Annotated in this window: 106 protein-coding genes and 1 tRNA gene (2 of these 107 running past the window's edge); 38 read left to right on the forward strand and 69 right to left on the reverse strand. The window is 72.7% G+C overall.

What is annotated here, in order from left to right; genetic code table 11:
* The 3 genes in view from mutA to meaB are tightly spaced (at most 11 nt apart) and all read left to right on the forward strand, a layout consistent with a single transcriptional unit that may run on beyond the window.
* Nucleotides 1-776, forward strand: the end of a protein-coding gene (gene mutA, locus OG403_RS07670) for a methylmalonyl-CoA mutase small subunit (RefSeq protein WP_329562534.1). Its footprint begins 1,114 nt before the window's first position; the window shows 776 of its 1,890 coding nt (coding positions 1,115-1,890); its start codon lies beyond the left edge, outside the window; it ends in the stop codon at nt 774-776.
* On the forward strand, nt 773-2,974 hold the full coding sequence (gene scpA / locus OG403_RS07675; RefSeq protein ID WP_329562536.1) for a methylmalonyl-CoA mutase: 2,202 nt from the start codon (nt 773-775) through the stop codon (nt 2,972-2,974). Before mutA ends, scpA begins: the two co-directional genes overlap by 4 nt.
* A gap of 11 nt (nt 2,975-2,985) precedes the next feature.
* Nucleotides 2,986-3,972, forward strand: coding sequence for a methylmalonyl Co-A mutase-associated GTPase MeaB (meaB, locus tag OG403_RS07680; RefSeq protein ID WP_329562538.1), 987 nt, complete (start codon nt 2,986-2,988; stop codon nt 3,970-3,972).
* 48 nt (nt 3,973-4,020) lie between these two features.
* Here the strand turns inward: meaB and lnt are convergent, their stop codons facing one another.
* The 4 genes from lnt to OG403_RS07700 form a co-directional block, all read right to left on the reverse strand.
* Entirely contained in the window at nt 4,021-6,795 is a 2,775-nt protein-coding gene (gene lnt / locus OG403_RS07685; protein WP_329562540.1) for an apolipoprotein N-acyltransferase, read from the reverse strand.
* A gap of 51 nt (nt 6,796-6,846) precedes the next feature.
* Nucleotides 6,847-7,125 (reverse strand): dsRBD fold-containing protein, encoded by a 279-nt coding sequence (locus tag OG403_RS07690; RefSeq protein ID WP_329562542.1) that lies wholly within the window; start codon nt 7,123-7,125, stop codon nt 6,847-6,849.
* 92 nt (nt 7,126-7,217) lie between these two features.
* Complete coding sequence (locus OG403_RS07695; RefSeq protein WP_329562544.1) at nt 7,218-8,528, reverse strand: SPFH domain-containing protein; 1,311 nt, start codon at nt 8,526-8,528, stop codon at nt 7,218-7,220.
* 21 nt (nt 8,529-8,549) lie between these two features.
* Nucleotides 8,550-8,783 carry a hypothetical protein gene (locus OG403_RS07700; RefSeq protein WP_442910879.1) on the reverse strand — a complete coding sequence of 78 codons (234 nt, stop codon included), beginning with the start codon at nt 8,781-8,783 and terminating at the stop codon, nt 8,550-8,552.
* Nucleotides 8,784-9,009: 226 nt separating this feature from the next.
* On the opposite strand from OG403_RS07700, the gene OG403_RS07705 reads away from it, so the two are divergent.
* Complete coding sequence (locus OG403_RS07705) at nt 9,010-9,480, forward strand: VOC family protein (RefSeq protein WP_329562546.1); 471 nt, start codon at nt 9,010-9,012, stop codon at nt 9,478-9,480.
* Nucleotides 9,481-9,486: 6 nt separating this feature from the next.
* On the forward strand, nt 9,487-10,041 hold the full coding sequence (locus OG403_RS07710) for a pyridoxamine 5'-phosphate oxidase family protein (RefSeq protein ID WP_329562548.1): 555 nt from the start codon (nt 9,487-9,489) through the stop codon (nt 10,039-10,041).
* A 58-nt stretch (nt 10,042-10,099) separates the two neighbouring features.
* Here OG403_RS07710 and OG403_RS07715 read toward each other — a convergent pair whose 3' ends face one another.
* On the reverse strand, nt 10,100-11,146 hold the full coding sequence (locus OG403_RS07715; RefSeq protein WP_329562550.1) for a glycosyltransferase family 2 protein: 1,047 nt from the start codon (nt 11,144-11,146) through the stop codon (nt 10,100-10,102).
* Between the two features lie 417 nt (nt 11,147-11,563).
* Between OG403_RS07715 and lysA the strand changes: the two genes are divergently transcribed.
* Nucleotides 11,564-12,847, forward strand: coding sequence for a diaminopimelate decarboxylase (lysA, locus tag OG403_RS07720; protein ID WP_329562551.1), 1,284 nt, complete (start codon nt 11,564-11,566; stop codon nt 12,845-12,847).
* 7 nt (nt 12,848-12,854) lie between these two features.
* On the opposite strand, the gene OG403_RS07725 is transcribed toward lysA, so the two are convergent.
* Nucleotides 12,855-13,631, reverse strand: coding sequence for a MerR family transcriptional regulator (locus tag OG403_RS07725; protein ID WP_329562552.1), 777 nt, complete (start codon nt 13,629-13,631; stop codon nt 12,855-12,857).
* Between the two features lie 226 nt (nt 13,632-13,857).
* Between OG403_RS07725 and OG403_RS07730 the strand changes: the two genes are divergently transcribed.
* The 3 genes from OG403_RS07730 (at nt 13,858) to OG403_RS07740 (ending at nt 18,587) form a co-directional block, all read left to right on the forward strand.
* Entirely contained in the window at nt 13,858-15,786 is a 1,929-nt protein-coding gene (locus OG403_RS07730) for an LCP family protein (RefSeq protein ID WP_329562554.1), read from the forward strand.
* 100 nt (nt 15,787-15,886) lie between these two features.
* Nucleotides 15,887-17,596, forward strand: a complete 1,710-nt coding sequence (gene metG / locus OG403_RS07735; protein WP_329562556.1) for a methionine--tRNA ligase — start codon at nt 15,887-15,889, stop codon at nt 17,594-17,596.
* Between the two features lie 34 nt (nt 17,597-17,630).
* A complete protein-coding gene (locus OG403_RS07740; RefSeq protein WP_329562559.1) occupies nt 17,631-18,587 on the forward strand; it encodes an NAD-dependent epimerase/dehydratase family protein in 957 nt (318 codons plus the stop codon).
* Here the strand turns inward: OG403_RS07740 and OG403_RS07745 are convergent.
* Together OG403_RS07745 and OG403_RS07750 are read right to left on the reverse strand one after the other, a co-directional pair.
* Nucleotides 18,584-19,453, reverse strand: a complete 870-nt coding sequence (locus tag OG403_RS07745) for an ABC transporter permease (protein WP_329562561.1) — start codon at nt 19,451-19,453, stop codon at nt 18,584-18,586. The genes OG403_RS07740 and OG403_RS07745 overlap by 4 nt on opposite strands.
* On the reverse strand, nt 19,453-20,430 hold the full coding sequence (locus OG403_RS07750; RefSeq protein WP_329562564.1) for an ATP-binding cassette domain-containing protein: 978 nt from the start codon (nt 20,428-20,430) through the stop codon (nt 19,453-19,455). The genes OG403_RS07745 and OG403_RS07750 overlap by 1 nt, the downstream gene beginning before the upstream one ends.
* A 210-nt stretch (nt 20,431-20,640) precedes the next feature.
* Here OG403_RS07750 and OG403_RS07755 point away from each other — a divergent pair, with 210 nt between their 5' ends.
* Together OG403_RS07755 and OG403_RS07760 are read left to right on the forward strand one after the other, a co-directional pair.
* Nucleotides 20,641-21,843, forward strand: coding sequence for a cytochrome P450 (locus OG403_RS07755; RefSeq protein WP_442911053.1), 1,203 nt, complete (start codon nt 20,641-20,643; stop codon nt 21,841-21,843).
* The gene (locus OG403_RS07760) at nt 21,840-22,073 is read left to right on the forward strand and encodes a ferredoxin (protein WP_329562567.1); all 234 of its coding nucleotides are present in this window, start codon (nt 21,840-21,842) and stop codon (nt 22,071-22,073) included. The genes OG403_RS07755 and OG403_RS07760 overlap by 4 nt, the downstream gene beginning before the upstream one ends.
* Nucleotides 22,074-22,136: 63 nt before the next feature.
* Here the strand turns inward: OG403_RS07760 and OG403_RS07765 are convergent, their stop codons facing one another.
* Together OG403_RS07765 and OG403_RS07770 are read right to left on the reverse strand one after the other, a co-directional pair.
* Nucleotides 22,137-23,984 carry a Xaa-Pro dipeptidyl-peptidase gene (locus tag OG403_RS07765; RefSeq protein ID WP_329562569.1) on the reverse strand — a complete coding sequence of 616 codons (1,848 nt, stop codon included), beginning with the start codon at nt 23,982-23,984 and terminating at the stop codon, nt 22,137-22,139.
* A 131-nt stretch (nt 23,985-24,115) separates the two neighbouring features.
* Nucleotides 24,116-24,385 (reverse strand): DUF1876 domain-containing protein, encoded by a 270-nt coding sequence (locus tag OG403_RS07770; RefSeq protein WP_329572169.1) that lies wholly within the window; start codon nt 24,383-24,385, stop codon nt 24,116-24,118.
* Nucleotides 24,386-24,625: 240 nt separating this feature from the next.
* On the opposite strand from OG403_RS07770, the gene OG403_RS07775 reads away from it, so the two are divergent.
* The 5 genes from OG403_RS07775 to OG403_RS07795 all read left to right on the forward strand — a co-directional run bounded on the left by OG403_RS07775 (nt 24,626) and on the right by OG403_RS07795 (nt 29,724).
* Entirely contained in the window at nt 24,626-25,045 is a 420-nt protein-coding gene (locus OG403_RS07775; protein WP_329562571.1) for a hypothetical protein, read from the forward strand.
* A 154-nt stretch (nt 25,046-25,199) separates the two neighbouring features.
* Complete coding sequence (locus OG403_RS07780; protein ID WP_329562573.1) at nt 25,200-25,895, forward strand: class F sortase; 696 nt, start codon at nt 25,200-25,202, stop codon at nt 25,893-25,895.
* Between the two features lie 94 nt (nt 25,896-25,989).
* Entirely contained in the window at nt 25,990-27,579 is a 1,590-nt protein-coding gene (locus OG403_RS07785; protein ID WP_329562574.1) for an alpha-amylase family glycosyl hydrolase, read from the forward strand.
* 105 nt (nt 27,580-27,684) lie between these two features.
* Nucleotides 27,685-28,551: a polysaccharide deacetylase family protein gene (locus OG403_RS07790; protein ID WP_329562575.1), complete on the forward strand. Its 867-nt coding sequence runs from the start codon at nt 27,685-27,687 to the stop codon at nt 28,549-28,551.
* A gap of 192 nt (nt 28,552-28,743) precedes the next feature.
* Nucleotides 28,744-29,724: a nuclear transport factor 2 family protein gene (locus OG403_RS07795; protein WP_329562577.1), complete on the forward strand. Its 981-nt coding sequence runs from the start codon at nt 28,744-28,746 to the stop codon at nt 29,722-29,724.
* A gap of 10 nt (nt 29,725-29,734) precedes the next feature.
* On the opposite strand, the gene OG403_RS07800 is transcribed toward OG403_RS07795, so the two are convergent.
* Nucleotides 29,735-30,553: an SDR family NAD(P)-dependent oxidoreductase gene (locus OG403_RS07800; RefSeq protein WP_329562579.1), complete on the reverse strand. Its 819-nt coding sequence runs from the start codon at nt 30,551-30,553 to the stop codon at nt 29,735-29,737.
* 231 nt (nt 30,554-30,784) lie between these two features.
* On the opposite strand from OG403_RS07800, the gene OG403_RS07805 reads away from it, so the two are divergent.
* The 4 genes from OG403_RS07805 to OG403_RS07820 all read left to right on the forward strand — a co-directional run bounded on the left by OG403_RS07805 (nt 30,785) and on the right by OG403_RS07820 (nt 34,233).
* Nucleotides 30,785-31,654: a 3-hydroxybutyryl-CoA dehydrogenase gene (locus OG403_RS07805; RefSeq protein WP_329562581.1), complete on the forward strand. Its 870-nt coding sequence runs from the start codon at nt 30,785-30,787 to the stop codon at nt 31,652-31,654.
* Nucleotides 31,655-31,874: 220 nt separating this feature from the next.
* Nucleotides 31,875-32,726, forward strand: a complete 852-nt coding sequence (locus OG403_RS07810; RefSeq protein WP_329562582.1) for a GH25 family lysozyme — start codon at nt 31,875-31,877, stop codon at nt 32,724-32,726.
* Between the two features lie 46 nt (nt 32,727-32,772).
* A complete protein-coding gene (locus OG403_RS07815) occupies nt 32,773-33,480 on the forward strand; it encodes a maleylpyruvate isomerase family mycothiol-dependent enzyme (RefSeq protein ID WP_329562585.1) in 708 nt (235 codons plus the stop codon).
* Nucleotides 33,481-33,540: 60 nt separating this feature from the next.
* Nucleotides 33,541-34,233: an MBL fold metallo-hydrolase gene (locus OG403_RS07820; protein WP_329562586.1), complete on the forward strand. Its 693-nt coding sequence runs from the start codon at nt 33,541-33,543 to the stop codon at nt 34,231-34,233.
* 278 nt (nt 34,234-34,511) lie between these two features.
* Here OG403_RS07820 and OG403_RS07825 read toward each other — a convergent pair.
* The 9 genes from OG403_RS07825 to infC form a co-directional block, all read right to left on the reverse strand.
* Nucleotides 34,512-34,608, reverse strand: a tRNA-OTHER gene (locus OG403_RS07825).
* A gap of 23 nt (nt 34,609-34,631) precedes the next feature.
* Nucleotides 34,632-35,363, reverse strand: a complete 732-nt coding sequence (locus OG403_RS07830; RefSeq protein WP_329562588.1) for a DUF7873 family protein — start codon at nt 35,361-35,363, stop codon at nt 34,632-34,634.
* A gap of 128 nt (nt 35,364-35,491) precedes the next feature.
* Complete coding sequence (pheT, locus tag OG403_RS07835; protein WP_329562589.1) at nt 35,492-38,011, reverse strand: phenylalanine--tRNA ligase subunit beta; 2,520 nt, start codon at nt 38,009-38,011, stop codon at nt 35,492-35,494.
* Nucleotides 38,011-39,132 carry a phenylalanine--tRNA ligase subunit alpha gene (gene pheS / locus OG403_RS07840; protein ID WP_329562590.1) on the reverse strand — a complete coding sequence of 374 codons (1,122 nt, stop codon included), beginning with the start codon at nt 39,130-39,132 and terminating at the stop codon, nt 38,011-38,013. Before pheS ends, pheT begins: the two co-directional genes overlap by 1 nt.
* 152 nt (nt 39,133-39,284) lie before the next feature.
* Nucleotides 39,285-40,418: a sensor histidine kinase gene (locus OG403_RS07845; protein WP_329562591.1), complete on the reverse strand. Its 1,134-nt coding sequence runs from the start codon at nt 40,416-40,418 to the stop codon at nt 39,285-39,287.
* A gap of 88 nt (nt 40,419-40,506) precedes the next feature.
* Nucleotides 40,507-41,379, reverse strand: a complete 873-nt coding sequence (locus tag OG403_RS07850) for a TrmH family RNA methyltransferase (RefSeq protein ID WP_329562593.1) — start codon at nt 41,377-41,379, stop codon at nt 40,507-40,509.
* 122 nt (nt 41,380-41,501) lie between these two features.
* Nucleotides 41,502-41,897 carry a 50S ribosomal protein L20 gene (rplT, locus tag OG403_RS07855; protein ID WP_329562595.1) on the reverse strand — a complete coding sequence of 132 codons (396 nt, stop codon included), beginning with the start codon at nt 41,895-41,897 and terminating at the stop codon, nt 41,502-41,504.
* A gap of 106 nt (nt 41,898-42,003) precedes the next feature.
* A complete protein-coding gene (rpmI, locus tag OG403_RS07860) occupies nt 42,004-42,198 on the reverse strand; it encodes a 50S ribosomal protein L35 (RefSeq protein WP_329562597.1) in 195 nt (64 codons plus the stop codon).
* Nucleotides 42,199-42,337: 139 nt separating this feature from the next.
* Nucleotides 42,338-43,105 carry a translation initiation factor IF-3 gene (gene infC, locus OG403_RS07865; RefSeq protein WP_329572171.1) on the reverse strand — a complete coding sequence of 256 codons (768 nt, stop codon included), beginning with the start codon at nt 43,103-43,105 and terminating at the stop codon, nt 42,338-42,340.
* A 437-nt stretch (nt 43,106-43,542) separates the two neighbouring features.
* Here infC and OG403_RS07870 point away from each other — a divergent pair, with 437 nt between their 5' ends.
* Nucleotides 43,543-43,911: a DUF1844 domain-containing protein gene (locus OG403_RS07870; RefSeq protein ID WP_329562598.1), complete on the forward strand. Its 369-nt coding sequence runs from the start codon at nt 43,543-43,545 to the stop codon at nt 43,909-43,911.
* An 80-nt stretch (nt 43,912-43,991) separates the two neighbouring features.
* On the opposite strand, the gene OG403_RS07875 is transcribed toward OG403_RS07870, so the two are convergent.
* A complete protein-coding gene (locus OG403_RS07875) occupies nt 43,992-44,732 on the reverse strand; it encodes an SseB family protein (RefSeq protein WP_329562599.1) in 741 nt (246 codons plus the stop codon).
* Nucleotides 44,733-44,857: 125 nt separating this feature from the next.
* Between OG403_RS07875 and OG403_RS07880 the strand changes: the two genes are divergently transcribed.
* Nucleotides 44,858-46,057, forward strand: a complete 1,200-nt coding sequence (locus OG403_RS07880) for an alanine racemase (RefSeq protein WP_329562600.1) — start codon at nt 44,858-44,860, stop codon at nt 46,055-46,057.
* Between the two features lie 108 nt (nt 46,058-46,165).
* Here the strand turns inward: OG403_RS07880 and OG403_RS07885 are convergent, their stop codons facing one another.
* Nucleotides 46,166-47,431, reverse strand: coding sequence for a DUF2510 domain-containing protein (locus OG403_RS07885; RefSeq protein WP_329562602.1), 1,266 nt, complete (start codon nt 47,429-47,431; stop codon nt 46,166-46,168).
* A 220-nt stretch (nt 47,432-47,651) separates the two neighbouring features.
* Between OG403_RS07885 and OG403_RS07890 the strand changes: the two genes are divergently transcribed.
* Genes OG403_RS07890 through OG403_RS07900 form a run of 3 tightly spaced genes read left to right on the forward strand, consistent with a single transcriptional unit; the run spans nt 47,652 to nt 50,660 of the window.
* Nucleotides 47,652-48,776 (forward strand): cation diffusion facilitator family transporter, encoded by a 1,125-nt coding sequence (locus OG403_RS07890; RefSeq protein WP_329562604.1) that lies wholly within the window; start codon nt 47,652-47,654, stop codon nt 48,774-48,776.
* 47 nt (nt 48,777-48,823) lie between these two features.
* Nucleotides 48,824-49,675, forward strand: a complete 852-nt coding sequence (locus OG403_RS07895) for a PhzF family phenazine biosynthesis protein (protein WP_329562606.1) — start codon at nt 48,824-48,826, stop codon at nt 49,673-49,675.
* Nucleotides 49,676-49,730: 55 nt separating this feature from the next.
* A complete protein-coding gene (locus OG403_RS07900; protein WP_329572173.1) occupies nt 49,731-50,660 on the forward strand; it encodes a 5'-3' exonuclease in 930 nt (309 codons plus the stop codon).
* Between the two features lie 20 nt (nt 50,661-50,680).
* Here the strand turns inward: OG403_RS07900 and OG403_RS07905 are convergent, their stop codons facing one another.
* Nucleotides 50,681-51,691, reverse strand: a complete 1,011-nt coding sequence (locus OG403_RS07905; RefSeq protein ID WP_329562608.1) for an SDR family NAD(P)-dependent oxidoreductase — start codon at nt 51,689-51,691, stop codon at nt 50,681-50,683.
* A complete protein-coding gene (locus OG403_RS07910; protein WP_329562609.1) occupies nt 51,688-52,908 on the reverse strand; it encodes a UDP-N-acetylglucosamine--N-acetylmuramyl-(pentapeptide) pyrophosphoryl-undecaprenol N-acetylglucosamine transferase in 1,221 nt (406 codons plus the stop codon). The genes OG403_RS07905 and OG403_RS07910 overlap by 4 nt, the downstream gene beginning before the upstream one ends.
* 65 nt (nt 52,909-52,973) lie before the next feature.
* Here OG403_RS07910 and OG403_RS07915 point away from each other — a divergent pair, with 65 nt between their 5' ends.
* The 3 genes from OG403_RS07915 to OG403_RS07925 all read left to right on the forward strand — a co-directional run bounded on the left by OG403_RS07915 (nt 52,974) and on the right by OG403_RS07925 (nt 55,469).
* Nucleotides 52,974-53,660: a response regulator transcription factor gene (locus tag OG403_RS07915; protein ID WP_329562611.1), complete on the forward strand. Its 687-nt coding sequence runs from the start codon at nt 52,974-52,976 to the stop codon at nt 53,658-53,660.
* Nucleotides 53,657-55,039, forward strand: a complete 1,383-nt coding sequence (locus OG403_RS07920; RefSeq protein ID WP_329562613.1) for a sensor histidine kinase — start codon at nt 53,657-53,659, stop codon at nt 55,037-55,039. Before OG403_RS07915 ends, OG403_RS07920 begins: the two co-directional genes overlap by 4 nt.
* A gap of 79 nt (nt 55,040-55,118) precedes the next feature.
* Complete coding sequence (locus tag OG403_RS07925) at nt 55,119-55,469, forward strand: MazG-like family protein (protein ID WP_329562614.1); 351 nt, start codon at nt 55,119-55,121, stop codon at nt 55,467-55,469.
* A 17-nt stretch (nt 55,470-55,486) separates the two neighbouring features.
* Here the strand turns inward: OG403_RS07925 and OG403_RS07930 are convergent, their stop codons facing one another.
* Nucleotides 55,487-56,740, reverse strand: coding sequence for a cytochrome P450 family protein (locus OG403_RS07930; RefSeq protein WP_329562615.1), 1,254 nt, complete (start codon nt 56,738-56,740; stop codon nt 55,487-55,489).
* A gap of 168 nt (nt 56,741-56,908) precedes the next feature.
* Nucleotides 56,909-59,752, reverse strand: a complete 2,844-nt coding sequence (locus OG403_RS07935; RefSeq protein ID WP_329562617.1) for a DEAD/DEAH box helicase — start codon at nt 59,750-59,752, stop codon at nt 56,909-56,911.
* A gap of 322 nt (nt 59,753-60,074) precedes the next feature.
* Here OG403_RS07935 and OG403_RS07940 point away from each other — a divergent pair, with 322 nt between their 5' ends.
* Nucleotides 60,075-60,449 (forward strand): hypothetical protein, encoded by a 375-nt coding sequence (locus tag OG403_RS07940; RefSeq protein ID WP_329562619.1) that lies wholly within the window; start codon nt 60,075-60,077, stop codon nt 60,447-60,449.
* Here the strand turns inward: OG403_RS07940 and OG403_RS07945 are convergent.
* The 7 genes from OG403_RS07945 to OG403_RS07975 all read right to left on the reverse strand — a co-directional run bounded on the left by OG403_RS07945 (nt 60,418) and on the right by OG403_RS07975 (nt 69,248).
* Nucleotides 60,418-61,752, reverse strand: a complete 1,335-nt coding sequence (locus tag OG403_RS07945) for an aminotransferase class V-fold PLP-dependent enzyme (RefSeq protein WP_329562621.1) — start codon at nt 61,750-61,752, stop codon at nt 60,418-60,420. The two genes, OG403_RS07940 and OG403_RS07945, sit on opposite strands and share 32 nt — an antisense overlap.
* 4 nt (nt 61,753-61,756) lie before the next feature.
* Nucleotides 61,757-63,529, reverse strand: a complete 1,773-nt coding sequence (locus tag OG403_RS07950; protein WP_329562623.1) for a glycoside hydrolase family 36 protein — start codon at nt 63,527-63,529, stop codon at nt 61,757-61,759.
* A 75-nt stretch (nt 63,530-63,604) separates the two neighbouring features.
* Nucleotides 63,605-64,588, reverse strand: a complete 984-nt coding sequence (locus tag OG403_RS07955; protein WP_329562625.1) for an ABC transporter ATP-binding protein — start codon at nt 64,586-64,588, stop codon at nt 63,605-63,607.
* The gene (locus OG403_RS07960; protein WP_329562626.1) at nt 64,585-65,565 is read right to left on the reverse strand and encodes an ABC transporter ATP-binding protein; all 981 of its coding nucleotides are present in this window, start codon (nt 65,563-65,565) and stop codon (nt 64,585-64,587) included. Before OG403_RS07960 ends, OG403_RS07955 begins: the two co-directional genes overlap by 4 nt.
* A complete protein-coding gene (locus OG403_RS07965; RefSeq protein ID WP_329562628.1) occupies nt 65,562-66,551 on the reverse strand; it encodes an ABC transporter permease in 990 nt (329 codons plus the stop codon). The genes OG403_RS07960 and OG403_RS07965 overlap by 4 nt, the downstream gene beginning before the upstream one ends.
* Nucleotides 66,548-67,498, reverse strand: a complete 951-nt coding sequence (locus tag OG403_RS07970) for an ABC transporter permease (protein ID WP_329562630.1) — start codon at nt 67,496-67,498, stop codon at nt 66,548-66,550. The genes OG403_RS07965 and OG403_RS07970 overlap by 4 nt, the downstream gene beginning before the upstream one ends.
* Nucleotides 67,499-67,514: 16 nt before the next feature.
* Complete coding sequence (locus OG403_RS07975) at nt 67,515-69,248, reverse strand: ABC transporter substrate-binding protein (RefSeq protein ID WP_329562631.1); 1,734 nt, start codon at nt 69,246-69,248, stop codon at nt 67,515-67,517.
* 302 nt (nt 69,249-69,550) lie between these two features.
* Between OG403_RS07975 and OG403_RS07980 the strand changes: the two genes are divergently transcribed.
* Nucleotides 69,551-71,008: an aminopeptidase P family protein gene (locus tag OG403_RS07980; RefSeq protein WP_329562632.1), complete on the forward strand. Its 1,458-nt coding sequence runs from the start codon at nt 69,551-69,553 to the stop codon at nt 71,006-71,008.
* A gap of 55 nt (nt 71,009-71,063) precedes the next feature.
* Here OG403_RS07980 and OG403_RS07985 read toward each other — a convergent pair whose 3' ends face one another.
* The gene (locus OG403_RS07985) at nt 71,064-72,251 is read right to left on the reverse strand and encodes a hypothetical protein (RefSeq protein WP_329562633.1); all 1,188 of its coding nucleotides are present in this window, start codon (nt 72,249-72,251) and stop codon (nt 71,064-71,066) included.
* 214 nt (nt 72,252-72,465) lie between these two features.
* Here OG403_RS07985 and OG403_RS07990 point away from each other — a divergent pair, with 214 nt between their 5' ends.
* Nucleotides 72,466-72,825 carry a hypothetical protein gene (locus tag OG403_RS07990; RefSeq protein ID WP_329562634.1) on the forward strand — a complete coding sequence of 120 codons (360 nt, stop codon included), beginning with the start codon at nt 72,466-72,468 and terminating at the stop codon, nt 72,823-72,825.
* A gap of 13 nt (nt 72,826-72,838) precedes the next feature.
* The gene (locus OG403_RS07995; protein ID WP_329572175.1) at nt 72,839-73,255 is read left to right on the forward strand and encodes a PPOX class F420-dependent oxidoreductase; all 417 of its coding nucleotides are present in this window, start codon (nt 72,839-72,841) and stop codon (nt 73,253-73,255) included.
* A gap of 81 nt (nt 73,256-73,336) precedes the next feature.
* Here OG403_RS07995 and OG403_RS08000 read toward each other — a convergent pair whose 3' ends face one another.
* Nucleotides 73,337-74,095, reverse strand: coding sequence for a GNAT family N-acetyltransferase (locus OG403_RS08000; RefSeq protein ID WP_329562636.1), 759 nt, complete (start codon nt 74,093-74,095; stop codon nt 73,337-73,339).
* Between the two features lie 377 nt (nt 74,096-74,472).
* Entirely contained in the window at nt 74,473-75,519 is a 1,047-nt protein-coding gene (locus tag OG403_RS08005; protein ID WP_329562638.1) for a nitronate monooxygenase, read from the reverse strand.
* A 222-nt stretch (nt 75,520-75,741) separates the two neighbouring features.
* Between OG403_RS08005 and OG403_RS08010 the strand changes: the two genes are divergently transcribed.
* The gene (locus tag OG403_RS08010) at nt 75,742-76,662 is read left to right on the forward strand and encodes a hypothetical protein (RefSeq protein WP_329562639.1); all 921 of its coding nucleotides are present in this window, start codon (nt 75,742-75,744) and stop codon (nt 76,660-76,662) included.
* A gap of 149 nt (nt 76,663-76,811) precedes the next feature.
* Here OG403_RS08010 and OG403_RS08015 read toward each other — a convergent pair whose 3' ends face one another.
* Together OG403_RS08015 and OG403_RS08020 are read right to left on the reverse strand one after the other, a co-directional pair.
* A complete protein-coding gene (locus OG403_RS08015) occupies nt 76,812-77,450 on the reverse strand; it encodes a response regulator transcription factor (RefSeq protein ID WP_329562641.1) in 639 nt (212 codons plus the stop codon).
* On the reverse strand, nt 77,447-78,964 hold the full coding sequence (locus tag OG403_RS08020) for a sensor histidine kinase (RefSeq protein ID WP_329562643.1): 1,518 nt from the start codon (nt 78,962-78,964) through the stop codon (nt 77,447-77,449). The genes OG403_RS08015 and OG403_RS08020 overlap by 4 nt, the downstream gene beginning before the upstream one ends.
* A 204-nt stretch (nt 78,965-79,168) precedes the next feature.
* Here OG403_RS08020 and OG403_RS08025 point away from each other — a divergent pair, with 204 nt between their 5' ends.
* Both OG403_RS08025 and OG403_RS08030 read left to right on the forward strand, forming a co-directional pair.
* Complete coding sequence (locus OG403_RS08025; RefSeq protein WP_329562645.1) at nt 79,169-80,242, forward strand: ABC transporter permease; 1,074 nt, start codon at nt 79,169-79,171, stop codon at nt 80,240-80,242.
* Between the two features lie 26 nt (nt 80,243-80,268).
* Nucleotides 80,269-80,988 (forward strand): ABC transporter ATP-binding protein, encoded by a 720-nt coding sequence (locus OG403_RS08030; protein WP_329562647.1) that lies wholly within the window; start codon nt 80,269-80,271, stop codon nt 80,986-80,988.
* A gap of 8 nt (nt 80,989-80,996) precedes the next feature.
* Here the strand turns inward: OG403_RS08030 and OG403_RS08035 are convergent, their stop codons facing one another.
* The 26 genes from OG403_RS08035 to arc form a co-directional block, all read right to left on the reverse strand.
* Nucleotides 80,997-81,593 (reverse strand): Uma2 family endonuclease, encoded by a 597-nt coding sequence (locus OG403_RS08035; protein WP_329562648.1) that lies wholly within the window; start codon nt 81,591-81,593, stop codon nt 80,997-80,999.
* Nucleotides 81,594-81,765: 172 nt separating this feature from the next.
* Complete coding sequence (locus tag OG403_RS08040) at nt 81,766-82,476, reverse strand: GntR family transcriptional regulator (RefSeq protein ID WP_329562649.1); 711 nt, start codon at nt 82,474-82,476, stop codon at nt 81,766-81,768.
* Between the two features lie 133 nt (nt 82,477-82,609).
* Complete coding sequence (locus OG403_RS08045) at nt 82,610-83,608, reverse strand: ornithine cyclodeaminase family protein (RefSeq protein WP_329562651.1); 999 nt, start codon at nt 83,606-83,608, stop codon at nt 82,610-82,612.
* Nucleotides 83,605-84,609 carry a proline racemase family protein gene (locus OG403_RS08050; protein WP_329562653.1) on the reverse strand — a complete coding sequence of 335 codons (1,005 nt, stop codon included), beginning with the start codon at nt 84,607-84,609 and terminating at the stop codon, nt 83,605-83,607. Before OG403_RS08050 ends, OG403_RS08045 begins: the two co-directional genes overlap by 4 nt.
* Nucleotides 84,609-85,967 (reverse strand): aldehyde dehydrogenase family protein, encoded by a 1,359-nt coding sequence (locus tag OG403_RS08055; protein WP_329562655.1) that lies wholly within the window; start codon nt 85,965-85,967, stop codon nt 84,609-84,611. The genes OG403_RS08050 and OG403_RS08055 overlap by 1 nt, the downstream gene beginning before the upstream one ends.
* Nucleotides 85,964-86,968: a proline racemase family protein gene (locus OG403_RS08060; RefSeq protein ID WP_329562656.1), complete on the reverse strand. Its 1,005-nt coding sequence runs from the start codon at nt 86,966-86,968 to the stop codon at nt 85,964-85,966. The genes OG403_RS08055 and OG403_RS08060 overlap by 4 nt, the downstream gene beginning before the upstream one ends.
* Nucleotides 86,969-87,043: 75 nt before the next feature.
* Entirely contained in the window at nt 87,044-87,907 is an 864-nt protein-coding gene (locus tag OG403_RS08065) for a dihydrodipicolinate synthase family protein (RefSeq protein WP_329572176.1), read from the reverse strand.
* A gap of 214 nt (nt 87,908-88,121) precedes the next feature.
* A complete protein-coding gene (locus OG403_RS08070; protein ID WP_329562658.1) occupies nt 88,122-89,573 on the reverse strand; it encodes an FAD/NAD(P)-dependent oxidoreductase in 1,452 nt (483 codons plus the stop codon).
* On the reverse strand, nt 89,551-89,868 hold the full coding sequence (locus OG403_RS08075; protein ID WP_329562660.1) for a (2Fe-2S)-binding protein: 318 nt from the start codon (nt 89,866-89,868) through the stop codon (nt 89,551-89,553). Before OG403_RS08075 ends, OG403_RS08070 begins: the two co-directional genes overlap by 23 nt.
* 50 nt (nt 89,869-89,918) lie before the next feature.
* Entirely contained in the window at nt 89,919-91,070 is a 1,152-nt protein-coding gene (locus OG403_RS08080; protein WP_329562662.1) for an NAD(P)/FAD-dependent oxidoreductase, read from the reverse strand.
* Between the two features lie 180 nt (nt 91,071-91,250).
* Nucleotides 91,251-92,201 carry a twin-arginine translocase subunit TatC gene (gene tatC / locus OG403_RS08085; protein WP_329562664.1) on the reverse strand — a complete coding sequence of 317 codons (951 nt, stop codon included), beginning with the start codon at nt 92,199-92,201 and terminating at the stop codon, nt 91,251-91,253.
* Between the two features lie 70 nt (nt 92,202-92,271).
* Nucleotides 92,272-92,547, reverse strand: coding sequence for a twin-arginine translocase TatA/TatE family subunit (locus OG403_RS08090; RefSeq protein ID WP_329562666.1), 276 nt, complete (start codon nt 92,545-92,547; stop codon nt 92,272-92,274).
* A 251-nt stretch (nt 92,548-92,798) separates the two neighbouring features.
* Nucleotides 92,799-92,978, reverse strand: a complete 180-nt coding sequence (locus OG403_RS08095; RefSeq protein WP_329562667.1) for a hypothetical protein — start codon at nt 92,976-92,978, stop codon at nt 92,799-92,801.
* Nucleotides 92,975-93,220, reverse strand: a complete 246-nt coding sequence (locus OG403_RS08100) for a hypothetical protein (RefSeq protein WP_329562669.1) — start codon at nt 93,218-93,220, stop codon at nt 92,975-92,977. The genes OG403_RS08095 and OG403_RS08100 overlap by 4 nt, the downstream gene beginning before the upstream one ends.
* The gene (locus OG403_RS08105) at nt 93,217-94,170 is read right to left on the reverse strand and encodes a helix-turn-helix transcriptional regulator (RefSeq protein WP_329562671.1); all 954 of its coding nucleotides are present in this window, start codon (nt 94,168-94,170) and stop codon (nt 93,217-93,219) included. The genes OG403_RS08100 and OG403_RS08105 overlap by 4 nt, the downstream gene beginning before the upstream one ends.
* Complete coding sequence (locus OG403_RS08110) at nt 94,167-95,183, reverse strand: helix-turn-helix transcriptional regulator (RefSeq protein ID WP_329562673.1); 1,017 nt, start codon at nt 95,181-95,183, stop codon at nt 94,167-94,169. Before OG403_RS08110 ends, OG403_RS08105 begins: the two co-directional genes overlap by 4 nt.
* 141 nt (nt 95,184-95,324) lie before the next feature.
* Entirely contained in the window at nt 95,325-95,699 is a 375-nt protein-coding gene (locus tag OG403_RS08115; protein ID WP_329562675.1) for an FKBP-type peptidyl-prolyl cis-trans isomerase, read from the reverse strand.
* 172 nt (nt 95,700-95,871) lie between these two features.
* Nucleotides 95,872-97,203: an FKBP-type peptidyl-prolyl cis-trans isomerase gene (locus OG403_RS08120; RefSeq protein ID WP_329562676.1), complete on the reverse strand. Its 1,332-nt coding sequence runs from the start codon at nt 97,201-97,203 to the stop codon at nt 95,872-95,874.
* Nucleotides 97,204-97,353: 150 nt separating this feature from the next.
* Nucleotides 97,354-98,346, reverse strand: a complete 993-nt coding sequence (locus OG403_RS08125) for an FKBP-type peptidyl-prolyl cis-trans isomerase (protein WP_329562678.1) — start codon at nt 98,344-98,346, stop codon at nt 97,354-97,356.
* 132 nt (nt 98,347-98,478) lie between these two features.
* Nucleotides 98,479-99,840 carry a Pup--protein ligase gene (pafA, locus tag OG403_RS08130; RefSeq protein WP_329562680.1) on the reverse strand — a complete coding sequence of 454 codons (1,362 nt, stop codon included), beginning with the start codon at nt 99,838-99,840 and terminating at the stop codon, nt 98,479-98,481.
* A 189-nt stretch (nt 99,841-100,029) separates the two neighbouring features.
* The gene (prcA, locus tag OG403_RS08135; protein WP_329562682.1) at nt 100,030-100,839 is read right to left on the reverse strand and encodes a proteasome subunit alpha; all 810 of its coding nucleotides are present in this window, start codon (nt 100,837-100,839) and stop codon (nt 100,030-100,032) included.
* Nucleotides 100,840-100,874: 35 nt separating this feature from the next.
* Complete coding sequence (gene prcB, locus OG403_RS08140) at nt 100,875-101,717, reverse strand: proteasome subunit beta (protein WP_329562683.1); 843 nt, start codon at nt 101,715-101,717, stop codon at nt 100,875-100,877.
* Nucleotides 101,669-101,926 (reverse strand): endonuclease VII domain-containing protein, encoded by a 258-nt coding sequence (locus tag OG403_RS08145; protein ID WP_329562685.1) that lies wholly within the window; start codon nt 101,924-101,926, stop codon nt 101,669-101,671. Before OG403_RS08145 ends, prcB begins: the two co-directional genes overlap by 49 nt.
* 266 nt (nt 101,927-102,192) lie before the next feature.
* Nucleotides 102,193-102,411 (reverse strand): ubiquitin-like protein Pup, encoded by a 219-nt coding sequence (locus tag OG403_RS08150; RefSeq protein WP_329562687.1) that lies wholly within the window; start codon nt 102,409-102,411, stop codon nt 102,193-102,195.
* 222 nt (nt 102,412-102,633) lie between these two features.
* The gene (gene dop, locus OG403_RS08155) at nt 102,634-104,145 is read right to left on the reverse strand and encodes a depupylase/deamidase Dop (protein WP_329562689.1); all 1,512 of its coding nucleotides are present in this window, start codon (nt 104,143-104,145) and stop codon (nt 102,634-102,636) included.
* Between the two features lie 142 nt (nt 104,146-104,287).
* The gene (gene arc, locus OG403_RS08160; protein WP_329562691.1) at nt 104,288-106,054 is read right to left on the reverse strand and encodes a proteasome ATPase; all 1,767 of its coding nucleotides are present in this window, start codon (nt 106,052-106,054) and stop codon (nt 104,288-104,290) included.
* Between the two features lie 222 nt (nt 106,055-106,276).
* Between arc and OG403_RS08165 the strand changes: the two genes are divergently transcribed.
* On the forward strand, nt 106,277-106,579 hold the full coding sequence (locus tag OG403_RS08165; RefSeq protein WP_329562693.1) for a ferredoxin: 303 nt from the start codon (nt 106,277-106,279) through the stop codon (nt 106,577-106,579).
* Nucleotides 106,580-106,634: 55 nt separating this feature from the next.
* On the opposite strand, the gene OG403_RS08170 is transcribed toward OG403_RS08165, so the two are convergent.
* From OG403_RS08170 to OG403_RS08180, 3 genes are all read right to left on the reverse strand, one after another.
* Entirely contained in the window at nt 106,635-107,264 is a 630-nt protein-coding gene (locus tag OG403_RS08170; RefSeq protein WP_329562695.1) for a hypothetical protein, read from the reverse strand.
* Between the two features lie 134 nt (nt 107,265-107,398).
* Nucleotides 107,399-108,355 (reverse strand): tRNA (adenine-N1)-methyltransferase, encoded by a 957-nt coding sequence (locus tag OG403_RS08175; RefSeq protein ID WP_329562697.1) that lies wholly within the window; start codon nt 108,353-108,355, stop codon nt 107,399-107,401.
* Nucleotides 108,356-108,469: 114 nt separating this feature from the next.
* The gene (locus OG403_RS08180; protein ID WP_329562699.1) at nt 108,470-109,705 is read right to left on the reverse strand and encodes a site-2 protease family protein; all 1,236 of its coding nucleotides are present in this window, start codon (nt 109,703-109,705) and stop codon (nt 108,470-108,472) included.
* Nucleotides 109,706-109,884: 179 nt separating this feature from the next.
* Here OG403_RS08180 and OG403_RS08185 point away from each other — a divergent pair, with 179 nt between their 5' ends.
* A complete protein-coding gene (locus tag OG403_RS08185; protein ID WP_329562701.1) occupies nt 109,885-110,775 on the forward strand; it encodes a RecB family exonuclease in 891 nt (296 codons plus the stop codon).
* Nucleotides 110,776-111,447 (forward strand): response regulator transcription factor, encoded by a 672-nt coding sequence (locus tag OG403_RS08190; RefSeq protein WP_329562703.1) that lies wholly within the window; start codon nt 110,776-110,778, stop codon nt 111,445-111,447. It begins immediately after the preceding gene.
* A 94-nt stretch (nt 111,448-111,541) separates the two neighbouring features.
* Here the strand turns inward: OG403_RS08190 and OG403_RS08195 are convergent, their stop codons facing one another.
* On the reverse strand, nt 111,542-113,161 hold the full coding sequence (locus OG403_RS08195) for an ABC transporter substrate-binding protein (RefSeq protein WP_329562704.1): 1,620 nt from the start codon (nt 113,159-113,161) through the stop codon (nt 111,542-111,544).
* Between the two features lie 289 nt (nt 113,162-113,450).
* Nucleotides 113,451-113,660, reverse strand: partial view of an HAD family hydrolase gene (locus tag OG403_RS08200; RefSeq protein WP_329562705.1) — the 3' end only. 495 nt of this gene lie beyond the right edge of the window; the window shows 210 of its 705 coding nt (coding positions 496-705); the start codon falls outside the window, past its right edge; the stop codon is at nt 113,451-113,453.

A 113,660-nucleotide genomic window follows, 5' to 3' on the forward strand; every position in this document is an offset into this window, starting at 1 on the left:
CCCAGGCGATCCTGCTGGAGGAGTCGCACCTGGGCAAGGTGATCGACCCGGCCGGCGGCTCCTGGTACGTGGAGCAGCTCACCGAGGAGCTGGCCCAGGCCGCCTGGAGCTGGTTCCAGCAGCTGGAGGCGACCGGCGGTCAGCGCACCGCGCTGACCTCGGGACTGGTCGGCGAGACCCTCGCCGCCACCTGGGCGGAGCGCTCCGCCCGGCTCGCCAAGCGGCGCGAGCCGATCACCGGCGTCAGCGAGTTCCCGAACCTGGGCGAGCAGCGGCTGGTCCGCGAGCCGGCCCCGGCCCCGCTCGGCGGCGGCCTGCCCCGGGTGCGCCGGGCCGAGGCCTTCGAGGCGCTGCGGGACCGCTCGGACGCCCAGCTGGCCGCCACCGGCGCCCGCCCCCGGCTCTTCCTCGCCGCGATCGGCCCGGCCGCCGCGCACACCGCGCGGGCCACCTTCGCGGCCAACCTGTTCCAGGCCGGCGGCATCGAGACGGTGCTCGCGGCCGACCTCGACCCGGCCGCGCTGGCCAAGGAGTTCACCGCCAGTGGGGCGGCGGTGGCCTGCCTCTGCTCCAGTGACAAGCTCTACGCCGAGCACGCCGAGGCCGTCGCCGCCGCCCTGAAGGCGGCCGGCGCCACCCGAGTCCTGCTGGCCGGCCGGCCCGGCGAGCAGCGCGAGGCCTACCAACGAGCCGGGGTGGACGAGTTCGTCCACGCGGGCGGCGACGCGGTCGCGGTCCTCACCTCGCTCCTCGACCAGATCGGAGTGGCGCGTTGATCCCCGACTTCACCACCATCGGGCTCACCGGCGACAGCGCCACCCGGCCGGGCGGCGAGCAGTGGCAGGGCGCCTGGCGCGAGGCCACCGGCCAGGACGTCACCGAGCAGCTCTGGGAGACCCCGGAGGGCATCGGCGTCAAGCCGCTCTACACCGCCGAGGACCTGGCCGGGCTGGACTTCCTGGGCACCTACCCGGGCATCGCGCCCTACCTGCGCGGCCCGTACCCGACCATGTACGTCAACCAGCCCTGGACGGTGCGCCAGTACGCGGGCTTCTCCACCGCCGAGGAGTCCAACGCCTTCTACCGCCGCAACCTGGCGGCCGGCCAGAAGGGCCTGTCGGTCGCCTTCGACCTGCCCACCCACCGGGGTTACGACAGCGACCACCCCCGGGTGACCGGCGACGTCGGCATGGCGGGCGTGGCGATCGACTCGATCTACGACATGCGCCAGCTCTTCGACGGCATCCCGCTGGACAGGATGTCGGTGTCGATGACGATGAACGGCGCCGTGCTGCCGGTGCTGGCGCTCTACATCGTGGCGGCCGAGGAGCAGGGGGTGGCGCCCGAGAAGCTCGCGGGGACCATCCAGAACGACATCCTCAAGGAGTTCATGGTCCGCAACACCTACATCTACCCGCCGCAGCCCTCGATGCGGATCATCTCCGACATCTTCGCGTACACCTCGCAGAAGATGCCCCGGTACAACTCGATCTCCATCTCCGGCTACCACATCCAGGAGGCCGGAGCCACCGCCGACCTGGAGCTGGCCTACACGCTGGCCGACGGCGTGGAGTACCTGCGGGCCGGGCTGGGCGCGGGACTTGACGTGGACGCCTTCGCGCCGCGGCTGTCGTTCTTCTGGGCGATCGGCATGAACTACTTCATGGAGATCGCCAAGCTGCGCGCGGCCCGGCTGCTCTGGGCCAAGCTGGTGAGGCAGTTCGACCCGAAGAACGCCAAGTCGCTCTCGCTGCGCACCCATTCGCAGACCTCGGGCTGGTCGCTGACCGCCCAGGACGTGTTCAACAACGTCGCCCGCACCTGCGTCGAGGCGATGGCCGCCACCCAGGGCCACACCCAGTCGCTGCACACCAACGCGCTGGACGAGGCGCTGGCGCTGCCCACCGACTTCTCGGCCCGGATCGCCCGCAACACCCAGCTGATGCTCCAGCAGGAGTCGGGCACCTGCCGGGTGATCGACCCGTGGGGCGGCAGCGCCTACGTCGAGAAGCTCACCCACGACCTGGCCAACCGCGCCTGGCAGCACATCCAGGAGGTGGAGGCGGCCGGCGGCATGGCCAAGGCGATCGACGCCGGCATCCCCAAGCTGCGCGTCGAGGAGGCCGCCGCCCGCACCCAGGCCCGGATCGACTCCGGCCGCCAGCCGGTGATCGGCGTCAACAAGTACCGGGTCGCCAGCGACGAGCAGATCGACGTGCTCAAGGTCGACAACTCCTCGGTGCGCACCCAGCAGATCGAGAAGCTGCGCCGGCTGCGCGCCGAGCGCGACGAGGCCGCCTGCCAGGACGCGCTGGCCGCGCTGACCCGCTCCGCCGAGGCGGGCCCCAGCGGCTCGCTCGACGGCAACCTGCTGGCGCTGGCGGTGAACGCGGCCCGCGCCAAGGCCACCGTGGGCGAGATCTCGGACGCCCTGGAGAAGGTGTACGGCCGGCACTCCGGCCAGATCCGTACCATCTCCGGTGTGTACCGTGACGAAGCAGGAGCCTCCTCCACCGCCGTGCAGCGCACCCGTGACGTGGTCGAGAAGTTCGAGGTCGCCGAGGGCCGCCGCCCGCGCATCCTGGTCGCCAAGATGGGCCAGGACGGCCACGACCGCGGCCAGAAGGTGATCGCCACCGCCTTCGCCGACCTGGGCTTCACGGTCGACGTCGGCCCGCTCTTCCAGACCCCGGCCGAGGTGGCCCGCCAGGCGGTGGAGGCCGACGTGCACATCGTCGGCGTCTCCTCGCTGGCGGCCGGGCACCTGACCCTGGTCCCCGCGCTGCGCGCCGAGTTGGCCGCGGCCGGGCGCGAGGACATCACCATCGTGGTCGGCGGCGTGATCCCGCCGCAGGACTTCGAGGCGCTCTACGAGGCCGGCGCCTCGGCGGTCTTCGGGCCCGGCACGGTGATCCCGGAGGCGGCGTACGACCTGCTCCTCGCCCTCGCCGCCGACCTCGGCCACGAGCTGTAGGGGTCCGACAGATGGCCCGCACGATCGATCTCGACCAGTACCGCCAGGGAGTGCTCGACGGCTCGCGCGCCTGGATCGCGCGGGCCATCACCCTGGTCGAATCCACCCGCCCCGACCACCGCGAACTCGCCCAGCGCCTGCTGGTCGAGCTGCTGCCGCACTCCGGCGACGCGGTGCGGGTCGGCATCACCGGCGTGCCGGGGGTCGGCAAGTCCACCTTCATCGAGGGCCTCGGCACCCGGCTCACCGGCCGCGGCCACAGGGTCGCGGTACTCGCCGTGGACCCGACCTCCAGCCGGACCGGCGGCTCCATCCTGGGTGACAAGACCCGGATGGAGAAGCTCTCCGCCGACCCCGACGCCTTCGTCCGCCCGTCCCCGACCTCGGGCACGCTGGGCGGCGTGGCCCGGGCCACCCGCGAGTCGATGGTGGTGATGGAGGCCGCCGGCTACGACGTGGTGCTGGTCGAGACGGTCGGCGTCGGCCAGTCCGAGACCACGGTCGCGGGCATGGTCGACACCTTCCTGCTGCTCACCCTGGCCCGCACCGGCGACCAGCTCCAGGGCATCAAGAAGGGCGTCCTGGAACTCGCCGACCTGATCGCGGTCAACAAGGCCGACGGCCCGCACGAGCGCGACGCCCGGGCGGCCGCCCGGGAGCTGGCCGGCGCCCTGCGCCTGCTCCAGGCCCCGGACGCGGCCTGGAACCCGCCGGTCCTCACCTGCAGCGGCCAGGACGGCGCGGGCCTGGACGAACTCTGGGAACGCCTCACCCAGCACCGCGAAGTCCTCGACGCCACCGGCGCTCTGAGCGCCAAGCGGCGCGACCAGCAGGTGGCCTGGACCTGGGCGATGGTGCACGACCAGCTCTTCGCCCAGCTCCGTGAACACCCCGAAGTGCGGCGCCTCACCCCCGAGTTGGAGCAGCAGGTGCGCGAGGGAACGCTGACCGCGACGCTGGCCGCACAGCGGATCCTCGGCGAGTTCAGACCCTGCTGACCCGCACCCCCGCCGGCACCGGACCGTCCAACAGCCCGGTGCCGGCCCTCACTCGGCGCGCCCCGCGCCGCCCCGCTCCCGCATCCCCGCCACCCCCGCCGCCGTTGCCGCTCCCGCCAGCACGCTGAAGCCCACCGCCAACACCCAGTCCCCCGCCCGCTGGTACGGCGTGCTCCCCGACACCAGCGGCACGTCCACCACGAACGCGCCCCGGTACCCCGCACCGTGCCAGGCCAGCACCCGCCCCCGCGCGTCGAACGCGGCGCTGTCGCCGGTCAGCGAGACCTGCACGGCCGGCCGGCCGGTCTCCGCCGCGCGGACCGCCGCCAGTGAGGCGTGCTGCGGCTGCGCCCAACTGCCCTGGAACGTCGAGGTCTCCGCCTGGTAGACCAACAGCTGCGCACCATCGGCGACTTCGGTGCGCGCCATGTCCGGGAACGCCGACTCGAAGCAGATCAGCGGCCCGATGGTCAGCGAACCGCTGCGCATGACCACGGTCCGGTCCCCGCGCAGCACGTTGGTCGGTGCCGCCTTGCTGATGTCGGCGGACCAGCCGAGCAGCGGCCGCAGCGGGATGTACTCGCCGAACGGGACGAGCCGGATCTTGTTGTACGTGTCGACCACTCCGCCACCGTTGATCAGGAGCGTCTGCTTGTAGAACCCGGCGCCACCGGCCGCCGGAGCGTCGCCGTTGACCAGCAGGCCGGCGCCGATCCGCCCGGCAAGCGCCGCCAGGCTCGCGTTCGACGACACCCCGCTGTTCACGTCACTCCCCAGACTGCTCTCCCCCCAGACCACCAGATCGGGCTTGTCGGCAGTGAGTTGATCACTGACTGCCTCCTCGAACGCCTGCTGCGCGACCGGCGAGCCCAGCACGCCGGGCTGCACCAGGCCCACCCGCGTGCTCCCCACCACCGGCAGCGCCGGCCGCACCGCGGCCCACCCCGGACCGGCCGCCAGGCAGCCACCGAGTACCGCCAACCCGGCACCGCGCAAGGCGGCCTGACGAACAGTCACCAGCACCACCAGTGCCGTGTTCGCCCCCATCACCAGGAACCCGGTCAGCCACACCCCGCCCAGCGAAGCCGTCGCCAGCATCACCGGCTGGTTCCACTGGCTGGCCCCGAGCAGCGCCCACGGTCCGCCCAGGCTCTGCCAGGACCGCACGCCCTCCGCGCAGACCCAGGCGCTCGGCACCACCACCAGCGCGGCGGCCACCCGCCGCCCGCTCAGCGGCGCCGCCAGCAACCGGTGCACCGCCCACCCCCAGGGCAGCCAGAGCGCGCCCATCAGCACCGCCAGCAACCCCAGCGCCGGGCCGATCGAGGGGAACAGCCAGTACTGGACCGCCACTTCGAAGCCCGCCATCCCCCACCAGGCCCGCACCACGCCCTCGCGCCGGGTCACCGCCGCCCGCACCACCAGCATCAGCGGCACCAGCGCGAACCAGGCCAGCCACCACCACGCGGGCGCCGGGAACGCCAACGCGGGCAGCGCGCCGACCACCAAGGCCGCACCGCGCCCGCGGTACCGACCGGGCAGCCGGGCCCGCAGCCGGTGCGGTCGCCACCCCAGCGCCAGCAGCCACCCGGCGACGAACCCGGCCGCCACCCACCAGAGCAGCGCCCGCTGGTGCCCGGTCTGCCACCAGGGCACCATCAGCAGCCCGGCCAGCACGAACGAGACGTTGTAGAGCATGTCGTAGATCGCGAACACCCGGCCGCGCACCGCGTCCGGGGTCGCCCCGCCCACCAGCGCGTCGGTGCAGACCTTCAGCACCTGGAAGGCGAACGCCGCCACCCCGACGCACGGCACCAGCACCCAGAGCGACGGGTAGAGCCCGCCGACGTAGGCCGCGGCCGCCGCAGGCAGGAACGCGGCCGGCACCAGCGCCCGCGCGCTGTACCGGGCGGCCAGCAGCGGGGCGACCGCGCTGGCCGCGAAGGTGGCCACGCCGGTGGCGGCGAGCGCGATCCCGTAGCCGGAGGCCTTCAGCCGGTACTCCGAGTCCGCGACCAGCACCAGCACCACGAACCCGGCCCCGAGCAGCAGCCGGTGCACCCAGACGGCGAACAGCGGCCGCCGGATGGCCGGCGTCCGCGCCACCACCCGCACCCCGTCCCCCAGGTCCGCCGCCACCCGGCGCAGCCGCGGCCCGGTGCGCCCGCCGGCCCGCCCGCCCAGGTACGGCAGCCGGGCGAAGACGCCCGCCGCCGCGACGTACAGCACCCCGGCGGCCAGGAACCCGGCCGCCGCCGACCAGCCGACGAACTGCGAGCCGCCCACCGCCCCGAGGAACGCCGCCGCCGACCCGGCCAGCGCGGAGAAGGCGTTGGCGGGCACCAGCCGCTCGCGGCGCACGGTGCGCGGCAGCGCGGCGCCCTTCGCGGTCAGCACCAGGCGCGAGGAGGAGAGCAGCAGCAGCACCGCCAGATACGCGGCCGGCGCCCACCGCTCGGTGACGATCACCGCCCCGGCCACCACCAGCAGCGCCCGCAGCCAGGAGACCAGCACCAGCACCCGGCGCCGGTCGAACCGGTCCAGCAGCACCCCGGCGAACGGGCCGACCAGGCTGAACGGGAGCAGCGTCACCGCCAGCACGGCCGCGATCCGTCCGGGCGTCGCACCCCGGCCCACGTCGAAGAGGACGAACTGGGCGAAGGCGATCTGCGCCAGCCCGTCGCCGCACTGGCCCAGGCACTGGCCCGTGACCAGCCCGCGCAGCGGACCGCTCAGATCCCGCCGCAGCGCACCCGGCCCCGGCGGCCCGGCCGCCGCTTCCGGCAGCGGACCGCCGGCGGCGAGCCCCGCTCGCTCGCCCATCTCCGCCTCGTCACCCCGGCCCGGTCATCGGCTCGGCAGTCCCGGGACCCGTCAGTAGCTCGGATAGGCGGGCGCCCGGTTCACGTCCGTGATGTCGTCGGCCGCCTGCGCGCGCAGCTGCTGGGCCAGCGCCCGCAGCGCGCGCGAGGCGGCCAGTTCCTCGCCGACCCGGTAGGCGGGCCGGTCGGCGCGGTTGCGCTCCGCCTGGCCGTACCCCTGCGCCCCGGGAGCCCGGTCGCCGACCAGCCGGGCGTGGCAGGCCGTGGCCGTGCCGTCCTCCTCGAAGCTGAGTTCGACGTCCCACTGGTTGTCCAGCCGGTAGTTCTGCATCCCGCACCTCCAAGGCCGCTCCCCCCCGAGCGGCTCCCGCCACCGAACCGCTCCCCCACCAGCCTGCGCCGCCCGGTCCGCGGCGGCAACGCTCAGTTCTGCCCCGCGCCCTCCTGGCCGTCCACCGGCCCGGCCTGGACCGGATCGGTCTGAACCGGACCCGGCTGCGCCTGCACCGGCGCCTGCGCCTGCGCCTGGGTCGTCGCCGCCTTCAGCACGTCCAGGATCGCCAGCCCCTGCCCCACGATCCCGGCCGCGACCTGGCTGACGCCCTCGCTGCCGTTGAGGATGGTCAGGTTCGACCCGGCCATGCCCCGCGCCGCCGCGTCCACCAGCACCGGCAGGTTCTCCACCACCCGGTTCGCCGCGATCAGCTCCTGCGCCCCGCCGCGCAGCGAATCGGCACGCGCCGCATTCGCGGCGGCCTGGGCTTCGGCGGTGGTCCGCTCGGCATAGGCGTCGCCGTCCGCCTGCACCCGCACGGCCTGCGCCTCGGCGGTGGCCAGCGTGGTGCGCCGGTAGGCCTCGCCCTCGGCCTCGAACTTGGCCATGTCGCGCTGGGCCTCGGCCAGTGCGCGCTTGCGGTAGGCCTCGGCGTCGGCGGGGCGGCGGACCTCGGCCTCCAGCCGCTGGGCGGCCAGGTCGGCCTGCCGCTGGGCCAGCGCGGTCTGCTGCTCGATGACCTCCTGCGAGGCCATCGCCTCGGCGAGCGGTCCGGCCTGGGCGGCGCGCGCGTTGGCCTGCTCGGTCTCGGCGACGAAGCCGGCCCGCTTGAGCGCGGTGTCGCGCTCGTACTGCGCCTTGAGGGCGAGCGCCTCCTGCTCCCGCTGGGCGGCCTCCTGGTCGGCCCTGGCCTGGGCGATCCGGGCCTGGCTGGCGACGGCGGCGGCGTGCGGGGCGGCCAGGTTGGTGATGTAGCCGGTGGCGTCCTCGATCTCCTGGATCTGCAGGGCGTCGACCACGATGCCGAGCTTCTCCATCTCGTTGTGGCTGCCCGCCTTGACCTCCTGGGCGACCCGGTCGCGCTCACGGATGATCTGCTCCACCGTCAACCCGCCGACGATGGACCGCAGATGGCCCGCGAAGATCTGGCCGACCAGCTCCTCCATCCGTTCCTGCTCGGCCAGGAAGCGCCGGGCCGCGTTGGCGATCGAGACGAAGTCGTCGCCGACCTTGAAGACGGTGACCGCGCGCACGGTCAGCCGGATGCCCTGCTGGGTGACGCAGTCCTCGGCGATCTCCGCCTCCCGCAGCGCGAGCGAGAGCATCCGGGCCTTCTGCTTGATCGGCATCACGAAACTGCCGTGCCCGGTGACGATCCGGAACTGGGTGGCCTGCGCCTGCCGCTTGGAGCCGGAGATCAGCAGGGCCTCGTTCGGCGCGGGTACGTGCCAGAACAACATCGCGTCCTCCCTGGGAGCGAGCTAGGTGTGCGGGAACGGAACGACCAGGACGGAACGGGCCGATATCCGCTCCACGACCATGACCTGCGTGTTCCGCGCGATCGGCGCCTCAGCCCAGGCCGCGAACGCCTCACTCCCCCCGCGCACCGGCAGCAGCACCTCGCCGGCACCCTCCGCCGGGATCGACACGGTGACCCAGCCGACAGCGCCGACCGGGCTCTCCTCGGCCACGTCCGGCTCCGCCATCAGGCTCACCCGCTCTCCGGCCCCGGTCCTGCGTTCTCGCAGCAGCGCGGTGTCCACCGCTGCTGTCCAATCTAACGAGCGGAGCCGGCAAAGGAGCCGCTCGCCGCGCTTGACCCACTCGATCGACCCCACCGCGTGGCCTTCCGGGACCGACCGGGGCCCCATGCCACGCTGGCCGCCGGAATTGCGCACCCTCCCCCGTATCTCCTGCCCGAACCCTTTTCGGAGGCTGGCCATGAGCACCGTCAACCCCATCCCGGACGGCTACCCGCGCGTGTCGCCCTACCTCTTCGTCGGTGGCGCCGCCGCCGCGATCGACTTCTACATCTCGGTGCTCGGCGCCGAGCAGCGCGGCGACCGGATGGTCGGCCCCGACGGCCGGATCGGGCACGCCGAACTGACCATCGGCAACTCGGTGATCATGCTGGCCGACGAGTACCCGGAGATCGGCGCGCGCGGCCCGAAGACGGTGGGCGGCTCGCCGGTGATGCTCAACGTGTACGTGGCGGACGTGGACGCGGTCTGGGCCAAGGCGATGGCGGCCGGCGCGGTGGAGCTGCGACCGCTCGGCAACCAGTTCTACGGCGACCGCACCGGCACCTTCGAGGACCCGTTCGGCCACCGCTGGAGCGTCGCCAGCCACGTCGAGGACGTCCCGCCGGCCGAGATGGCCGCCCGGGCCAAGGCCGCGATGGGCGGCAGCTGATCCCCCGTGCCAGCACCCTCCGAACCAGCTGACGCTGCCGACCCTGGGCCCGAACCCGAGCCCAGCGCCGCGCGCCCGTACATGCCCGGGTACGGCATCCGGCCCGCCGACCAGGGCACCGGCCTGCTGCCCTGGTCCTGGGCCGAGCGCCGGTTGACCGACTCGCACGACTACTGGGTCTGCACGGTCCGCCCGGACGGCCGCCCGCACACCATGCCGGTCTGGGGCGTCTGGCTGGCCGGAGCGCTCTGGTTCAGCAGCAGCCGCCAGTCCCGCAAGTACCGCAACCTGGCCGCCCGCCCCGACTGCGCGATCAGCACCGCCGACCCGCACCAGCCCGTGGTCCTGGAGGGCCGCGCCGAGGTGCTGGCCGGGGCGGCGGAGATCGCCGCCTTCCTGGCCGCCCTCAACGCGAAGTACGCCACCGCCTACGGCCCGGACTTCCTGGACCCGGCGGTCAACGCCACCTTCCGGGTCCGGCCGGCCGGCGTCTTCGGCCTGACCGACGCCGACTTCACCGGCTCCCCGACCCGCTGGCTCTTCCACCCGCCCGGCCGCTGAACACGGCCCGGCGGCTGAGCACGGCCCGCCCGCTGCACCCGGCCCGGCCGCTGAGCGCTCAGCCGGGCCGGCCGGCCCGCCCCGCGACGGCCGTGCGCGCGATCTGCGACAGCTTGGCCACCTCGAACGCGCTGTACGCACCCCCCGCCAGCAGCGAGAACTTCAGGCCCTCCCGCCCACCCGGCCGCCGGTAGCCCTCGGGCAGGTAGCGCTGGTAGTGCTCGGCGGCCCGGTGGAAGAAGCTCGGGCGGGCCGCCCGGCTGACGCAGCCGGCGAGGTCGAAGACGAACAGGTAGTGCCGGACCATCCTGGTGAACAGGTACGGGCGCAGCGCCTGCGCGCCTTCCCGTGCCTCCAGCGCCTCGAAACTCCGCTCGTACTGGTCGAAGATGTCGAAGGTGCTGCTGCCGGGCGACCCGGCCGGGTGCACCGTGTGCCGCCGCCGCAGCTGCACCAACTCCTGCGGCAGCACCGCGATCCGCTGCGCCGCCAGCAGGGCCCGGTGCGCCACCGGCAGCTCCTCGTACTGCCCCTCGGGAAAGCCCGGGCCGCCGGGCAGCGCCAGGCCCGCCGCCTGCCAGAGCTGCCGGCTGATCAGCCGGTCCCAGACCTGGCCCGGCGCCCCGAGCAGTTCCGGGTGCGCCGGCAGCTCGAACACCTCGCCGTCCCCGACCCCCGCCAGCAGGTCGGCCGCCGCCCCCGGCCAGACCCGCCCCGCGTGCAGTCGGCTGTGCCCGAAGAGCAGCAGGTCGGGCGAGGTCCGATCGCCCTGGCCGGCCGCGCCGACCCGCTCCGCCAGCGCCAGCAGCGCCCCGGGGGTCAGCAGGTGGTCGCTGTCCAGGAAGAGCAGGTAGCGCCCCTCGGCCCGGGCCGCCCCGGCGTTGCGGGCGCTGCCGACCCCCACCGCCGCGTTCAGCCGCAGCACCGACACCCGCCCGTCCCGCGCGGGATGCGGCAGCTCGGCCGAGCAGTCGGGCGACGGGTCGGCGACCACGATGACCTCGAAGCCGCCGAAGGACTGGTCGAGGATCGAGTCCAGGCAGCTCGCGAGCTGTCCTTGCTGGTCATGGGCGGGCAGGACGATGGAGATGAGCGGTGCGGGCATGCGGCAGAAGGTAGGCGGATGTCAGGAACGCAGCAAGGAGCATCGAGTGAGGAAACGGGCATAAGTGACGATCCGTCGGCATGCTCACCACACCCTCACGTGCCCACCGGGTGACGAGCACAGTCGACGGACCGTCAGGCGGCTGCGGCGCTGCGTGACGGGCCACGGCCGGCCCGGACCGCCGGCCCGGGATCCACCGCGCCGTGAAATATTTCTTCGCCACGCACACCGGACCGCCCGATTTATCGATACACCCCGGCCACCCGGGAATTCCTTTTCCGCTTTTCGGTCGCGCCGTCGCCCGCAGTACAGTGGCGGGAATTCCCGCACCGTCCAGCCAATGGACACCCGGGCGATTTCCCCGCCCTTTCCGCGACAATTCCGCCGATCGCCCCGCCGGCCGAACAGGACCCCACCGTGACCATCGCCCCCGCCTTCGACGGACCGCAGCTGGCCCGGATCGCCGAGGAGTACGGCACCCCGGCCTGGGTCTACGACGCCGCGCACATCCGCGCCCAGATCGCCCGGCTGCGCAGCTTCGACGTGATCCGCTTCGCGCAGAAGGCCTGCTCCAACACGCACCTGCTGCGGCTGATGCGCGCCGAGGGCGTGCTGGTGGACGCGGTCTCGCAGGGCGAGCTGGAGCGGGCGCTGGCCGCCGGGTACGAGGTCAAGGGCCCCCAGGAGCCGGTGGTCTTCACCGCCGACCTGCTGGACCGCGCCACGCTGCGCCGGGTGGTCGAGCTGGGCGTGCCGGTCAACGCCGGGTCGCCGCAGATGCTCGACCAGGTGGGCAGCGCCAGCCCGGGGCACCCGGTCTGGATCCGGGTCAACCCCGGTTTCGGGCACGGCCACAGCCGCAAGACCAACACCGGTGGCGAGCACAGCAAGCACGGCATCTGGCACGAGCACCTGGCCGAGAGCCTCGAACTGGTCGACCGGCACGGGCTGGACCTGATCGGCCTGCACATGCACATCGGCTCGGGGGTGGACTACGGCCACCTGGAAGCGGTCTGCGAGACGATGGTCAAGCAGGTCCGGCTCTGCGGGCGGGACGTGCGGGCCATCTCGGCGGGCGGCGGCCTCTCGGTGCCGTACGCGCCGGGCCAGCCGGAGGTGGACACCGAGCGGTACTTCCGGATCTGGGACGCCGCCCGGCAGGAGCTGGCGCGCGAACTCGGCCACCCGGTGCGGCTGGAGATCGAGCCCGGCCGCTTCCTGGTGGCGGGCGCCGGGGTCCTGGTCAGCGAGGTGCGGGCGCAGAAGCCGGTCGGCAGCAACCACTTCGTGCTGGTCGACGCCGGCTTCAACGACCTGATGCGGCCGGCGATGTACGGCAGCAGCCACCGCGTCTCGGTGCTCATGCCGAGCGGCCGGCCGCGCACGGAGCCGGAGTTGGACACCGTGCTGGCCGGTCCGCTCTGCGAGTCGGGCGACGTCTTCACCCAGCTCGAAGACGGCGAGGTGGAGCCGGTGCCGCTGCCGCGCACCGAGATCGGCGACCTGGTGGTCTTCCACGACACCGGGGCGTACGGCGCGAGCATGTCCTCCACCTACAACTCGCGCCCGCTGATCCCCGAGGTCCTGGTCGAGGACGGCGAGCCCCGGCTGATCCGCCGCCGCCAACGGGTCGCCGAACTGCTCGCGCTGGAAACCGAGACGGAGGCCGGGACCAGGATCGGAACCAGGAGCGGGATCTGACCATCCGTCAGTCCAGTCCGGCGGCCAACTCCCGGGCCCGTGCCAGGAACACGGTCAGCTCCGGCCACCCCTCGGCCGGCGCCGCCGGGTCGCCGGACATCACGGCCGGCTCCGCCTGCCAGGCGGCCCGCACACCGGCCGACAGCGCCGGGTCGCCACCGTTCAGCAGTGCGCTCAACTCATCCACCCGCCGGACGACTTGACGGACCTTCGGGTCGCCGTGGTCGCTCCCGGCCAGTCGCAGCGCCTCGGCCCGCCGGTACAGCTCGGGCAGCTCGACCTCCACCAGGTAGTGCGCCGCCGGCCCGAGCGCGGCCACCCGCTCCCCCATCGCGCGCAGCTGGTCCCCGTCCAGGTGCCGCCGCAGCGCCTGCTCGCGCTCCGGTCCCGCCCCGTCCATCGCCCGCAGCACGTCCAGCAGCGTCTCGATCTGCGGCTCGTGTTCGCCGAGCAGCTCGCCGTGCACCTGCGCGAGCCGCTGCCGCTGCCGCTCCAGTCCGGCGACGGCGGCGGTCACCTGGGCCAGGTGGTCACCGACCAGCCGCACCGGGTCGACCCCGGCGTCCAGGCAGGTGGCGATGGACTCCAGGCCCAGCCCGAGCCGGCGCAGCGCCAGCACCTGGTAGAGCCGGACCACGTCCTGCTCGGTGTACTCCCGGTGCCCGCCGGCACCTCGCCGCGACGGGCTCAACAGCCCGATGCCGTCCCAGTGGTGCAGGGTGCGTACCGTCAGACCGCTCGCCTCGGCGAGCGCTCCGACCTTCCATGTCTGGTCGATGCTCATGCCTCCACGGTCTCCCCTGACGTCGCGTGGGGTGCAAGCCCGTCCCTCTGTGATCCCCGTGTCACCGACCGCGACGGTTCGCCGACCGACCATCCTTGACAGCCGGTCAACTAAGCCTGCCCTCACCCCAACCGCCTCAATTAAACCTATGATCTCAAATTGATATAGTCTCCCGCCAAGCGCCCAGGGGGAGGACCTGGCACAGCCAGAGCTTGGTGGTCACCGCATGACGTTCGACAGCAACGGCCTTACGGGGGACGGCAGTCCGGACCAAGGCCGCTACCTGCCCGACGGTGGCTACCCGGACCACGGCCACCCGGCCCAGCACGCCGAGGCCACCGCCAACCCTGAGAGCGCTCCCACCGGAGGCCGGGCCGCCGCCCGCAGGGCCGCCAAGTCGGGCGCCGGGCGCCGGGCCGACCGGTCCACCGGCACCGCCGCCGAGGCCGCCGCGCAGCCGGGCGGGCGGGCCGCCGCCCGGGGCCGCGGCACCGGCAAGGCCGGCAAGGCCGCCAGACGCAAGCGGCTGCTCAAGTACGGCGCGGCCGGCGTGGGCTTCATCGTGGTGGCCTCGGTCGGCGGCGGCTACCTGTACATCCAGGAGCTCAACGCCAACATCCGCAAGGGCGACCTGAACAACGGCGGCTCCGCGCTCGCCCCGGCCGCCAAGCCGAACGCGGCGGGCCAGACCCCGCTCAACATCCTGATGATCGGCTCCGACGGCCGGGCCAACACCGAGGACTGCAAGCTCGGCGGCTCCTGCGACGGCAGCGCGCCGCACGCGGACGTCGAGATGCTGGTCCACCTGTCGGCGGACCGCAGCAACGCCTCCATCCTGAGCATCCCGCGCGACACCCAGGCGGACATCCCCACCTGCACCAACCCGACCACCAAGGCCGTGCTCAAGGGTCGGCGCTCGATCATCACCGACAGCCTGAACGTGGGTGACCCGGGCTGCGTGGTGGACACCTGGGAGAAGCTCACGAAGATCCACATCGACCACTACATGATGGTCGACTTCGCGGGCGTGGTGAACATGGCCGACGCGATCGGCGGCGTCTCGGTCTGCACCAAGCAGAACGTGATGGACTACCAGCCCATGACGGACGCCCAGGGCGTGCACCACGAGATCGGCTCGCACCTGGAGCTGTCGGCCGGCACCCACTCGATCCAGGGCGAGCAGGCGCTGGAGTGGCTGCGCACCCGGCACGCCTTCGGGGACGGCTCCGACATCGGCCGCGCCCAGGCCCAGCACCTCTACATCAACTCGATGATCCGCGAGTTCAAGTCGGCCAAGACACTCGCCAACCCGCTGAAGCTCAACGACCTCGCCCAGGCCGCCACCAAGGCGCTCCAGGTCGACAACGGCCTCGGCTCGGTGAACTCGCTGGCCTCGCTGGCGCTGGAGCTCAACAAGGTGCCCACCGAGCGGATCACCACGGTGACCATGCCGTGGGCCTACCAGAAGGACCCGACCAACCCCAAGGCCGACCTGGTGGTCACGACGCCCGACTCGTTCAAGCTGTTCCAGATGGTCGGGGCCGATGTCGCGCTCGACCGCAACGCCCCGCCGACCGGCCCCGCGCCGAGCGATCCCGCCGCGAGCGCCGCTGCGCCGGCCGCGAGCAGCGCGCCCGCGGCGCCCGCCGTGGACAAGGCCGCGGTGCGCATCGACGTGCAGAACGCCAGCGGCGCCACCGGGCGCAGCACCGCGATCACCGACGCGCTCACCGCGCAGGGCTACACGCACGCCACTCGGGACACCGCCAACCCGCCCAAGTCCCCGACCAAGCTGCGCTATCCGGCCGCCGACCAGGCGCAGGCGCAGGCGGTGGCCGCCGCCCTGGGCCTGCCCGCCGGCGCGCTGAGCGAGTCCACCGCCGCCACCAGTCAGCTGACCCTGGTGGTCGGCACCGACTGGACCACCGGCACCAGCTTTCCCGGCGGCACGGCCGCCGGCTCCGGCGCCGCGAGCCCGGCCGCCGCTCCGGTGCCCACCGCGATGCCCACCACCGCGCAGTCGCAGAACGCGCAGGACGACGCCAACCAGTGCATGGACGTGAACCCGGCCCCGTACAGCTCGTTCAAGGACGGCCAGAGCCACTACATATACAGCTGGACCGGCCCGAACACCCCGAACGTCCCGCAGCCCTGAACCACCCGCTGACCGGCGGGCGAGCGGTACGGGCGGTACGCGGCAGGCCGATAGACTTGGCGGCACAATCCGTCACCACCGACATGAGGAGCATCCCAGGATGGCTCGACACCTGATCACCAGCGCGCTTCCCTATATCAACGGGATCAAGCACCTGGGGAACATGGTCGGGTCCATGCTCCCGGCGGACGTCTACTCCCGGTACCTGCGCCAGCGCGGCCACGATGTGCTCTACATCTGCGCGACCGACGAGCACGGCACCCCGGCCGAGCTGGCCGCCAAGGCCGCCGGCCAGTCGGTGGCGGACTTCTGCGCCGTGCAGCACGACGCGCAGAAGGCGATCTACGACGGCTTCCAGCTCTCCTTCGACTACTTCGGGCGCAGCTCCTCGCAGCAGAACCGGGAGATCACCCAGGAGTTCGCCCGCGAGCTGAAGGCCAACGGCTTCATCGAGGAGCGCGCGATCCGGCAGGTCTACTCGGTCGCCGACGGCCGGTTCCTGCCGGACCGCTACATCGAGGGCACCTGCCCGCACTGCGGCTACGACAAGGCCCGCGGCGACCAGTGCGAGAACTGCACCCGGCTGCTGGACCCGACCGACCTGATCAACCCGCGCTCGGCGGTCAGCGGTTCCACCGAGCTGGAGGTCCGCGAGACCACCCACCTCTTCCTGCTCCAGTCCAAGCTGGCCGGCGAGGTGGAGGCCTGGATCGACGAGCACGGCAAGGACTGGCCGACGCTGGCCTCCTCGATCGCCCGCAAGTGGCTGACCGAGGGCCTGAACGACCGGGCGATCACCCGCGACCTGGACTGGGGCGTGCCGGTCCCGGCCGACGTCTGGCCGGAGCTGGCGGCCCAGGGCAAGGTCTTCTACGTCTGGTTCGACGCCCCGATCGAGTACATCGGCGCGACCAAGGAGTGGTCGGACGCCGACCCGGCCAACCGGGACTGGAAGTCCTGGTGGTACCAGGCCGACGACGTGCGCTACACCGAGTTCATGGCCAAGGACAACGTCCCGTTCCACACCGTGATGTTCCCGGCCACCATCATCGGCACCCGGGCCCCGTGGAAGAAGGTCGACTACGTCAAGGCCTTCAACTGGCTGAACTACTACGGCGGCAAGTTCTCCACCAGCCAGCAGCACGGCATCTTCACCAACGCCGCGCTGGAGCTGCTGCCGGCCGACTACTGGCGCTACTTCCTGATGGCCAACGCGCCGGAGTCCGACGACACCAGCTTCAGCTGGGAGATCTTCGCCGCCACGGTCAACAAGGACCTGGCCGACACCCTGGGCAACTTCGTCAACCGGGTGCTCTCCTTCTCGCTCAAGCGCTTCGGCGACACCGTCCCGGCCGGCGAGGCGCCGGGCGCGGCCGAGCAGGCGCTGGGCACCGAGGTCGCGGGCCTGCTCGCCGAGTACCAGGGCCACCTGGACACCCTGCAGTTCCGCAAGGCCGCCCAGGCGCTGCGGGCGCTGTGGAGCGCGGGCAACTCCTACCTGGAGACCAAGGCCCCCTGGCTGGAGATCAAGACCAACGAGGCCGGCGCCGCGCTGACGCTGCGCACCGCGATGAACCTGATCCACCTCTACGGCGTGATCTCGGCCCCGTTCATCCCGGCCACCAGCGAGGCGATGCGCGCCGTCTTCGCCTCGGCCGAGGGCGGCGAGCCGCACTGGGTGAGCGCCGAGCAGGCCACCGCGCTGGACTTCGTCGCGGCCGGCACCCGGTTCACCGTCCCGCCGGTGCTCTTCGCCAAGATCACCGACGAGGACCTGGCAGCCTGGCGCGAGCGCTTCGGCGCCGAGTAGGCTCACCCCGGATCTCATCCCGGGGGGGGCGGACATGCGGGTGCTGGTGGTCGGTGGTACCGGGTTCCTGGGCCACCACGTGATGGCCCGGCTGACCGAACGCGGCCACCGCACCGCCACGCTCACCCGCACCCCGGGGCCGGCGACCGGGCCGGCGGCCGACACCGTCCGCGGCGACGCCACGCTGCTCACCGAGGACGACTGGGCCCGGCTGCTGGACGGCCAGGACGGCGTGGTCTTCGCGGCCGGCGCGGACGACCGCACCGTGCCGCGCCGCCCGGCCGCGGCGTACTTCGAGGCGGCCAACGTCGAGCCGGACCGGCGGCTGATCGGCGCCGCCCGACGGGTCGGGGTCAGCCGGGCGGTGATCCTGGGCTCGTACTTCACCGCCTTCCACCGGCAGTGGCCCGAGCTGGAGCTGGCGGCCCGCCACCCGTACATCGGCAGCCGGATCGCCCAGGCCGAGGTGGCCCGAGCCGTGGCCGGCCCGGCGCTGCCGGTGGCGGTGCTGGAGATCCCGTTCGTCTTCGGCGCCACCCCGGGCCGCCGCCCGCTCTGGGCGGGGCTGGTGCCCTGGCTGATGAGCCCCCGGGCGCCGCTGCTGGCCCCGCCCGGCGGCACCGCCGCGGTGACCGTCGACTCGGTGGCCGCCGCCGCGGTCAGCGCGCTGGAGGACGGACTCGGGGTCGATCTGCCGGTCGCGGACACCAATATGACGTGGCGTCAGCTCCTGGTCCGGTTCGCCCGGGCGGCCGAGCGCCCCGGGCCGGCCCGGGTGGGCGCGCTGCCGACCGGCCTGCTGCGCGCCGGGGTGCGCGCGGCCGGACTCGGCCACCGGCTGCGCGGCCTGGAACCCGGGCTGGCCCCCCGCCACCTGGTCGAACTGCTCACCCGCGAGCTCTACCTGGAGCCCACCGGCACCGGCGACCTGGACGAGGCGCTGCGCGACACCGTCCGCGCCTCGCTCAAGCCAGGTGCGGCCTCCCGTTAGGACAGCACCCGGCGGCGGAAGTTGCGCAGCCCGAGGCTGAGGAAGAGCACGCAGAAGCCGATCAGCACCGGGTAGACCACGTACAGGTGCATGTGCGAGGCGTCGGTCAGCCCGGCCCGCATCCCTTCCGCGATGTAGATCAGCGGGTTGAGCAGCACCAGGGTCTGCAGCCACGGGAACCCGTCGACCTTGACGGCGGCGAGCTTGGTCCACTGGTAGTACGTCCCGCCGAGGAAGACCAGCGGCAGCACCACGAAGCCGAACATCAGCCCGATGTTGCGCGGCTCGAAGGTGGTGCCGAGCACCAGCCCGAGCGAGGTCATCGCCAGGCAGGCCAGCGGGATCAGCGTCACCACGATCCACCAGTGCACCGACAGGTGCGCGTGCACGCCCGGCGCGTGCACCACAGCCGCGATCGGGAAGACCATGATCGCCGAGATCATCCCCTGGGTGGCCCCGGAGAGCACCCGGGAGACCGCCACCAGCCAGAGCGGGCAGGGCGCCTGCACCCGGTCCTCGATCTCCCGGGTGTAGCCGAACTCCTGGGAGAGCTGGATCGCCACCGACTGGATGCCCTGGAACATGATGGTCACCGCGACCACCCCGGGCACCAGCACGGTCGCGAAGTCCGACTCCCCCGCCGTGCCGCCGCCCGAACCCACCCCCTGTCCGATGCTCGGGAAGACGTAGAGGAAGACGAAGACCAGCAGCAGCGGCTGCATGATGGTCCGCCCGGCGAACTCGCCGAAGTTCTTGCGCAGCACCAGCAGGTCGCGTTTGACCAGCGCGCCGAGCGCGGCGCGGGACGCGGCGAACACCGAGCGCGGCGGCTCGACACTGATCATGGGGGTGGTCGGGGCGGCCATCAGTCCCTCAGCTCCTTCCCGGTCAGGCTGATGAAGACGGTCTCCAGGGTGGGTTCGGCCACCGAGAGGTCGGCCACCTCGAAACCCCCCGCCTCGGCGGCGCCCAGCACCCGGGGCAGCAGCCGGTTGACGCCGCCCTTGACCTGCAGCTCCACCCCGCCGGGCAGCAGCCGGGTGCGGTTCACCCCGGTCACCTCGCGGGTCAGCAGCTCGGCCAGCGCGGCCGGGTCACCGGGCGCCTGCACGGTCACCACGGTGTCGGCGTCCACCGCCTGCTTGAGCGCCGCCGGGGTGTCCAGGGCCAGCACCCGGCCGTGGTCGATGATCGCCACCCGGTCGCAGAGCTGCTCGGCCTCCTCCATGTTGTGGGTGGTGAGCATGATGGTCTGGCCGTCGGCGATCAGCCCGGCCAGGATGTCCCAGAGCGCGAGCCGGCTCTGCGGGTCCAGGCCGGCGGTCGGCTCGTCCAGGAAGAGCACGGCGGGGCGGTGGTAGATGGCGCGGGCCACCATCAGGCGCTGGGCCAGGCCGCCGGAGAGCGCGAAGACCGAGGCGTCGGCCCAGCGGGTCAGGTGGAAGCGCTCCAGGAGTTCGTCGGCGAGGCGCCGGGCGGTGCGCCCGGTACGGCCGAAGAGCAGGCCGTGGAAGATCAGGTTCTCCCGCACGGTCAGCGAGCGGTCCAGGGTGTTCTGCTGCGAGACCACCGCGATCACCTGCTTGACCAGGGTCGGCTGGTTGATCACGTCGATCCCGCCGATCCAGGCGCCGCCCGAGCTGGGGATCACCCGGGTGGTGAGCATGCCCACGGTGGTGGTCTTGCCGGCGCCGTTGGGGCCGAGCAGCCCGAAGAGTTCGCCGTGCCGGACCGCGAGGTCCAGCCGGTCCACGGCGGCGATCTCGGTCTTCGGGTAGACCTTGCTCAGCGCGGCCGTGCGGATCACCGGTCCGGCCTGCTGCCCACTCTGGTTCCCGGGCACTGGGCACCTCGTTCCTGAACCCTCACTCCAGGTTGCGCCGCTGCCGGGCGCCCCGCCAACAGCGGCACGCGCTCCCCACCGTGCGCCGGGCGCACGCCCCCTGCACACCCCAATTCACCAAATGCGCCCCCTGGTTGGCATGCGCCCAACCGTTTACCGTCGGTAGCGAGGCGAATCCGCATGGCCAACCGCATGGAGGATCCCGTGTCCCTGGACCCGACCGACCCGACCGCCACCGCTCCGCTGATACCCCTGCACTGCCGGCGCGCCGCCGAGGCCGGCCCGCCCACCCGGACCGAACTGCTGACCGGCACCCCGGTCTGGTGGGTGCGCCGGCACGCCGACGTCCGCCAGGTGCTCACCGACCCGAGGTTCAACCGCGTCGACCTGTACGCGCCGGACGCCCCGGCGACCACCCCGTACCCGAACATCATGGACGCCCCGGACACCATCCTGAATCTCGACGGCGCCGAGCACCAGCGGCTGCGCCGCACCGTGCAGCGGGCCTTCACCCCCCGGGCCATCGAGCGCTGGCGGCCCTGGGTGGCCTCGGTGGTGGACGAGATGGTGGACGCCCTCGCCGAGGCCGAGCGCCCGCTGGAGCTGGTCGCCGCCTTCACCCGGCCGCTGCCGGTCGCGGTGATCAGCCGGCTGATGGGCCTGGACGGCCTGGACCTCAAGCGCCTGGCGCACTGGAGCGACCACGCGCTCGCCACCACCGCCTACACCGTGCAGGAGGTGCAGGAGGCGATGAAGGAGTTCGGCGCCTTCGGCGCCCAGCTGGTCGCCGAGCGCCGCCGGCACCCCGGCGAGGACCTGGTCAGCTCGCTGGTCCAAGCCGCCGACGAGGACGGCGAGGTGACCGAGCTGCAGGTCATCCAGCTGGTCATCGGCCTGGTGCTGGCCGGGCACGAGACCACCATGACCACCCTCGGCAACGGGCTCGTCTACCTGCTCACCGAGAACCGCCAGGCCTGGCACGAGCTGGCCGGCGACGAGCAGCGGGCGGCCACGGTGGCCGAGCAGCTGCTGCGCTCGGTGCCGCTCGGCGACGCCGACATCATCCCCGGCCTGCTGCGCCGGGCGGCCGCGGACGTCGAGGTCGGCGGGGTGCTGATCCCGGCCGGCGCGGTGGTGGCCGCGGACACCTTCGCCGCCAACCACGACCCGGAGGTCTACCCCGGCGACTGGCGCCAGGAGCTGCTGGACCCGCCGGGCGTGCCGCACCTGACCTTCGGCGCCGGTCCGCACCACTGCCTGGGCGCCTGGCTGGCCCGGTTGGAGCTGGAACTCGGGCTGCGGCGGCTGGCCCAGCGGCTGCCCGAGCTGCGACTCGCGGTGCCGGTGGCGGAGATCGACTGGCGGCTCGGCCTGCTCACCCGCAGCCCGCAGACCCTGCCGGTGACCTGGTGAGCGCCGAGGAGGCGGTGGTCTCGGTGGACCGGACCCGGTGCGTGGGCACCGGGCTCTGCGCGGCCACCGCCCCCGCCGACCTGGAGCTGGGGCCCGACGGCCGGGCCCGCCCGCGCCGGGCCCGCACCGAGGCCCTGGTCGCGGTCACCGAGGCCGCCGAACTCTGCCCGATGGAGGCGATCGCCGTCCACCTCGCCGCCAGCGGCGAGAAGCTCGCGCCCAACTGGTAACCGCGGCCCAGCTGGCAGCCGCGGCGGTGCTGGTGCCCCCGGATCCGGGGGCACCAGCACCACTCAGCGAAGCGCCCCGCCGCCGCCCACCAGCGGCAGTCGCAGCGCCGAGTCGGCCAGGTCGACGGTGAGGGTGGGCCGGGTGTCCGGCGGATCGATCAGCCCGTCGTCGGTCCCGGCCACGATCAGCGCCAACCGGTGCCCGGCCGGCACCACGTGGTCCGTGGCGGCCAGTTGCACGGTCATCGGGTACGGCGTGCCCGGGGTGAGCGGCACACCGTGGTCGAGCCCGGCATAGTGCCCCAGGTCGGCCCAACCGCGGCTGAACACGGTCTCGTTCACCTGCACGGTGGCCGCCGCGGTGTCCAGGAAGCAGGCGCTGTCCCCCGCCGTGCTCTCGCCCCAGCAGGAGCGGGTGGTGAGCGTGTTGATGCCCTCGCCACTGCCCTGGTAGTCGCGGATGGTGGCCGGACCGAGGTCCACCAGCACCGCGCTGAGGTGGGCACTGCTGGTGCTGGAGCTGACGGTCAGGGTCACCGACCCGCTGCCGGACAGCCGCAGGTCATGGGTGAGCACACCGGTGGTGAAGGCGGTCTTCTCCGGGGTGACCTGGTCGGCCTCGCCGGCCCAGGCGTTCTCGTCCTTGCTCGGGTCGTCGGTGAAGGAGACCGTGCCGCTGTTGGAACTCCCGCCCAGCACCCCGGGGTTGAGGTGCACGGTGGCCTGCGTGGTGCCGGGCGCGGGCCAACTGGCGTCGGTGGACCACTGGTCGGGCGCCCGCTCGATGTCGGCCATCGGCTGGTTCTGGATCCCGTTGGGCACACCCAGCAGGTAGTGGTCGAACCACTGGTGCAGGGTGTCCACCCAGGCCCCGCGCCGGTAGTCGAAGGGGTCGACGTGCCCGGTCTCGGAGAGCCAGATCTTGCGCTGCACCCCGTGAGCGGCCAGCGCGTCCCACCACTGCCCGAAGTTGACGGTCCGCACGTTGAGGTCCTGCATGCCGTGCACCACGAAGACGCTGGCCTTCACCTTGGCGGCGTCCGGCACGTAGTCGCGCTGCTGCCACAGCGCCGTCCAGTCGCCGTCGTACGGCGCGCCGGCCGCCAGCGCGCTCTGCTCGGCGCCGCACTTCGCGGCGTCGGCCGGGTCCTCGACCTCGCCCGCCAGGTCGGCGGGCGTGCCGCTGTAGAGCGGGGCGCCCTGCGAGCGGTAGTAGTCGTACCAGGAGCTGATCGCGGAGATCGGCACGATGGTCTTCAACCCCTCGACCCCGGTGGCTGCCACGCCGTTGGCGACGGTGCCGTCCCAGGACTTGCCGATCATGCCGACCGAGCCGTTGGCCCAGCCGGCCGCCTTGACCGCACTGCCCCCGGCGCGGGCGCTGTAGCCGCTGGCCCGGCCGTTCAGCCAGTCGATCACCGCCTTGGCGCTGGTGATGTCGGAGGGCCCGCCGACGTCCACGCAGCCGTCCGAGCGGTTGGTGCCGGCCAGGTCGACCAGCACCACGGCGTAGCCGCGCGGCACGAAGTAGTTGTCGTAGTAGAGCGGGAACTGGACCGGATTCCCTTGGGCGTCGTAGGTCTTGACCTGGCTCTCGTTGCCGCGCCCGCAGCACTCGTAGTACGGGCTGGCGTCCATGATCACCGGGATCTTGCGCCCGGCCTGGGCGGGTTCGCGCGGGCGGATGATGTCGGCGGCGACCCGGTCGCGATGGCCGTCGCCTTCGCCGTCGAGGCCGGTGTCGACCCAGACGGTCTCGCGGATCGCGTTGGCGTAGGAGTAGACGGGTTGGCTGGCACCGTCGTGGACGGTACCGGCCCAGGCCGCACCGGCGGGCGTCAGCAGCGCGGCGGCGAGAGCGAGCAGCAGGGTGGCGATCCCCGCCACCGGGCGGATGCGGTGGTTTCTCACAAGCGGGGACCGTACCCAGGCATGTCCATGTTGACTCGTCAGGTACAGCTCAACTTAGCGGACCGGCCACCCCGCGATCGACCGTCCGCCAACCGGCGGTGCCACCACCGCCCTTGGACCACGTCATCGGACTACATCAGCGGATAGCTGGGCACCGGCCCCACCTCGTCGATCTCGGTGTGCGCCTTCTCCAGCAGCTGCCTGGCCAGGTCCTGCAAGGCCCGCGCCGCCGCGACCTCCTCGCCCACCCGCAACTGCTCCGGGTCGGCGGGGTGCCGGCTGGTGTCGCCGTGCGCCCGCAGCTCCCGGCCGTCCGGGAGTCTGACCAGCGCGGCCGCCCTGGTGTGTGCGCCCTGCTCGGCGAACTCCAGCTCGATGTGCCATCCGACCAGCGTCGTCATCATGACTGCCACCTCCAGCGGTACCCCTCCAGGATGCACCCGGGGACCGGCCGACTTCTCACACCGGGTGAGCGAGTCGCGGCGCGACGCGCCGAGCCGTGAACGCTGCGTCACACGTTCGCACGCTGTGTGGTGGCACGGTCGCGCTGCGCGACCGACGGTGGAGCAGACGCCCCCGATGTTCTCCGGTCGACCCGATGTCGACCCGTCCGTGGTGCGTCGCCGAAAGGGATCCCACTCATGCGTCGTGTACGTCACCTGGCCGCCGCCACTCTCACCGCCGCCGCTCTGAGCCTGGCCGCCCCGGCCGTCGCCTTCGCCGACACCGCCCCCGGTGCCCCGGCCGACCGCCCGCTGACCTCGTCCACCACGGACGACGCCAAGAAGACGGACGACAGCAGGAAGGCGGATGACAAGAAGGGCGACGACAAAGGCTGGAGCAAGGACAAGAAGGCCGACGGCGACCACGGTTGGACCGGCAAGGACAAGGACAAGGACAAGGACAAGGACAAGGACCGCCGCCCGCACGGTGGCGTGCACACCGGCGGTGGCTTCGCGGCGCTGAACGGCGGCAGCGCGACCACCGGCGCGGCACTGCTGGCCGGCGGCGTCGGCGTGGGCGCACTGGCCCTGCGCCGCCGCAAGCCCGCCGAGCGCTGACCCGGCCGCACCGCCGCCGGCTGACCCGGCGTCAGCCACCCGCAGCACTCACCGCGCGCCGCGCCACCGCCCTGTCCCCGGCGGTGGCGCGGCGCGCGATGGCGCGCACCCACTGGTTCCAGCTGGTTCACCCCCGTCCAGAAAGGCCTGTCCCTTGGGCAACCACGCTCCCGCAGACCGCGACCCGGCCGGCTACCGCGATCCCCTCAGCCGCCGGCGCCGCAACGTCCTGTTCACCGCCCTGGGCGCCTGCCTGCTCGGCCTCGTCATGATCCACCGCTCGACCGACCCGACCGCGGGACTCCCCCCGATCCCCCGGGCGATGGCTCCCCAGGCCTCGCCCAGCGCCGGCGCCCCGGCCCGCACGGCACCCGCGATCGTCGTCCCGGACGCCCACCCGATCCGGCTCAGCATCCCCTCGATCGGCGTCAACGCCCCGTTCACCGGCCTCGGCCTGAACGCGAGCGGGGGGCTCAACCCGCCCCCGCCGGACAACACCAACCTGGTCGGCTGGTACCAGGACGGCACCGTCCCCGGCAACCGCGGCCCCGCGATCGTGCTCGGCCACGTCGACACCAAGACCGCGCCCGGCGTCTTCTGGGGCCTGAGCTCGGTCACCCCCGGGACCACCGTCGACATCGCCCGCGACGACAAGGTCACCGCGACCTTCACCGTGGACAGCGTGCAGGTCTTCGCCAAGGACCAGTTCCCGGACGACCTCGTCTACGGCAAGACGTCCGACGCCCAGCTGCGGCTGATCACCTGCGGCGGCGCCTACGACCGCAAGCGCGCCGACTACACCGCCAACGTGGTGGTCTTCGCCCACCTGACCGGACTGCGCGAGAGCTGACCGGGCTGCGAGAGCCGACGGGACGGCGCGGGAGCCGACCGGCGGATCCCGGGAGTGCCGGACAAGCGTGACCCCGGCACCCTAGGCTGGCCGCATGGCGCTACTGAGCCCCCGTCAGCCCGCCGTCCCCGCCTGGCTCGCCGAGGCCGTGCTGTACCAGATCTACCCGCAGTCCTTCGCCGACTCCAACGGCGACGGCATCGGCGACCTGCCCGGTATCCGCGCCCGGCTGGACCACCTCGCCGAGCTCGGCGTGACCGCGATCTGGCTCAGCCCGTGCTTCGACTCCGAGTTCGGCGACGCGGGCTACGACGTGGCGGACTACCTCAGCATCGCCCCGCGCTACGGCACCAACGCCGACCTCGCCGCCCTGGTCGAGGCGGCCGGGGCGCGGGGCATCCGGGTGCTGCTCGACCTGGTCCCCGGCCACACCTCGCACCGCCATCCGTGGTTCCAGCAGGCCGCGCACGATCCCGCCGACGACCGCTACATCTGGTCCGACCGGATCACCGCGCCCGTGCACGAGTGGATCCCCAACCAGGGCCGGCGCGGCGGCTTCTACCGCGCCAACTTCTACCCGATCCAGCCCGCGCTCAACTTCGGCTACGCCCGCCCCGATCCGGCCGAACCCTGGCGCAGCCCGGTGGACGCCCCCGGCCCGCGGGCCAACCGCGCGGCGCTGCGCGAGATCATGGCGCACTGGTTCGCCCTCGGGGTGGCCGGCTTCCGGGTCGACATGGCGGCCTCGCTGGTCAAGGACGACCCCGGGCAGCTGGAGACCGCCAGGCTCTGGGGCGAACTGCGCCGCTGGCTGGACCGCGAGCACCCCGACAAGGTGCTGATCGCCGAGTGGGGCGATCCGGCGCGCTCCGTCCCGGCCGGGCTGCACGCCGACTTCTTCCTGCACTTCAACGGGCGCGCGCTGCGCTCGCTCTGGGACAACGGCAGCGGCAGCCAGGGCAGTTGGGCGCACGGCGAGCCCTGCTACTTCGACCCGGACGGCGGCGGCTCAGCGGGCGAGTTCCTGGCCGCCTGGCAGGCGGCGGACGCCGCGATCGACGGCCGCGGGCTGGTCGCGCTGCCCACCGCCAACCACGACTTCTCCCGGCTGGCCTGCGGTCCGCGCACCCGCGAGCAACTGGCCTGCGCCTTCGCCTTCCTGCTGACCTGGCCCAGCCTGCCGGTGATCTACTACGGCGACGAGATCGGCATGCGCTACGTCCCCGGCCTGCCGGACCGGGAAGGCAGCCAGTTCGGCACCGAGGCCCGGCAGGGCTCGCGGACCCCGATGCAGTGGGACGACACGCCGGGAGCCGGCTTCTCCACCGCCGCCCCCGCCGCGTTCTACCTCCCGTTGGATCCGGCCGCCGGCCGGCCGAGCGTGGCCGCGCAGCGGGGCGAACCCGACTCGCCGCTGAACCACGTCCGGCGGCTGATCCGGCTGCGCCGCGACACGCCCGAGCTGGGCACCGGCGGCAGCGTCACGGTGGTCGCGGACGGGTACCCGTTCGCCTATCTGCGCGGCACCACCCATCTGGTGGTGGTCAACCCGCGCCGCGAGCCGGCCGAGCTGAGCCTGCCCCAGCTGACGTCCACCGCCGAGCCGCTGCTGGTCCACGGCGTGCGGGCGAGCGCCGGCGCCGTGCGGGCCGCCGGATTCTCCTACGGGATCTTCCGGCTCTGAGACCGTCGGCGGCAGCCCGGCCCGCCGACCCGAGGTCAGCAACAGCTCGGAACGCGGCCCTCGTTCGAATCGCAGGGTGATTCGACCCTCCTTATGCTGGCGGCGATGAGCGCCGACCGCCGCAGGATCCTGCGGACCACCGCCCAGCTGGCCGCCCTGACCGCGGCCGGCCCACTGCTCGCGGCCTGCGGCCAGGAGGCCGCCACCGCCGGGGGCACCGCCGGGGGCGGCCCGCCGCATCCCGGCGCCTCGCCCGGCACCCCCACGGTGCTGACACCCAACCGGATCCCGAGCGCCACCCCGAGCGCGACCGCCGGCGGCTCGCCGTCAGCCGCCGCCACCCCGCCGGTGCTGCCGCCGCTGGCCGCGAGCACGCCCGTCGAGGTGGTCACCGGGCCCCGGGACCGTCCGCAGATCGCGCTGACCTTCCACGGCCAGGGCGATCCCAAGCTGGCCACCGCGCTGCTGCAGGCCGCCGAGCAGCACGGCGCCCAGGTCACCGTGCTGGTGGTCGGCAGCTGGCTGGACCAGCAGCCGCAGATGGCCCGGCGGATCCTGGACGGCGGCCATGAGCTGGGCAACCACACGCTCAACCACCTGGACATCTCCTCGCTCTCCGCCGACCAGGCCTACGCCGAGATCGCCGGCTGCGCGGACCGGCTGCAGGCGCTGACCGGCTCGATCGGACGCTGGTTCCGCCCCTCGGCCGCGCAGTACGCCACCGCCCTGGTCAAGGCGCAGGCCCGCCGGGCGGGCTACGAGCACTGCCTCTCCTACGACCTGGATCCGCGCGACTACGCCGACCCCGGGGCCGAGGTGGTCCAGCGCCGGATACTGGGCGGCATCAGGCCGGGCTCGATCGTCGCCCTGCACATGGGCCACCAGGGCACCGTGGACGCGCTGCCGGCCGTGCTGGAGGCGCTCCAGCAGCGCGGGCTGCGCGCGGTGACGGCAAGCCAACTCTGCTCGTGACCGACCTGTGGTCTGTGATCGACATGGAAATTGACTTCCTGTCATCTCTTAGTACCAAGCCCCACCAGGCACGCAGAGCCTGATCCTTACCTGATTGCCGGTCAAATGTGACTGACCACTTGACTCCATGACAGTCCAGCTGTTTGCCTTGCCTGGCGCAAGCCTCACCCGGGGCCACCCGAAGGAGCCGCCATGACGCAGGGGGCACAGGAGCAGCGGAGCGCGGCTCTGTGCGATCGACTGGACATCATCGAGCTGTGCGGCAGGTTCGGCCGGCTGTTCGACCAGCGGGACTGGGCAGCGCTGGTCCACATCTTCGCCGAGCAGGTGGTCATCGGTCCGCCCGACGAGCCGCGCTCGCTGACCCGCGAGGAACTGGTCGAGGACTGCGCGGCGCAGGTGGCCACGGTGCGCTCGACCGAGCACCGGCTCACCGAGCACCTGGTCCTGGTGAACCGACCGGCCGGCACCGCGAGTTGCACCGCCCAGTACCAGGTGCGGCACACCGGGGCCGGCACCGGGCCGGAGGGCCGTTCGGAGAACGCCGGCCACTACCGGTTCGACCTGCGGGCCACGCCGTCGGGTTGGCGGATCACCCGACTGGTGGCCACCCCGACCTGGCGCAGCGGCGACCCGGCGATCCTCGGCGCCCCACCGGCCGCCGACACCCGCCCCGCTGACACCCGCCCTACTGACGCCGATCCCACCGGCGCCGATCCCATCAGTGCTGATCCCGCCTCGGGCGACGCGCAGAGCGTCGCCCGGCGGTTCCTGGAGGCGATCGGCGACCGGGACCTGCCGACCGCCTTCGGCTGCCTCGCCGAGGACGTGGTGCTGGAGCTGCCCTTCGCCCCGCCGGGCGGTCCGCTGCGGCTGGACGGCGCCGACGCGGTCCGCCGGCGCTACACCGGCGTGGTGCGGGCGGCCCGGTCGATCGAGCTGCCGGTGGTGCGCGCCGCGGCCTTCGCCGATCCGGAGTGGGTCCTGGTCGAGTACACCGGAAAGCTGGTCCAGCCGAACGGCGGTGACTACACCAACCACTACTACGGGATGTTCCGGGTGGTGGACGGCAAGATCAAGATGCTGCGCGAGCTGTACGACACCCACCGCCACGCCACCCAGCTGTCGGCCGAGGACCACCGGGCGGTGTTCGAGGTCGCCGGGACAGCCTGACGCGGGCCCCTCAGGCCAGCGGGTCGTCCGGGCCGTACGGGCGCAGCCGCAGCGTCCTGGCGTCCCGCTCCCGGATCTCGGCGGCCTGCGCCACCAGGTGCTCCAGGTTGTCCCGGCCGGCGTGGATGAACCGCCCGTGCAGCGCGTCGAACCGCCCGCGCGCCGCGTCCACCGTGACGGCGACCATGTACGGGATGCTGTTCCACTCCTTCATCGTGGCGAACATCGGCATCTTCGCGGTCATCTCGGTGGCCACCGCGCCCGGACTGATGTCCAGCACCACCAAGCCGTGCTCGGCCAGCGAGTCGGCCAAGTTGTCGGAGAGCTGGAGCAACGCGCCCTTGGAGGTGGCGTAGGCGCTGTAGTGGCCGTCCGGGCGTACCGCGAAGCCGGAGTTGAGGTTGACGACCCTGCCCCGGCGGCGCGCCACCATCCCGGGCAGCACGCTGCGCAGCAGGTTGACCGGCCCGCGCAGGTTCACCTCCATCACCTGCCACCACTGGACCGGATCCGCCTCCCAGAACGGGACCTCGGCCCGGTCCACCTGCCCGGCGTTGTTGACCAGCAGGTCGATCGGCCCCAGGTCCCGCTCGACGGCGCGCACCGCCTCGCGCACCGAGCCGGGCCTGGCCACGTCCGCGGGCACCGCGACACCCCTGGCCCCCTGCCGGACGCACTCCTTGAGCGCCGAGCTGAGGGTCCCCAGGGAGCGTCCGACCAGCCCGACCGCCATCCCCTCGGCGGCCAGGCCCAGCGCGATCTCCCGCCCGATACCCCGACCCGCGCCGGTGACCAGGGCCACCTGCCCCTCCAGCGAACCGCTGCGCATCGCAGTTCCCTCCGCCCCGTCCGCACCGCCGAGTCCGTCCGTACTCCCGGACAGCATGCGGGCTGCGCGCGCCCGCTATACCCCGGCCACACGGGCATCAGTACCGGCCTCACACGAACGGCGCAGTCGAGGATCGGCAGGGTCCCTGCCCCAGGGCGCCGCCCCAAGTAGTACGGTCGAGCGACATGGGCGGCGACCCCGCCCGGCTGGAACCCCGGAAAGGCAAGTTGAGTGAGCGACATCGCGCGCGTCGGAGTGGTCGGCTGCGGTCTCATGGGATCGGGCATCGCCGAGGTCTTCGCCCGGGCGGGACTGGATGTCCTGATCTCGGAGGCCAGCGGTGAGGCCCTGGAGTTCGGCCGTACCCGGCTGACCAACTCGCTGGACACCGCGGTCAAGCGCGGCAAGCTCACCGAGGAGCAGCGCGACGAGGCGCTGTCCCGCCTCTCCTTCACCACCGACCTGGCCGACTTCGCCGACCGCGACCTGGTGGTCGAGGCGATCGCCGAGCGCGAGGACATCAAGGTCCAGATCTTCCAGACGCTCGACCAGGTGGTGCGCCGGCGCGACGCGGTGCTCGCGTCCAACACCTCCTCGATCCCGATCGTCAAGCTGGCCGCCGCCACCTCCCGCCCGGAGCAGGTGATCGGCCTGCACTTCTTCAACCCGGCCCCGGTGCAGCGCCTGGTCGAGGTGATCCCCACCCTGACCACCTCCGCCGAGACCACCACCCGGGTGGAGACCTTCGCCGTCCAGGTGCTCGGCAAGGAGCCGATCCGGGCCCGCGACCGGGCCGGTTTCGTGGTCAACGCGCTGCTGGTGCCCTACCTGCTCTCCGCCGTCCGGATGTTCGAGTCCGGGGTGGCCACCGCCGCCGACATCGACAAGGGCATGGAGGCCGGCTGCGCCCACCCGATGGGCCCGCTGCGCCTGTGCGACCTGATCGGCCTGGACACCATCGCCTCGATCGCGGACTCGATGTACGCCGAGTACAAGGAACCGCTCTACGCCGCCCCGCCGGTGCTCTCCCGGATGGTCGACGCGGGTCTGCTGGGCCGCAAGTCCGGGCGCGGCTTCTACGACTACACGGCGAGCGCCTGAGCACCGGTCGGCCCCGGCTCGCGGGCTGAGCCGCCGTCAGGTCCACCGAGGCCCGGTCCGAACCACGCGGTTCGGGCCGGGCCTCGGCGATTACGCCCAGCGGCAAGTTCCTTCGACGTTCAGTGTCTTGCCCCCGCCCCATCAGCTATGGGCCAGGCCGGAACTGGGTAACACGGCGAACGTTCGGACACACAGGGGAGTCCGCGGCCGGAGGAGCAACATGGGCATCTACGGGCAGGACTGGGCCAGCTACCAGTCGGCGACGCCGGACACGACCGGCCTGAGCTTCGCGTTCGTCAAGGTCAGCCAGGGCCTGACCTACACCAACCCGGAGTGGACCACCCAGCGCGACCACGCGCGGGCCGCGGGCCTGGTGGTCGGCTACTACCACTACCCGGAGATGGCCAACTCCGCGCAGCAGGAGGCGGACCGTTTCCTCTCGCTGGCCCAACCGCCGAACGGCGAGCTGGTCTGCCTGGACTGGGAGGGCTACGACTCGGCGAACGAGTCGGTGGACCACGCCGCCCAGGTCGCCTACAAGGACGCCTGGCTGCGCTACGTCAAGGGCCGGCTGCCGCACAACCCGGTCGGCCTGTACTGCAACACCGAGTACTGGCAGAGCATCGACACCACCGGGTACTTCCAGGACTACCTGTGGATCGCCACCGACGGCCTGCCGGCCGGGCAGCCGGGGATCTCGGCCAACTGGCTCTTCCACCAGTACGCCGACTCCGGCGGCGCGGACCAGGACTACTGCCACCTCGGCAGCACCGGTGAACTCCGCTCCTGGGCCGCCTCCTTCGCGCCCGCCCCGGCCCCCGCCCCGGCTCCGGCCGGGCCGCCGTGGCCGGGCGAGTACCTGAGACTACAGAGCCCGATGCTGCACGACGACAACGTGCGCACCTGGCAGCAGCGGATGAACGACCGCGGCTGGGCGCTCACCGTGGACGGCTGGTACGGCCAGCAGTCGGACAGCATCTGCCGCCAGTTCCAGCAGGAGAAGGGGCTCACGGTGGACGGCATCGTCGGTCCGGCCAGCTGGGCGGCTGCCTGGGCCGACCCGGTCACCTGACGGTAAATCGGCGGCGATTGTCGGTGCCCGGTGATAGGAACGGCGGATGACCACGACGCCGCCGTTCGCCGAACTGCTCACCCGCATCGCCGACCGATCCGCCGCACTGCGCGCCGCCGCAGCCGCCGCGCCCGAGCTCACCGCCACCGTGCCCAGCTGTCCGGCCTGGTCGCTGCGGGACCTGGTGGTCCACCTCGGGCACGTGCACCGCTTCTGGGCACAGACGGTGGCCGCCGGACCCGCCGAGAAGCCGATCTCCTACGACGAGGGGGCGGCGGTCGAGGGCGACGCGCTCGCCTGGTCGGCCGCCGGCACCGAGGAACTGCTCGCGGCGCTGCGGGCGGCCGACCCCGAGCAGGGGTGCTGGACCTGGTGGGGCTACTCCGAAGTGCCGCAGACGGTGTACTCGGTGGCGCGCCACCAGGTGCAGGAGGCGGCCGTCCACGCGGTCGACGCCCAGCTGGCCGCCGGGCTGCCGGTGGAGCTGCCGTCGGCCGTCGCGCTCGACGGCATCGCCGAGTTCATGTCGCTGGAGTTCACCGACCCCTGGCCGCACGCCCCGGCGCGGATCACCCTGGCCGCCGCCGAGGGCCCGAGCTGGCAGCTGGAGCTGGGCGAGCCCGGTCCGGACGCCGCGCAGGTCACCTTCACCGCGCCCGCCGCCGACCTGCTGCTCACCCTGCACCGCCGCCGCCCGCTCGACGGCGACCAGCCGCTGCTCGCCGAGCTGATCGCCTGGCCGGTACTCGACTGACCGTCAGCCCTCGGTGAACGAAGGGCATTTCATGACCGGCCCGGACCTACCCTGGGCCGCATGGACCTCGTGGAGATCTTCCCGCACCTTCACCTGCTGCGATTCGAGGTGGGCCAGGCCTACCTCTGGAGCGAGGCGGACTCGCTCACCCTGATCGACTCCGGGCCGGCCGGCTCGGCGCCCGCCATCGCCGAGGCGGTGCGTGCGCTGGGCCGCCGTCCCGGCGACCTCCAGCGGATCGTGCTCACCCACGGCCACGAGGACCACATCGGCGGCGCCGCCGAGGCGGCCGGCTGGGGCGGCGCGCGGATCCTGGCGGGCAGCGCCGACGCCGCCGCCATCCGCGGTGAAACGCCGCTCCCCCCACCGGTGTTCACGGCGGACTGGGAGCGCGAGCTGCGCGCCTCGATCCCGCCACTGCCGCAGGTCCCCCCGCTGCGGGTGGACGTCGAGCTGGGCGAGGGCGACACGGTCGACTTCGGCGGCGGCGCCCAGGTGCTCTCGGTACCGGGCCACACCCCGGGCAGCATCGCCCTCTACCTGCCGGGACCGCGGGTGCTCTTCACCGGCGACACCATCAGCAACGTGCGGGACCGGACCATGTTGGGCGTCTTCAACGCCGACCCGGTCCAGGCCGCCGAGTCCCTCCACCGGCAGGCCGAACTGCCCGTCGGGACCGCCTGCTTCGGCCACGGCGAGCCGATCGCCGAAGGCGCCGCCGAGCGGCTGCGCCGGCTGCTGCCCGCTGTCTGAACGGCGAGAGGACCCGGGAGCGTAGCCTGCTCCCGGGCCCCTGTTTGCCGCCCAATTGCGCACACCGGCACGTTGAAGAGTGCGGATCAGCTTGAATCGACGCGTTCTACCATTGAACTACCGAGCCATGAAGAGCGGCACAGGCGGGATTTGAACCCGCATTCATCGATATTCGTCCGCACCCGGTCGATCCGGCGTTCGGCGGCGAATACTGAGACTGGAGCGAGAGTCTGAGATTGACAGGGACTGCCTCTACCGGCTTGGGCTACTCCCGCGCGTGGTGCGGGAGGGAGGAGTCGAACCCCCACTGGATCCCTGGGATCAGCTTCAACATCAGTGTCAGCTTGCGCCGGCTCCCCGGCGCACCCCTCACGCTCAGGTGAGGGGCGATCATGAGGCTACCCGAACAGGTAGCCGAACACCGCATCACCCACCCGCTGGTCGGTGACCTCGGCGTTGTTGGCCTCCTCGCGGGCGAACTTGACGGCCTGCTGGAGCTTCTCGACCCGCTCCTGCAGCTCGTTGACCCGCCGGGCCGGCAGCGCGCCGGAGAACTTCACCGTGGTCCAGTAGCCGACCGGGATGTCCTCGTAGTAGACCTCGACCTGGGCCGGGTGGTTCTCGGTGGCCTCCGCCTTCACGTGGTTGCGGGGCACCTTCTTGGTGCGGATGGTGCGCACCGCCTCGGTCTTCCAGGAGTCGGTCGACGGGTCCAGGTTCCAGGACTCGGCGGCGTCCAGCACCGGCAGCTTGCGCACGAAGGTGAACAGGTCGGTGAGCTGCTTCTCCAGGAAGAGCAGGTAGGGCACCGGGACCTGGGCGAGCAGCAGCTGCCCGTCCACCACCACGTCCGCGCAGGCGGTGCGGTTGGCCCAGTCCTTGGTGGCCGTCACGTCGAAGAGCCGGGTCAGCGTCGCCGCGGTCGCCCGCAGGATGTCCTCGGCCTTCAGCTGCACCCGGGTCGACTCGGGCGGCAGCTGCTCGCCCTCCTCGTCCTTGGGCTGGTAGGTACGGGAGATCCCGGCCAGCAACGCGGGCTTCTGGACGTCCTGATGAGCCTGGGTCAGCTCCTGGAACGACTTGGACTTGACGCCCTTTTCGACGGCGATGATCTGATTCAGCTTCGGCACATCCCGGACGCTAGCAGGGCGAACATCCGTACGGCGAACCGGTTTTCGTACCCCGGTAACTTCCTGGACGAACGACCGGGGCCCCGGCTCGGATCACTCCGAACCGGGGCCCCGAAGGCAACCGGAGACTACGCCCCGCGCAGCACCGCGCCGGTGCTGGCGAGCGCGGCGGCGACCGCCGACTCGCGGGCGGCCGAGGCCTCGTCGGCGGTCAGCGTGCGGTCGGTGGCCCGGAACCGCAGCGCGTAGGCCAGTGACTTCTTGCCCTCGCCCACCTGCTCACCGGTGAAGACGTCGAACAGCCGGATCGCCTCCAGCAGTTCGCCGGCGCCCTCGCGCAGCGCGGCCTCCACCTCGGCGGCCGGCACGTCGGCGTCCACGATCAGCGCCACGTCCTGGGTGGCGACCGGGTAGCCGGAGACCGTCGGGCCCTGGGCCTGCCGTTCGCCGTCGGCGCTCAGCAGGTCGAGGTCGATCTCGGCCACCGCGGTGCGCTCGGGCAGGTGCAGCGCCTTGACCACCCGCGGGTGCAGCTCACCGGCGTGGCCGACCACGCGGTCGGTGCCGGCCACCAGCAGCTCGGCGCAGCGGCCCGGGTGCCAGGGCGCGTACTGGCCCTGGCGGACGGTCAGTTCGACGCCGGCCGCGCGGGCCACCGTGCGGGCCGCCTCGACGGCGTCCGCCCAGCTCGCCTGCGCGCCCTTGCCCCACCAGCCGGACGGCAGCCGCTCGCCGGTCAGCGCGATGGCCACCCGGCGCGGCTGGTGCGGCAGCGCGGCGTTGAGCGCGACGATCTCCTCGTCGCTGGGACGGCGGTCGACCGCGGGGCGCGGGGCCACCGGCTGCTCGGCCTCGGGCAGGAAGACCAGGCCGGTCTCGAAGAGCGCCAGGTCGGTGTTGCCGCGCCCGAGGTTGCGTCGCACCGCGGCGAGCAGACCCGGCAGCAGCGTGGTGCGCAGCGCCGGCTCCTCGTCGTTCAGCGGGTTGACCAGCTTGACGGTGCGCCGGCGCACGTCGTCCGCGTCCAGGCCGAGGCTGTCGAAGGCCGCGTCGCCGAGGAACGGGTAGTTGAGCACCTCGACGTAGCCGGCCCCGGCCAGCGCCACGCCCACCCGGCGATGCATCCGCTGCACGGGGGTGAGGCCCTTGCCCGACGGGACGGCGGGCAGCCGGGAGGGGACGTTGTCGTAGCCCTCCAGCCGGATGACCTCCTCCGCCAGGTCGTTGGGGTCGGTCAGGTCGGGACGCCAGGTCGGCGGGGTGACCTCCAGCAGGTCGGCGCCGACCACCGTGCAGCCGACCTCCTGCAGGCGGCGGGCGACGGTCTCGCGACCGTAATCCAGGCCCGCGATCCGGTCCGGCAGGTCGGCGGCGATGGCGATGGTGCGCACCGGGTGCGGGGCCGCGATGTCGGTGACCCCGGCCTCGGCGGTGCCGCCGGCGATCAGCACCAGCAGGTCGACGGCGCGCTGCGCGGCGGCCCGCGCGGCCTCCGGGTCCACCCCGCGCTCGAAGCGCTTGGCGGCCTCGGAGGGCAGCTTGTGCCGCTTGGCGGTGCGGGCGATGGCCACCGGGTCGAAGTGCGCGGCCTCGATGATCACCTCGGTGGTGCCGGCCACGGCGCCGGTCTCCTGGTCCAGCACCGGGTCGAGGATCTCGGTGGAGGCCCCGCCCATCACGCCGGCCAGGCCGATCGGACCGCTGTTGTCGCAGATCAGCAGGTCCTCGGCGGACAGCTCGCGCTTCTGGCCGTCCAGCGTGGTGAGCACCTCGCCGGCCTCGGCGCGGCGCACCTGGATCGGGCCGTCGACCCGGTTGCGGTCGTAGGCGTGCAGCGGCTGGCCGACCTCCAGCATCACGTAGTTGGTGATGTCGACGGTCAGCGAGATCGGGCGGACGTGCATCTTCTGCAGCCGGCGCTGCAGCCAGATCGGCGACTTGGCGCCCGGGTCGATGCCGACCACGGTGCGGGCCACGAAGCGGTCGCAGCCGGCCGGGTCGGCGACCTTGACCAGGTAGCCGTAGGAGTTGGCCGGCGGCACGTCGAGCAGCGCCGGGTCGGCCAGCGGCAGGCCGTACGCGGCGGCGGCCTCGCGGGCCACCCCGCGCATCGACAGGCAGTAGCCGCGGTCGGGGGTGACCGCGATGTCCAGCACCTCGTCGACCAGCTCCAGCAGCTCGATCGCGTCGGTACCTGGGACGTACTCCGGCGGCAGCACGATGATGCCGTCGTGGTCGTCGCCCAGGCCCAGCTCGCGGGCCGAGCAGATCATGCCGGCCGAGGTGTGGCCGTAGGTCTGCCGCGCGGCGATCGGGAACGGGCCGGGCAGCACGGCGCCCGGGAGCACCACGACCACCTTGTCGCCCACCGCGAAGTTGCGGGCGCCGCAGACGATCTCCTGCGGCTCGCCGGTGCCGTTGGCGTCGCCGACGTTGACGAAGCAGTGCCGGATCGGCTTCTTGAAGCCGGTCAGCTCCTCGATCGACAGCACCTCGCCGACCACCAGCGGGCCCTTGAGGTCGCCGCCGAGCTGCTCGACGGTCTCGACCTCCAGGCCGGCCTGGATCAGCTTCGCCGCCACCTCGCGACCGGTCGCACCGGCCGGCAGGTCGACGTACTCACGCAGCCAGGAAAGCGGGACGCGCATCAGATCTCCATCCCGAACGGGAGAGTGAAACGCACGTCACCCTCGACCATGTCGCGCATGTCCGCGACGTTGTGACGATTCATCAGGATCCGCTCCAGGCCCAGGCCGAAGGCGAATCCGCTGTAGCGCTCGGGGTCGACCCCGGAGGCGATCAGCACGCGCGGGTTGACCACGCCGCAGCCGCCCAGCTCGATCCAGCCCTCGGAGGAGCAGGTCCGGCAGGGGGCGTCCGGGTTGCCCACGCTGGCACCCCGGCAGACGAAGCACTGCAGGTCCACCTCGGCGCTCGGCTCGGTGAACGGGAAGTACGAGGGCCGCCAGCGCAGCTCCAGCTCGTCCCCGATCAGCCTGCTGACCAGCAGTTCGATGGTGCCCTTGAGGTCGCCGAAGGTGATGCCCTCGTCGACCGCGATGCCCTCGACCTGGCGGAACACCGGGGTGTGCGTCGCGTCCAGCTCGTCGGTGCGGTAGACCCGGCCGACCGAGACGGCGTACAGCGGCGGCTGCTTCTCCAGCATGCTGCGGATCTGCACCGGCGAGGTCTGGGTGCGCATCACCAGGCCCGAGTCGGGCGAGCCGTCGGCGGCCGCGACGAAGAAGGTGTCCTGCATCGAGCGGGCCGGGTGGTCGGGGCCCAGGTTGAGCGCGTCGAAGTTGAGCCACTCCGCCTCGACCTCGGGACCCGAGGCGATCGAGTAGCCCATCGCGACGAAGGTGTCCTCGATCCGCTCGGCCAGCGTGGTCAGCGGGTGCCGGGCGCCGCGCGGGGCGCGGTCGTACGGCAGCGTGACGTCCACCGCCTCCTCGACCAGCACCCGGGCGTCGCGCTCGGCCTCCAGCTCCGCCTGACGCTTCGCCAGCGCCTGGTTGACCGCGCCGCGAGCCTGGCCGATCAGCTTGCCCGCCGAGGCCTTGGCCTGCGGCGGCAGCGCACCGATCTCGCGGTTGGCCAGCGAGAGCGCGGAACGGTCGCCGGTGTGCGCGACCTTGGCCTGCTTGAGCTCCTCCAGGCTGGTGGCGGCGGCGAAGGCGGCTACCGCCTCGTCCCTGGCACGCTCGACCTCTTCGGGCTTCAACGCCTCAACCTCAACCGGGTCGTAGGACTTATTGGGTGCCGACATCTCGATGTTTTCCCGTGCTCCTGCTCGTCTCCGTGGCGTTACACCAGGTCGAGTGTAGTCGCAGCGCGCACACGGCCCGGTGGGTCGCCTTGGTCATCAAGGCGCGTACAGCCCGCCGGGCCCGTGGATCGGTCACTGTCGGACCCTGAAGGTCAGACCATGAAGTCGGGCACCCCGGCGGGCAGGATAAATCGGAACCGGGCGCCGCCACCGGGTGCCCGGTCGATCCGGATCGTCCCGCCGTGCGCCTCGACGATGCCCTTGACGATGTAGAGGCCCAGGCCGGTACCGCCGCGCTTGCTGCCGCGCCAGAAGCGGGTGAAGACGCGCGGCATGGCCTCCTCGGGGATGCCGCTGCCCTCGTCGCTCACGGTGACCGCCGTTCCTTCCACGATCCTGGGCGGGGTGCCCGGGTGTTCCCAACTGGCCGGCTCGACGATCTCCTTGGCCGACGCCACCTCGATGGTGACAGTTCCCTCGCCGTGGCGCACCGCGTTTTCCAGCAGGTTGGCGAGCACCTGGTCGACCTTGTCGGGGTCGGCCCACTGCTGCGGCAGGTCGGTGTCCAGCCGGATGTCGAAGCGGTCGGCGGGGATGCCCGCGGCCACCTTGCCCTCCACGTGCCGGCGCACCGCGGCGGCCAGGTCGACCACCTGCTTGCGCACCTCCAGGCGCCCGGCGTCGATCCGGGAGATGTCCAGCAGCTCGGCGATCAGCCTGGTGACCCGGTCGGCGTCGGCGTTCACCGTCTCCAGCATCACCCGCTTCTGACCGTCGGTGAACCGCTCCCACTTGTTCAGCAAGGTGGCGGTGAAGCCCTTGACGCTGGTCAGCGGCGAGCGCAGCTCGTGCGCGACGGTGGCGATCAGCTCGGCGTGCGACCGCTCGGTGCGGCGCCGGGCCTCGGTGCCGCGCAGCGCCACCACCACCTGGCGCAGCGGGCCGCGCGGGCGCTCGCGCAGGTAGGAGGCGGAGACCAGCAGTTCGCGGCTGCCGCCGGGCAGCAGCAGGTTGCGCTCGGGCTGGCGGGTGCGGATCGCCAGGCCGCCGTAGGGGTCGGTGAGCGGCCACCAGCGCCGGCCGTCCAGATCCTCCAGCGGCAGCGCCTCGGCCAGCGGGCGGCCGAGCGCGGCGGCGGCGCTGATCCCGGTGAGCCGGGCGGCGGCCCGATTGAACCCGACCACCAGGCCGTCCCGGTCGGCGATCACCAGGCCGTCCGGCAGGTCGTCGAGCGCCACGGCCGCGGCGCCCGGCCCGGCGTTCGGCCGCCCCTCGCTGCCCACCATGGGTCTCCTCCCGATCCGCCCGACCCACACCTGGAACCAGGTGGCACCTGTGAAACCAGGTAAAAAATGGCCCCCGCCCAGGCAGACCCTAGCGCTCCGTACCCGGCTCGCGACAGCCTGCGGGCGAACGCTGTGCGCGCGCGGACGCGTAGAGGCAGACAGCGGCGGCGGTGGCGAGGTTCAGGCTCTCGGCGTGCCCGTGAATGGGCACGCGCACCACCTCGTCGGCCAGTGCGCGGGTCTGCTCCGGCAGCCCCCAGGCCTCGTTGCCGAAGATCCACGCGGTGGGGGCGCCCAGCGTGCCCTGGTCCAGCTCGTGGTCCAGGTCGCGCTCCCCCGCGCCGTCGGCCGCCAGCACCCGCACCCCGGCGGCCGTCAGCTCGGCCACCGCCTGCTCGATCGGCACCCCGACGGCCACCGGCAGGTGGAACAGGCTGCCCACCGAGGCCCGCACCGCCTTGGGGTTGTAGAGGTCCACCGAGGCGTCGGTGAGCACCACCGCGTCCGCGCCGGCCGCGTCGGCGGTGCGCAGCACGGTGCCGGCGTTGCCGGGGTCGCGGACGTTGGCCAGCACCGCGACCAGCTTGGGGCGGGCCCGCAGCACCTCGGCGAAGGGGGTGTCCAGGAACCGGCAGAGCGCCACGATGCCCTGCGGGGTGACGGTGTCGCAGATGTCGGCGATCACCTCGTCGGTGGCGGTCAGCACCGGCAGGCCCGCGGCCCGCGCGTCGGCGACGATCTCGGCATGCCGCTCGGCGGCCTCCGCGGTCAGGTAGATCTCCACCACCGCGTGCTCTCCCCCGGGCAGCAGCCCGAAGGCCACCGCCTCGCGGACCGCCTGCGGACCCTCGGCCAGGAAGCGGCGGTCCTTGCCGCGCTGGGCCCGCCGGGCCAGCTTGCGGGCGGCGATCACCCGCGGCGAGCGGAGCGAGCTGAGCTGGGGGATGTCGGTGCTGGCCATGTTCTCTCTCGCGGAGGTGATGCGGAGGTGGCTAGAAGCGAAGGCGACTAGCTGTGCAGGCGGCTAAAAGAGCCAGACCCGCAGGCTCACGAGGAGCCTGCGGGTCCGGATGCTGCGGTGGATCAGGCGGCGTCAGCGGCGGCCTTCGGCGCGTTGACGTCGGTCGGCAGCGCCTTCTGGGCGGCCTCGACCAGCGCGGCGAACGCGTTGGCGTCGTTGACGGCCAGCTCGGCCAGCATCTTGCGGTCGATCTCGATGCTGGCGGCCTTGAGGCCCTGCACGAAGCGGTTGTAGGTCATGCCGTTGGCGCGGGCCGCAGCGTTGATGCGCTGGATCCAGAGCTGACGGAAGTCGCCCTTGCGCTTCTTGCGGTCGTTGTAGTTGTAAACGAGCGAGTGGGTGACCTGCTCCTTGGCCTTGCGGTACAGGCGCGACCGCTGGCCGCGGTAACCGCTGGCCCGCTCGAGGATGACCCGGCGCTTCTTGTGGGCGTTCACTGCCCGCTTGACGCGTGCCACTTGATTACTCCTTGGGTTGGACCACGGACTACTTCACGTGGTCCGTCATTCGAATAGGTCGGGAAGGATCAGCCGGGCTCCGCGACCCGCGGGTCGCGGCGGGCGATCACTTGCCGAGAAGCTTCTTGATCTTCTTGGCGTCAGCGGGGGCCAGCTCGGCGGTGCCGCTCAGACGGCGGGTCAGCGTGGAGGGCTTGTGCTCCAGGAGGTGGCGCTTGCCGGCGCGCTCGCGCAGCACCTTGCCCGAGCCCGTGATCTTGAAGCGCTTGCTGGCGCCACTGTGCGTCTTCTGCTTCGGCATGTCGCCGTATCTCCTCGTCGGTCCGCCCCAGGCCCGCGTGTTGCCACACGGGCCCGGGCGCTGGGTTTTCTCGGTCATCGGGACGGGAGTCCCGGGACCGCGGTGGCCGGATCGCTCGGACCGACCGGAGCCCTGGGGCTCAGGCGTCCTGAGCGATCTCGGCCGGCTGCTCGGCGTCGGCGGCGGTGTCGCCGGCCTCCGCCTCGTCCTGGGCGGCGTCGTCGGCGTCCTCGTCCGTGGCGTCGTCCGCCTCGGCCTCGAGGGCGGCGTTCTCGGCCTCAAGTGCGGCGTCGTGGTCGGCGTCGTCGTCAGCGTCGGCCGGGCCGACGTTGCGGCCCTGGCGCTCGGCCTTGCGGGCGTCCTGCGCCGCACGGGCCTCGGCCATCGCCTCGGTCTTCTTCTTGTGCGGGCCGAGAACCATGATCATGTTACGGCCGTCCTGCTTGGCCGAGGACTCGACGAAGCCCAGGTCCTGGACGTCGTTGGCGAGCCGCTGCAGCAGCCGGAAGCCCAGCTCGGGACGGGACTGCTCGCGACCACGGAACATGATCGTGATCTTGACCTTGTCGCCCTGCTTGAGGAACCGAACGACGTGACCCTTCTTGGTGTCATAGTCGTGCGGGTCGATCTTCGGCCGGAGCTTCATCTCCTTGATGACCGTGTGCGCCTGGTTCTTGCGCGCTTCACGGGCCTTCATGGCCGACTCGTACTTGAACTTGCCGTAGTCCATGAGCTTGCACACCGGCGGCCGGGCGGTCGCCGCGACCTCGACCAGGTCGAGGTCGTACTCCTGCGCAAGCTCCAGCGCCTTGGCAAGCGGCACAATGCCGACCTGCTCGCCGCTGGGACCGACGAGTCGCACCTCGGGGACGCGAATCCGGTCGTTGATGCGGGGCTCGGTGCTGATGGGGCCTCCTCGGTTGCACCTTCTTCGATACGGCCGTCAGGGAGGCGGTCGCACGTCGGGACTTCGACCACTGGGCGGGGCTTCATTCGTGCTGCGCTGCCGCCGGCGTCTCGCCTGGCACCGCGGCACGAAAAAAGCCCCGCTCATCGCAAGCGGGGCTCCACACAACCGGGGGCTGCGCCCGGTGACGGGCGCTGCGGGCGACTCACGGCCTGACGGCTGGTGTCGCGGACCGGGACCTGTCGACCGCCAAGTCGATCAGGTGGGAGACTGTCGCGGTTGCCCTCTCGGGCCTCCTGGGTGGAGCCTCCACTTGCTGGCCGGGCACGGTGAAGCGCCTGGCCGGTCATTCAGCCACTTTACACTACGGGCCGCGATGGTGTCTGCCGGTACCCTCCCAGGGGTAAACGGATCCACCCCTAGGGAATGAGCCTTCCTTGAGCAGCCAGCCCGACCACGTTGACGAGGCCCCCGCGGGTCACGACGAGCTGACCCGCGACATCGCCGAGGTTCCGGCCGTCGAGGTGATCACCACCGTCGCGGTGCACCTGATGAGCGCGGCGGCCGTGAAGTGCGGCCTGGCCGAGGGCGGCGAGAAGGACAAGGACCTGGACGAGGCCCGCAAGCTGATCACCGCGCTGGCCGGTCTGGTGACCGCCGGGGCGCCCGAGATCAGCAACTTCCACGCCGCCCCGCTGCGCGACGGGCTGCGCTCGCTCCAGCTGGCCTTCCGCGAGGCCTCGCTGGTGCCGGACGCCCCGGGGACCGGGCCGGGCGAGAAGTTCACCGGGCCCGTCTACTCCTGAGCCGCTGCTCCTGAGCCGCCGTCTACTCCTGAGCCACTGCTGGGCCTGAGCCGCCCGCCGCTCCCGAGCCGCCTGCCGCCCTACAGCTCCCTGCCGTAGAAGTCGCTGCCCGTCGACCGCTGGTCGGCGGGCAGCAGTGCGAGGTCCAGGCCGCGGGCCAGCCGGACCCGCAGGGTGGCGTCGGCGGCCAGGGCGCCGGCCAGCCGCTGGGCCAGCTCCGCCACCTGGGCGCCGTCGGCCAGCCCGAGGGCGAGCACCGCATCGGTCGCCTGCCCCGGGCGCAGCTCGGCCCGCAGCACCTGCGGCTCGGCGGCCAGCAGGGCACGCAGCGCGCCCAGCACCTCGGGGTCCTCGACCGGCGGCAGCCAGGTCCGGTTCTCCGCCACCGCGCGCATCCGGGCACCCGTCAGCTGGTAGGTCACCGGGCCGGCCGGGTCGATCAGGAGGGTGTCGGCGCGCTCCGCGTAGGCGGTCATGACGGCCTGCGGGGCGCTGGCCGGCGCCGGGCGGGCGTCGGCCTGCCAGGCGGCCAGCGAGGCCAGCGAGGTGAAGGCGGGCAGCGCGCGGCGCCCGTCGGCGGCCTCGATCACCGGCACCGCCATGTCGCTGGTCTTCTCGTGCTTGAGCCCCTGGGCATCGGTCTCCACCTCGCCCAGCAGGGCGACGATCGGGACCATCAGCCGCGCCGGGCGCAGCGCGGCGAGCAGGGCGGCCTCGGCCGCCGGGTCGCGCGCCCAGTCGGCGAGCGCTGCGGCCAGGGCGGGATCGGCGCTGCCGTCGTCGGCGGCGAATCCGGGGTTCGGGATGTTCTTGCGGTCCACCCGGTGAGCCTAGCCGCTGGCGCTCGGCGGTCCCGCGCACCGTGACAGCGGGCGCGAGGGCAGCACCTGACGTCTGTCGGTCCTGACCCTACCCAGCGGTACGGGCCCTGTGTCAGGCTGCGGCAATGACGACCTCCGCCGCCACCGACCGGGCCCGCTATGACCGCGCCACCGCCGAGTTGGACGCGCCGCTGGCCATCGTCGACCTGGACGCCTTCGACGCCAATGCCGCCGATCTGGTCCGCCGGGCCGCCGGCAAACCGATCCGGGTGGCCAGCAAGTCGGTGCGCTGCCGGGCGCTGCTGGAGCGGGTGCTGGCGATGGACGGCTTCACCGGGGTGATGAGCTACACGCTGGCCGAGTCCATCTGGCTGACCCGGGCCGGGTTCGAGGACGTGCTGCTCGCCTACCCCTCGGCCGACCGGGCGGCGTTCGCCGAGCTGACCGCCGACCCGAAGCTGGCCGGCAACATCACCGTGCTGCTCGACGACCCGGCGCAGCTGCGGCTGATCGAGCAGGCCAGGGCGGGTGACGAGCGGGTGCGGGTCTGCCTGGAGCTGGACACCGCGCTGGAACTGCTCGGCGGGCGGCTGCGGGTGGGCACCCGCCGCTCGCCGCTGCGCACGCCCGAGGAGCTGGCCGCCTTCGCCGAACTGGTGCACACCAGGCCCGGGTTCCAGGTGGTCGGGCTGATGGCCTACGAGGGACACATCGCCGGGGTGGGCGACACAGTCCCCGGGCGGCCGCTCCGCTCGGGGCTGATCCGGCTGATGCAGGCCAAGGCCCGCACCGAGCTGGCCGAGCGGCGGGCCGCGGTGGTGCGGGCGGTCCGGCGGGTGGCGGACCTGGAGTTCGTCAACGGCGGCGGCACCGGCAGCGTGCAGACCACGGTGGCCGAGGCCGCGGTGACCGAGGTGGCGGCGGGTTCGGGGCTCTATCTGCCGCGGCTCTTCGACAACTACCGCTCGTTCCAGGGACGTCCGGCGGCACTCTTCGCGCAGCCCGTGGTGCGCCGGCCCGGGGTGGGCGTGGTGACGGTGCTGGGCGGCGGCTACCCGGCCTCGGGGCCGGCGGGGGCCGACCGCTCCCCCGTGCCGTACCTGCCCGCCGGGCTGCGCTACGAATCGCAGGAGGGGGCCGGCGAGGTGCAGACGCCGCTGCTCGGGTCGGCGGCCGACGACCTGCTGATCGGGGACAAGGTCTGGTTCCGGCACGCCAAGGCCGGTGAACTGTGCGAGCGCTTCGAGCAGCTGCACCTGGTGGCGGGCGACGCGGTGGTGGCGACGGCGCCGACCTACCGGGGTGAGGGGCGGACCTTCCTCTGAGGGCCCGTTGACTGAAGGCCCGTTGGCTGAGGCCCGTTGCCGCGCCGCCGCCCCGCTGCCTCGGGAGGCGGCGGGGCGGCGGGCGGCGGGCGGTGAGCGCGGGCGGCGTCAGGCGCTGGTGCCGCCGGTGCTGCCACCTGCGCTGCCACCACCGGAACCGGTCGGGCCCGAGTAGTTGGTGATCCCGCTGACGATGGTGTCCATCTGCGAGACCGCCGGCGCCTTGGCCGCGATGTCGAAGCCGAGCCGCACCGAGATCAGGCTCTTGCCGTCGGAGGACGGGAAGACCACCGACTCCACGGTGCCGTTGTTGCCCTGGGCCGCGGTGACCTGCCAGCGCACCAGGTAGCCCGAGCGGCCGTCCACGGTGACCGCCTGGGACTCCAGCTCCTTGTGGGCCGTGTTGCCCGGGTAGGAGGCGTTCGCGGCGTCCACGATGTCCTGCTTGGCGGCGGCCTGCGGGTCGGTGCCCTGGATCTGGCCGGTGTTGACGCCGCCGAGGGTGCACGACTGGCTGCTGCCGCCGCCGGCGCCCCCACTGCCGCTGCCGCCACCACTGCCACCGCTGCCACCGCTGCCACCGCTGGTACCCGGGCACTGGTACGGGCCGACGGCCAGGAAGGCCGAACCGTCGGACGCCGTGCCACCCTGCCAGCCGGACGGGACCGGCAGCTGAATGCCGGTGTTCAGGTCGGCGGCCACCCCCGGCTGGCCGAGGCTGCCGCCACCGCCGCCGTTGCCTCCGCCGCTGCCACCGCTACCGCCGCTGCCGCCGCCCGGGAAGCCGGGAATCGCCGGGAACCCGCCGCTGGAACCGCCGGCCGAACCACCGCCGCCGCTGCCGCCCGAGCCGCCGCCCCGCTGGTGGCCACCGGTGCCGTTCTGCTGGGGGCTCAGCTGCTGCGGGACCGCCTGCGCAGTGTCGCGCGAGTCGTGGTGGTCCGTCGCCAGGTAGGTGACGCCGGAGCCGACGGCCGCGCCGAGCAGAGCGGCCACGGCCGCGGTGACCAGCACCCGGCGACCGATCCGCTGGAGGACCGAGGGGCGCTTGGGCGGGAGCGGCTCGCCGTAGGGGCCGAAGCTCGGCCCTGGGCCGTCCGGTGCCTCCGGGAAGCGCACCGCGCCGTTCTCCAGCACCTCGCCCTCGATCACCCGGGTGGCGTCCAGCACGGCCGTCTCCTCGACGTCCGAGACGCCGGAGCCGTCCGAGTAGCCCGGATCACCCGAGTAGGCCGAGCCGGCCGAGCCGGCCGAGCCGCCGGGACGGGTGGTAGCCGTCCAGCCGATGCCGTCCCACCAGCGCTCGGGCCGGGGGTCACTGGTGGTGTCCTGCGGGTCCGGGTACCACCCGGCCGGAATCTTCGCTTCGCTCACACCAGAAAATGTATGGGCAGGCGGATAAACGCGATATCAACTGAGCGCCATAATCGGGCCGATTCGCATGAGATTACGGTGAGAGCACCCGATCGGAGCCGCCCGAAAGTGGAACGACAACGGTCACCACTGCAGTCTTTGGATCTTCGTCCGATCTACGGTTCACTTCTTTGCAGGGCATCCGTCCTTGACCACACCAGGCGTTCAGGAGACGACCGCGATGGCCGGCGACCACGACCACCCGCACGACGACCACGGCAGCCACGGCAACCACGACGGCGGGCAGCAGCACACGCACGACCACGGTGATCACGGTGATCACGGCCATGGTGAGCAGAGTCACGGCGGCCACGGCCACGGTCACGGCGGTCACAGCCACTCGCACGCGGTCGCGGCCGACGCCGACCGGCGCTGGCTGACCAGCGCGCTGACCCTGATCGTCCTGTTCATGGCGGTCGAGGTGGTGGTCGGATTCGCCGCCAGTTCGCTGGCCCTGATCTCGGACGCCGCGCACATGCTCACCGACGCGGCCTCGATCGTGCTGGCCCTGATCGCGATGCGGCTGGCCGCCAAACCGGCCCGGGGCGGTTTCACCTACGGCCTCAAGCGCGCCGAGATCCTCTCCGCGCAGGCGAACGGCGTCACCCTGCTGGTGCTCTCCGCCTGGCTGGGCTACGAGGCCATCGGGCGGCTGATCTCGCCGCCCAAGGTCGAGGGCGGCCTGGTGCTGGTCACCGCGCTGGTCGGGATCGTGGTCAACCTCGCCGCCGCCTGGTGCATGTCGAAGGCCAACCGCAGCTCGCTCAACGTCGAGGGCGCCTTCCAGCACATCCTGACCGACCTCTACGCCTTCATCGCCACCGCGGTGGCCGGCGCGATCATGCTGACCACCGGCTTCAGTCGGGCCGACGCGATCGCCTCGCTGATCGTGGTGGTGCTGATGCTGCGCGCGGGCATCGGGCTGGTCCGGGACTCCGGCCGGATCTTCCTGGAGGCCGCTCCCGCCGGGGTCGACCCCGACATGCTGGCCGACCGCCTGGTCGACACCCCGCTGGTCGAGGAGATCCACGACCTGCACGTCTGGGAGATCACCTCGGGGCAGCCCGCGCTCTCCGCGCACATCCTGGTCTCCCCCGGCGGCGACTGCCACGCGGTCCGCCGCGACCTGCAGCGCCGGTTGCGCGAGGAGTACCGGATCACCCACGCCACCCTCCAGGTGGACCACGTCGGCGAGGACGAGGACCAGCAGCTGCTGCAGATCACCGACGCCGCCGACGCGCTCTCCGCCGAGCACTGCGCCGACTCGCACGGCCCGGTGCACCGCGCCGGACCGCACGCACACTAGAACGCCCCTGGCGGAATTACTCGCAGGCCTGTCACGTTCCGACGATCATGACAACTGTGCTGCGGTACGCCGCCTTCACCACCGACCCCGCCGGCGGCAACAAGGCGGGTGTGGTGCTGGACGCCACCGGTCTGACCGACCAGCGGATGCTGGCCATCGCCGCCGAACTGGGCTACTCGGAGACCGCCTTCCTCACCCCCGACCCGGCGCGCGGCGAACGCGCCTACCGGGTGCGGTACTTCGCGCCCACTCTGGAGGTGCCGTTCTGCGGCCACGCCACCATCGCCGCCGCCGTGGCGGTGGCCGACGCGAGCGGCCCGGGTGAGCTGCTCTTCGAAACCGGCGCGGGCACCGTGCCGGTGGCCGTCACCGCCGGTCCGGACGGCGTGCTGCGGGCCACCCTGACCAGCGTCGAGCCGCACGTGCTGGAGATCAGCGAGGCCGACCAGGCCGAGGCGCTGGCCCTGCTCGGCTGGACCGCCGCCGAGTTGGACCCCCAGCTGCCGACCCGCATCGCCTACGCCGGCGCCCGCCACCTGGTGCTGGCCGCCCGCACCCGGGAGCGGCTGGCCGACCTGGCCTACGACTTCGACGGTCTCGCCGCCTTCATGACGAAGCGTGACCTGATCACCCTGCAGCTGGTCTGGCGCGAGTCGGCCACCGTCTTCCACGTCCGCGACCCGTTCCCGGTCGGCGGCGTGGTGGAGGACCCGGCCACCGGCGCGGCGGCCGCCGCGTTCGGCGCCTACCTGCGCGAGCTCGGCGGGACCGGCCCGGCGGCCGAGCTGACCCTGCATCAGGGTGCCGACCTGGGCAGCCCCGGCCTGCTCGACGTCGAGCTGCGGGCGGGCGACCCGCGGGTGCGGGTATCCGGCGCGGCGGTGCGACTGCCCGACTAGGGGCCGTATGGCGGTGATTGTCGGCAGGGTGCGGGATGATCGGGCCGTGACCCTGATGCTCCTCGACACCGCCAGCCTCTACTTCCGGGCGTACTTCGGTGTGCCCGAGTCCGTGAAGTCCCCGGACGGCGTTCCGGTGAACGCCGTCCGGGGGCTGCTGGACTTCATCACCCGGCTGGTCCAGGACCACCGTCCGGACCAGTTGGTCGCCTGCATGGACGCCGACTGGCGCCCGCAGTGGCGGGTCGACCTGATCCCGACCTACAAGACCCACCGGCTCGCCGCCGAACAGCCCGAGGCGGCCGCGGGCACCGAGGGCACGGCGAACGCCGAGGAGATCCCGGACACCCTCTCCCCCCAGGTCCCGATCATCGAGCAGGTGCTGGACGCCCTCGGCATCGCCCGCGTCGGCGTCCCCGGCTACGAGGCGGACGACGTGATCGGCACCCTGGCCACCCGGGCAGCTGTCCCGGTGCGGATCGTCACCGGCGACCGCGACCTCTTCCAACTGGTCGACGACGCCCGCGGCGTCCAAGTCGTCTATCCCGTCAAGGGCGTCGGCGCCGCCCAGCTGATCGACGAGGCCGCACTGCGCGAGAAGTACGGCGTCACCGGCGCGCAGTACGCCGACATGGCCGCCCTGCGCGGCGATCCGAGCGACGGCCTGCCCGGCGTCAAGGGCATCGGTGAGAAGACGGCCGTCCAGCTCATCCACCAGTTCGGCGACCTGGCCGGTATCCGGGCCGCAGCCGCCGACCCGTTCGCCAAGCTCACCCCCGCCCGCCGCAAGAACCTCCTCGAAGCCGCCACCTACCTCGACGTGGCTCCCACCGTCGTCCGGGTCGCCACCGACCTCCCGCTGCCGGACTTCGACCCGGCGCTGCCGCAGGAACCCCTCGACCCGATGACCCTGGAGACCCTGTCCGACCGCTGGGGCCTGGGCTCCTCGCTCACCCGGCTGCTGGACACCCTCGCGCGGGCGTAGTTCCTGTCGGGCAGCCCCGCTCAGACCTGGTAGCGGCCGGGGTCGAGCAGGTGCAGGTGCTCGGCGACCCACTCGGAGGTCCGGCGCAGGCCCTCGGCCAGCTCGACCTTCGGCTGCCAGCCGGCCAGGGCCCGGGCCTTGGTGTTGTCGGAGAGCAGCCGCTCGACCTCGCTGCCGCCCGGGCGCAGCCGGGTCGGGTCCACCACGATCTCGGCCTGCCGCCCGGATGCGGCGATCAGGGCCTTGGCCAGGTCGCCGATCGAGACCTCGGTGCCGGTGCCCAGGTTGACCACCTCGCCGAGTGTGCGGTCGGCGCGGGCGATGGCGAGGAAGCCCTCGGCGGTGTCGGTGGCGAAGGTGAAGTCGCGGGTGGGGGTGACTGAGCCGAGCCGCACTTCGCTTGCTCCGGCGTGCAGTTGGGCCAGCACGGTGGGGATCACCGCGCGGGCGGACTGCCGAGGGCCGTAGGTGTTGAACGGGCGGACCACCGAGACCGGCAGCTCGAAGGCGTGCCAGTAAGAGAGTGCCGCCATGTCCGCGCCGATCTTCGAGGCGGAGTACGGCGACTGCGGCTGGAGCGGGTGCCGCTCGCTGATCGGGGCGGTGATCGCGGTGCCGTAGACCTCGCTGGTGGAGGTGTGGATCAGCCGGGCGCCGTAGCGCAGGCAGGCGGCGGCCACGTTCTGGGTGCCGACCACGTTGGTCTGCACGTACGCCTCGGGGGCCTGGTAGCTGTAGGGGATGCCGATCAGCGCGGCGAGGTGGAAGACGGTGTCGCAACCCGCCACCGCGTCCTGCACCCGCCCCGGGTCGCGGACGTCACCGGCGAGCATCTGCACGGGCTGGTCCGGGTCGGTGAGGTAGCGGGCCAGGTAGCCGCGTTCGGCGTACGGCTTGTAGTGCACCAACGCCCTTACCCGGGCGCCGCGTTCGACCAGCAGGTCGACCAGGGTGCTGCCGATGAAGCCCTCCGCGCCGGTGACGAGCACCGTACGGCCGGTCCAGTCCCGGGCGGTGGTCGAGTCGTTCATGCGATCCTCCGTGCTTCGGTGTGCGGGTTCTCGGTCGGCGCGGCCGGGTGCCACGGCGATCCGGCGGGTGGGTGGTGCGGCTGCGGGAGCCGGCCGATGGTGCGCAGGACCTTGGCGGCCAGCAGGTCGGCGGCCCGGGCGTGGCTGCCCGGTTCGGCGGCGCGGCTCATCGCGTGCAGCAGCCCCGGGTCGGCGAGCAGCGGTTCGAGGAGCTGGGCCAGCCGGTCGCCGCTGCACTCGCCGTCCGGCAGCAGCAGGCCGGCACCGGCGTCGGTGAGCACCCGGGCGTTGTGGGTCTGGTGGTCGTGCGGAGCGTGCGGGTACGGGACCAGGACGGCGGGCATCCGGGTGCTCGCCAGTTCCGCCACGGTGGCCGAGCCGGCCCGGCAGACCATCAGGTCGGCCGCCGCGTAGGCGAGGTCCATCCGGTCCAGGTAGGCCACGGCGGTGGCGGTCGGGCTGCCGTCCAGGGCCGCCCTGACCTGGTCGAGCGCGGCGGGGCCGGTCTTGACCAGCAGCCGCACGTCACTCCGGTACCACCAGCGCCGGGCCAGCTCGACGGCGGCGGCGGTCAGCCGGGCGGCGCCGAGGCTGCCGCCGTTGAACACCACCAGCCGCACGTCCTGCGGCACGCCGAGCTGCCGGCGGGCCTCGGCGCGCAGCGCGGCGCGGTCCAGGCCGGCCACCGCGCCGACCAGCGGCATGCCGACGGTCTCCGCCGCCAGGCCGGCCGGCAGGTGCGCCCTGGTGCGGTCGAAGGCGAGCGCGACGTGCGGGGTGAGCCTGACCGCGAAGCGGTTGGCCCGCCCGGGTACAGCGTTCGACTCGTGCACCACGCTGGGCAGCTTGGCGAGCCGGGCGCCGACGATCACCGGCGCGCTGGGGTAGCCGCCCATCCCGACCGCGACCTGCGCGCCCTCGGCCCGCAGGATCTCCTGGCACTGGCGGCCCGAGCGCAGCAGCGCGGCGGGCAGCAGATAGCGGCGCAGGCCGAGGGCGGCGTCGAACGGGATCATGTCCACCGTGTGCAGCCGGTAGCCGGCGGCGGGGATCAGTCTGGTCTCCAGACCGCGCTCGGTGCCCACGAACGAGATCACCGCGCTCGGGTCGGCCCGGCGCAGCGCCTCGGCCAGGGCGAGACCCGGGTAGATGTGGCCACCGGTCCCACCGGCGCCGATCACCACTGACAGGGGTTGGTTCCCGTGTTCCGTTCTCATGGCACCGCAGCCTGCGCGGCTGGATTAAGAGAGTTATCAGAGCCCGATTTGGGAGGCTTGTCCTCATGAGCAACGGACTGAGGGTGCTGGTCGTCGATGACGACCCAGAGGTGCGGGCCGCCGTGGCGGACGCCCTGGCGGTCGAGGGCTACGCCGTGCGCGGAGCCGCCGACGGGCTGGCGGCACTGAGCGAGCTGGCCGACTGGCAGCCGGACGCCATGGTCCTGGACCTGATGATGCCGGTACTCGACGGCCTCGCGGTCTGCCGGCGGCTGCGGGCGCTGGGCGACCGCACCCCGATCCTGGTGCTGACCGCCCGCGACTCGGTGAGCGACCGGGTCGACGGGCTGGACGCGGGCGCCGACGACTACCTGGTCAAGCCGTTCGCCCTCGACGAGCTGACCGCCCGGCTGCGCGCGCTGCTGCGCCGCACCGCCCCCGCCGGGGACGACCTCGGCACCAGGTTCGCCGACCTGACGGTGGACCCGCTGACCCGCACCGGCAGCCGCGGCGGCCGGTCACTGGAGTTCTCCCGGACCGAGTTCGCCCTGCTCGAGGTGCTGCTGCGGCACCCCGGGCAGGTCCTGCCACGCGAGCTAATCATGGAGCTGGTCTGGGGCGGCGACTTCGGCCCGGATTCCAACTCGCTCGCGGTGTACGTCAGTTACCTGCGCCGCAAGCTGGAGGCCGGCGGCGAGCCGCGACTGGTGCACACCGTGCACGGCGTGGGCTACCGGCTGGGCGAGCAGTGAGGGCGCACGCGCGCTGGCGCCGCCGCCGGCCGCTGCGCACCCGGCTGGCGCTGGCCTGCACGGCCGCGGTCGCGCTGGTCGCCCTCGGGGTCTGCGCGGCGGCCTTCTCCATCGTCCGCTACGAACTCCTGCACCAGCTCAACCTGAGCCTGACCCAGCAGTCCACCGCGATCCAGCAGGAGTACCGCAACCAGCCACCGCAGACCATCCGCGGCGAGTGCGGCTTCCTGGCCGCCCCGGCCTGCACCCAGATCGTGCCGGCCGACCCCGCCAAGGACCCGTCGACCCCCTACCTGCTGCCGGTCACCGGGGCCACCCGCCAGGTGGCCGCCGGACAGCGCGCCGGCTACTACTCCGACATCACCATCAGCGGCCACCCGGCCCGGATGCTGACCACGCCGATGGGCGCCGCGCCACCCGGCACGCACCAGGCCGTGCAGGTCGCGCTGCGCTCGGACGCCGCCGAGGACGGCGTGCGCCAGGCCGGCGAGTTGATGGTCGCGGTGGCCGCGGCGGGCGTGCTGCTGGCCGCGGCCCTCGGCTACACGGTCGCCCGCACCGGCCTGATGCCGATCACCCGGCTGACCACGACCGCCGAGCGGATCGCCACCACCCGCGACGCCGGCCTGCGGATCGAGCTGCCCCCGGGCCGCCGGGAGGACGAACTGACCCGGCTGGCCGCCAGTTTCAACACCATGCTGGGCGAGCTGGAGCAGTCGGTCGCCGCCCAGCGGCGACTGGTCGCCGACGCCTCCCACGAGTTGCGCACCCCGCTCACCGCGCTGCGCACCAACGCCGAACTGCTCGCCCGGGTGGACCGCCTGACGCCTGCTCAGCAGGACCGCGCGGCAACGGCGTTGCAGCGCCAGCTGCGCGAGGTGACCGGATTGGTGAACGACCTGATCGAGCTGGCCCGCGACGAGGAGCCGCAACCCCTGATCGAGCAGGTGCACTTCGGCGCCGTGGTCACCCACTGCGTGGCCGCCGCCCGGGACCACTGGCCCGCGATCGCCTTCTCGCTGCTCGACCAGGCGGGCGAGCACACCGTCGCTGGTGTTCCGGCCCGGCTGGCCCGGCTGGTCACCAACCTGTTGGACAACGCCGCGAAGTTCAGCCCGCCCGGCGGCGAGGTCGAGGTCGTGCTGACGGCCGACCTGCGGCTCACCGTGCGCGACCACGGCCCCGGCATCGCGCCAGAGGACCTCCCGCACGTCTTCGACCGCTTCTACCGCGCCTCCGCGGCCCGGGCGCTGCCCGGCTCCGGCCTCGGCCTGGCGATGGCCCGGCAGATCGCGCACGCCCACGGCGCCGTCCTGACCGCCGAACCGGCCCCCGGCGGCGGGGCGCTCTTCCGGCTGGTCCTGCCCGCGCCGGGCTGAGCACCGCGACCGGCGGAGCCGCCCGTTGTAGCATCACGTGGCGGCGCCGAGGCCGCCGTCCTCCAGGAAGAGCAGCAGCATGAGCACCGCCGACTGGCAGACGATCCGCCAACTCGTGGCCTGGCTCGACCAGGCCAACGGCACCGGTCCGCACGAGCGGGCGATGCGGGTGATGAAGCTGACCGAGGAGGCCGGCGAGGTGGTGCAGGCGTACATCGGCCTGCAGGGCCAGAACCCGCGCAAGGGCGTGACGCACACGGAGCAGCAGGTGGCGGACGAGCTGTGCGACGTGATCGTGACCGCGATGGTCGCGCTGCACGGGTTCACGCCGGACCCCGAGCAGCATCTGGCCGGCAAGATCCGGAGCATCCACGAACGCTCCCTCGCCCACGCCAGGGAGCTGCCGGGGGCCGTCACCGACCAGCCGTGACGGCCGCGTCAGCCGGTTCAGCCGGCCATCAGCCACAGTTCCCGCACGCTGTTGCTGGTGAACGAGGCGATCGGCGTCGGCGCCGCCGCCCGCCCGGCGAGCCGCAGGCCAGGGAAGCGGGCGAAGAGCGTGCGCAGCGCCGTCTCGGCCTCCAGCCGGGCCAGGCCAGCACCCAGGCAGAAGTGCGGGCCGTGGCCGAAGGAGAGGTGGCGGACCGGCCCGCGATCGGCGTCGAAGGTGTCGGCGTCCGCGAAGTGGCCGCCGTCGCGCCCGGCCGCCGCGTAGGAGGCGAGCAACGCCTCGCCGCGCCGGATCAGCACGTCGCCGACCGCTATGTCCTCGATCGCGTAGCGCAGCGGGAACTGGCCGACCGGGGAGTCGTGGCGCAGCGTCTCCTCCACCACGGCCGACCAGTCGACCTCGCCCGCCGTCACCCGGGCCCGCAGCGCCGGGTCGGCGAGCAGCGCCCGGACCGCGTTGGTGATCAGGTTGAGCGTGGTCTCGTGGCCGGCCACCAGCGTCAGCATCAGCGTGGCGACCACCTCCTGCTCGCTCAGCGCGTCGTTCGACTCGCGGGCCGCGATCAGCGCGCTGGTCAGGTCGTCCCCGGGCTGCTCGCGCTTGCGGGCGGCCAGCGAGCCGAGCAGCGCGAACAGGGCCTGCTGGGCGGCGAGCGCCCGGCCGGGCTCGGCCGAGCTGCTGATCAGGGTGTCGCACAGCTCGTGCAGGGTGTCCTGGTCGGCCGGCGGCAGGCCGAGCAGCTCGCCGATCACCTGCATCGGCAGCGGGTAGGCGAAGGCGGCGCGCAGCTCGAACTCGCCGCCCCGGGAGTCGCCCGGCTCGCCTCCCGGTTCACCGCCCAGATCGCCGCCCAGTTCGGCGAGCAGCCGTTCGGCCAGCGCCTCGATCCGCGGTCGCAGGACTTCGACCCGACGGGGCGTCAGGGCCTGCCCGACCAGGGCGCGCAGCCGCCGGTGCTCGGTGCCGTCCGTGGTGATCATGCCGGGCACGTTGACGAAGCCGATCAGCGGCCAGTCGGCCGGCACCCGGCCCTCGGCGTACTGGCTCCAGTGCCGCGGGTCCTTGCCCACCCGGGGGTCGGCCAGCAGGTCCTGCAGCGCCTGATGGTGCGTCACCGCCCAGGCCGGTACGCCGCCCGGCAGCTCCACCAGGGCCACCGGCCCCAGGGCGCGCAGCCGGGCGTTCTCCTGGTGCTGCGCCTGGCCGAACACGTCGAGCGGGATGGCGGTCAGCGTCTCGGAGGTCTCCATGCGCGCACCATACGTGCGGTGCGCGGGGCTGACCAGAGGGCCCGCGCATGCTGCCGGGCGGGCCGCGGACGCGCCGGCGGCGCCGGTCATCCGACCGGCGCCGCTTGCGTGTTGACCGCGTCAGGGTGACCGCGTCAGGGCGTTGTCCCCGTCACGGCGTTGACCGCGTCAGGCCACCGAGGAGTACGCGATGATCCCGCGCCGCAGCGCCTCCACCGCCTTGCGGGCGGTGGCGCGCAGCTTGGCGTCCTCACCGGCCGCGTCCTGGATCTGGCCGAGCACGTCGATCAGTTGCTTGGTCCAGCGCACGAAGTCGCCGGCCGGCATCTCGGCGTCGCGCAGCACCGCGTCCAGGCTGTGGCCCAGCGCCCAGCGGTAGGCGACCCAGGCGAAGCCCAGGTCGGGTTCGCGCTGGCCGACGCCCTCGGCGGTGTTGATCCGGTGCTGCTCCTCCAGCGCGTCCAGGTGGCCCCAGATCCGGACCATCCGGCCCAGCGCCTCCTTGGCGCCGCCCTCCGGCAGCCGGGGCGTGGCCGCGTCGTCGGCCTGCCGGGACTCGTAGACCAACGCCGAGGCGCAGGCGGCGAGTTCGGCGGCGGCCAGGTCCTGCCAGACGCCCTCGCGGATGCACTCGGAGGCGAGCAGGTCGAGCTCGCCGTAGAGCCGGCCGAGCCGCTTGCCGTCGTCGGTCACGGTGTCGCCGACCAGGTAGCCGAGGTCGGTGAGCAGCCCGCAGACCCGGTCGAAGGTGCGCGCGATGGTGTGGGTGCGCGAGCGCATCTTGCGGGACAGCTGCTCGGTGTCGCGGTGCAGCCGCTGGTAGCGCTCGGCCCAGCGGGCGTGGTTCTCCCGGTCGTCGCAGCCGTGGCAGGGGTGCTGGCGCAGATCGGTGCGCAGCCGGGCGATCTGCGGGTCGTCGGCGGCGGCGGCCCGGCCCTTGCGGAAGCGCTCGGGCTCCAGGTGGCCGGCCTTGGTCCGCAGCGCCGAGGCCAGGTCGCGGCGGGACTGCGGGCTGCGCGGGTTGAAGGACTTGGGGATCTTCACCCGCTCGATGGCGACCACCGGATACGGGAAGTCGATCATCGCCAGCCGCTTGACCTGCCGCTCGGCGGTGAGCACCACCGGGCGCGGGCCGTCCTGATAGTCGGGGTGGCGGGTGCTGCCGCGCCCGTTGCGGCTGACCGGCGGCAGCCCCGGGTCGATGACCAGCGCCAGCCCGGCGAACTTCCCGGTCGGCACGTGGATCACGTCGCCCGGCTTCAGCGCCTCGATCGACTCGACCGCCGCCGCCCGGCGCTGGCTGGTGCCCTCGCGGGCCAGCTCGTTCTCCCGGTCCTTCAGCTCCCGGCGCAGCTCCATGTACTCCTGGAAGTCGCCGAGGTGACAGGTCATCGCCTCGCGGTAGCCGTCCAGGCCCTCCTCGTTGCGCTGCACCTGCCGGGAGATGCCGACCACCGAGCGGTCCGCCTGGAACTGCGCGAAGGAGGTCTCCAGGAGTTCGCGCGAGCGGTGCCGCCCGAACTGGCCGACCAGGTTGACGGCCATGTTGTAGGAGGGCTTGAAGGAGGAGCGCAGCGGGTAGGTGCGGGTGCCCGCCAGCCCGGCCAGTGCCTCCGGGTCCAGGCCGCGCTGCCAGAGCACCACCGCGTGGCCCTCGATGTCGATGCCGCGCCGCCCGGCCCGGCCGGTGAGCTGGGTGTACTCACCGGGGGTGATGTCGGCGTGCATCTCGCCGTTCCACTTGACCAGCTTCTCCAGCACCACCGAACGGGCCGGCATGTTGATGCCCAGCGCCAGCGTCTCGGTCGCGAAGACGGCCTTGACCAGGCCCTTCAGGAAGAGCTCCTCGACCACCTCCTTGAACCGGGGCAGCATGCCGGCGTGGTGCGCGGCCACCCCGCGCTCCAGCGCGTCCAGCCACTCGAAGTAGCCGAGCACGTGCAGGTCCTCGTCGGGGATCGCGGCGCAGCGGTCCTCCACGATGGCCCGCACCTGCATCCGCTCCTGCTCGGTGTTGAGCCGCAGCCCGGAGCCGAGCACCTGCTGGACGGCGGCCTCGCAGCCCGCCCGGCTGAAGATGAAGGTGATCGCGGGCAGCAGGCCCTCGGCGTCCAGCCGGTCGATCACGTCGACCCGGCCCGGGGTCCAGACCCGCCCGGGGCGACCGGTCGAGATCGATCGGCCGCGCCCGCGCCCGGCGAAGCGCGGGTTGCGGTCGGCCTCGCTGCGGGCGAGGCGGACCAGCTCGGGGTTGACCGCCTTGGCCGGGTTCTTCTGGCTGAACTTGGGGCGGCCGTCCACGTCCGGGTCGGAGAACAGGTCGTACATCCGGTTGCCGGCCATGACGTGCTGCCAGAGCGGCACCGGGCGGTGCTCGGAGACGATCACCTTGACGCCGCCGCGCACGGTGTCCAGCCAGTCGCCGAACTCCTCGGCGTTGGAGACGGTGGCGGAGAGCGAGACCAGGGTGACGGACTCGGGCAGGTGGATGATCACCTCCTCCCAGACCGCGCCGCGGAACCGGTCGGCGAGGTAGTGCACCTCGTCCATCACCACGTAGCCGAGGCCGTCCAGGGTGTGCGAGTTCGCGTAGAGCATGTTGCGCAGCACCTCGGTGGTCATCACCACCACGGGCGCGTCGCCGTTGACCGAGTTGTCGCCGGTCAGCAGGCCGACCTTGGCGGCGCCGTAGCGCTTGACCAGGTCGGCGTACTTCTGGTTCGACAGGGCCTTGATCGGGGTGGTGTAGAAGCACTTGCGGCCGGCCGCCAGGGCCAGGTGGACCGCGAACTCGCCCACGATGGTCTTGCCGGAGCCGGTCGGTGCGGCGACCAGGACGCCCTGGCCCTCCTCCAGCGTCCGGCAGGCCTCCAGCTGGAACTCGTCGAGCGGGAAGTCGTACAGCTCCCGGAAGCCGTACAGGGCGGTGGCCTGCTCCTTGGCACGGCGGCGGGAGGCCGCGTACGCCTCGGCGGGGCTCATCGCGTCGTCATCGGACAGGGCGCTGCTCATCGGCGTCACCTCTTCTTCCCGTGTAGTGGGTCGCAGACGGTGACGCCTGCGGCTGCGGCCCGGCTCCGCGGCGCTGGGCCGAACGGGGCGCGCAACTGGTCTGGTCGGTGTGGTGTTCCAGCATCTCAGCCTGAGATTACCCGGCAGGGCTGACATTGATCGCACCCTTTTCCCGACCTTGCTCGATCACTCGTGGTCCTGATCGATCAAGTACGACTCCCTTCGTTCAGCTGTGATCATTCGTCAACCGAGCGTTGCCGCCATCCCTACAGTCGCTCCCAGAGATCGGCACAGAGACCTGGTCACCCGGAGGGGCACAGACATGGCGAACGTGGACACCTCGCTCAAGGAAGCGATCGGCATCGAGGGCGCGATCGGCGTCGCCCTGGTCGACTACGGCAGCGGGATGGCGCTCGGCGCGCTGGGCGACAGCCCCGAGCTGGACCTGAACGTGGCGGCGGCGGGCAACACCGACGTGGTGCGGGCCAAGATGCGCACCATGGAGATGCTCAATCTGCACGACAACGAGATCGAGGACATCCTGATCACGCTGAGCAACCAGTACCACCTGATCCGGCCGCTGACCCGGCCGGGCGGCCGCGGGCTCTTCCTCTACCTGGCGCTCACCCGCAACCGCTCCAACCTGGCGATGGCCCGCCACCAGCTCAAGATGATCGAGGCAGCCCTGGAGATCTGAGCAGTTCGGCGAGGCCGGCCGCGAGCTTCTCGTACTCCTCGGCGCGGTTGTAGACCTGCGCGCTGATCCGCAGCACCCCGCCGCCCGCCCACGGCCGCACCGCGACCCGCGCGCCCAGCCGCTCCCGGATCGCGCCCATCAGCGCCCGCGTCGCCGGTTCGTCCTCGGCCACCGTGGCGGGCAGCCGCACCGCCCGCATCGCCAGGCCCGCACCGCCCGGCAGCGGCGGCAGTCCGGCCAGCTCGGTGAGCAGCCGCTGCCCGTAGCGGGCCAGTCGCGCGTTGTGCTCGCGCACCCGGTCCGCCCCCAGCCCGTCCAGCACCCGCAGCCCGGTGGGGGCGGCCAGCCACCCGGTGTAGTCGGCGGTGCCGCGCCACTCGACGTTGAACGGGAAGCCGCGCTCGTGCTCCCAGGAGTAGGTCAGCGGCCGGACCCGCTCGCGCCAGGCCTCGCTGACCGCGAGGACGGCGGTGGGCCGGGGCGCGAAGGCCCACTTGTGCAGGTTGCCGAACCAGAAGTCGGGCCAGTAGGTATCAGGCCGGTAGGTATCGGGCCGGTAGGTATCGGGCCCGCTGCGGTCGGGGCGCCGGAGGTCGGCCCCGCCGACTTCCCGGTCGGGCGGGAGCATTCCGGGGGCGTGCGCGGCGTCCACCATGGTCACCACCCCCTGCGCGGCGAGCGCCCGCAGCAGCGCCGGCGTGGCGATCTCGCGGGCGGTGGGCGAGGTGATCCGGTCCAGCAGCGCCACCCTGGTGCGCCCGGTGACGGCCGCGAGCACGGCGGGGGCCGGGTCCGCCTGCTCCAGCGGCAGCCGGACCAGCCGCACGGTGGCACCGCACTCGGCGGCCCGGCGCTCGGCGGCCCGGGTGACCACGCCGTAGCCGTGGTCGGTCACCAGGATCTCGTCACCGGGCCGGAACGGGACGCTGTCCAGCGCCACCGCGACGGCCTCGGTCACGTTGCCCAGCAGCGCCAGCCCGGCCGGATCGGCGCCCAGCACCGGGGCGATCACGGTACGGGCCGCCGCGACCCGCTCGGGCAGCGCGAGGAAGAAGCCGTCCGGGTCGGCCTCCTGTTCGATCCGGAACGCCTCCTGGGCGGCACGGACCGGGCTCGGCACGGCGCCGTAGGAGCCGTGGTTGAGGTGCGCGAGCGCGGGGTCGAGCGCGAACAGCTCGGCGGCACCGGGGATGGGGGCGGGGGCGTCCGCCGCGGTCGGGTCGGCGGACAGGTCGGCGGACAGGTCAGCGGTCGGCTCGGCGGTCGGGTTGGTGGTCGGCTCAGCGGTCGGGTTGGCGGTCACCGGATCACCCTCGCCCGGGAAGGTCGCCCGGCACAAGGGTCAGCAGGCCGCCGCGCGGCACCGTGACCACCAGTTCCGCACCGGGCACGGCCACCGTCGCCGCCGCCACGGTGCCGCCCGCGCAGTCCTGGACCAGCAGCCGCACCGGGCCCGGCGGCCGGTCGAACTCCAGCCGCACCAGCGGATCGGGGTCGGCGTTGGCCACCAGCAGCAGCCGCCAGGCACCGGTGACGGCGATCGGCACCGGCGCGTACCGCCCGAAGGCGAGTTCACCGCCGCGGTCGGCCGCCAGCAGCGGGTAGCCCAACTCGGGCCGGTGCGGCCGGAACCCGCCGCGCTGCAGCAGCTCCACGTGCTCGCGCATCACCGAGAGCCAGAACCGCAGCACCGCCAACTGCTCGTCACGCTGCGCGCCGAGGTCCACCGAGACCTGGACGGTGGCGAAGAGCACCGACTGGAGCAGCACCGCGATCTCCACCGGCTGCTCGTCCGGATGCCAGGTGAGCGGGTCGGCGTGCACCGCCAACGGCCCGGCGGTGAGCCGTAGATCGGCGGTGCGCACCCGGTTCTCCACCGCGTTGTGCGGGCAGTCGGTGGCCCGCACCATGGTCGCGTACGGCCACAGCCCCGGCCCCACGTACGGCTGGCGGTGCTCGATCAGCAGCCCGGGGCGCGGCCCGCGCAGCCGCGCGTCCAGGTCGGCCAGCAGCGCCCCCAGGCCCTGGGCGACCGCCGCCCGGTCGGTGGCGTACCGGGCGAAGGTGTCGATGAAATCGATCTTCAGTCCGTCCGCGCCGTAGACCTCGACCAGGGCCGCCAACCGCTCGATCAGGTGCGCGCGCACCTCGGGGTCGGCCGGGTCGAGCACCGAGGTCTCCAGCTCCTCCAGGTAGGCCAGCCGCCGGTCGGCGAACCGCTGCCCGGCCGCGCTGCGCTCACCGGCGAAGGGCAGCGCGACCCAGAGCAGGTAGGCCAGGCCGAGCTCGCGCACCCGGGCCAGGTGCGCGGCGAAGTCCGGGAACGGACCTGGCGCCGGCTGCCAGTCGCCGGTGGTGGCGTAGGAACGCGTGGTCTCGTCGGTCTGCCAGCCGTCGTCGACGATCATCGCGCCGAACCCCAGCGGAGCGGCGAGCGCGGCCAGCCGCTCGACCTCGGCGGCGGTGATCTCCAGGTGGCGGACGTACCAGGTGCAGAAGACCGGCTCGAACGCGGCCTCGGGCACCGGCGACCGGCTGCCACCCCACCACTGGACCATCTCAGCTATCGTGTCGGCGAAGTGACGTCCCGTCAGATCAAGCCGCAGGCGCAGCGGAGCACCGTCCACCTGGTGCTCCACCCACCAGACGAACTCGCCGGTCTCCTCCACCGCCCCCTCGCCGATGGTCACCGGCAGCAGCAACTCACCGACCGCGAAGGTGCACAGCGCCGCGTCACCGGCGCCGATCAGGCTGCCGATCGGCGCCCCGGCGGCCAGGTCGGCCACCCGGGGCTTGCTCCAGGAGGGCGGCAGCCAGCGGGAGTCGGTGTGCGGACGCCACAGGCCGGTGGCGCCGACGCTCGGCAGCCGCCACTCGACCCGCACCCGGGCGGCCCGCTCGCCGACCGGCTCGGCCTCGACCAGCAGCAGCCGCTCGCCGCCGCCGACCCGCACCGCCACGTCCGGTGCCCCGATCGCGGTCACCCGCAGCCGCAACCCCGGTACCCCGGTGGTCAGTTCCCGCACACTCTCGGTGCGCCCCGAGCTCGGCGCACTGCCGTCCCAGTTCAGAGGGGACACAACTCTCGCCTTTCCATGGTGGTTCCCGGTCGGACGGGGCCCTCGACAGGTTCCCCGCCCCGCCCGACCGGGGGTCTAGGGCGCCGCGTTCTCGGGGAAGTGGCAGGCCACGTCCGCGCGGCCGGGTCCCGCCAGCCGCAGCAGCGGCGCCTCGGTGCGGCAGATCGACTGCGCCTTCGGGCAGCGCGGGTGGAAGGTGCAGCCGCTGGGCGGGTCGGCCGGGCTCGGCGGGTCGCCGAGCAGCACGATCCGCTCCCGGGCCCGCTCGGCCGCCGGGTCCGGCAGCGGCACGGCGGAGAGCAGCGCCTTGGTGTAGGGGTGCGCGGGGTCGCCGTACACCTGGGCTTTGTCGCCGATCTCGACGATCCGGCCCAGGTACATCACCGCGACCCGGTGGCTGATGTGCTTGACCACCGCCAGGTCGTGGGCGATGAACAGGTACGCCACCCCCAACTCCCGCTGCAGCCGCTCCAGCAGGCCGACGATCTGGGCCTGGATCGAGACGTCCAGCGCCGAGACCGGCTCGTCGGCGACCACCAGCGCGGGCCGGGTGGCCAGCGCCCGGGCGATCCCGATCCGCTGCGCCTGGCCGCCGGAGAACTGGAACGGATAGCGGTCCAGGTGCTCGGGGGCCAGGCCCACCAGCCCTACCAGGTCCCGTACTTCGCGCCGGATCCGGTCCGCCGCCATCCCCTGCGCGCGCAGCGGCGCCGAAATGATCTGCTGGACCGTCTGCCGCGGGTTCAGCGAGGCGAACGGGTCCTGGAAGATGATCTGCAGCTTGCCGCGCAGCGGGCGCAGCGCGCGCTGTCCGAGCCGGGTGATGTCCTGTCCCTGGAACTCGACCTGACCACCCGTCGGATCGAGCAGGCGCACCAGCATCCGCCCGGTGGTGGACTTGCCGCAGCCCGACTCGCCGACCAGACCGAGCGTCTCGCCCGCCCGCACCTGGAAGCCGATCCCGTCCACCGCCCTGACCCCGGGCCGCCGGTGCAGCCCGTCCCGGCCGCCCGGGAAGGTCATCCTCAAGTCCCTTACAGTGAGCACCGGATCCGTCATGCCGCCACCTCCGAGTGGACGCAGGCGCTGCGGTGGCCGTCGGGGGCCACCTGGAGCAGCGGGGGCAGGGCGTCGGTGCAGGCGGGCCGCGGATCGGCCGCGTACCGCGGGCAGCGCGGGTGGAAGGCGCAGCCGCGCGGCGGCGCCAGCAGCGAGGGCGGTGAGCCCGGAATGGCCCGCAACGCCTGCTCCTCGCTGCCGTCCAGGCGCGGCAGCGAGTCCAGCAGGCCCTGGGTGTAGGGGTGCCGGGGCGCGCCGAAGAGCGCCTCGGCACCCGCCTGTTCGACCGCCGAGCCGCCGTACATCACCAGCACCTGGTCGGCCACCCGGGCGATCACCCCGAGGTCGTGGGTGATCATGATGATCCCCAGTCCCCGCTCGTCCTTGAGCCTCATCAGCAGGTCGAGCACCTGGGCCTGGACGGTGACGTCCAGGGCGGTGGTCGGCTCGTCGGCGATGATCAGCTCGGGCTCGCAGGAGAGCGCGAGCGCGATCATCGCGCGCTGGCGCATGCCGCCGGAGAACTGGTGCGGGTACTCCCGCGCCCGGCGGGCCGGTTCGGGGATCCCGACGTCGCCGAGCACCTCCACCGCGCGGGCCCGGGCGACCTTGCGGCTGGAGCCGAAGTGCTCCCGGTGCGCCTCGGCGATCTGGTCGCCGACGGTGAAGTACGGGTGCAGGGCGGTGAGCGCGTCCTGGAAGATCATCGCCATCCGCCGGCCGCGCAGCCGGCGCAGCGTCTCCTCGGGGGCGCCGATCAGCTCGGTGCCGTCGAAGTCGACCGAGCCGGTGACCTCGGCCCCTCGGTGCAGGCCCATCACGGCCAGCGAGGTGACCGACTTGCCGGAGCCCGACTCGCCGACGATTCCCAGGGTGCGGCCGCGCTCCACGTCGAAGTCGACGCCCTTGACCGCGCGCACCAGCCCTTCGGCGGTGTTGAACTCGACCGCGAGGTCGCGGACCTGAAGCAGCGTCACGAAAGCCTCGCTCTCGGGTCGATCCAGGCGTAGAGCAGGTCCACGACCAGATTGGAAGTGACGATGAAGAAGGAGGCCAGCAGCGTGATGCCCATCACCACCGGCTGGTCCGCCTTGTGCAGGGAGTCGGCGAAGAGCTTGCCGACGCCCGGCAAGCTGAACAGCGTCTCGGTGATCATCGCGCCGGCCAGCAGCGAGCCCAGGTCCATGCCGAGCATGGTGGCCACCGCCGTCAGCGCCGGGCGCAGCCCGTGCTTGCCGACCACCCTGCGCTCGCGCAGCCCCTTGGCCCGCGCGGTGCGCACGAACGGCTCGGCGAGCGTCTCGATCACCGAACTTCGGGTCATCCGGGCGTACATCGCCGCGGTGGCCAGCGCCAGGGTGATCCACGGCAGGATCAGGTTCTGCACCCAGCCCACCGGATCGGAGCCGAAGGCGACATAGCTCGGGAAGGGCAGCCAGCCGAGCAGCACGACCACCACGTAGAGCAGGATCATCGCGGTGAAGTAGACCGGCACCGCGGCCGCACCGATGGTGGCGACCATCAGGGTGCGGTCTACCCAGCTGTTCTTGCGCAGCGCGGAGATCACGCCGACGCCCAGGCCCAGCAGCACCCAGACCACGGCCGCGCCGATCGCCAGCGAGACGCTGGTGGGCAGCCGGTTCATGATCAGGCTCCAGACCGGCGCCCCGCTCTGGAAGGAGTACCCGAAGCACGGGAAGCCGCAGTGCACCGCGTACTGCCCGGTGCCCATGGTGCGGCCGGCGAAGATGGCCAGCACGTAGCGGGCGAACTGCACCACCAGCGGGGCGTTCAGGCCCATCTGCTGGCGCACCTCGGCGACCCGGTCGGGCGGGCAGTCCTTGCCGCAGAACATCACCGCCGGGTCGGTGGGCAGCAGGTAGAAGATGACGAAGGTGACCGCGCAGATCACCAGCAGGGTGGCCACGATGCCCAGCAGTCGACGGATCAGGTAGCCGATCATCCGCGCCCGCCCTTCGGGTCCAGGGCGTCGCGCAGCGCGTCGCCGAGCAGGGTGAAGGCCAGCACCAGCAGGAAGAGGCAGGCGCACGGCAGCACGAAGAACATCGGGTCGACCTTGTAGTAGAGCACCGAGTCGGAGATCATCTGGCCCCAGGAGGGGGTCGGCGGGCGGACCCCGACGCCCAGGTAGGTCAGGCCGGCCTCGGCGCCGATCAGGTTCGGGATGGCCAGCGTCAGGTAGACGATGACGGTGCCGGTCAGGTTGGGCAGGATCTCGGTGAGCAGGATCCGGGCGCTGCCGGTGCCGCTGGCGCGGGCCGCCTCGATGTACTCGCGGTGCCGCAGCGAGATGGTCTGGCCGCGGATCACCCGGGCGATGTAGGGCCAGGTGAAGAGGGTCATCACCAGGATCAGCAGCAGCACCCGGTTGGCGTTCTGCACCACCGAGAGCAGCGCGATCATGAAGATCAGGCTCGGGAAGGACATCATGATGTCCATGAACCGGCTGATCACCGCGTCCACCCGGCCGCCGAAGTAGCCGGCCGTGCTGCCGAGCAGCACGCCGATCACGGTGATCAGCACGGCGGCGCTGAAGGCGACCAGCAGGCTGACCCGGGCGCCGTAGAGCAGCCGGGCGAAGATGTCGCGGCCGAGCATCGGCTCGACACCCAGCCAGTGCGAGGGGCTCATCCCGCCCAGGCTGCCGCGCGGCAGCCCGCCGAGGTAGGGGTCGATGGCGTTCTCGTCGGTGGCGGCCGGGCCGTGGCCGCTGATCGCGGTGAGCACCGGGGCCAGCAGCGCGGCCAGCACGAAGAAGGCGATCAGGCCCAGGCCGAACAGCGCGGCCTTGTCACGGCGCAGTCGGCGCCAGGTCAACTTCCATGGGGAGAGGCGTTCCTGAGTGTCCGTCAGTTCAACCGGTCCGTCAGTGCGGAGTGCGGCGGTCATCCGTGGGAACCCCGTCTCACTTCAACGACTTGAGGCCGACGGTGGCGTAGTCGATCTGCGCCGACCAGACCGGTGCGCCGAACGCCCCGGCGATGTTGGAGCCGACCAGCAGCGGCTTCTTCTGCCAGGCGAGCGGGATGGCGGGCGCCTCGTCCATGATCTTGGCGTCCAGCGCCTGCCAGGCCTGGTTGGCCGCGTTGACGTCGGTCAGGCCGGCGATCCGGTCCATCTCGGCGTCCACCGACGGGTCGGTGAAGCGGGTGATGTTGCCCTGGTTGCCGACGTCGCTGATGATCCGGCTGTCGAACATCATCGGCAGGAAGGTGGCGGCCGACGGATAGTCGGGGCACCAACCCGCCAGCGAGAGACCGGTCTGGGTGTTCTTGTTGCCTTCCACCGAGTAGGCGACCGAGGGGTCCACCGCGTTGATGGTGACGTTGATGCCGACCCGCTTGAGCGAGGCCTGCAGCGACTCGGCGCGCTGCTCCTCGGTGTTGGCCACGGTCAGGGTGGTGGAGAAGCCGCCCGGCGAACCACCGGCCGCCAGGTACTGCTTGGCCTTGTCCAGGTCGCCGCCCGGCGGGATCTTGAAGTGGTCCACCGAGGAGCCGCCGGTGAGCTCCGGCGGCAGGTAGGTGGTGGCGATGTCGGCCAGCGCCGGGCCGCCGGCGGCCGCCTGGTAGGCGCTCTTGTCGACCGCGTACTCGACCGCGAGCCGCAGGTTCTGGTTGTTGAACGGCGGCTTGCTGGTGTCCATGTCCAGCAGCGCGTCGCAGTTGGAGTTCTCGCTGACCAGGCGGGACCTGACCGTCGGATCGGTGATCACGCTGCTGACCTTGGACGGGTCGAGGTCCGCGTAGGAGATGGCGTCCTGGTCCTCGTTCTGGTCGGCGATCATCCGGTCGGCGACGTTGGTGGAGCTCAGCGTCTGGTCCACCACGATCTTGTCGGGGTAGGCCTTGCGGACCGGGTCGGTGGCCGCGTCCCAGTACGGGTTGCGCACCAGCACCAGTTGCTTGCCCCGGTCGTAACTCTGGATCTTGTAAGGCCCGGACGAGAACGGGTGGTTGGCGTAGTTGACGCCGGTGTCCTTGGCGATCGGCACCGGCGCGAAGGTGGGCAGCGTGACGGTGTAGCCGAACTCGGCCACCGGGCGCTTGAGATGGAAGATGATGGTCTTGGCGTCCGGCACCTCGATCGCCGAGGGGCCCAGGCGCTGGCCGTGCAGCGGCCCCTGGTAGTCGGCGGGCGCGTTGAGGTACATCTTGGCGTAGTCCGGGCCGCCGGGCAGATCCGGCGAGAACGAGCGCTCCACGTTGTACTTGATGTCGTCGGCGACGATCGGCGAGCCGTCCTCGTACTTGAGGCCGTCCTTGAGGTGGAAGGTCCAGGTCCGGTCGCCGTCGCTCGGCTCGCCCAGGTCGGTGGCCAGGTCCGGGACGATCTGCAGGCCGCCCGAGCCCGGTTCGGCCTTGAAGGTGGTCAGCGTGCGGTAGAGGTAGCGGATGCCGAAGTCCATCTCCGGCTCGACCCAGTTGCGGGTCGGGTCGAGGTCGGAGAAGTCCTGGTCGGCCAGCACGTGCAGGGTGCCGCCGCGCACCGGGGTGCCGCCGACGATGCCGTCGCCCGCCGTGGTGAGGCTCTTCTCGTCCGCACCGGAACCGCTTCCGGTGCTCGAACAGGCCCCGAGGGCAAGGGTGAGGGTCGCCGCTATCGCTGCCGCGAGGGCGGCGTGGGTACGCCTGGTCATGTGCTCTCCGCAGGGGGTACTGGCGCACTGTGTGGGTGGCGCGATGGCGGCCGGGGCGTTGGGGCTGGCCTCGTCCGAGGTGTGACGAGTAACATAGTAATGTGAAATTGCACAGGCAAGGGGTTGACCGTCCCGTTACCCAGATGTGTCCGAACGGGGCGTCAACCTCCGTTCACCGCAACGAGATCAGCGCAGCTCGGCGCCCCTGAGACCGAGCCACCGCAGTGCCGCACCTGCCCAGCCCGGCCCCGCGCCAGCGCAGGCCGACCGCACCGCCACCAGGCCGCCGAAGGAGCCGACCCGTGACCCGACCGATCCCCTCCGCCAACACCGGGAGCCACGACCAGCCCATCTCCGCCGCCCTCGCCGCCTTCATGGGCACCTCCTGGGCTCCCACCCCGCTGCCCGAAGAGGCCAGGGTCCCCGGCCACCGGGTGATGCCGGCCCGCCGGGCCCGGCTCTCCGCCGCCTTCCCCGGTGAGCGGCTGATCGTGCCGGCCGGTCAGCTCAAGGTGCGCACCAACGACGTCGACTACCGCTTCCGCCCGCACAGCGCCTTCGCCTGGCTCACCGGCCTGACCGGCGAGGAGCAGGTCGGCAACGTGCTGGTGCTGGAGCCGGACGGCGGCCAGGGCCATGAGCCGGTGCTCTACCTGCGACCGCGCGCGCCGCGCGACGGGGTCAGCGACGAGTTCTACCGAGACCGGCGGTACGGCGAGTTCTGGGCCGGCCGGCGCCCCGACCTGGGCGAGGCGGCCCAGCTGACCGGCCTGCGCACCGAGCACTCGGACGCCCTGGAGAAGGTGCTGAGCCTGCGCCGGGGCGCCCAGCGGGTGCTGGGCGGGGTCGACCCGGTGGTCGACGACCTGGTCGACGGCGCTGGTGACGGCGTAGCCGACGCCGAACTGGCCGCTGTGCTAGGAGAGTTGCGACTGATCAAGGACGCCTGGGAGATCGAGCAGCTGCAACTGGCCGTCGACAGCACCACGCTGGCCTTCGAGGACGTGGTGCGCGCACTGCCCGCCGCGCTGCGCCACCGGCGCGGGGAACGCTGGCTCGAGGGCGTCTTCAACCTGCGCGCCCGCGCCGAGGGCAACGGCATCGGCTACGAGAGCATCGTGGCCTCCGGCGCCCACGCCGGCGTGCTGCACTGGATCCGCAACAACGGCGCGCTCGACCCGAGTCAACTGCTGCTGCTGGACGCCGGCGTGGAGACCGACACGCTCTACACCGCCGACATCACCCGCACGCTGCCGCTCAGCGGCACCTTCTCCCCGGTGCAGCGCCAGGTCTACGAACTGGTGCTGGCCGCCCAGCAGGCGGGCATCGCGGCGCTGCGCCCCGGCGCCCGCTACCGCGACTTCCACGAGGCGGCGATGGTGGTGCTGGCCGAGGGCCTGGCCGACTGGGGCGTGCTGCGGATCCCGGCCGAAGAGGCGCTGCGCCCGGGCAGCGGGCTCTACCGGCGCTACACGCTCTGCAGCAGCGGGCACATGCTGGGTCTGGACATGCACGACTGCGCGAAGGCGCGGGCCGGCACCTACCTGGACGGGGTGCTGGAGGTCGGGCAGGTACTGACCGTCGAACCCGGCCTCTACCTGCAGCGGGACGATCTGACGCTGCCGATGGAACTGCGCGGGATCGGGGTGCGGATCGAGGACGACCTGGTGATCACCGAGGACGGCGCCCGCCTGATGTCGAGCGCGCTGCCGCGCACGGTGGCCGGGATCGAGGAGTGGATGGGGACGCTGCTCGGGTGACGGCGGGGGCCGGGGCGGTCCCCCGGTCGATCCGGGCCGGCGGCCGGGCGCCGGCTCAGACCACCGCCTGCCACGCCGTCAGCAGGTAGGCCCCGTACCAGCTCCCCGCCAGCACCGCCGCCCCCGCCAGCGGCCAGGCGGTGCGCGGGCGGGCCGCGGCGAGGGCGCGGGCGGCGGGCAGCAGGAAGAGCAGCGCCGGCACCAGCAGGCGCGGCTTGCAGGAGGAGAAGTCGCTCTGCCCGACCGCCAGCCCCGTCACCAGCAGCCCGTAGAGCGCCATCGGCGGCCACGGACGCCCGAGCAGCGCGAGCAGGCAGCCGACCAGTGCCGCGACCACCAGCAGCGCGACGCTGACGTCCACCCACCCGGTGCCGCCCGCCAGTTGGTCGGTGATGTAGTCCCAACTGTGCGCCCCCCAGTCCAACTCGGCACCCCAGCCGGCCTGCTGGATCCGGAACCAGCCGTCCAGCCGCCCGGTGCGCAGGCCCACCCAGAGCAGGTACCCCGGGGTGGCCGAGCAGGCGATCAGCGCCGCGAGCAGCGGCCGCCAGGACCATCCCTGACGGATCGTCAGCACTGCGGCCAGGACGACCGCCAGCCCCACCGCGAGCCCGCTGGGCCGGGTCAGCCCCGCCAGTACCCCGCACAGTGCCGCCGCGCGCCAGGCACCGCGGTGCGCGGCGAGCAGCGCGCCCACCGCGCAGGCCAGGAAGACCGACTCGCTGTAGGCCATCCCGAGCACCACGGCCATCGGCTGCGCCAGCACCAGGGCCAGCAGGAAGAACCCGGTCCGCCGGTCGTACAGCCGAGCGACCAGCCGGTGCAGCAGAACCGCGGCGAGCGCCCCCGAGAGGCGCGAGACCAGCAGCGCCGCGTCCCCGAAGCTCAACCCGGTGAGCAGGTGCGCGAGGCGGACCAACGCCGGGTAGAGCGGGAAGAACGCCAGATTGCTGCCGAGCCAGGCCCCGCTCGCGTCCCGCGGCGCCCCGGCGGCCGGGTAGCCGTGCTCGGCCACCTCCAGGAAGAGCCGCCCGTCCCAGCTCAGCAGCAACCGCCCGATCGGCAGCGTGCCGGGCCGGTGCAGCACGGCGAGCAGGGCGAGTTGGAGCGCGCAGACCGCACCGTAGAGCAGCAGCGGCGGCGCCAACTCGCGGGCCCACCGGCGCGCCCGGCCCAGCGGCGCCGCCGTCGCCAACCCGGCGGCGGGCAGCCCCGAATGCGGATCGAGCGCGTAGTCGGTCATGCACGTGACGGTACGGTCCGGCGCCGACCCTGCTCGACCGGACGCCGAGGAGTTGCGCCGAACGGCATCACGCGCTAGGCCGAAAGCAGGGAATCATACTGAAAGTCAGATGACACGACGTCAGCCGTCGGTCGTACCGGCACGGCCGGTAGGGCGCAACCCACTTCGGTCGGCCGTAGACTACGTGGCCGGACAACCAAGGGGGACGTAGGACATGGGTGGCTGGCTCTGGGTGCTCATCCCGGCCGTGCTGTACGGCGGCAACTCGATCAAGGACACCGTACGGACCGCGCTGAAGACCCGGCACCAGCGCAGGATCGAGCTGCTCGAGGCCGCCGAACGCCGCCAACTGACGCTGGACGCGGCCACCCGGCCGCCCGAGCCCGTCTGCGGCTGCACCCATCACCTGGCCAAGCACGACAAGCAGGGCAAGTGCCATGAGGTGGTCGAGGCGCCGGCGGCCTGGGATGCCGAGCGCAAGCCCCTGCGGTACGAGGCCCGGCCGTGCAACTGCCAGCAGTACGTCGGCCCGGAGCCGCTGGGGACGGTCTTCGCGGCGGAACTCGTCGGCTGACCCCATGACGACCATGACCGAGGACGCCTGGCGCGCCTTCCTCACCGCCGGCACCCGCACCGCCAAACTCTCCACCGTACGGGCCGACGGGCGCCCCCATGTGACGCCGATCTGGTTCCTGCTGGACGGCGAGGACATCGTCTTCAACACCGCCCGCACCGGCGTCAAGGGTCGCAACCTGGCCCGCGACCCCCGGGTGGCGCTCTGCGTCGACGACGAGCAGCCGCCGTTCGCCTTCGCCTTGATCGAGGGCCGCGCCGAGCTGAGCGAGGACCTCGCCGAGGTGCGCGCCTGGGCCACCCGGATCGCCGCGCGCTACATGGGCGAGGAGCGGGCCGAGGAGTACGGCGCCCGCAACGGCGTGCCGGGCGAACTGCTGGTCCGGGTACGGATCGGCCGCGTCAACGCCCAGAGCGGCGTGGCCGACTGAGCTCCGACCGCGGCGAACGCCCAGGGCCGGCACCGTGACGAGCCGGCGGCGCCGACGGTGACCGTCGGCGCCGCCGCTGTCTCAGTCCTCCAGCGAGATGTACAGCCGGGTTCCGTGCGGCCGGAACCCGACCCGCTCGTACACCCGGCGCGAGCCCTCACCCGAGTACTCCAGCCAGACCGACTCCGCCCCACCGGCGAACATCGTCTCGGCCAGCACAGCGGTGACGGTGGCGGCGATGCCCTGGCCGCGGTGGGCGGGGCGGGTGCCGACCCCGGCCAGCTCCGACGTGCCGACGGCCGGGGCCGAGGTCATCGCGCCACCAGCGCAACCTCCGTCGGGGGAACGGACGAAGCGGACCGCACCGCCCATCTCCTGGGTGCGGCGCAGGCGGGCCGCACCTTCCGGGGAGGAGGTGAACTCACCGGCGAAGGCCTCGGAGAGGGCCGCGTCGACCGAGGTGTAGTCCTCCTCGGTGGCCGGGGTCTCCACCACGGGGGTACCGGGTCCGGCGGGCGGGACGGCCAGCGTGGCCGGGGTGCAGACCAGGTACTCGTGCACCGCCTCGACGGTGAACCCGGCTGCCAGCAGCGCGGGTTGGACGGCGGGCGCGGCGTCGGGGGCGAACTCCAGGCGCGGCTTGAGTCCGCGCTCACGGAAGGCCGCGATCAGCGCGGCGACGTCCTCGGCGGTCGGCTCGGCGCCGGGCAGCGGGGTCGCGTAGTTGATGTACGGGCTGGTGGTGCTGGGGTCGAACCCCACGACGAAGCCGCCGGTCTCGATGACCACGGGGCGACGACGGAGGTTGGCGACGGCAAAGCTCTGGACATTGGTGTCCACGATGATGATGACCTCACGTTGATGACATGGTGAAGCGCGCTCTGTGAGCTGCGCATGCTTGTCAGACCCGGCAGTTGGCCGGGGCCGGTCCCACCTGGGGGAAGCCGACGCGATGCCTGGGGCACCGCACGTGGGGCCGCCGTGAGAAGACGGGCGTGGTACTGCTCGATGACGGACGCTGCCTGGAAAGGCAGACCGCTCAGTACCGACGGCGGCCGCTGAAGGGCGCCGGAATCATGGACTTCATTCCTCTGTCTGGTGTGTATGCGTGCTGCACAACGGGGTCAACTTTGGCATGAAGATCAAGAGTTCACAAGAGGCCGGGATGAGAAAGGCCCGCCCCGCGCCACGCCGGGCTTCGCGCCTCGTCATGCTGGTCAGAGCTGTGCGCTCGCCCACAGCCGCGCCGTCAGCTCCGCCGCTCCCCCGGGCCGCGCCTCGCGGAACGCCGTCCCGGCCCACAGGTGCATGTGCTGGGTGTCCCCGCGCCCGGTGGCCGCGGCCCGCAGCGGGGCGGTGAGGTGGTGCACCTCGGGGTAGGCGTGCGGAGCGTGGTCGGCGTGCCGGTCGGTGAAGGAGTTCCGCAGGCCGCGGGCGACCCGGCCGGTGAAAGCCCGGGTGCGGACGGTCTCGCTGAAGGCGGGGTCGGCCAGGGCGGCGCGGTGCGGAGCGGAGGTGCCGGCCTCGTCGGTGAGCAGGTAGGACGTGCCGAGTTGGACGGCGGCGGCCCCCGCGGCGAGCGCGGCGGCGATCCGGGGGCCGTCGCCGAGCCCGCCGGCCGCGATCAGCGGCAGGTCGACGGCGGCGCGCACCAGGGCCAGCAGGTCGAGCAGCGGAACGTCCAGCAGTCGCTCGGTGCCCGGCGCGGCGGTGACGGCGTGCGTGCCGCGGTGCCCACCGGCCTCGGGTCCCTGGACGCAGAGCGCGTCCAGGCCCAGCTCGGCCGCCGCCAGGGCCTCGGCCACGCTGGTGACCGTGGCCACCTGCGCCGTCCCCACCGCACGCAGGGCGTCCGCCTCCTGACGGGTCGGCAGGGCGAAGGTGTAGGAGAGCACCGGGACCGGGTCGGCGAGCAGCGCGGCGATCTTGGCGGCCCAGTCCTCGTCGTCCGGCGTGATCCGCTCGGGCAGTGCGATGTCCCAGCGCTCCGCCTCGGGCAGCAGCTCGGCACGGTAGGCGGGCAGATCGGCGAGCGCGGCCGGGTCACTGGCGGCCGGCACGAAGAGGTTCACGCCGAACGGACGGTCGGTCAACTTGCGTGTAGCGGAGATCTGTTCGGTCATGGCGGCGGCGCTCTTGTAGCCGGCGGCCAGCCAGCCGAGGCCGCCGGCGGCGTTCACGGCCGCGACCAGTTCGGGAGTGGAGGCACCGCCCGCCATCGGGGCGGCGATGATCGGCAGGGTCAGCTCGTCGAGAGTGAACACGGGTTCCACTGTACGACGGTGGCGATCACCGCCGGCCGCTCCGGCCTGTCCTGCCCCGCCGGCACCGACCGCCCCGACTTCCGCGTCCGCACCGATTTCCGCGTCCGCACCGACCGCCCATGCCGCCGGGCGGACTAACTGCGCAGGCCGGGCCACGGTGGCTGTGCGTAGCTTCGCATCGAACGATGACGTTCACCCACCCTCCCCACCGGAGTACCACCCATGCGGACCCCCGCCCTCCTCGCGGCTGCCCTGCTGCTGCCCCTCCCCCTCGCCCAGACGGCTTCGGCAACCCCGATCTTCCGCCTGCACGGCGCCAGCCACGGACCGGCCGTCCGCAGCGCCGCCGCCCACCGCTCGGCGTTCGCCAAGGACCTCAGCGTGCAGGTCAGCCCGCCGTCCTTCCCGACCGCCCCCGGCGCGGTCGGCACCGTGCTGGTGACGATCTGCAACAACGGCACCGACACTCCCAGCTCCGCCACCCTGGTGGTCAACGGCCCGCCCGACCCGGGGCTCACGTTGCGTCCAGGCCCGTTCCAGGAGGGTCCGGTGGACGGCGGCTGGAACTGGACCCGCTTCCCGGTCGCGCAGAACCTCAAGCCGGCCAGCTGCGAGACCGACACGATCTTCGCCAACACGATCAGCACCGTGCCAGGGCCGGCCAGCCACGGCGGTGGGACGGCCGTGGTGACCTGGGACCCGAGCCAGAACCCGGCCGACAACTCGACCAGCTGGAGCTTCGATGTCTCGGCACCGGTGACGGACGCGGTGCTCGAACTGGTCCGTCCGCCCAAATCCGCCGGCCCCGGCAACCCGGCCGACTTCGAGGTACTGGAGCGCAATCTCGGCCCCTCGAGCCCCTACCCGGCGGCCTCCAAGGTGGTGGCCACCCTGCCGCCCGGCTCCAGATTCCTGAGCAGCGCGCCCGCTTTCCGACCGTGCGCGATCTCGGCCGACGGCACCACGGCCACCTGCGACGACGAGCTCGAGGCGACCTGGGCCCAGGGCAACCGGGGCTTCGCCCTCCAGGTGGACCCGAACGCGACACCGGGAACGAGCATCCTGGTGACGGTCACCTACGAGGCGTCGGACAACCCGGCCCCGCACAAGTTCACGCTGACCGTGCTGATCCCCGTCTGCTGATCAGCCGCACCCGCCGACCCGAACGGCGGCGACCCGACGGCAGCGACCCGAACGGCGGCGACCTGCCTGGCACCGACCTGAACGTCCCGGGGCCGCTCTCCCTGCTCGTGCTTGCCGAGCCGGCAGAGCGGCCGCTCCGCCGGCCGACCTCAGCTGGCCCGGATCAGGCCGCTGCTCAGGCCGGCCGCGATGGCGGCGGTGCGGCTGTCCACGCCGAGCTTCTCGTAGATGTGCACCAGGTGGGTCTTGACGGTGGCCTCGCTGATGAAGAGGCGTTTGGAGATCTGACGGTTCGCCAGGCCCTCGGCGAGCAGTTGGAGGATCTCGGCCTCCCGGGGCGACAGGGTGGGACGGCCGGCCCGGACCCGCCCGAGCAGCCGGGCCGCCACCGGCGGGGCCAGCACCGTCTCGCCCCGCGAAGCCGCCCGCACCGCGGCGACCAGTTCCTGCGGCGGGGCGTCCTTGAGCAGGTAACCGGTCGCGCCGGCCTCGACGGCGGCCAGGATGTCGGCGTCGGTGCTGTAGGTGGTCAGGATCAGCACGGCGGGCGGGTCGGGCAGCGCGTTGATCCGCCGGGTCGCCTCGACACCGTGCATGCCGGCGCCCATCTGCAGGTCCATCAGCACCACGTCGGGCCGCTCGGGGCCGGGCAGAGCCTCCAGCAGGCGCAGTGCCTCGGCGCCGTCGCCGGCCTCGCCGACCGCTGAGAGCTCGGGCAGTTCGTCCACCATGGCGCGCAGGCCGCGCCGCACCACGGGGTGGTCGTCGACCAGCAGGACCCGGATCATCGCCTGCCCTCCGCGGAGTGGTCGGGAGTGAACGGCTCGACGATCAGCCCGGAGGCGATGAACGCGGCGGGCGCGTACTTCTCCCGGCGACCGGCCCCGCCGGCTGTGCCGAAGCCGTCCGTCCGCAAGCCGTCCGGGTCAAAGCCGTCCGGACCGAGGCCGCGCGGGTCGAAGCCGTCCGCGATGGACTCTGCCGCACCGTTGCCGTCCGCCACGAGAGCGTCGACCGCGAGGCCGTCCCCCAGGAGACCGTCCGACGGGAAACCATCAGCCGGGAGACCGTCCACCGCGAAACCGGCCGACGGGAGCTCGCCGAGCGGCAGCGAGACCGCCACCGCCGTGCCCTCACCCGGAGCGGACTCGACCGTGAGGCTGCCGCCGAGGGCCTCTATCCGTTCCCGCATCCCGTGCAGGCCGAAGCCGCCGGTGCCGGTCGGGTCGGCCAGCTCCCGGGGGTCGAAGCCCACACCGTCGTCGAACACGTCGAGCGTGACCTCGTCATCCAGGTAGCTGAGAGTCACCGCGATCCGGCCGGCCGCAGCGTGCCGTACCGCGTTGGCCAGTGCCTCCTGGGTGAGCCGCAGCAGCGCCACCTCGGCCTCCACCGGCAGCGGGTAGGGCTCGCCGTCGAGATGGAAGACGGCGCCGCGCCCGGCCGAGAGCCGGCGCAGCGCCTCGGCGAGGGTGGCGTCGTCCAGCGCCGGCGGGGTCAGCGCCCGGACGAAGCGGCGGGCCTCGGCGAGATTCTCGGCGGCGGTACGGCCCACCTCGCCGATCCGCTCGGCGGCGGCCTGCGGATCGGCGGGCAGCGCCGCCTCCGCCGCGCGCGCCAGCATCACGATGCTGGACAGCCCCTGGGCGAGGGTGTCATGGATCTCCCGGGCCAGCCGCTGACGCTCCGCGAGCCGCCCGGCCTCACGCTGGCTGGCCACCAGCTTGCTCTCGGTGCGTACCAGATCCTCGATCAGGTGCTGACGGGCGCGGCTCTCCCGATAGAGCGCTGCGTAGCCGTAGGCGGTGAGCAGTGCGACCGCGGCGCCGGCCAGCGGGCCGAGCACCTTCGCCGTGCTGAGCCCGCCCTCGGTGCCGGCCTGACCGGCCACCACGATGCCGGTCAGCGCGAGCACGGCGGGCACCGCCCAGCGCACCGGCAGCAGGTGCAGGCAGACGAAGTAGAGCGGGAAGACGAGGTAGCAGAACTCGGGATGCAGCAGGGTGAGCGCCGTCCAGAGCAGCACCACGGCGGCCAGCCAGCCGCCGGCCCAGCGCCGGTCGGTGCGCACCCGCTCGACCCGGCCGCCGACCGCGTAGGCGGCACCGAGCACGAGCGCGAGGACCAGGCCGGCCAGGCCCGGGCCACCGTGGCTCAGCTCACCGACCAGCAGACCGCGCAGCAGCAGCGCGGCCAGCAGGGCGAAGAAGAGCCCGTGCAGGGCGACGTTCATCGTCCGCAGGGCTGGCGTGCTCGCGGAATGTCCGGCGCGGCCGGGGGCGGGGTGGTTGAGGCGGCTCACGCCTTCCGAGGGTACGGGCATGACCGGGCCTGGCCATGCGCTGCGGCACCAACCGTTCGATGGATTCCCGCCTCCACCGAGCGAACGGCGAGGAAGCCGCTCCTCTCGGCGATGGCAAGCCGGGCACGGCCCGACAGAGTTGAGGACGTCATCAACCGGCCGTCGCCCCGAGGCCGCCGTCCGCCACCACCGAAGGAGGTTGCCATGTTCGTCGCCCTGCGGGACATCCGCTTCGCCAGGGGTCGCTTCGCCCTGATGGGCGCGGTGGTCACGCTGATCACCACCCTCGTCGTCTTCCTCTACGGACTGACCGGCGGGCTGGCCTCCGCGTCCTCCTCCACGGTCGCCGGGCTGCCGGCCGACCGGATCGTCTTCGGCGCGCCGGCCGGTGCCGCGGCGACCGTCTCGTTCAGCTCCAGCACCATCTCGGCCGAGCAGCAGACCGGCTGGGCCGGCGGCCCGGGCATCTCCGCGGTCGAGCCGTTCGGCCTGTCGATGACCCGGCTGACAGCCGACGGCACAGCCGCCTCGGTCAGCGTGCTCGGTGTCCCCAGCGCGCTGCTGCCCTCGCTGCGTTCGGGCAGCGCACCGAGCGACGAGCAGGTCGCCGTGGGGGCCGACACCGCCGCCGACAACCACCTGACCGTGGGCGAGCAGGTCCGGATAGGGCCGAAGACCCTCACCGTCAGCGCGATCACCGACCAGCGCTCCTACGCCCACGCGCCGACCGTCTGGACCACCCTGTCCACCTGGCAGGCGCTCAGCGGCCAGGGCCGGCCCACCGCCCTGGCGATCACCACCGGCCCGGGCGCCGACCTCGGCGCCCTCGACCGGGCCCAGAACACCAAGGCCGTCACGGTCGACGACGCGCTGGCCGGCATCGACGGCTACTCGGCCGAGCAAGGCAGCCTGCAACTGATCCAGGGCTTCCTGTTCGCGGTCAGCGCCTTGGTGGTCGGCGCCTTCTTCACCGTCTGGACGGTGCAGCGCAAGCCCGACATCGCGGTCCTCAAGGCGGTCGGCGCGAGCAGCGCCTACCTGGTCCGGGACGCCCTGGCGCAAGCCGCCGTGGTGCTGCTGGCCGGTGCCCTGCTCGGCGGAGCGGCGGGCGCGATCGGCGGAGCGGTCGCCTCCGCCGGGGTGCCCTTCGACCTGAGCCCGTCCAGCGTCGTCGTGCCGGTCACCGCCATGGTCCTGCTGGGCCTGCTCGGCGCCGTGCTCGCGGTGCGCCGGATCACCTCCGTCGACCCGATCGCCGCCCTCGGGGCCAACCGATGAAGCGCCAACCGATGAGGAGCCAGCCGATGCCCACCACCCTCACCACGCCGCGTACCCGCACCGGCCTGGCCCTGCAAGGGGTCACCCTCACCTACCCCGACGGCGAGCAGCGCCTGACCGCCCTGGACGAGATCTCCCTGGAGGTCGCGCCGGGCGAGTTCACCGCCGTGGTCGGCCCCTCCGGCTCGGGCAAGTCCAGCCTGCTCGCGGTCGCCGCCACCCTGCTGCGCCCGGACCGCGGCCAGGTCCTGATCAGCGGTCAGGACGCGGGCACCCTCTCCGACCGGGCCCGCACCGCCCTGCGCCGCGAACACCTGGGCATCGTCTTCCAGCAGTCCAACCTGCTCGCCTCCCTCACCGCGATCGAGCAGCTCCTGGTCCTCACCGACCTGCGCGGCGAACACCCCACCCGGGCCCGGGCCCGCGCCCGCGCCCGCGCCGAAGAGCTCCTCGCCTCCGTCGGCCTCGACCCCGCCAAGCAGCGCCGCCGCCCCCACCAGCTCTCCGGCGGCGAACGCCAACGCGTCAACATCGCCCGCGCACTCTTCGGCGAACCCGCCGTCCTCCTGGTGGACGAGCCCACCTCCGCCCTGGACCACGAACGCGGCGCCCAGATCGTGGACCTGCTGGCCGAGGTCACCCGGCTGCACCGGACGGCGACGGTCATGGTGACGCACGACCGCGCACTGCTGGGCGGCGTGGACCGCGTACTGGAGATGGCGGACGGCCGACTGACCGAGCGCTAGTCCAAGGGTCAGACCTCGGGGCCCAGGATGCCGTCCACCTCGAGCTTCACCAACGCCCCGATGGATCCAGGGAGTTCGAAGGACTGCCCGGGGTGGTGAACGGCGTGGACCCGGTACTCGCCGCCCTGCGGATCGGTGAGTACCCGCACCCGGCGGTTCCTGCGGTCGATGATCATGTAGACGGGGATGCCGGCGCCCGCATAGACCGTGGGCTTGGCCATGAGATCCATACGGTGGTTGGCGGACGTGACCTCGACCACGAGCCGGAAGACGGCGGGCTCGTAGCAGCCGTGTTCGGCCAGGTGGTCTCGGTAGTCCGCGTCGACGACCGCGAGGTCGGGGATGACGTAGTCAGACGGACCGTCCGGGAGCCAGAGTCCGATGGCTTGCAACACCCGTGCCTGCTCGCCATGCAGGCCCGCTGCCAGAAACGGCACCATGAGGTCGGTCAGCGACTCGGCATGCGAGCCGTCGGCGGGGGGCGACACGATGAGCTGGCTCCCGATGATCTCGACGCGACAGCCCTCGAAGTCCCGGGAGATCCGCTCGGCCAGCTCAAGCAGCGACGGCTGATGAAGCGGGTGCTCTGCAGCGGCGGCGGACATCGGCGACCTCCGGTCGGGGCCATGAATCGATGTCATCATCGTAGGCCGCCACCACCCTGCGGGAGGCGAAGCCCGCCCGTTCACCCGAACGAGTCCGTCGCCCCGCCACTACCGGATGCCACTACCGGATGCCGCTCCCCGCTCCACGCCACCCGATCCGCTACCACTACCGCTACCGCTGCCCCAGTCGCAGGGCGGGCTTCTCCTCCTCGTTCTCCTCCTGGCCTTCCGCCCAGAGCGAGCGGATGTGGCCGAGGTGGCGCGCCATGCAGGCCTCTGCAGCGGGCGCGTCGCCGGCCAGCATCAGGTCCAGGAGTTCCACGTGCTCCTCGGCGGAGGAGACGAGTTCACCGCGCTGGTCGAGGCGGGTCAGGCCGTAGAGGCGGGAGCGCTTGCGCAGGTCGCCGACCACCTCGACCAGGTGAGCGTTGCCGGCCAGGCCGAGCAGGGTGAGGTGGAAGCGGCGGTCCGCCTCCAGGTAGCCGATCAGGTCGTGCCGGCGGGCGGCGGCGACGATCTCCTGGGCGACCGGGCGCAGCGCCTCCAGCTGATCGCGGGTGGCGCTGCGGGTGACCCGGCCGACGGTGGGGACCTCGATCAGCGCGCGGATCTCGGTGAAGTCGTCCAGGTCGCGCTCGGTCATCTCGGTGACCCGGAAGCCCTTGTTGCGCACCGCCTCGACCAGGCCTTCGCGGGCCAGGTCCAGCATCGCCTCGCGCACCGGGGTGGCCGAGACCCCGAAGTCGGCGGCCAGCGCGGGAGCGGAGTAGACCACACCGGGGCGCAGTTCACCGGAGATCAGCGCGGCCCGTAGCGCGTGCGCGACCTGGTCGCGCAGGCGTTCCTGGACGGAGATGAGGGGGCGGGGCTTGGGCTCGGTCACTGCGGTCCTCCGGAAGGTGCGGAGCACCAGCGTACAATGTCACGTTTTGACTGGCCCCTGGGTGGGTCACACCCCCAGGTGTGACCCACCATCATGCCCCTTGACGGTGGGTCAGGGGAATGCGCAGACGGAGTCAGGCCGTCACCCGGTGCCGCCGGTAGAGCTCGGCGGCGACCGCCAGGTCCTGCCAGGCCATCCCGACGCTCTTGAAGAAGCGCGGCCGATCGTCCGGCACCGTCCCCGCCGGGCTCCCGACCGGTGCCGGGCTCCCGACCAGTGCCGGGCTGCCGACCAGCTCAGCGAGGTTGGTCCACTGCTCCGGCCCGGTCACCTCGCCCGCCAGCAGCAGGTCGCCGGCCTCCCGCCGGGCCACCGCGCGTGCCTCCACGTAGCAGGCGGCCCTGGCCACCAGCGCGGTGTCCACCTCACGGCCGGTCGGCGAGTGCGAGCCGACCGCCGCCACCACCGCGTGGTCCGGCACCAGGTCGCCGTCGAAGAGCGGCTCGCTCGCGGTGGTGCAGCAGACCACAAGGTCGCCCCCGGCCACCGCGTCCGCCTGCCCGACGACAGCAGCCACCCCGCGCGCACGGGCGTAGCGGGCCAGTCGCTCGGCCGGCTCGGCCCGCCGGGCCACCACGGTGACCCGCTCCACCGGTCGCACCTCGCACAGCGCGTCCAGGTGCCCGTAGGCCTGCGGCCCGGCCCCGAAGATCACCAGGTGCGCGGCCCCGGGCGCGGCCAGCCGGTCCACCGCCACGGCGGTCACCGCGGGCGTGCGCAGCGCGGTGAGCGCGGCGCCGTCCAGCACGGCGAGCGGCAGCAGGGTGCCCCCGTCCAGCAGCAGGTAGCTACCGGTGATCCGCGGCAGCCCGCGCCCGGGGTTGGCCGGGGCCACCCCAGCGATCTTGACCCCGACGTAGCCCCCCTCCCCGCTCCAGCCCCCCTCCCCGCTTCGGCCGCCGGCCGCGTCACCGCCCCCCAGCGCGGCCGGCATCAGCAGCAGCTCGCCGGCCGGGACAGGGATGTTGCCGCGGGCCGGGCAGGACTCCACCTCCAGCCCGGCCCGCAGCACGGCGGTGATCGCCTCGATGGCCTGACCGCAGGTCAGGTCGACGGGCAGCTCGGCGATCACAGCAGGAACCCCGTACCGAGCGGGTCAGCGGGGTCCAGCACGAACTGGTGCACGCCCGTGCGGTGGGCCTGCCCGGTGACCTCGGTGAGCACTCCGTCCGCCCGCCGGCCGAGCAGGCGGCCGGTGAAGACCGTGCCGACGATCGACTCGTGCCGCAGCTCCTGCTGCCGGCCGAGCCGCCCGTCCTCGGCCAGCAGGGCCAGCCGCGCCGAGGTGCCCGAACCGCACGGCGAGCGGTCGATCTGGCCGTCCGCGAAGACGGTGACGTTGCGCTGGTTGGGACCCACCGGGGTGTCGGGCAGTTCCTGGTGCAGGATCACGCCGTAGAGGTCGTACTCCGCGAGCAGCGCCGCCCGGATCTCGCGCCCGAGCGCGGCGAGCCGGGGCAGTTCGGCGGGCGTCACCGCGTCGACGGCCAGCGAGGCGTAGATGGCGCCGGAGTCGGCCAGGTCGACTTCCAGCGTGCCGAACGAGGTGGCCACCGCTCGCTTGCGAGCCAGCACCCGGGTCGGCACGTTGCGGAAGGCGACGGCCGTGGTGCGCCCACCGCTGCGGTGCACCAGCGCGGTGACCCGGCCGGAGGGCACGTCGATCCGAACGTGGGCGGTACCGTCGGCGGGCGCCGGGACCAGGCCGCTGTCCACCGCCCAGGCGCCCAGCGCGATGGTGCCGTGACCGCAGGCGGTGGAGTAGCCGTCCTTGTGGAAGAAGAGCACCCCCAGGTGCGCCTCGTCATCGTCCGGCGGCACCAGGAACCCGCCGTACATCCCCGCGTGCCCGCGCGGCTCGCGGGTGAGCAGCTGCCGCACGGTGTCCAGCGGGCCGGGCCGGGGGTCGGTGGCGGCGCGGCCCGCGCCGAGCGCGATCGCCCGGCGCTCGGCCACCGAGTCCCCGGGCACCGGCGGCAGGCCGTCGACGACGATCCGGAACGGCTCCCCGGCGGCGTGGTAGTCGACGGTCCGGATCTCCAGCGGCTCCGGCGGCTGCGGCCGGCCCGTCATCAGGCCCCGCCCGCCGGCAGCAGCGACACGGTGCGGCTGGCGGTGTAGAAGTCGAGCGCCGCCTGCCCCTGCTCGCGCGAGCCGTAGGAGGCCGCCTTCGCACCGCCGAACGGCAGGTGGAAGTCGACACCGCTGGAGGGCGCGTTGATCCGGATCATCCCGGCGTCCAGCCGGTCGGCGGCGGCCAGCGCGACGTCCAGCTCCCGGGTGTGCACGGAGGCGGACAGGTTGTGCCGGGTGGCGTTGGCCAGCGCGATCGCCTCGTCCAGGTCGGCGGCGCCCAGCAGCACGGCGACCGGCCCGAAGAACTCCTCGGCCAGCAGCGGATGTCCGGCCGGGACCCGCGCCAGCAGCGTCGGTTCGATGAACCAGCCGTCCCGCTGCGGCAGTTGCCCCCCGGCCAGCAGCTCCGCGCTGCCCTCGACGGCCGAGGCGATCGCCCCGGTCAGCCGCTCCCGGGCAGCCTCGGAGATCACCGGCCCGCTGTCCGCACCGGCCGCGGCCAGCGCCTTGCCCAGCGCCGCCCGCAGCGGTTCCAGCGCGTCACCCACCGCGATCACCCGGCTGGTCGCGGTGCACTTCTGGCCCGCGTAGCCGGCGATCGCGAAGGCCAGCTGGGCGGCGGCCTGCTCGATGTCGGCGTCCGGCAGCACGATCGCCGCGTTCAGCCCGCCCATCTCGGCCTGCACCGGCACCGACCGCTCGGTCGCGGTGCGGATCACGGCCTGCCCGGTGCCGGTGGATCCGGTGAAGGAGACGATGTCGGCGGCCGAGACCACCGCCGCGCCCTCCTCGGCACCGCCCGGCAGCACGGTCAGCACGTCCTCGGGCAGCGCGAGCAGTTCGGCCAGCCGCAGCGCGCAGGCGGTCGCCTCCGGTGCGGGCTTGAGCGCCACCGTGTTGCCGACGGCCAGCGCGGGCGCCGCCTTCCAGACCGGGATGGCGAACGGGAAGTTCCACGGCGTGATCAGCCCGGCCACCCCGTACGGGCGGCGCCGGGTGAGCAGCAGGCCCTGCCCGGCGGCGGTCTCGTGCACGGCGCCGGAGGCCGCGTACGGCGCCTGCGCGTAGTAGCGCAGGATCGCCACCGTGCGGGCCACCTCGCCGCGGGCCTCGCCGAGCGGCTTGCCCACCTCGCGCCCGGCCAGCGCGGCCAGTTCCTCGGCGTGCGCCTCGACGGCCTCGGCCGCCCGCCCGAGCGCGGCCGAGCGGGCGGCGGCACCGGCCGCCAGCCAGCCGGGCTGCGCCGCCCGGGCCCGCTCGACGGCGGCTGCGGCGCCGAAGGCGCCCGGTGCCGGGACCTCGATCACCAGGTCGGCGGGGTTGGCGGGGTTGAACGAACGGACGGTGGCGCTCACAGCAGGAAGCCTCCGGGAAAGGGGTCGGTCGGGTCGAGGAAGTACTGGGCGGTGCCGGTCACCCAGGCGCGTCCCGTGACGGTCGGGATCACGGCCGGGCGACCGGCGACCGCGGTCTCCTCGACCAGCCGGCCGACGAAGCGGGTACCGATGAAGGACTCGTTGACGAAGTCCTGCCCGAGTGGCAGCTCGCCACGCGCGTGCAGCTGGGCCATCCGGGCCGAGGTGCCGGTGCCACAGGGCGACCGGTCGAACCAGCCCGGGTGGATGGCCATCGCGTGCCGGGAGTGCTCGGCAGTCGACCCGGGGGCCAGCAGGTTGACGTGGTGCACGCTGTGGAAGGACGGGTCCTCGGGGTGCACCGGGCGGGCCTCGGAGGCGTTGATGGCGTCCATCAGGGCCAGGCCGGCGGCGAGCATCTCCTGCTTGCGCTCGCGTTCGAAGGGCAGCCCGAAGGCGGCCAGCGGCAGAATCGCGTAGAAGTTGCCGCCGTAGGCGAGGTCGTAGCCGACCGTCCCCCAGCCCGGCACCTCGATCTTCTGGTCGATCGCGACCGCGTAGGAGGCCACGTTGCGGATGGTGACGGCGGTGGCAGCCCCGTCCGACACCTGCACCTCGGCGGTGACCAGGCCGGCGGGGGTGTCCAGCCGCACCGTGGTGACCGGCTCGACCACCGGCACCATGCCGGTCTCCACCAGCACGGTGGCCACGCCGATGGTGCCGTGGCCGCACATCGGCAGCAGGCCGGAGACCTCGATGAAGAGCACCCCGTAGTCGGCGTCCGGGCGGGTCGGCGGCTGCAGGATCGCACCGCTCATCGAGGCGTGGCCGCGCGGCTCGTACATCAGCAGGGTGCGGAAGTGGTCCAGGTGCTGCTGGAAGTGGACCCGGCGTTCGGCCATCGTGGCGCCGGGGATGACACCGAAGCCACCGGTGATGACCCGGGTGGGCATGCCCTCGGTGTGGGAGTCGACGGCGTGGAAGACGTGCCGGGTGCGCATGGGTGACCCTTCGTCAGCAGGTATGAAGGTGGCGGGTGATGGGGCCGGCCGCCGGTGACGGCGACCGGCGGCCGGTCAGCTCAGGCCCTCGGCGAGCGCCTTCTCGGTGGCGGCCCGGACGGCGGCCTCCACCTGCGGGGTGAGCGGGGTGCGCGGCGGGCGGACCGGGCCGCCGGGCAGGCCCGCGATGTCCATCGAGAGCTTGATCGCCTGCACGAACTCGGTCTTGGAGTCCCAGCGCAGCAGCGGGTGCAGCGCCCGGTAGAGCGGCAGCGCGATCTGCAGGTCCTGCGCGACGGCGGCCCGGTAGAGCGCGACCGAGGCCTCGGGCAGCGCGTTCGGGTAGCCGGCGATCCAGCCCACCGCGCCGGCCAGGGCGAGTTCGAGCAGCACGTCGTCGGCGCCGATCAGCAGGTCCAGGCCCGGGGCCAGCTCGGCGATCTGGTAAGCGCGCCGGACGTCGCCGCTGAACTCCTTGACGGCCACGATGCTGCCCTCGCCGTGCAGTTCGGCGAGCAGTTCGGGGACCAGGTCGACCTTGGTGTCGATCGGGTTGTTGTACGCGACCACCGGCAGGCCCGCCTTGGCGACCTCGGCGTAGTGTGCGCGCACCGCGTCGGCGTCCGCGCGGTAGGCGTTGGGCGGCAGCAGCAGCACCGAGCCGGCGCCGGCCTCGGCGGCCTGCTCGGCCCAGCGGCGGGACTCGGCGCTGCCGTACGCCGCCACGCCCGGCATCACCCGGGCCCCGTCGCCGGCCGCCTCGACGGCGGTGCTGACCACCCTGGCGCGCTCCTCGGCGGTCAGCGTCTGGTACTCGCCGAGCGAGCCGTTGGGGACCACGCCGTCGCACCCGGCGTCGATCAGACGGCGGACGTGCTCGGCGTAGGCGTCGTAGTCGACGGAGAGGTCCGAACGCAGTGGCAGTGCGGTGGCGACCATGATGCCGCGCCACGGACGGGTGCTGTCGTGCTGGGGGTGGGTCACGAGCGTTTCTCCTTGGTGAGGTGTGACATTTTATGAAGGCTCGGCCGGACGGCGCAAGAGGACAGGCGGCGCTGCCCGGGAACCCGATGCGGCCGACCCGCGCCCCCACCGAAGCTGCCCCGGCGGGGGCGCGCCGAACCGGCCCGGCCGGGGCACCGTTCGGTCGGGCCTACGGCAACTGCGCCAGCTCACCCAGCCGGACGGGGCAGGAGAGCGGACGGCGGTCGGCGGACGGCTCGGACATGCCGGCCAAGACGGCCACCGCGGGCCCGCACATCCGGCCCTGGCACCAGCCCATCCCGGCCCGGGTGAGCAGCTTGACGGTGCGTGCGTCGGTGGCGCCCAGCTCCTCGACGGCCTCGGTGATCCGCTGCGCCGGCACCTCCTCGCAGCGGCAGACCTCGGTGTCCGGGCGCAGCCACCCCGGCCAGCCGGCGCCGGGGCGGTGGGCGGCGGCCATCAGCTCGGCGAAGCCGCGCAACCGCCGCCGCCGGGCCAGCAGCGCGACCGGCGGCTGCGGGTCACCGGCGATCGCCAGGGCGGCCAGCTCCCCCTCGGCCAGCGCCAGCTCGGCGCCACCGACACCGCAGGTCTCCCCCGCCGCCCAGAGCCCGGGCACGGTGGTGCGCTGGCGGGCGTCGACCCGCAGCGCCAGGGTCCCGTCGGGCACCGGCCGGGTCTCGGCGCCCAGCTCGGTGGCCAGCTCCAGCTGCGGCACCAGGCCGTGGCCCACGGCGAGCGCGTCGCAGGCGATCCGGCGCTCGGTGCCCGGTACCGGCCGCCAGTCGGCGTCCAGCCGAGCCACCGTCACGGCGGTCACCCGCTCGGTGCCGTGCGCCTCGACGACCGCGCTCGCGCGGTGCAGCCGCACCGCGTGCCGGGCCAGCGCGACGCCGTGCGTGACACCCTCGCCCAGCTTGCCGGGGACGGCGGCGAGCACACCGGGGCGGCGGGCGTAGCCGAGGTAGTCGCCGGCCTCGACCACGGCGGGCACCCGGGCTCCGGCGGCGGTCAGCGAGGCGGCGGCGGCCAGCAGCAGCGGGCCGCTGCCGGCCACCACGATCCGGCGCCCGGGCAGCACCAGGCCGGCCTTGAGCATCGCCTGCGCGCCGCCCGCGGTGACCACGCCCGGCAGCGTCCAGCCGGGAAACGGCAGCTGGCGCTCGTAGGCACCGGTGGCGAGCAGCACGGCCGCGGCCGTCAGCTGACTGGTCCGCTCACCGGTGCTCGCGTGCAGCCGCCAGTGCGGACGGTCGGCGGCGTCGGTCCCGCCGCCGGCCGGGTCGGCCTCCAGCAGGAAGACGTGATGATCGCTCAGCAGCCTGATCCGGCCCGCCTGCCGGTGCGCGGCCAGCCGGTCGGCGAGTGCGGTGAAGGTGGACCAGTGGTGGTGCAGCCGGTCGGGACGAGCGGCGCCCAGTTCAGGGGCCGGGTGGCGGTAGTACTGGCCCCCGGGGCGGGCCCCCGCGTCCAGCAGCGCGCAGCGCAGCCCCCGGTCGGCGGCGGCCACCGCACCGGCCAGCCCGGCCGGGCCCGCGCCGATCACGGCCAGGTCGTAGCGGTCACGGCGCTCGTGGCGGTCGGCGCCGGCAGCGGCGTCAGGCGAGGTCGAGGTCGGCACGGCCGTGGCCCTCCTGGGTGGTGACGGTGGTGCCGGGGGCGGCCGGCAGCAGGCAGGTGCGCTGGTTGGGCTGCCCGTCGACGGTGGCCAGGCAGTCGTAGCAGGCGCCGATCCCGCAGAACGCCCCACGCGGCCGGCCGGCGATCCGGGTGCTGCGCCAGGCCAGGATGCCCTGCGCCCAGAGCGCGGCGGCGATGCTCTGACCGGGCAGCGCGGGGATCGGGCGGCCGTCGAACTCGATGGTGTGGGCCGGTCCGGGTTCGGCCGCCGCCAGGGAGGCCGGGGTTCGGCGCATGGGTGAGGGTCCGTTCTGCGCGGGGGTGGGATGGCGAGGGCCCGGGGCCCTCAGGAGGCGAACCGCTCGGGGCGGAAGGGCGCCAGGTCGAGTTCGGGTACGGCGCCGGTCAGCTGCCCGGCGATCAGCCGTCCGGTGGCCGGCGCCAGCCCGATGCCCGCGCCCTCGTGGCCGCAGGCGTGGTAGAGCCCGGGCGCGCGCGGGTCGGCGCCGATCGCCGGCAGGTGGTCCGGCAGGTAGGGGCGGAAGCCCCGGTAGGTGCGCAGCACCTTGACCCCGGCCAGCACCGGGAAGAGCGCGGCCGCCTGGGCGGCCAGTCGGCGCAGCGCCTCGGTGGAGACCCGGCGGTCGAAGCCGACCCGCTCCCGGGTCGCCCCGATCAGCACCGACCCGGCCGGGGTGCCCTCGACCACGCCCGAGCTCTGCAGCGCGGCCGAGCCGCTGGCCACGTCGGCCACGTAGTCGGCGGCGTAGACCTTGTGCCGGACCAGGCGCGGTAGCGGCTCGGTGACCAGCACGAAGCCGCGCCGGGGCAGCACGGGCAGCTGCGTGCCGGCGAGCGCGGCGATCTCCCCGCCCCAGGTGCCGGCCGCGTTGACCACCGCGCCGGCCGCGAGCGTGCGACGCGGGGTGCGCACCGCGCGCACCGCGCCGTCGGCCCCGGTGACCACAGCGATCACCTGTTCGCCGAGGTACAGCTCGGCGCCCGCGCGGCGGGCGGCGCGCAGCAGGTGGGCGGCGGCCAGCGCCGGCTGCACCTGGGCGTCCTCGGGGTAGTGGAAGCCGCCGGCCAGCCCGGGCGCCAGATGCGGCTCGTACTTCGCCAACTGGTCGGCGGCGACCTCGTGGGCCGTCACCCCGGCCGCCGTCTGCTGGGCCGCGAAGGCCCGCAGCGCCTGCTGGCCCGCCGGGTCGGCCGCGACCACCAGGCCGCCCTTGGGCTCGTACTCGATCGCCGCGGGCAGCTCCCCCGCCAGCTCGGTCCAGAGCCGGGCGGAGAGCTGGGCAAGGGAGAGTTCCGGTCCGGGCGCCTTGTCGGAGAGCAGCAGGTTGCCCTCCCCCGCGCCGGTGGTGCCGCCGGCCACCGGCCCGCGGTCCACCACGGCGACGGTCAGCCCGGCCCGGACGGCGTAGTACGCGCAGGCGGCGCCGACGACGCCGGCGCCGATCACCACGACGTCATGGGAGGGGTTCGTGAGCACGGCAGTAATATGTCACATTGCTGATGCGCTGCCAAGCATGCCGCGGCGCACGGCCGGTCTATACCACCGGTCGACCCCGGCCATCCCGGACAGCCCATCGATCCGCCGACACACTGATACGCCGGTGCCCCGGCTCGCATCCGCGAACCGGGGCACCGTCAGCTCGGGGCCGACGCTCCGTCAGGTGATGTCGTCGTCCACCTGCTCGCCGCGCGCCGCCGGGACCGAGGCCACCGGGGTGGGCGAAGCACCCTCCGGGGCGGAGGCGGCCACCGACTCCGCGCCCTCGACCGCCGTGACCGACAGGTCCAGGTGCGAGGCCTCCTCGTCCGACAGGCCGGCGTCCGGGTTGCGGCGCTGCCTGCGACGGTCGTTCAGCAGCGCGAAGCCGACCGCCATGAAGTAGAGGATCCAGATCGGCGAGGCCAGCGCCAGCATGCTGATCGGGTCCGCGCTGGGCGTGGCCACCGCCGCGAAGACGGTGATCGCCATCACCATGCCGCGCCACCAGCCGAGCATCCGCTTGCCGGTGAGCACCCCGCCGATGTTCAGCATCACCAGCAGCAGCGGGAACTCGAAGGCCAGGCCGAAGACCAGCAGCATCCGGGTGGCGATGTTGAGGTAGTTGTCCACCGGCAGGATCTGCTGCGCCCCGATCGGGGTGAACGAGCCCAGCACCTCCAGGGTGGTCGGCAGCAGCAGGAAGGCGCAGGTGACGCCGCCCAGGAAGAGCGGAGTGCCCAGGCCCAGGAAGGTCAGCGAGTAGCGCCGCTCGTGCTTGTGCAGGCCGGGCGAGATGAACGCCCACGCCTGGTAGAGCCAGACTGGGACGGAGGCCACCAGGCCGGCCAGCAGGCAGACCTTCAGGGTGAGGTTGAACGGCTGCGTCACGCCGATCACCGCCACCTGGGCGCAGTGCTTCACCCCGGGCTTGGGCTGACCGTTGGGCAGGCAGGCCGGCAGCGGCTTCATCAGGAAGTGCAGCAGCTGGTCCCTGAAGAACGCCGCCACGATCATGCACAGCACGATCGCCAGGACCGACTTGACCAGCCGGTTGCGCAGCTCGCGCAGGTGATCCCCGAGGGACATCCGTCCGTCGGTGTTCTTGGGCGGCTTGGAAGACTTGCTCAACCCCGGTCCTTGAAACTCGTGCGGCGTGGCGCGCCGGGCGGCGGGCCACCGGGTGGGACCGGCCGGACGCTCAGCGCGTGCGGCCGGTTCGCTGCTCGTCGGTCGGCCGCGCCGAGGACGCGGCGCCGGGAGCGGCCTTGATGGTCAGCGTCGGGTCCGGCACCACCGCGGGCGGTTCGACCGGCTCCTTCGCCTCCTTGGCGAACTCCTCCCGCAGGGCCGAGGTCTCGCTCTTCAGGATGCGCATCGAACGTCCCACCGCACGGGCCAGAGCGGGCAGCCGCTTGCCGCCGAAGAAGACCGCCGCCATCAGGATGATGATCAGGAACGCCAGGATCCTGCCCATGGACGACTACCTTCTGGCTCGGCGCGGTGCCCCGGGTCCGCGCGGGACCCCGGCCGCTGGTGGACGGGACGGTCAGCGGCCCGCCAGACGCTCGCGGGCCACGGTGAGAGCCTAACCCGCGCACTGTGGCCGCAGGAGACCCCCGGGTTCACCAGAGGGTGAAGTTTGGCCGTCAGCGCTTGCGGACCGACCACACAACCGTGGTCACGGGGCGATCGCGCCGCCGTGCTCGCGGCGCCGCCGCACGGCCGTCAGCCCCGCGCGCTCTCGCCCAGTTCCTCCGCCGCCCCGGCCAGCGCCCGAGCGGCGGTGTCCACCTGCTCGGCCAGCCCCCGCACGTCCAGCCAGAGCCGCAGCGCGAGCACCCCGAGCACCAGCAGCCCGGCGGTGGCCAGGCCCACCGCCGCCATCACCAGCCAGGTCGCGGTCACCCCTCCACCACCTGGAGCAGCCGGATGGTGGAGACGCCCGCACCGGTCAGCGCCTCGACGATCTTCTCCCCGGCCGGCTTGCGCACCGCCGCCCCGCAGGCGGGGCAGGTGAAGCTGTAGAAGGTGCGCTCCTTGGTGCGCCCGAGCGCCAGCCGGAACTCGGCGGCGGCCAGCTCCACCTTCTCCCGGCACTGCGAGCAGTAGACCTTGAATCTGGTGCCGGCCGCGGCGTCCTCGGTCACGGCTGCTCCTGGTACCCGGCCAGGGCCGCCAGGGCCGCCGCCTTGGCCTGCTCGGCCAGCGGGGCCGGAGCCACGATCCGCCCGTCCCGGCCCAGTCGCAGCGCCAGGGTGCGCAGGCCCAGCGGATCCGAGCTGCGCAGGGTGATCCGCAGCCCGCCGTCCGGCAGTTCCTCGGCCAGGTCGTGGGTGTAGTACTCGGCCACCCAGCGCCCGGCGGGACCCACCTCGACCACCACCTCGGGGTCGTCGGCAGCCGGGTTGACCAGGCCCTGGGAGAGGTCGCGCCGCTCCAGCCGGGGCGGGTCGGCCGGCTCGTCCAGCACCTTGATCTCGGCCACCCGGTCCAGCCGGAAGAGCCGGCGGTCCTCGGAGGTGCGGCACCAGCCGTCCAGGTAGGTGTGGCCCTCCGTCAGCAGCCGGATCGGGTCCACCTCGCGTTCGCTCATCCCGCCGCGCCCGTGCGAGTAGTAGCGCAGCCAGATCCGCCGGCCCTCGCTCAGCGCCCGGTCGATGTCGGCGAAGACCTGGCCCTCGGCCTCGAAGGTCACCCCGACCCGGGCACTGCCCTCGGCACTCTCCCCCGCCGCGTTCTCGATCTTGACGACGGCCCGGGTGAGCGCCTGCCGGTCCCGCTCACGCAGTCCCGGCAGACCCGCCACCGCCCGCGCGGCGACCAGCAGCGCGGTGGCCTCGTCGGCCGCCAGCCGCAGCGGCTGGGCCACGTCGTCGACGTTGTGCCACCAGATCCGCTCGCCGTCGGTGTCGATGTCCAGCAGGTCGCCGCCGCGGAAGCTGGTGCCGCACATCGGCAGCACGTTCAGGTCCGCGATCAGCTCGCGCTCGCTGATCCCGAACGCCCGGGCCACCTCGGCGACCTCGGCTCCGGGACGCTCCCGCAGGTAGGTGACCAGCGAGAGCATCCGCCGGGTCTGGTCGATGGCGTTGCTCATCGCAGTTCTCCCTCAACAGCGGCATCCCGCACCGGCACGGCCGGCGTGGGCAGACCGGCCACCGCGCGCAGCCGGTCGATGACGTCGGCCCGCAGCTCCTCGGGCGCCAGCACCACCAGGTCGGGCCCGTACTCGGCCAGGTCCGCGCCCAGCCCGTGCCCGTACGGGATCTCCAGCTCGTCCCAGTCCTCGTCCAGCCCGCGGGTGGCCAGCGCCTTGGTGCGCAGCGGGAAGCCCGCGCCGCGCCGCAGCCGCACGGTGGCGGAGGCGGTGGCACCCTCACCGGCGAACCGGGCGACGTAGGCGCGCACGTCCACGTGCTCGGGCACCGGGGCGGTGAAGGCGGCCGAGCGGGAGCGGACCTTGCCGGTGATCCGGCTGAGCCGGAAGACCCGCACCGCACCGCGATCGCGGTCCCAGCCGGCCAGGTACCAGTGGCCGCGCCAGCACTCCAGCGCCCACGGCTCCACCGAGCGCGGCTCGGTGAGGGCGGCGCCGGCCTTGCGGTAGTCGAAGGAGACCGGACGGCGGTCCCGGGCGGCGATCAGCAGCGGCTCGAAGGCCGCCTCGCGGACCGGGATGTAGGGCTCCAGAGCGGTGCGGCCCTCGGCGCCGTCCTCGTCGAACGGGACGCCGGCCGCGCGCAGCTTCTGCAGCGCGCCACTGGCCGCGCCGGAGAGCCGGGCCTGCTGCCAGACCTTGGCGGCCAGGCTCAGCGCGGCGGCCTCCTCGGCGTCCAGCGCGATCTCCGGCAGCCGGTTGCGGTCCCGCCGGGCCAGGTAGCCGGCCTCGCCGTCCAGGGTGTTCTCGTCGACGTCGATCACCAGGCCCAGCTCGCGCAGGTCGTCCTTGTCCCGCTCGAACATCCGGTTGAAGGCGTCCTCACTGCCGGACTGCCAGGCCTCCCGGTAGGCCTCGACGGACTCCCGCAGCTCCCGCTTGGAGAGCGGCCGTCTGGTGTTCATCAGGCACAGGGCGAGGTTCATCAGCCGCTCTGCCTTGGCGATCGCCATCGCTGACCCTTCATCGTCGTTGCGTCCCGGGAATCCCGGCGGACCCGACCGTACCGGTAGCGAGTCCCACGGCGAAAGCCGAGGCGGCCGCACCCCCGGCCCGGGAGTGCGGCCGCCTCGGCCGATCGGTCCGACGGACCGTCAGACGTTGATCAGGTCGACCACGAAGATCAGGGTCGAGTTCGGCGGGATCGCCGGGGTCGGCGACTGCTTGCCGTAGCCCAGGTGCGCGGGGATGGTCAGCTTGCGACGGCCGCCCACCTTCATGCCCTGGACGCCCTGGTCCCAGCCCTTGATGACCCGGCCGCCGCCCAGCGGGAACCGGAAGGTCGAGCCGCGGTTCCAGCTCGCGTCGAACTCCTCGCCGGTCTCGAAGGTCACGCCGACGTAGTGCACCTCGACATTCGCGCCGGCCTTGGCCTCGGCGCCGGTGCCGACCTCGATGTCCTCGATGAGCAGCTCGGCCGGAGCCTCGCCACCGGGGAAGTCGATCTCGGGCTTCGTCTTCTCGCTCACAACTACCTCTTCTCATCAGCCGCCTGAGGCGGCCTCACATCAGTCCACACAGCACGGCGGCGGATCCGCCGCACGAAGGCTCCGCCGGGAACCACCGTACGGGCATCCGCCGCCCGTGCAGATCAGGCCCGGCCGCGGGTCGCCCCGCCGGCCGGAAGCCCCCATCCTGCCATCACTGGCCGCCGCCGCCGGAGCCCTGCCCCGCGTCCAGGATGTCGATCACGAAGACCAGCGAGGCGTTGGCCGGGATGCCGCTGCCGGCCGGCGGCTGCGCCCCGTAGGCCTGCGCGGCCGGGATCACCAGCTCGATCCGGCTGCCCACGTTCTGGCCGATCACACCCTTGTCCCAGCCGGGGATGACCTGGCCGCCGCCGGTGACGAAGCTGAACGCCTGGCCCTTCTCCACCGAGGAGTCGAACTTCTTGCCGTCCTTCAGGGTCACCCCGGTGTACTGGACGACGACCTCCTCGCCGCTCTCCACCTTCGGGCCCTTGCCCTGGATCAGCACCGCGGTCTTCAGGTCGGTCGGGTCGGTGACGCCCGCCGGCGGGGTGATGGTGTCGGCGGTCTTGCCACCGTTGACCTTGACCTGCGGGAAGTCGGCCGACGGCTCGGTCATGTCGCCGCTCACCCGGGCGTCCGGCGCGTTCACCCGCTCGATGTCGATCACCAGCACCAGGGTGTCCTTGGGACCCAGGCCCAGCTGCGAGTTGCCCTGGTCGCCGAAGGCCGCCGCCGGCGGGGCGACCACCAGCACCCGGCTGCCGGCCTTCTGGCCCACCAGGGTGGCGTCCAGCGCCGGGATCACCTGCCCGGTACCGGGCTGCAGGATCAGCGGCTTGCCCTGGTCGTAGGAGCCCGGGATGTCCTTGCCGGTCTGCCAGTCCTTGAGGGTGAAGTCGGCGGAGACCCAGTCGCCCTTGTTGACCTTGGCGCCGGTGCCCTCGGTGAGCGGCTTGACCACGAAGGTGCCTTCCGGGGCCTCCTTCGGCAGCGTGATGGTCGCCTTGGTGCCGAAGTCGCCGGCGACCGTGGGCAGCACCTTGGCGTCGGTCTTGATCGGCGGCACCGGGGCCTGGGTCGGCGAGGGCGGGGTGCTCGGCGTGGCGGTGGCCGCGTCCGAGGCCTTGGCCGCCTTGTCGTTGTGCTGGTTCACGACGTAGAGGCCGACGCCGCTGCCGACCAGCAGCAGGGTGATCACCACCCCGAGGATCACGCCCAGCTTGCCGCCGCCGCCCACGTTCTCGTAGTCGGCCTCGGAGATCTCCTGCTTGCGCACCGTGGAGGCGAAGACCTGCGCCTCCTCCGGCTTGGCGGCGCCCGGGACCGGCGGGGTGCTCTCGCCGGGCTTGGTCCAGCCCGCCTGCTGCTTGAGAATCGACGGCGGGATCACGATCGACTCGCCATCGCCGGGCAGCGGGCCTCCGGGCCTGGGCGCCGCCGGGTCGGCGACAGCGCCGCTCGCGGTGTCGGCCTCGCTCGGGCCCGACGGATTCTCAGCCATTTCTCCCCATCCTCGCCATCAGATCGCTCGCCGCTGTGCGAATCGCCAGCAGTATGTCAGCTCGCCATGAGCACGGGCACTCTCGAGTGTGCATGACACACCGGGAGTACCCGCGCGCGTGACGAATCCGTGCCGACGAAACAGCCGTGGTCAGACAGCTTCCAGGATGTCGATGACGAAGACCAGAGTGGAGTTGGCCGGAATTCCGCTCTGCGGACTCGCGCCGTAGCCCAGCGACGGCGGGATCACCAGCATCACCCGGCTGCCCACCGGCTGCCCGACCAGACCCTGGTCCCAGCCCGGGATCACGCTGCCGGTACCCACCTGCAGCGCCTGCGCCCCGCCGTGGCTCCACGAGGAGTCGAACTGCTGCCCGTTGCTGTACAGCACCCCGGTGTACTGCACCAGCACGGTCTGGCCGGACTGCACCGGCTTGCCGTCCCCCTTGATCAGCACCGTGGTCTGCAGCGAGGTCGGAGCCGGCTGCCCGGCCGGGATGGTGATCGTCGGCGCGGCCTTGCCGTTGTCCTTGACCTGCGGCTGGTTGGCCGGCGGCTCGGTCATCGTCCCGGTCACCACCGCGTCCTGCGGCACCGCCTCCATGATGTCCAGCGCGAACACCACGGTCTCGTCCTTGCCGACCCCGAGCTGCTGGTTGCCCGTGCTCCCGAAGGCCGTCGCCGGCGGCGCCACCACCAGCACCCGGCTGCCCACCTTCTTGCCCACCACGCTCTGGTCGAAGGCCGGCACCAGCTGCCCGATCCCCGCCTGGTAGAGCTGCGGCTTGGCGCCGGCGTCGTAGGAGCTCGGCAGGTCCTTGCCGGTGGTCCAGTCCTTGGCGGTGTAGTTGACAGTCACCCAGTCGTTCTTGTTGACCGTCGGCCCGTCGCCCTCGGAGACCGTGCTGACCACGAACTGGCCGCTGGGCTGCCCGGTCAGCGTGATGGTGGCCTTCTTGCCGAAGTCCCCGCTGACCGTCGGCATCGGCGAGGCGGAGCCCACCGGACTGGGCACGCTCGGCGCGGCACTGGTCGGCGACGCGGACGGCCCCGCCTTCGTAGTGGTGCTGCTGCTGCACGCGGCGAGCACCAGCATCGGCAGGAGTACGAGCAGTCCGGCTCTGCGGCGCACGGCAGTCCTCACGGTCGGTCACATTTACGGATCGGTAAACGTGATCAGCCTAGAACCAGCGCGCCCCGCCTCCATCGGAGGCGGGGCCGCGGCGACCGGATTAACCCTCTTCTCAGCCGATCACACCTGTCACCTGTCAGCCGATCACATGCCGGCGATCAGCTTCTCCACCCGCTCGTCCACCGAACGGAACGGGTCCTTGCAGAGCACCGTGCGCTGCGCCTGGTCGTTCAGCTTCAGGTGGACCCAGTCCACCGTGAAGTCCCGCCGCTGCTCCTGCGCCTTGCGGATGAAGTCACCGCGCAGCCGGGCCCGGGTGGTCTGCGGCGGCACCGACTTGGCCTCGAAGACCTTCAGGTCGGTGGTCACCCGCTGCGCCTGCCCCTTGTTCTGCAGCAGGTAGAAGAGGCCGCGGCGCCGGTGGATGTCGTGGTACGCGAGGTCGATCTGGGCGACCCGCGGGTTGGACATGCTCATCTGGTGCTTCTCCCGGTACCGCTCGATCAGCTGGTACTTCATGATCCAGTCGATCTCGTTGCCGGCCTTGGCCAGGTCCTCGGTGCGCACCGCCTCCAGCGTGCGGCCCCACAGCTCCAGCACCCGGCCGACCGTGCCGGTGTTCAGCCCCTTGCGGTCGGCGAACTCCAGCGCCTTCCCGTAGTACTCCTCCTGGATCTCCAGCGCGCTCGCCTCCCGCCCGTTGGCCAGGCGCACCTGGTGACGGCCGGTCAGGTCGTGGCTGACCTCGCGGATCGCCCGGATCGGGTTCTCCAGCGTCAGGTCCCGCATCACCACGCCCGCCTCGATCAGGCGCAGCACCAGGTCGGTGGCGCCCACCTTGAGCAGGGTGGTGGTCTCCGACATGTTGGAGTCGCCGACGATCACGTGCAGCCGCCGGTAGCGCTCGGCGTCCGCGTGCGGCTCGTCGCGGGTGTTGATGATCGGCCGCGAACGGGTGGTCGCCGAGCTGACGCCCTCCCAGATGTGCTCGGCCCGCTGGCTGACGCAGAAGACCGCGCCACGCGGGGTCTGCAGCACCTTGCCCGCCCCGCAGATCAGCTGCCGGGTCACCAGGAACGGGATCAGCACGTCCGCCAGCCGGGAGAACTCCCCGTGCCGGGCCACCAGGTAGTTCTCGTGGCAACCGTAGGAGTTGCCGGCCGAGTCGGTGTTGTTCTTGAAGAGGTAGACGTCCCCCGCGATGCCTTCCTCGTGCAGGCGCCGTTCGGCGTCCACCAGGAGGCCCTCGAGGATCCGCTCGCCGGCCTTGTCGTGCGTCACCAACTCGGTGACGTCATCACACTCCGGAGTGGCGTACTCGGGGTGCGAACCGACATCGAGGTACAGGCGAGCGCCATTGCGCAGGAACACATTGCTGCTGCGGCCCCAGGAAACTACGCGGCGGAAGAGGTACCTGGCCACCTCGTCCGGAGACAGACGCCGTTGTCCCCGGAACGTACACGTGACGCCGTACTCGTTCTCCAGCCCGAAAATTCGGCGGTCCATGCCTGGACTTTACGCTTTTGGCGGGGATCTGAAACCGTTTCGGCGACGCCAATCGGATCACGATCCGTGCTGGGCCCATCACCCGCGGGTCATCCGGCAAATCATCCCGCGCGTCGTGCACGAGTCATTCGCGAGCACGCCGGTGGGGTGCGGCGGTCGGCCCGTCGCACCCCACCCGGTGACCCGCTGTCACTCCGTGCTGCCGGACTCCTCGGTGGCGGAGTCGGTGGCGGAGCCGGCGGCGGTCGTGGTGCTCTCCGCATCCACGTCGGCGTCGGCGTCCGCGCCGGCCGTGGCGTCGCCGCTCAGCAGCCGGCTCAGCTGGGCACCCAGGATCCGCTTGAACTTGCGCTGCTGGGGCCGCCGCCGGTCCAGCACCGCCACCTCCAGCTGCTCCGGGGTCAGGGTGCGCGGGCTGCCGCCGTTGGGGTCGCGGGCCAGCGACTCGACGGCCACCTTGAGCGCCTCGGCCAGGCTCATCCCGACCTGGTGGCGCTGCCCGAGGTAGTTCCCGATCGAGTCGGCGTTGCCGCCGACCACCACCGAGTTCTGCTCGTCGACCACCGACCCGTCGGGGGTGAGCCGGTAGATCTGGTCGTCCTCGGGGCCCTTGCCCACCTCGGCGACGATCAGCTCCACCTCGTACGGCTTCTCGCCGACCGAGGAGAAGATGGTGCCCAGGGTCTGGGCGTAGACGTTGGCCAGCCCCCGGGCCGTCACATCGGCCCGGTCGTAGGAGTAGCCGCGCAGGTCGGCGTAGCGCACGCCGCCGATCCGCAGGTTCTCGAACTCGTTGTAGCGGCCGACCGCGGCGAAGGCGATCTTGTCGTAGATCTCGGACACCTTGTGCAGCGCCCGGGAGGTGTTCTCGGCCACGAAGACGATGCCGTCGGCGTAGGTGAGCACGACCACGCTGCGGCCACGCGCGATGCCCTTGCGGGCGTACTCCGCGCGGTCCGCCATGGCCTGCTGCGGCGAGACGTAGAACGGTGTGGACACCGGCTGGTCATCCCCTTCTGGTGATGTTCGGCGGACTAGAGGAGCGGGGCCTGGGGACCGTCGGGCTGGCTGCGGCGGTGCTCGGTGATCGACTGCGCGATCTCGCCCACCTCCTGCTCGGAGAGCCGGCGGAAGCCGTCCTCGGTGATCAGCGAGACGATCGGGAAGATCCGGCGGGCCAGGTCGGGACCGCCGGTGGCGGAGTCGTCGTCGGCCGCGTCGTACAGCGCCTGGACCACCAGGGTCGCGGCCTGATCGGCCGTCAGGTCGCTGCGGTAGAGCTTCTTGAGCGAGCCGCGGGCGAAGACCGAACCGGAGCCGGTCGCGGCGAAGTTGCGCTCCTCCGAGCGCCCGCCGGTGACGTCGTAGGTGAAGATCCGCCCACGCCCGAGGTCCAGGTCGTACCCGGCGAAGAGCGGCACCACGGCCAGCCCCTGCATCGCCATGCCCAGGTTGCCCCGGATCATGGTGGTCAGCCGGTTGGCCTTGCCCTCCAGCGAGAGCACGGTGCCCTCGATCTTCTCGTAGTGCTCCAGCTCCAGCTGGAACAGCCGCACCATCTCGACCGCGAGCCCCGCGGTGCCGGCGATGCCGACCGCGCTGTACTCGTCGGCCGGGAAGACCTTCTCGATGTCGCGCTGGGCGATCACGTTGCCCATGGTGGCGCGCCGGTCGCCGGCGATCACCACGCCGCCGTCGAAGACCGCCGAGACGATGGTCGTCCCGTGCGGCGCCTCGATGGTCAGCCCCTCGGGCAGGCTGCGGCCGCCGGGCAGCAGCTGCGGCGAGTGCTCCGCCAGGAAGTCCATGAAGGAGGAGGACCCGGGGGTCAGGAAGGCAGCCGGTAGACGCCCGGTGCCACGAGTGTTGGCTTCCACACGATTCCTTCCAGGTAGTCGGCAGCCCGCCGGAGCGCGTCGGGCCGGTCTCGCATCTGCCCCGGCGCCGCGTTGCACGCGAAGCAGAGGATGCCACGGACCCTACCCGTTTCGTGGTCGTGATCCACATGCTCGGCGGGTTTGTCCGAACAGATCGGACAGCTGCCGGCCCGGGCTGCGAGCATGGCCTGGAGGTCCGCTTCGGTCATGCCGCAAGTGCGGCGAAAACAGCTCTCGCGATTCCGCGCGGAGCGGCCGAGCTTGCCGTACGGCGCGCGGCCGCTCGGGGCACCTGGACTCGCGGCTTCGGAACCTTGCCACTGGCCGGCTGACGCTGGTCACAATAGGACGCGCTGCAGGCGCGGCAAGCCGCCTGCAGCCCGTTCCACCTCGACCGATTCCTGGCGAAATCAGCGGCCGGCAATGTCCGCCTGCATTTCGAGCAACGAGCCTCGGAATGCAGTTCGGTCACCTATTACTCCCCGCCCTTTTGAACGAAGCCCCGAACAAAATCCTCGGCGTTCGACTCGAGCACTTCATCGATTTCGTCCAGAACCGAGTCCACGTCCTCGCTCAGCTTCTCCTGGCGCTCCTTGAGCTCCTCGGACTGCTGCGCCTCCGCGGTCTGCTCCTCGACCTCTTCCGAGGAGCGGTTCGCCCGCTGCTGGCCGCCGTCGGTGTCCTTGGTCGCCATGTCCCTCACCCCGCTCGCATTCGTCTGGCACGGTTGGTCGGTCCGGGCTTGCTGCTCAGACCCTATACACCGGGTGGCGCATGGCGCTGCCCGTTTGCGACGCGTCCGCGCGAGCGGCGCGGACGCGTGAGGTCGCCGATGACTGGTCCACTCTGTTCAACGTCGGGACGACACCTGGATGATTCCCCGTCAGCCACCCGTTCACCCGTGGTGAGCGGATCATCACCCGCCGCTCAGGACCCGGACCAGCTCCTCGGCGGTGCGGCAGCGGTCGAGCAGTTCCTTGACGTGGTTGCGGGTGCCGCGCAGGGGTTCCAGGGTGGGGACCCGCTGGAGCGAGTCGCGGCCCGGCAGGTCGAAGATGACCGAGTCCCAGGAGGCCGCCGCGACGTGCTCGGCGTACTGGTCCAGGCAGCGGCCGCGGAAGTAGGCCCGGGTGTCGTCCGGGGGCTGGTGGACGGCGCGCAGCACCTCCTCCTCGGTCACCAGGCGCTCGAACCGGCCGCGGGCGACCAGGCGGTTGTAGAGGCCCTTCTCGGCGCGCACGTCGCTGTACTGGAGGTCGACCAGGTGCAGCCGGGGGTTGTCCCAGTCCAGGCCGTCGCGCTGGCGGTAGCCCTCCAGCAGCTCCTTCTTGGCGACCCAGTCGAGCTGCCTGGACAGGCTCATCGGGTCGCGCTCCAGCTTGCCGAGCACCACCTCCCAGCGGGTCAGCACGTCCTTGGTCTGCTCGTCGGCGTCGTGGCCGTAGCGGTCCTCGACGTACTTGCGGGCCAGTTCGTAGTACTCCATCTGGAGCTGCACGGCGGTGAGCTTGCGGCCGTTGCGCAGTGTGATCAGGTACTGCAGCTCGTGGTCGTGGGAGACCCGGTGCAGGGTGCGCACCGGCTGGTCGACGGCGAGGTCGACGGCGATGAAGCCCTCTTCGATCATGGACAGCACCAGCGAGGTGGTGCCGAGCTTGAGGTAGGTGGAGATCTCCGAGAGGTTGGCGTCGCCGATGATCACGTGCAGCCGGCGGTACTTCTCGGCGTCGGCGTGCGGCTCGTCGCGGGTGTTGATGATCGGGCGCTTGAGCGTGGTCTCCAGGCCGACCTCGACCTCGAAGTAGTCGGCCCGCTGGCTGAGCTGGAAGCCGTGCGCGGAGCCGTCCTGGCCGATGCCGACCCGCCCCGCGCCGGTGACCACCGGGCGGGAGACGAAGAACGGGGTGAGGTGGCGCACGATGTCGGCGAACGGGGTGGCCCGCTGCATCAGGTAGTTCTCGTGGGTGCCGTAGGAGGCGCCCTTGTTGTCGGTGTTGTTCTTGTACAGGTGGATGTTCTGCCCGTTGGGCAGCTCCAGGGCGCGGGCCGCCGCCTCGGCCATGATCCGCTCGCCGGCCTTGTCCCAGAGCACGGCGTCCCGCGGGTTGGTGACCTCGGGCGAGCTGTACTCGGGGTGCGCGTGGTCGACGTAGAAGCGGGCCCCGTTGGTGAGGATGATGTTGGCCAGGCCGATGTCCTCGTCGGTCAGCTGGCTGGCGTCGGCCACCTCCCGGGCGAGGTCGAACCCCCTCGCGTCCCGCAGCGGGTTCTCCTCCTCGAAGTCCCAGCGGGCGCGCCGCGCCCGGTGCATCGCCGCCGCGTAGGCGTTGACGATCTGGGACGAGGTGAGCATGGCGTTGGCGTTGGGGTGTCCGGGTACGGAGATCCCGTACTCGGTCTCGATGCCCATCACGCGCCTTACGGTCATGCGGCCCTCCTTGCCCCGTCGCCCCGCCCCGTGCGGGCGGGGCACCGACGTCCCTGCTGTGCCACCGCGGCTGACGGACCGTGGGGTCCGCCAGCCGCGTTCGTGTCGAGCCTGTCCGGCCTGTCGGGGCCGTGGGCGGGTGTTACAGGTACTGCCCGGTGTTGGCGACGGTGTCGATGGAGCGGCCCGACTCGGCGCCCTGCTTGCCGGTGACCAGGGTGCGGATGAAGACGATCCGCTCGCCCTTCTTGCCCGAGATCCGGGCCCAGTCGTCCGGGTTGGTGGTGTTGGGCAGGTCCTCGTTCTCCTTGAACTCGTCCACGCAGGCGGCGAGCAGGTGGGAGACGCGCAGACCGCGCTGGCCGTGGTCGAGGAAGTCCTTGATCGCCATCTTCTTGGCCCGGTCCACGATGTTCTGGATCATGGCGCCGGAGTTGAAGTCCTTGAAGTAGAGGACCTCCTTGTCACCGTTGGCGTAGGTGACCTCCAGGAAGCGGTTCTCCTCGGTCTCGGAGTACATCCGCTCGACCACCGACTGGATCATGGCGGCGACGGTGGTGTCCACCGAGCCGTCGTGCTCCTTGAGGTCGTCGGGGTGGAAGGGCAGCGAGTTCTTGAGGTACTTGGAGAAGATGTCCTTGGCGGCCTCGGCATCCGGACGCTCGATCTTGATCTTGACGTCGAGCCGGCCCGGGCGCAGGATCGCCGGGTCGATCATGTCCTCGCGGTTGGAGGCGCCGATCACGATGACGTTCTCCAGGCCCTCCACGCCGTCGATCTCGGCGAGCAGCTGGGGGACGATGGTGTTCTCCACGTCCGAGCTGACACCGGAGCCGCGGGTGCGGAAGAGCGACTCCATCTCGTCGAAGAAGACGATGACGGGGGTGCCCTCGCTGGCCTTCTCACGAGCCCGCTGGAAGACCAGGCGGATCTGCCGCTCGGTCTCGCCGACGTATTTGTTGAGCAGCTCGGGGCCCTTGATGTTGAGGAAGTAGCTCTTGCCCTGCGGGCGGCCGGTGACCTCGGCGACCTTCTTGGCCAGCGAGTTGGCCACCGCCTTGGCGATCAGCGTCTTGCCGCAGCCGGGCGGACCGTAGAGCAGCACGCCCTTGGGCGGGCGCAGCTCGTACTCCTTGAACAGGTCGGCGTGCAGGTAGGGCAGTTCGACCGCGTCGCGGATCTGCTCGATCTGGTTGGTCAGACCGCCGATCTGGCGGTAGTCGATGTCCGGGACCTCTTCGAGGACCAGTTCCTCGACCTCGGACTTGGGCACCACCTCGTAGACGTAGCCGGAGCGCGGCTCCATCAGCAGCGCGTCGCCGGCCCGCAGCGTGATCTCGCGCAGCGGCTCGGCCAGCCGCACCACCCGCTCCTCGTCGGTGTGCCCGATGACCAGCGCGCGTTCGCCGTCCTCCAGCACCTCCTTGAGGGTGACCAGGTCGCCGATCGACTCGAAGGCGAAGGCGTCGACGATGTTGAGCGCCTCGTTGAGCAGGACCTCCTGCCCGCGGCGCAGCTCCTCCAGCTCGATGGTGGGGCTGACGTTGACGCGCAGCTTGCGCCCGCCGGTGAAGATGTCGGCGGTGCCGTCCTCGTTCTGACTGAGGAAGGTGCCGAATCCGGCTGGGGGCTGGGCCAGCCGGTCCACCTCCTCCTTGAGGGCCACGATCTGGTCGCGGGCCTCGCGCAGGGTGGCGGCCAGCCGCTCGTTCTGAGCGGTCACTCCGGCCAGGTTGGTCTGAAGCTCGACGATCCGGTCTTCGAGAACTCTCGAAGAGCGCGGGGAGTCGGCCAGCTTGCGACGCAGCACGGCGATCTCCTGCTCCAGGTACGAGACCTGTGCGGCCTCGTCGGAACCACGGGCGGGCTTGCCGGCACTGCGGTTGTAATCGTCCTCGTGGGCTGCCACGGTCCTCACCTCCTCCGGGGAGCGGGATGCTTCCAGACCCTACCTGCACCAGGGGTCGTGTAAACCCCTAGATCAAGAAAGACGGAAGGGGTGTGTCCGATCTTCACCCGTGTGTGCTTCCCCTCGGCAAGCAGATACCCACCGCACACGCCCGGAAAGCGAGCTGGAGGTAGGGTCGAGCGAGTCAATACCCGATCGTGACCGTTTACCAGGCAGGAACCGATGTCAGAGACCAGTGGGGCGGGTGCCGCAGAGCCGCTCGAGGTGTGGATCGATCAGGACCTGTGCACCGGGGACGGGATCTGCGTCCAGTACGCGCCCGAGGTGTTCGAGCTGGACATCGACGGTCTGGCCTATGTGAAGGGCGAGGGCGACGAGTTGCTCCAGCACACGGGAGCCACCGCGCCGGTGCCGCTGACGCTGCTCCAGGACGTGGTGGAGTCGGCGCGGGACTGCCCGGGAGACTGCATCCACGTCCGGCGGGTCGCCGACCGGGTCGAGGTGTACGGGCCGGACGCGGACTGAGCCGCGAGCGGGGCCCGCTGACGCCCCGTCGGCCACGACGGAAGCTGACCCTCGGTCAGGTCGTGGCCGACGGGGCGCTCTGCTCGGTGCGGTGGTAGCCGTCGCCCTGCCGGGACCAGTCGAACTGGACGGTCAGGTCGGGGCAGCAGCGCGGCACGTCGGCGGTGGAGTAGCCGCGGGCGGCGGCGGTGATGGTGCCGTCCGCGCGCAGCGCGAGGCGGGTCACGGTGAAGCCCTCCTGCCAGCGCAGCAGGGTGTCGTGCACCGCCGGGTGGCCGTCCTGGCCGGGGGTGAGGACGAAGACGCCGTCGGGGGCGGTGCCGCTGCCGGCCTGGCAGTGGGCGGCGACCACGGTGGCGGGGGTGCCGTCGCCGAGGTCGGCGGTGAAGCTGATCGAGACCGTGCTGGGCGTCGGTCCGCAGTCCAGCGGGAACTGGGCCCGGGCGGGGTCGGGGGCCTGCGCGGCGGGCAGCGCGTGCGGGGTGCCGGCGCCGGCCGGGGCGGTGAGCGGGTGGCTGGCGACGCTCGGGGTGGCGGCCAGCGTGCCGGCCACCAGGGCGGCGCAGCCGACGGCCACCGCTCCCCAGTGCCCGGGGCCCGAGCGGGCGGCGGGCGCGGGAGCCCCCTCGGTGGGTCGTGGGGTGCGCGTCGGGTCGAGCGTCGTCGCGTCCGCTGCGTCCGCCAAGAGGTCCCCTCCACCGGCCCGGGGTGAACGTATATGCGCAGCATCGTCGCACATGAGCGCGGTACGGACGGCACCGGGGGCGGCGCCCCGCGAGGGAGCGCCGCCCCCGGGGCGGACGGTGCGACGGGTCCCGGTCAGTCCTGGTCGATCACCGGGGTGGCGGCCTTGACGGCGGCGCGGGCGGCGGCCCGCTCGGCCAGGGTGGGCTCGGCCGAGCCGTTGTCGTAGTCCTCGCCGTAGGCGCCCTTGGCGGGGCGGCGGCGGCGCAGCGGCGGCTCGACGCCGTCGGCCAGCCGGCGGGAGGTGAGCAGGAAGCCGGTGTGCCCGATCATCCGGTGGTCCGGGCGGACCGCCAGGCCCTCCACGTGCCAGGTGCGGACCATGGTCTCCCAGGACTGCGGCTCGGTGAAGCAGCCGTGCTCGCGCAGCGCCTCGACGGTGCGCGACAGCTGGGTGGTGGTGGCCACGTAGCAGCAGATCAGGCCGCCGGGGACGAGCGCCTTGGCGGCGACGTCCAGGCACTCCCAGGGCGCCAGCATGTCCAGGATGATCCGGTCGACCTCGGTCTCCACCAGGTTGTCCTGGAGGTCACCGACGGTGAGCTTCCAGGCCGGGTGCGGGCCGCCGAAGTAGCGCTCGACGTTGCCGCGGGCGATGTCCGCGAAGTCCTGGCGGCGCTCGTAGGAGGCCAGCAGCCCGGTGTCGCCGACGGCGCGCAGCAGGTAGGTGCTGAGCGCGCCGGAGCCGACGCCGGCCTCGACCACCCGGGCGCCGGCGAAGATGTCGGCCATGGCCAGGATCTGCCCCGCGTCCTTGGGGTAGATCACGGCGGCGCCGCGGGGCATGGACAGGACGTAGTCGGGGAGCAGGGGGCGCAGCGCGAGATAGGGGACGTTCCCGGTGGTGCGCACGACGGTGCCCTCGGGGGCGCCGATCAGCTCATCATGCGGAAACGCGCCCTTGTGGGTGTGGAAGTTCTTCCCACCCTCGAGCGTGAACGTGTAGTGACGGCCCTTGGGGTCGGTCAGCTGCACCTGGTCCCCGACCGTGAATGGCCCCCGCCTGCGGGTGGCACCGGTCGGTTCGGACATGCGGACAATCCTATCCCGGCCACGGGACCGCTCGACGCCGGGCGATCTTTCCGGGCCGGCGCGGGCCGCGCGGGCGCTCGGCGGCCGTGCTCGGCGGCCGCGTTCAGCGACCGCTCAGCGACCGGTGAGTGCGGCGCTCAGCCGGCGCTCGACGTCGGAGACCGCGAGCACGCCGTAGGGCCGGCCGTCCTCCTCGACCACCAGGTACTCGCTGGCCGGGGTGGACCGCAGCGCGGTGAGCAGCTCTTCGCCGTCCAGGTCGGCGGAGATCCGCAGGCCGGGTTCGAGCGAGCGGGCCAGCGCCCCGGCGGCCACCCAGGGGCGGCGGTGCTCCGGGACCTGGAGCACGGCGGCCTCCTTGACCAGGGCGATCGGATCGCCGTGCCCGTCGATCACCACCACGGCGCCGGCCTGGGCCTCGCGGGCCTGGCGCAGCGCTTCGGCGAGCGGGGTGTCGGCGGTGACCGAGACGGCCCGCCGGGTCAGGCCGCGCACCGCGAGGCCGGGCAGCGCCTCCTTGAGCCGGGCGTTGCGTACGGCGCCGCCGGCACCGTTCCAGATCACCACGGCCAGCACCGCGGCCAGCACCGAGTCGAGCAGCGCCTGGCTGCCGCTCTGCTGGGCGCCGGCCCTGGCCGTGCTGATCGCGGGCAGCCCGAAGAGCACCACCAGCGCGAGCACCCGCCCCGACCAGGCGGCGGCGATGGTGCCGGTCATCGGGCGGCCGGTCAGGCCCCAGACCACGGCGCGCAGCATCCGGCCGCCGTCCAGCGGCAGGCCGGGCAGCAGGTTGAAGACGGCGACCACCAGGTTGGCCACCATCAGCCCGGCCAGCAGCACGCCGGGCACCGTCTCCAGTTGGACCAGGTCCAGGAGGAGCCAGAAGATCCCGCCGAGCACCAGGGAGAGCAGCGGTCCGACGAAGGCCAGCCAGAACTCCCGGCCCGGGGTCTCGGCCTCCTTCTCGATCTCGGAGACGCCGCCGAAGAACTGCAGCTGGATCCGGCGGACCCCGAGCTTGTACCGCAGCGCGACCAGGGTGTGGGCCAGTTCGTGGACCAGGACGGAGGCGTAGAAGGCGATCGCGAAGGAGAGCGCCACCAGGTAGCGGGTGAAGCCGAGGTCGGGCAGCACGCCGGAGAGCTGGTCGCCGAAGAGCCAGGTGATCAGGGCGGCGATGAGGAACCAGGTGGGGGTGACGTAGATCGGTACGCCGAACGGACGGCCCATCAGGATGGCGCCGCCCGGGCGCCGCGGTTCCTCGCCGCCCGGGCGCTGCGGCTTCTTGGCCGGGTCGTCGTCCTGCCGTGGCGGTTGCTGTGAGGTCTGCTGCCCTGTGGTGTCGCTCACCGTGACCCCTTCAGGTCGTCGTCCCCGCCGCGGCCCCGTTCTGGCGGGCGGAGGGTGCCCACGCTACGTGATCTCGGATCGCGATGACGTAAGTGCCCCGTTGTGAACGTTGTACCCAAGTTGGGGCCGGTGAGCGGTCTGACAGCCGGATGACAGCCGGACCCCATAGGGTCTGGGGTATGCAGCAGACCGAGACCGCCCGCGAGGCAGTACCGCCGAGCGGGCTGTCACCTTCACGCGCCGGGGATTTCCTGACCTGCCCGCTGCTCTACCGGCTGCGGGTGATCGACAAGCTGCCGGAGCCGCCGAGCCAGGCGGCCACCCGGGGCACCCTGGTGCACGCGGTGCTGGAGCGGCTCTTCGACCACCCGGCCGGCGAACGGACCCCGCAGCGCGCCGTCGAGCTGCTGCGCCCGCAGTGGGAGCGGCTGCTGGGCGAGCGGCCGGAGCTGGCGGAGCTGTTCCCGGGCGAGTCCGAGGGGGCCGGCGAGCAGCTGACCCGCTGGCTGGCGGACGCCGAGAAGCTGCTCGCCCAGTGGTTCAGGCTGGAGGATCCGACCCGGCTGCACCCGGTGGAGCGCGAGCTGTACGTGGAGACCGTGCTGGACTCCGGGCTGAAGCTGCGCGGCTACATCGACCGGGTTGACGTCGCGCCCACCGGGGAGGTGCGGCTGGTGGACTACAAGACCGGGCGGGCGCCCTCGCGGGACTTCGAGGGCAAGGCGATGTTCCAGATGAAGTTCTACGCCCTGGTGGTGTGGCGCTGGAAGGGCGTGATCCCCAAGCGGCTGCAGCTGGTCTACCTGGGCGGGGGCGGCGACGTGGTCAGCTACGACCCGGACGAGGCGGACCTGCGCTCGGTGGAGCGCAAGCTGCTGGCGCTCTGGGAGACGATCGGCCGGGCGGTGGCCACGGGGGAGTTCCCGGCCACCCGCAACCGGCTCTGCGACTGGTGCGACCATCAGGCGAGCTGCCCGGAGTTCGGCGGGACTCCCCCGCCCTACCCCCTGCCGATCACCGGGCTGCCGCCGCAGAAGACCGTGACGAGCATGACGAGCAAGGAGTCCTAGGTGGCGATCCGAGTGCTGCTGGTCGACGACCAGCCACTGCTGCGTACCGGTTTCCGGATGATCCTGGAAGCCGAGTCCGATCTGGTGGTGGTGGGCGAGGCCGGGGACGGTCAGCAGGCGCTGGAGCAGGTGCGGGCGCTGCAGCCCGACGTGGTGCTGATGGACATCCGGATGCCCCGGATGGACGGGGTGGAGGCGACCCGGCGGATCGTCGGGCCCGGTCGGGACGGCCCGGTGAAGGTGCTGGTGCTGACCACCTTCGACCTGGACGAGTACGTGGTGGAGGCGCTGCGGGCCGGGGCCAGCGGGTTCCTGCTCAAGGACGTGCCGGCCGAGGAACTGGTGCAGGCGATCCGGGTGGTGGCCGACGGGGCCGCGATGCTGGCGCCCTCGATCACCCGCCGGCTGCTGGACATGTACGCCACCCGGCTGCCCTCGGGCGAGGAGACGCCGTCGCCGGCGCTGACCGCGCTGACCGAGCGGGAGATGGAAGTGCTGCGGCTGGTCGCCAAGGGGCTGTCGAATGCCGAGATCGCCGCCGAACTCTTCGTCAGCGAGACCACGGTGAAGACGCACGTGGGCCATGTGCTGACCAAGCTGGGGCTGCGCGACCGGGTGCAGGCGGCGGTCTTCGCCTATGAGAGCGGGCTGGTCCGGCCGGGCGCGGCGTAGCGTCGGCCGGCTTCCTGCGGGAACGATCCGTCAGGCGCACACGCCACGGGCCGTCCGGAGATCCGGACGGCCCGTCGGCGTGTGCGCGCCCGGCTCAGCTGCGGCCGAGCTCGGAGAACCGGATGATGGAGGTGGAGTCCACCGCGGACTCCACGCCGGTGATGTTCTCGCGTGCGGTGTAGAGCGCCTTGCTCTGCACCAGCGGCACCATCGGGACATCGATGGCCAGCTGGTTCTGAATGGCGCCGAAGGTGGTGGCGGCCTGGGTGCGGTCGGCCTGGCGCTGGCTCTGCGGCAGCAGCTGCTGGCTGATCAGCGGGTCGTCGAAGCCGTTGTGGAAGGAACCGCCGTCGACCACCAGCGGGGCCACGAAGTCCTCGGCATCCGGGTAGTCGGCGCTCCAGCCGACCAGGTAGGCCTGGTAGCTGCCGTTCTGCCAGCCCTTCTGGTAGGCCACCCAGTCGGCCACCTGCTGGGTGCTGACCTGGAACAGGCCGCTGGCCTCCAGCTGCTTCTTCAGCGCCGCCGTCTCGGCTCCCGCAGCCGCGGCACCGGTCCAGGCCAGGTTGAACTTGACCGGGGTGGAGATCTTCGCGGCGGCCAGGATCGCCTTGGCCTTGGCGGCGTCCGGCCGGCCGTACTTGTCGAAGAAGGCGGTGTTGTGGCCGGCGACGCCCTGCGGGACCACCGAGTAGAGCGGCTGCACGGTGTTGGCGAAGACCTGGCTGCTCAGCTGGTCGCGGTCGACCAGCTGGGCGATCGCCTGGCGCACCGCCTGCTGACCCAGCGTCTGGTCCTTGGTGTTGAGGACCATGAAGCCGGAGTCGCTGCCGTCCACCTCGGTGACCTGGAGGGTGCCCTTGCCGGCCAGCTGGTCGGCCTGCAGCTGGGCGGCCACGTTCGGGTCCAGGCTGTTGTCGGCCAGGTCGACCGCGCCGCTGTCCAGCGCGCTCTTCAGCTGGTCTGGCTGGGTGAAGTAGCGGACCGCGATCTTCGAGGTCTTCGGCGTCTCGTCGCCCTGGTACTTGCTGTTGGCCGACAGGCTGATCTTGCTGGGCGTCTTGCTGCCGTCCGAGGCGGTCGCCTCGTCCACCGAGTCGATCTTGTAAGGCCCGGAGCCGATCAGCTTGTCGTTGGGCAGCTCCTTGTCGGCCGGGAAGACCTTGTGGTCCACGATCGAGCCGGCGCCGCTGGCCAGCTTGTCCGGCAGCACCGCGTCGGGCTGGTTCAGCTGGAAGACCACGTCGCTGTCGTCCTGCGCCTGCACCGACTTGATGGTGCTGAAGAGCGAGGAGGGCCCGGACGGGTCGGCGATCTTCTTCATCCGGTCCACCGAGAAGACCACGTCCTGCGCGGTCAGCGGGTCGCCGTTGGAGAAGGTCAACCCCTTGCGCAGGGTGCAGTGGTAGCTCATCGCGTCGGAGCTGAACTCGCAGGACTGCGCGGCGTCGGGCTGCGGCGTGGTGGCGCCGACCGGGAACCGGAGCAGCCCCTGGAAGGTGTTCTCCAGGATCAGCCAGGAGCCGAGGTCGTAGGCGCCGGCCGGGTCGAGCACGCTGGTGGTGTTGGCGGTGCCCAGGGTGATCGGGCTGCTGCTGCCGCCACCACCGGCGATGGAGCTGACCGAGCCGCAGCCGGCCAGCGAGGTGGCGACCAGGGCGGCACACCCCAGGGTCGCGAGGCGCCCGGGCGCTCGTCGTATGGCTGAACTCATGCGTTCCTTCTCCGTGCAGCGACCGTGAAGCGGCCGATGGGCAGGCCGCAGGACGGCCCCGGATGAGGGAAGCGCCCGCACGCTCTGCCCAAGGCGTGTCGGGATAGACCGCGCCAGCCTGCCATACCGTGCGGGCGGCTCCCACCGCCACTCTGACAAGGGGTATGCGAAGGAAGCGACAGAGCCGACGAGTTGTCAGCCGATGTCCCGTTTCGCCCGGCTCGGCCGCACGGTCGCCGCACCCGGCGGACCGGAAAAGGAGACGAGCGTCACAGTCCCGCGGTGAACCTCAGACCCGGGCGGCGACCGCCGCGCGCAGCAGGTCCAGGTCGAGCTCGGCCAGCGAGCGCAGCACAACCCGCCCGGGAGCGGCGGGAATCGGCGCCACCGAGGGCACCGCGATCACCGGGCAGCCGGCCGCCTCGCCGGCCTGCACGCCCAGCGGCGCGTCCTCGATCACCACGCAGCGGCCCGGCTCGGCGCCGAAGCGGGCGACCGC

This window comes from Kitasatospora sp. NBC_01266 (genome assembly GCF_036242395.1).
Lineage (GTDB): Bacteria > Actinomycetota > Actinomycetes > Streptomycetales > Streptomycetaceae > Kitasatospora.

Bases quoted from the DNA above. Each gene is read 5' to 3' on its own strand.
- meaB (WP_329562538.1), top strand. From the start codon at position 2,986: ATGGCCCGCACGATCGATCTCGACCAGTACCGCCAGGGAGTGCTCGAC.
- lnt (WP_329562540.1), bottom strand. From the start codon at position 6,795: ATGGGCGAGCGAGCGGGGCTCGCCGCCGGCGGTCCGCTGCCGGAAGCG.
- OG403_RS07690 (WP_329562542.1), bottom strand. From the start codon at position 7,125: ATGCAGAACTACCGGCTGGACAACCAGTGGGACGTCGAACTCAGCTTC.
- OG403_RS07695 (WP_329562544.1), bottom strand. From the start codon at position 8,528: ATGTTGTTCTGGCACGTACCCGCGCCGAACGAGGCCCTGCTGATCTCC.
- OG403_RS07705 (WP_329562546.1), top strand. From the start codon at position 9,010: ATGAGCACCGTCAACCCCATCCCGGACGGCTACCCGCGCGTGTCGCCC.
- OG403_RS07715 (WP_329562550.1), bottom strand. From the start codon at position 11,146: ATGCCCGCACCGCTCATCTCCATCGTCCTGCCCGCCCATGACCAGCAA.
- OG403_RS07725 (WP_329562552.1), bottom strand. From the start codon at position 13,631: ATGAGCATCGACCAGACATGGAAGGTCGGAGCGCTCGCCGAGGCGAGC.
- OG403_RS07730 (WP_329562554.1), top strand. From the start codon at position 13,858: ATGACGTTCGACAGCAACGGCCTTACGGGGGACGGCAGTCCGGACCAA.
- metG (WP_329562556.1), top strand. From the start codon at position 15,887: ATGGCTCGACACCTGATCACCAGCGCGCTTCCCTATATCAACGGGATC.
- OG403_RS07740 (WP_329562559.1), top strand. From the start codon at position 17,631: ATGCGGGTGCTGGTGGTCGGTGGTACCGGGTTCCTGGGCCACCACGTG.
- OG403_RS07745 (WP_329562561.1), bottom strand. From the start codon at position 19,453: ATGGCCGCCCCGACCACCCCCATGATCAGTGTCGAGCCGCCGCGCTCG.
- OG403_RS07770 (WP_329572169.1), bottom strand. From the start codon at position 24,385: ATGACGACGCTGGTCGGATGGCACATCGAGCTGGAGTTCGCCGAGCAG.
- OG403_RS07775 (WP_329562571.1), top strand. From the start codon at position 24,626: ATGCGTCGTGTACGTCACCTGGCCGCCGCCACTCTCACCGCCGCCGCT.
- OG403_RS07785 (WP_329562574.1), top strand. From the start codon at position 25,990: ATGGCGCTACTGAGCCCCCGTCAGCCCGCCGTCCCCGCCTGGCTCGCC.
- OG403_RS07790 (WP_329562575.1), top strand. From the start codon at position 27,685: ATGAGCGCCGACCGCCGCAGGATCCTGCGGACCACCGCCCAGCTGGCC.
- OG403_RS07795 (WP_329562577.1), top strand. From the start codon at position 28,744: ATGACGCAGGGGGCACAGGAGCAGCGGAGCGCGGCTCTGTGCGATCGA.
- OG403_RS07800 (WP_329562579.1), bottom strand. From the start codon at position 30,553: ATGCGCAGCGGTTCGCTGGAGGGGCAGGTGGCCCTGGTCACCGGCGCG.
- OG403_RS07810 (WP_329562582.1), top strand. From the start codon at position 31,875: ATGGGCATCTACGGGCAGGACTGGGCCAGCTACCAGTCGGCGACGCCG.
- OG403_RS07815 (WP_329562585.1), top strand. From the start codon at position 32,773: ATGACCACGACGCCGCCGTTCGCCGAACTGCTCACCCGCATCGCCGAC.
- OG403_RS07820 (WP_329562586.1), top strand. From the start codon at position 33,541: ATGGACCTCGTGGAGATCTTCCCGCACCTTCACCTGCTGCGATTCGAG.
- pheT (WP_329562589.1), bottom strand. From the start codon at position 38,011: ATGCGCGTCCCGCTTTCCTGGCTGCGTGAGTACGTCGACCTGCCGGCC.
- pheS (WP_329562590.1), bottom strand. From the start codon at position 39,132: ATGTCGGCACCCAATAAGTCCTACGACCCGGTTGAGGTTGAGGCGTTG.
- OG403_RS07845 (WP_329562591.1), bottom strand. From the start codon at position 40,418: ATGGTGGGCAGCGAGGGGCGGCCGAACGCCGGGCCGGGCGCCGCGGCC.
- OG403_RS07850 (WP_329562593.1), bottom strand. From the start codon at position 41,379: ATGGCCAGCACCGACATCCCCCAGCTCAGCTCGCTCCGCTCGCCGCGG.
- rpmI (WP_329562597.1), bottom strand. From the start codon at position 42,198: ATGCCGAAGCAGAAGACGCACAGTGGCGCCAGCAAGCGCTTCAAGATC.
- OG403_RS07880 (WP_329562600.1), top strand. From the start codon at position 44,858: ATGACGACCTCCGCCGCCACCGACCGGGCCCGCTATGACCGCGCCACC.
- OG403_RS07890 (WP_329562604.1), top strand. From the start codon at position 47,652: ATGGCCGGCGACCACGACCACCCGCACGACGACCACGGCAGCCACGGC.
- OG403_RS07895 (WP_329562606.1), top strand. From the start codon at position 48,824: ATGACAACTGTGCTGCGGTACGCCGCCTTCACCACCGACCCCGCCGGC.
- OG403_RS07900 (WP_329572173.1), top strand. From the start codon at position 49,731: ATGCTCCTCGACACCGCCAGCCTCTACTTCCGGGCGTACTTCGGTGTG.
- OG403_RS07905 (WP_329562608.1), bottom strand. From the start codon at position 51,691: ATGAACGACTCGACCACCGCCCGGGACTGGACCGGCCGTACGGTGCTC.
- OG403_RS07910 (WP_329562609.1), bottom strand. From the start codon at position 52,908: ATGAGAACGGAACACGGGAACCAACCCCTGTCAGTGGTGATCGGCGCC.
- OG403_RS07915 (WP_329562611.1), top strand. From the start codon at position 52,974: ATGAGCAACGGACTGAGGGTGCTGGTCGTCGATGACGACCCAGAGGTG.
- OG403_RS07925 (WP_329562614.1), top strand. From the start codon at position 55,119: ATGAGCACCGCCGACTGGCAGACGATCCGCCAACTCGTGGCCTGGCTC.
- OG403_RS07930 (WP_329562615.1), bottom strand. From the start codon at position 56,740: ATGGAGACCTCCGAGACGCTGACCGCCATCCCGCTCGACGTGTTCGGC.
- OG403_RS07935 (WP_329562617.1), bottom strand. From the start codon at position 59,752: ATGAGCAGCGCCCTGTCCGATGACGACGCGATGAGCCCCGCCGAGGCG.
- OG403_RS07940 (WP_329562619.1), top strand. From the start codon at position 60,075: ATGGCGAACGTGGACACCTCGCTCAAGGAAGCGATCGGCATCGAGGGC.
- OG403_RS07955 (WP_329562625.1), bottom strand. From the start codon at position 64,588: ATGACGGATCCGGTGCTCACTGTAAGGGACTTGAGGATGACCTTCCCG.
- OG403_RS07965 (WP_329562628.1), bottom strand. From the start codon at position 66,551: ATGATCGGCTACCTGATCCGTCGACTGCTGGGCATCGTGGCCACCCTG.
- OG403_RS07970 (WP_329562630.1), bottom strand. From the start codon at position 67,498: ATGACCGCCGCACTCCGCACTGACGGACCGGTTGAACTGACGGACACT.
- OG403_RS07975 (WP_329562631.1), bottom strand. From the start codon at position 69,248: ATGACCAGGCGTACCCACGCCGCCCTCGCGGCAGCGATAGCGGCGACC.
- OG403_RS07985 (WP_329562633.1), bottom strand. From the start codon at position 72,251: ATGACCGACTACGCGCTCGATCCGCATTCGGGGCTGCCCGCCGCCGGG.
- OG403_RS07990 (WP_329562634.1), top strand. From the start codon at position 72,466: ATGGGTGGCTGGCTCTGGGTGCTCATCCCGGCCGTGCTGTACGGCGGC.
- OG403_RS07995 (WP_329572175.1), top strand. From the start codon at position 72,839: ATGACCGAGGACGCCTGGCGCGCCTTCCTCACCGCCGGCACCCGCACC.
- OG403_RS08010 (WP_329562639.1), top strand. From the start codon at position 75,742: ATGCGGACCCCCGCCCTCCTCGCGGCTGCCCTGCTGCTGCCCCTCCCC.
- OG403_RS08015 (WP_329562641.1), bottom strand. From the start codon at position 77,450: ATGATCCGGGTCCTGCTGGTCGACGACCACCCCGTGGTGCGGCGCGGC.
- OG403_RS08025 (WP_329562645.1), top strand. From the start codon at position 79,169: ATGTTCGTCGCCCTGCGGGACATCCGCTTCGCCAGGGGTCGCTTCGCC.
- OG403_RS08030 (WP_329562647.1), top strand. From the start codon at position 80,269: ATGCCCACCACCCTCACCACGCCGCGTACCCGCACCGGCCTGGCCCTG.
- OG403_RS08035 (WP_329562648.1), bottom strand. From the start codon at position 81,593: ATGTCCGCCGCCGCTGCAGAGCACCCGCTTCATCAGCCGTCGCTGCTT.
- OG403_RS08050 (WP_329562653.1), bottom strand. From the start codon at position 84,609: ATGACGGGCCGGCCGCAGCCGCCGGAGCCGCTGGAGATCCGGACCGTC.
- OG403_RS08060 (WP_329562656.1), bottom strand. From the start codon at position 86,968: ATGCGCACCCGGCACGTCTTCCACGCCGTCGACTCCCACACCGAGGGC.
- OG403_RS08065 (WP_329572176.1), bottom strand. From the start codon at position 87,907: ATGGTCGCCACCGCACTGCCACTGCGTTCGGACCTCTCCGTCGACTAC.
- OG403_RS08075 (WP_329562660.1), bottom strand. From the start codon at position 89,868: ATGCGCCGAACCCCGGCCTCCCTGGCGGCGGCCGAACCCGGACCGGCC.
- OG403_RS08090 (WP_329562666.1), bottom strand. From the start codon at position 92,547: ATGGGCAGGATCCTGGCGTTCCTGATCATCATCCTGATGGCGGCGGTC.
- OG403_RS08105 (WP_329562671.1), bottom strand. From the start codon at position 94,170: ATGAGCAACGCCATCGACCAGACCCGGCGGATGCTCTCGCTGGTCACC.
- OG403_RS08110 (WP_329562673.1), bottom strand. From the start codon at position 95,183: ATGGCGATCGCCAAGGCAGAGCGGCTGATGAACCTCGCCCTGTGCCTG.
- OG403_RS08120 (WP_329562676.1), bottom strand. From the start codon at position 97,203: ATGGCTGAGAATCCGTCGGGCCCGAGCGAGGCCGACACCGCGAGCGGC.
- pafA (WP_329562680.1), bottom strand. From the start codon at position 99,840: ATGGACCGCCGAATTTTCGGGCTGGAGAACGAGTACGGCGTCACGTGT.
- OG403_RS08145 (WP_329562685.1), bottom strand. From the start codon at position 101,926: ATGACCGAAGCGGACCTCCAGGCCATGCTCGCAGCCCGGGCCGGCAGC.
- OG403_RS08150 (WP_329562687.1), bottom strand. From the start codon at position 102,411: ATGGCGACCAAGGACACCGACGGCGGCCAGCAGCGGGCGAACCGCTCC.
- dop (WP_329562689.1), bottom strand. From the start codon at position 104,145: ATGACCGTAAGGCGCGTGATGGGCATCGAGACCGAGTACGGGATCTCC.
- OG403_RS08165 (WP_329562693.1), top strand. From the start codon at position 106,277: ATGTCAGAGACCAGTGGGGCGGGTGCCGCAGAGCCGCTCGAGGTGTGG.
- OG403_RS08175 (WP_329562697.1), bottom strand. From the start codon at position 108,355: ATGTCCGAACCGACCGGTGCCACCCGCAGGCGGGGGCCATTCACGGTC.
- OG403_RS08185 (WP_329562701.1), top strand. From the start codon at position 109,885: ATGCAGCAGACCGAGACCGCCCGCGAGGCAGTACCGCCGAGCGGGCTG.
- OG403_RS08195 (WP_329562704.1), bottom strand. From the start codon at position 113,161: ATGAGTTCAGCCATACGACGAGCGCCCGGGCGCCTCGCGACCCTGGGG.